We start from the raw sequence: 110775 nt of genomic DNA, 5'->3' as shown, positions 1-110775 counted from the left end.
GTGCGCTGGCCGCCTCGGCCATGGTTTCCTTTGCCGAGGTGCAACCGCGGGCCGGCATGATGGGGCCGGTGGGTCACCCGCCGGTGGTGGTCGAGCTTTTCACCTCGCAGGGCTGTTCGTCATGCCCGCCCGCCGACGAATTGCTGGCCGATCTGGCCGATCGCGAGGACGTCCTGGCGCTGTCCTGGCATGTCGACTACTGGGATTATCTGGGCTGGGCCGATGAATTCGCCCGCCCCGAGTTCACCCGCCGCCAGCAGGTCTATGCCCACCAGGCCGGCGAGCGCGCGATCTATACGCCGCAGATCGTCGTAGGGGGCACCGATACGCTGATCGCGCTGCGCCCGGCCGAACTGATGGGCCTGCTGCAGACGCAGATGGCGCGGCCGGCGCCGGTCATGGTCTCGTCCAGCCAGGGCAAGGACGGCTATCGCATCGAGCTGACGCCGCGCGGCGCCATCGCCGACCGGGTGGCGATCATCCTGGTGCGCTATGCGCCGCAGCGGCGGGTGGCGATCAAGGCCGGCGAGAACCGTGGCATCGCGCTGGAATACCGCAACGTGGTGCTGGCGGCCGAGCGCATCGCCGAATGGGACGGCCGCACACCCCTGCGCATGACCGTCCGCCGCGACAGCCAGAACAGCGCCGATTTCCCCGCCGATACCCGCCATGCCATCCTGGCGCAGGAACTGGGCCGGGGCGATGCGCGCTCGGCCAGCGGACCGATCCTGGCCGCGATCCGGCTGGATTGAACCGCGCCGCCGGACGCCGCCCGCTTGCGCCGGCGCAGGCGCCGGGGCAAAACCCGGCCCGTGCCGCAGATGATCATCCCAGACAGGAGCCCCCCTTGACCGAATCGCGCAAGATCGCCCCCTGGCTCAAGGCCGCATTGGAATTCGGCCCGCTGATCCTGTTCTTCCTGGTCTTCATGCGGTTTCGCGACCAGACCGTCAGCCTGGCGGGGCGGGACTATTCCGGTTTCATCCTGGCCACGCTGGTCTTCGTGCCGGTGCTGGCGCTCAGCACGCTGGCGCTGTGGCGGCTGACGGGCAGGCTGTCGCCCATGCAGATCGCGACGCTGGTGCTGGTCGTGGTCTTCGGCGGGCTGTCGGTCTGGCTGAACGATCCGAAATTCTTCAAGATGAAGCCGACGATCATCTACCTGATCTTCGCCGGCCTTCTGGGCACCAGCCTGGCCTTGCGCCGCAACTGGCTGGAACTGGTCCTGTCCGAGGCGCTGCCGATGAACGCCGAGGGCTGGCGCATCCTGACCCTGCGCATGGCGCTGCTGTTCCTGTGCCTTGCCGCGGCCAACGAGGCGGTCTGGCGGCTGATGTCGGAAACCGCCTGGGTGAATTTCAAGACCTTCGGCCTGCCGGCGATCATGGTGGTCTTCTTCATCGCCAACGCCCGCCTGTTCGAGCGTCACGCCCAGCCCCGCGACGGCGAATAGCGCCGGCTGCACCCTTGCATGGCTGGCCGGGCGGGGTTAACCCCAATCCCTGAGCATCAGGAGCGAGCCATGTCCCCGGAGTCGAAACCCCAGGAGCCGAACCAGCCTCTGCATCCGCGCACCCGCGCCGTCCATCACGGCATCCGCCGCAGCCAGTATGGCGAGATGGCCGAGGCCCTGTTCATGACCCAGGGCTTTTCCTATGACAGTGCCGAACAGGCCGAGGCGCGTTTCCTGGGGACCGGGCCGGACGAGTTCATCTATGCCCGCTACGGCAACCCGACCTCGCGCATGTTCGAGGACCGCATCGCCGACCTGGAAGGGACCGAGGACGCCTTCGCCACCGCCAGCGGCATGGCGGCGGTCAACGGGGCGCTGATGTGCTTTGCCAAGCCGGGCGACCATATCGTCTCGTCGCGGGCGCTGTTCGGCTCCTGCCTCTATGTGCTGGACCTGCTGGCCCGGTTCGGGGTCGAAGTGACCTATGTCGACGGCACCGACCTTGAGCAATGGCGCGCCGCGATCCGGCCGACGACCCGCGCGGTGTTCTTCGAATCGGTGTCGAATCCGACGCTCGAGGTGGTGGACATTGCCGCCGTCGCGGAACTGGCCCATGCGGTGGGCGCGCTGGTGGTGGTGGACAATGTCTTTGCCACCCCGGTCTATTCCCGCGCGGCCCGGCAGGGCGCCGATGTGGTGGTTTATTCCGCGACCAAGCATATCGACGGCTCGGGCCGCTGCCTGGGCGGGGTGATCTGCGGCACGCGCCAATTCGTGCGCGAGGTGGCCGAGCCCTATCTGAAACATACCGGCGGCGCGATCAGCCCCTTCAATGCCTGGATGATGCTGGGCGGGCTGGCCACCATGGAGCTGCGCGTGCGCGCCCAGGCCGACAGCGCCTTGCAGCTTGCTGCCGCGCTCAGGGACGAGCCGGGGATCGCCCGTGTCATCTATCCCGGCCTGCCCGACCATCCGCAGCACGACCTGGCCATACGGCAGATGGGTGCGGGCGGCACCATGGTCGCCCTGGACCTGGGCTCCAAGCAGGCGGCCTTCGCGGCGATGGACCGGATGCGGATCTTCCAGATCTCGAACAACCTGGGCGATGCGAAATCCATCGTCACCCACCCCTCGACCACCACGCATCAGCGCCTGTCCGAAGAAGTGCGCGCCACGCTGGGCATCACTCCCGGCCTCTTGCGCCTGTCGATCGGCCTGGAGGATGCGGGCGACCTGATCGCGGACATCCGCCGGTCGCTGGGCTGAGTGCCGGGCGGACGTGCCGGAGCCCCCTTTCTTTTCCGGTGCCGAGCCCCCAGATAGGAGCCGTCCTGCCAGGGAGACGACCATGACCGAGGCCCGCCCCGTCGCCACCGAACGCGCCTATCCGGCGTTGAGCCGCGAATACCCGGCCGATTTCCGCGTGGACGACAGCTACAAGGCCAGCCTGCCGGACCTGCAGAACGGCCCGGCCAGCCTGATCGTCGGCGCCCGCGCGCCGATCCAGCATGTCGGTATCTCGAATTTCCGCCTGCCGATCCGCTACCAGACGCAGGAGGGCGGCGAAATCGCGCTGGAAACCAGCGTCACCGGCACCGTCAGCCTGGAAGCCGACCGCAAGGGCATCAACATGAGCCGCATCATGCGCTCGTTCTACGCCCATGCGGAAAAGCAGTTCTCGATGGGCGTGCTCGAGGCGGCGCTGGAGGATTACAAATCCGACCTCGGCAGTTTCGATGCCCGCATCATGATGCGGCTCAGCTATCCGATGCGGGTCGAATCGCTGCGCTCGGGCCTGTCGGGCTGGCAGTATTACGACATCGCGCTGGAACTGGCCGAACGGGCCGGGCAGCGGCTGCGGATCATGCATTTCGACTATGTGTATTCCTCGACCTGCCCCTGCTCGCTGGAGCTCAGCGAGCATGCCCGCCAGATGCGCGGCCAGCTGGCGACGCCGCATTCGCAGCGGTCGGTGGCGCGCATTTCGGCGGTGATGCAGGGCGACACGCTGTGGTTCGAGGACATGGTGGCGCTGTGCCGCCGCGCCGTTGCCACCGAAACCCAGGTCATGGTCAAGCGCGAGGACGAGCAGGCCTTTGCCGAGCTGAACGCCGCTAACCCGATCTTCGTCGAGGATGCGGTGCGCGCCTTTGCCGCCGAACTGATGGCCGAGCCGCGCATCGCCGATTTCCGCGTCGTCGCCAGTCACCAGGAATCGCTGCATTCCCATGACGCGGTCTCGGTGCTGACCCAGGGCGAGACCTTCGCCCATGCCAGCCTGGACCCCGCGATCTTCGCCGGCCTCAGGGCGTAATGCTGTGGTTGTCCAGCGGAATGGCCTGTCTCCTGGCGGCCCGGCTGGCGGCAATCTGGCTTTGCCTGAGCCATCGCTATCCTGAATGGCGCCTGCGGCGGCTGGCCGAGGGGCGGTCGTCCGGTCCCCTCGCGTTCGGGATGCTCCACGCCAATCCGCTGTTCGACGGTCAGGGGTTTCTGGATTGGCACCACCCGCGCAACCGCCGCGAACGCATCCGGCTTTACGCGGTGGGTGCGGTTTTTCTCGCCCTGGCCCTTCTGGTTTTCTGGGGACTCGCCGCCGCGGTAGGCGGCATGTGAACGAAATGGGAACGACAGGCTTTCCCGAGCGCGGATGCGGGGCTATGGTGCGGGCATGAGCAATTTCGACGACTCGGACGCTTTCGAGGCCGCAGCCGCCCCGGTGCCGCTTTCCCAGCGTGCCATGGGCGCGCGGCCGGCGCCCTATCTGGACGGGCTGAACCCGGCGCAGCGCGCCGCGGTCGAGGCGCTGGACGGGCCGGTGCTGCTGCTGGCCGGCGCCGGCACCGGCAAGACCCGCGCCCTGACCACGCGCATCGCGCATCTGCTGAATCTCGGCCGCGCGCGACCGGGGCAGATCCTGGCCGTGACCTTCACCAACAAGGCCGCGCGCGAGATGAAGGACCGCGTCGGCCGGCTTCTGGGCGAGATGGTCGAGGGCATGCCCTGGCTCGGCACCTTCCACTCGATCAGCGTCAAGATCCTGCGCCGCCATGCCGAACTCATCGGCGACGGCGAGTTGCACCTGAAGCCCAGCTTCACCATCCTGGACACCGACGACCAGATCCGGCTGCTGAAGCAACTGATCCAGGCCGAGAATATCGACGAAAAGCGTTGGCCGGCGCGGCAGCTCGCGCATCTGATCGACGGCTGGAAGAACCGCTGCCTGTCCCCGGCAAAGCTGCCCAAGGGCGAGGAACGCGCCTTCGACGGCCGCGGCGGACGGCTTTACGCCGCCTATCAGCGCCGGCTGCTGGAACTGAACGCGGTCGATTTCGGCGACCTGCTGATGCATTGCGTCAACCTGTTCCAGGCGCATCCCGACGTGCTGCGGACCTGGCAGGACCGTTTCCGCTATATCCTCGTGGACGAATACCAGGACACCAACGTCGCGCAATACATGTGGCTGCGGCTGCTGGCGTCCGGGCATCGCAACATCTGCTGCGTGGGCGACGACGACCAGTCGATCTATGGCTGGCGCGGCGCCGAGGTCGGCAACATCCTGCGCTTCGAGAGCGATTTCCCCGGCGCGCAGGTGATCCGGCTGGAACAGAACTACCGCTCGACCCCGCATATCCTCGCCGCCGCCTCCGGGCTGATCGCGGCGAACAAGGGGCGGCTCGGCAAGACGCTGTGGACCGAGGCCGAGGAGGGCGAGCGCGTCCGCCTGATCGGCCATTGGGACAGCGAGGCCGAGGCGCGCTGGATCGGCGAGGAGATCGAGGCCTTCCACGGCGGGCATCGCCACAGCATCGGCCGGCGCAGCCTGAACGACATCGCCATCCTCGTGCGCGCCAGCCACCAGATGCGGGCCTTCGAGGACCGCTTCATGACCATCGGCCTGCCCTATCGGGTGATCGGCGGGCCAAGGTTCTATGAACGCCAGGAAATCCGCGACGCCATGGCCTATTTCCGGCTGGCGGTCAGCCCCACCGACGACCTGGCCTTCGAGCGTATCGTGAACGTGCCCAAGCGCGGCTTGGGCGACAAGGCGGTGCAGAAGATCCAGATCGAGGCGCGGGAACGCGGCCTGTCGCTCTTGGAAGGCGCCGCCTCGGCCGTCGCCACCGGCGCGCTTGGCGGCAAGGGGGCAGGGGCGCTGCGCCAGTTCACCGAGGCGATGGGCCGCTGGCATGCCGATGCGCTGGACGCCTCGGTGAACCATGTCGAGCTGGCCGAGCGGATCCTGGACGAATCCGGCTATACCGCCATGTGGCAGAACGACAAGTCGCCCGACGCGCCGGGGCGGCTGGACAACCTGAAGGAATTGATGAAGGCGCTGGAGGAATTCGAAAACCTCCAGGGTTTCCTCGAACATGTCGCGCTGGTCATGGACAATGACAAGGGCGAGCAGTCCGAGGAGGTCAGCATCATGACCCTTCACGCCGCCAAGGGGCTGGAATACCCCATCGTCTTCCTGCCCGGATGGGAGGACGGGCTGTTCCCCAGCCAGCGCAGCATGGACGAAAGCGGCATGAAGGGGCTCGAGGAGGAGCGGCGCCTGGCCTATGTCGGCATCACCCGCGGCGAGGAGCTGGTGACGATCAGCTTCGCCGGCAACCGCCGCATGTATGGGCAATGGCAGTCCTCGCTGCCCTCGCGCTTCATCGACGAACTGCCCGAGGATCATGTCGAGGTGCTGACGCCGCCCGGCCTTTACGGCGGCGGCTATGGCGCGGCGGCGCAGTCCTTCGGGCAGCCCTTCGCGCAATCGGTGATGCACGAACGCGCGGCGCGGGCGGATGTCTACAATTCGCCCGGCTGGAAACGCATGCAGGAACGCTCCGCCCAGCGGGCCCAGCCCGTCCACCGCACCCCGGTAGTGATCGACGCCGAGCCGGCGGCGCGGTTTTCGGTGGGCGACCGGGTGTTTCACCAGAAATTCGGCAATGGCACGATCATGGGCATTGCCGAGGACACGCTGACCATCCAGTTCCCCACCGGTTTCAAGACGGTGAAGGCGGGCTATGTGCAGCCCGCCTCGCAGCCCGCCCAGGGGGGCGGCGCACTGGACGACGTGCCGTTCTAAAGCGCGTCGCGCACCGCCTCGGCCACCACTTCGGCCACCACTTCGGCCAGCGTCGCGGTCGGGCGTCCGATCAGCCGCGACAGCGTGCGGCTGTCGTCGAACAGCGCGCCTTGCGCGGCGCCGGCATCCCAGCTTGCGATCGCTGCGGCCAGCCCCTCGGGCAGGCCCGCGCCCGTCAGCGCCGCGGCGTAATCGGCCTGCGACAGGTCGCGATAGGGGATCGCCCTGCCGCTTTGCGCCGAAAGCTCGGCGGCAAGCCCTGCCAGGGTCCAGCCCTCGTCGCCGGCCAGTTCATAGGCCTTGCCCAAATGGCCCTCGCCGGCCAGCACCAGGGCGGCGGCCTCGGCATAATCCGCGCGCGCGGCAGCCGAGATCCGGCCCTCGCCCGCCGCGCCGATCAGCGCGCCATGCGCCAGCGCCGCCGGGATCGCGCCGGTATAGTTCTCGGCATACCAGCCATTGCGCAGGACGGCGTGGGGAATGCCCGATTCGGCCAGCATGGCTTCGGTCGCCACATGTTCCTCGGCCAGAGACAGCGGCGAGCGGTCGGCATGCAGCAGGCTGGTATAGACGATCTGCCCGACTCCGGCAGCCTTCGCGGCCTCGATCACCGCGCGGTGCTGGCCGGCGCGCTTGCCGAGTTCGCTCGACGAGATCAGCAGCAGCCGCTCCACGCCCGGCAATGCGGCGGCCAGTGTCTCGGGCCGGTCGTAGTCGAAGGCGCGGGTCTCGACGCCAAGGTCGGCGGCCTTTCCGGGATTGCGGGCCAGCGCGACGATCCCGCCCGCTGGCAGCAGGCTCTTCAGCCGGGCGATGGTCAGGCGGCCAAGCTGGCCGGTGGCTCCGGTGACGGCGACGGTCATCTGTCTTTCCTTTCGTGAATGGCTTGTGCGGCGAAAGGTAGATACCTAACTTACTGATCGTAAGTACTGACGGAGATGTTAGTGTGAAAAATTCCGATCCCTTCGACCGAGGCAACCTGATGGCGGCGGAATGCCCCTCGCGCGATGTGCTGCGCCGGCTGACCGGGCGCTGGGGCATGCTGGTGCTGCGCGTGCTGGCCGAGGGGCCGCATCGCTTTTCCGCCCTGCGCCGGCGCATCGGCGGCATCAGCGAGCGGATGCTGGCCCAGACGCTTCAGGGGCTGGAGGCGGACGGCATGGTGCTGCGCCGCGATTTCCAGACCGTGCCGCCGCATGTGGAATATGCCTTGACCCCGCTCGGACACGAGGCGGCGCTGCGGGTCGGCGCGCTTTTGGGCTGGATCGAGGATTCGCTGCCCCGGATCGCGCGTGGCTGGACGCGGGCCTGACCCTTTCTGCGTTGTCCAAGTACCCATGCGGCGGCGCGATCGGCACGGCGCTTGACCCCGAAGGCGCGGGGCCCTATCTGACCCTTGCGCGGATGGCCGGATGACCGCGGCGGCAACGTCGAGGAAAGTCCGGACTCCATGAAGGCACGGTGCCGGGTAACGCCCGGCGGGGGCAACCCCAGGGAAAGCGCCACAGAGAAGAGACCGCCCATGCATGCATGGGCAAGGGTGAAACGGTGGGGTAAGAGCCCACCGCGGGGCTGGCAACAGCCCCGGCACGGCAAGCCCCACCGGGAGCAATGCCGAATAGGGACCGCGCGTCGCAAGACAGGGCCGCCTTTGCCCCAGCAGGTCCGGGTTGGCAGCTAGATCCCGTCAGCAATGGCGGGACCAGAGGAATGGTCATCGAAGGGGGCAACCCCGGAACAGGATCCGGCTTACAGGCCGTCCGCGCAAATCAGTTCAGAGAATTGTCAGTCGAGTTTGCAGTAAAAGGCTCGCCTTTACGGTTGTCTCTTCAACCGATGGCAAGTCGAGACGGTCGATTCCTGGTTGATTCCCGGTTGACTTCGCCGGCTTCGCCGCTAAAAGGCGGGCTTCAAGAGAATTTCACGGGGTTGGCGAGACGCATTTTGCCCCGCAGCAGGAGCGAAACAGATGGCGAAGCCGACGACGATCAAGATCCGTCTGAACTCGAGCGCCGGGACCGGGCATTTCTATGTCACCAAGAAGAATGCCCGCACGATGACCGAAAAGATGACGGTCAACAAATACGACCCGGTTGCCCGCAAGCATGTCGAGTACAAGGAAGGCAAGATCAAGTAAGATCTGCCCTTTCGACGGGATCATGCAAGGCCGCGCCCCGCAAGGGCGCGGTCTTTCCCTTTGGGTTGCCGCCCCTTTGGACCTGCCGGCCTGGCCCGTCAAAGGGCCGTGGCGACCAGGAAGCTGCGCGGGAAAGGCAGCAGCACCCGCCCCGCGATCTCGGGGTAATGTGGCGCGATCTCGCGGCGATAGGCGGCCAGGAATGCCGGCCGCTCGGCCTTGTCCAGCCGGTCCAGATAGGGCCGCAGCGCCGAGCCGAGGAACCAGCCCACGATGCCCTCCAGCCCGTCCAGTTCGACATGATAGGTCGTGCGCCAGACATCGACCCGCGCGCAGAGGGGGCGCAGCAGCGCATGCAGTGCCACCGGCGACAGCAGCGGCTGGCGCTGTCCGGCCGCCGCCGCCAGCCGGGCCGACCAGCGCGGATCGGCGGCGCTGCGGCGCATGGCCACATGGCTCGGCTCGTCCAGGTTGTCGGGCATCTGCACCGCCAGCGCGCCGCCGGGGCGCAGCAGCCCGACCAGATGCGGCAGCAGCACCCGGTGATCGGGCACCCATTGCAGCGAGGCATTGGCAAAGATCAGGTCGGGCGGCGTCTCGGGACGCCAGCTTTCGACATTCCCCTGCACGAAGCGGCAGCCGGCCTGGGCGGCCTGGGCGGTGCGGATCATGTCGGCATCGGGATCAAGGCCGACGACCTGCGCGCCGGGGAAACGCTCGGCCAGCAGGGCGGTTGAATTGCCCGGGCCGCAGCCGATGTCCACCACGAGGTCCGGCGCCTCCAGCGGCAGCGCCGCCAGCAGGTCGCGCGCCGGTCGGGTGCGGTCGTCCAGGAATTTCGCATATTGCGTGGCCGACCATCGCATGGCGTTCCTCCAGCCCGGATTCGCCCGCAGGCTAGAGGATGGCCCGCCGCCTGAACAGGCCGACCCTTAGTGAAAATCCCGCGATTTCGGCAATATCCTGACCTGGCGCGGATGGCCGGCGCGCGGGGCCGGCAGGGCCGGGCATGGCTCTCCGGCCAGGCGCAGCAGCGCGTCGGAGCGGTCGCCCAGCCAATGCGCGACGATATGGGTCACGCCCTCGGCACGTTGGAGCTGGCCGTGGACCTCCAGCAGGCGGGCGGTCATCACCACCTTGCGGAATCGCGCGAAGGTCTTTTCCCAGATCACCAGATTCGCCACGCCGGTTTCGTCCTCCAGCGTGACGAAGCAGGTGCCGTTGGCGCTGCCGGGGCGCTGGCGCACCAGCACGATGCCGGCCATGCGCAGGCGGCCGCGATTCGGCAGGGCGGCAAGGTCCGCCGCCGAGGCATAGCCCTGTGCTGCCAGGCTGCGGCGCAGGAAGGCCATGGGATGGGCCTTCAGCGACAGGCGCAGGGTCTGGTAATCGGCGGTGACATGCTCGCATAACGGCATGGCGGGCAGGGCGACGGCGGGCTCGGCGCCCTCGTCCCGGGCCCCGAACAGCGGCAGGTCCGGCGCGTCGCGCAGGGCGCGTGCCTGCCACAGCCCAGCCCGCCGGTCGAGCCCCATCGAGCGCAAGCCGTCGGCCGCCGCGATCAGCCGGATGGCGCGGGCATCGAGCCCGGCGCGGGCCTTGAGATTGGCCAGGTCGGCATAGGGCGCGTCCCGCGCAGCCTTGATGCGTTCGGCCAGCGGTTTGGACAGCCCCTCGACCTGGCGCAGGCCGAGGCGCAGCGCGAAGGCGCCGTCGCAGGGCTCCAGCATGTTGTCCCATTCGCTGATGTTCACATCCACCGGCAGCACGATGACGCCGTGGTCGCGCGCGTCGCGCACGATCTGGGCGGGCGCGTAGAAGCCCATCGGCTGGCTGTTGAGCAGCGCCGCCGCGAAGGCGGCCGGGTGATGGCATTTCAGCCAGGCCGAGACATAGGCCAGATGCGCGAAGGCCGCGGCATGGCTTTCGGGAAAGCCGTAATCGCCGAAGCCCTTGATCTGGTTGAAGCAACGCTCGGCGAAGTCGCGGTCGTAGCCGCGTTCGACCATGCGGCCGACCATCCGGTCCTGCAACCGCTCGATGGTCCCGCGCGAGCGAAAGGTGGCCATGGCCTTACGCAGATCGTCCACCTCGGCGGGTGAGAACTCGGCGGCGACCATGGCAATCTTCATCGCCTGTTCCTGAAAGATCGGCACGCCTTCGGTGCGGTTCAGGATCTTGAACAGTTCGTCCGGGGGGCCGCATTCGGGCGAGGGGGCGGGGTAATCCACCGTCTCCAATCCCGCCCGGCGGCGCAGATAAGGATGGACCATGTTGCCCTGGATCGGGCCGGGGCGGACGATGGCGACCTGGATCACCAGGTCGTAGAACTCCTTGGGCTTCAGCCGCGGCAGCATGGCCATCTGCGCCCGGCTTTCGACCTGGAAGGTGCCGATGCTGTCGCCTCTTTGCAGCATGGCATAGGTCTCCGGATCGTCCCGGTCGAAATCCGAAAGCGTCAGCGCCTTGCCGTAATGCACCCGGACCAGTTCGAAGCATTTGCGGATGCAGGTCAGCATCCCCAGCGCCAGCACATCGACCTTGAGGATGCGCAATTCGTCGATGTCGTCCTTGTCCCATTCGATGAAGCTGCGCTCCGGCATGGCGGCATTGCCGATGGGCACGGTTTCCGACAGCGGCCCCTCGGTCAGCACGAAGCCGCCGACATGCTGCGACAGGTGGCGCGGCATGCCGATCATCTCCTCGGCCAGCCTGACCGTGCGCCGCAGCAGCGGGTCGCCCAGGTCGAGCCCGGCCTGGTCGGTCGAGGCCGCCGACATGTCCTTGCCCCAGCTGCCCCAGACCGTGTCGGCCAGCGCCGAGGTCACGTCCTCGGACAGGCCCATGACCTTGCCGACCTCGCGGATGGCGCTGCGCGGGCGGTAATGGATCACCGTGGCGCAGAGCCCGGCGCGGTCGCGGCCATATTCGTCATAGATGTGCTGGATGACCTCCTCGCGCCGCTCATGCTCGAAATCCACGTCGATATCGGGCGGCTCCTTGCGGTTTTCGCTGATGAATCGCTCGAACAGCAGTTCATGCTTGGCGGGATCGACCGGGGTGATGCCGAGGACGTAGCAGACCGCCGAATTCGCCGCCGAGCCGCGGCCCTGGTTCAGGATGCCCTGGTCTTCGGCATAGCGGACGATGTCGTGGATGGTCAGGAAATATTGGGCGATCTCCTTCCGGCGGATCAGCGCCAGTTCCTTGACCAGCGTGGCGCGGACCTTCTCGGGCACGCCGGCAGGATAGCGCCAGGCCGCGCCCTGCCAGGTCAGGTTTTCCAGATGCTGCTGCGGGGTCAGGCCGGGCGGCACGCTTTCGCGGGGATATTCGTATTGCAGCTCGTCCAGCGAGAAGCGGCAGCTGTCGGCAATCTCGCGCGTGGCGCGGATGGCATGGGGCCAGTCGGCGAACAGGCGGACCATCTCGGCCGGGGGCTTCAGGTGACGCTCGGCATTCTGCGCCAGCAGCAGGCCGGCCCGGGCGATGGTGGTGCCCGCGCGGATGCAGGTCATCACGTCCTGCAGCGGCCGGCGGTCGGGGGCGTGGTAATGCACGTCGTTCACCGCGACGATGGCCAGCCCTGCCGCCCGCGCCGCCCGGTCGAGGTGGTTGATCCGCGCCCGGTCGTCGCCGCGATAAAGCCAGCTGGCCGCGACATGGGACAGCTGCGGCAGGCGGCGGGCCAGGCCGGGCAGGGGTGCAAGGTCGTCGCCCGGCAGCCAGATCAGCCGCATGCCTTCGGCATGGGTGGCCAGGTCGTCCAGGCTCAGGTCGCAGCGCCCCTTCTTCTGCCAGTTCCCGTCCAGGTCGTGCCGCCGGCCCTTGGTGATCAGCGAGGCGAGCCGGCCATAGGCGGCGCGGTCGGTGGGATAGGCCAGGAAGGCGCTGCCCTCCGCCAGCACGATCCGCGCCCCGATCACCGGGCGCAGTTGCAGCTTCTTCGCCGCGGCATGCAGCCGCACCACCCCGGCCAGGCTGTTGAGGTCGGCGATCCCCAGCGCGTCATAGCCCATCAGATGCGCCGCCAACGCCAGCTCGCGCGGCTGCGAGGCGCCGTGCAGGAAACTGAAGGCGCTGGTCACTGCCAGTTCGACGTAATCCGCGGGCGGGTTCGGGTGCTCGGCCGGGGGCAGCGGGATCTGGGGGCGGGCATGATGGTCGGGCATCAGGCGAAGATCCCGTGCAGGAACCAGCGCGGCGCGCCGCCGCGGCCGTCATGGACCAGCCCCTCGCGATAGATCCACAGGCGCAGGCCGCTGTCGTCCTCGATGCGGAAATAGTCGCGCAGCCGGGTGCCGGGGCGGTCGTGCCACCATTCCGGAGCGATGCGCTCGGGCCCGGCATGGCGGGCGACGCGCAGGGTCTGCCGGCGCCAGACGAATTGCGCCGGCGGGCCTTCGGGGATGGCGTAGAGCACGCGGATCTCCTCGGGCGGGTTGAGCAGGCGGATCGGCCGGTCGGCGCGCGCGACCGGGGCGGGAATGGTGGCCAGCGGCGGGCCAGGTGTCTCGGCGCGTTCGGGGACATGGCTTTCGCGCGGCAGCGGCCGGCTGATCGCCGCCGCGCCGAAGCGCGCCGCCAGCCGGTCCACCAGCCGCGCCAGTGCCAGCCCTGCGGGCGCGGCGCCGTCGAGGCCGGGCTGGGTCTGGGCCAGCGGCTCGACCGCCTCGGCCGCAAGCCGGATCAGGTCGAAGCCATAGCCGGGGTCCAGCCGCCCGAGCCGGCCGTCGAACAGGCGCAGCAAATGGCCGGGGTCGCGCGTGGGCGCGGCCAGGGCGACGCGGATGTCGCGCCGCTCGCCATCCACGCGAAACACCGACAGGCACAGCCGCCGGCAGCCGCGATCCGCCGCCGCCATCTGCGCGCAAAGATCGGCCAGCAATCCGGGCAGCCAGTCCGAGGGGTCCATCACCGGCTCGGCCAGCCGGGCCTCGGCGGCGTATTCGGGCGCGGGCTCGGGCGCATCCAGCGGCTCGGCCGCCCGCCCCAGCGCCTGATCGAGGCGGATCAGCGGATTGTCCTGCGGCTCGGCCCGGGCAAAGCGGCGCATCAGCGACAGGCGCGGAAGGGCGGCGAGGTCGCCGATGGTCCTGAGCCCCAGCCGGCGCAAGAGCAGCAGGGTTTCCCCCGACAGCCGCAACCCGGCCACCGGCAGCGGCGCCAGCGCGGGCAGGGGATCGGCGCAGATCGTGCGCTCGGGGCCAAAGCGGGCCAGCGCCCAGGCCGCGCCGCGCGTCGGCGCCAGCGCCAGCCGCGCGGTCAGCCCGGCCCGGGCGAAGCCGGCCTGGATCTCGGCCAGCATCGCCGCCTCGCCGCCGAACAGATGCGCGGCGCCGGTGGTGTCGAGAATGATGCCGTCCTTGCCGTCGGGCGTGCTGAAGGGGCCCCAGCGCCGGGCCCAGAAGGCCAGCCGCGCCAGTTTTGCGGCATCGCGTCGGGGCTCGGCCGGCTCGATGCGCAATTCGGGGCAGATGGCGCGGCTGTCCACGGCGCGGGCGCCGATGCGGGCCCCGGCCCGTTCGGCGGCGCGGTTCGCGGCATGGATGACGGGCCCGTGCGGACCGGGCGCGGCCAGCGCCAGCGGGATCTCCTCAGGCCAGGCGTCGCCCCGGCGCGCGGCGCGGTTCAGCCAGCTCTCGATCGCCAGGCGGGGCAGAGAAATCGAGACGATCCGCCGCCCGGTCATGGCGCACCACCCAGGTCGAGGGCGGCTGGCCGCGGACCCGGAACAGTTCCGCCAGCCAGCGCGGCTCGCCCGGTGCCTGCGGATCGTCCGGGTCGGGGGCAGAGGGCAGCGGCGTCACCCGCCAGCGCATCCGCGCCGCGCTGGGTTCGGGCGGCGCGGCGTGGCGGATCAGCCAGCAGGGCAGGCCCGCCGCCTCGGCCCGAAGCGCCAGGCGGCGGCTGGCGGTGAAGCTCAGCGCCGCGGCGGCGCCATGGATCTCGCCCACCACGGCGGCCAGGGCGCGGCCTTGCAGCCCGTCCTCCAGCGCCGCCAGCACATCGGCGGGGCGCGTCAGGTCCAGCCGCAGCAGGTCGCGGCCCATGCCGGGCAGGAAGGGGGCGCCGAATTCGGTCCGGCTTAGCCGGTCCTGCGCCCAAAGCACCAGCCCCGGCGGCAGGGCGGCCAGGACGAATCCGGGCGCCGCCCCCGCCAGGGGACGGGCGCCGAAGGCTTCGGACAGGGTCGGCGCGCTCGGTTGCGGCGCCGCGGGGACTGGCGCCCGTCCGAAAGGCGCCACCCCGGAAGGGAAAGGGCGAGCGGACATGGTTCAGTCAGTGTGTTCCTGATTTGTTCCTATCCCTTGTCCAAGGATTCGTCAATCCGGCCGCGCCAGGGAACATTGCATTGCCTGTGCGGTTGAGGCCATCTGACGCCAAAGGTGCAGGACGAAAGGCCATGGCCCATGCAAGCCGCAAGACATGCGGGGCAGGGCAGCTGGATCGGGACAGGGCATGCAGCGCCGGGCGGCGGGGAAAACCCCATGGCCTTCATCCCGGTCATCGGGCCGCTCATCCGGGGCCAACCTGCGAGCCGCGGTTTTGCTCCCTGCCGCCCGGCACGGAGCGGCCCGATGCGGCACCGCCCGCGCAACCCTTGCGAGCCGCGCGCCAAGCGCCTAGAAGGCGGGGCGCAGCCTTGCCAGGGAAAATGCCATGCTCGACCATCTGACCTATACCGCCCCCGAACCGAAGATCATTCAGGGTGCGAAGCAGGATTGGGAACTGGTCATCGGGCTGGAGGTCCACGCCCAGGTCGCCTCGAACGCCAAGCTGTTTTCCGGTGCCTCGACCGGCTTCGGGGCCGAGCCGAACAGCCATGTCGCCTTCGTCGACGCTGCCATGCCGGGCATGCTACCGGTCATCAACGAGTTCTGCGTGGCGCAGGCGGTCAAGACCGGGCTGGGCCTGAAGGCGGCGATCAACCTGGTCTCGGCCTTCGACCGCAAGAACTATTTCTATCCCGACCTGCCGCAGGGCTACCAGATCAGCCAGCTTTACCACCCGATCGTGGGCGAGGGCGAGGTGATCGTGGACATGGCCCCCGGCGTCGCCCGCCGCGTCAGGATCGAGCGCATTCATCTGGAACAGGATGCCGGCAAGTCGATCCACGACATGGACCCGAACATGTCCTTCGTCGACCTGAACCGCACCGGCGTCGCGCTGATGGAGATCGTCAGCCGCCCCGACATCCGCGGCCCCGAGGAGGCGGCGGCCTATGTCGCCAAGCTGCGCCAGATCATGCGCTACCTCGGCACCTGCGACGGCAACATGCAGAACGGCAACCTGCGCGCCGACGTGAACGTCTCGGTCTGCGCGCCCGGCGCCTACGAACGCTACCAGGAGACCGGCAATTTCAGCCATCTTGGCACCCGCTGCGAGATCAAGAACATGAACTCGCTGCGCTTCATCCAGGCCGCCATCGAATACGAGGCACGCCGCCAGATCGCCATCATCGAGGATGGCGGCAAGGTGGTGCAGGAAACCCGGCTCTATGACCCCGACCGGGGCGAGACCCGCTCGATGCGCTCGAAGGAGGAAGCCCACGACTATCGCTATTTCCCCGATCCCGACCTCTTGCCGCTCGAGATCGAGCAGGGCTGGGTGGACGAGATTGCCGGCGCGATGCCGGAGCTGCCGGACGAGAAGAAGGCGCGTTTCGTTACCGAACTGGGCCTGTCCGAATATGACGCCGGCGTGCTGACCGCCGAGGTCGAAAGCGCCGATTACTTCGAGCAGGTCGCCGCCGGGCGCGACGGCAAGATGGCGGCGAACTGGGTCATCAACGAGCTGTTCGGACGGCTGAACAAGGAAGGGCTGAGCGTCGAGACCTCGCCCGTCTCGGCCGCCCAGCTTGGCGGGGTGATCGACCTGATCGGCTCGGGCGCGATCTCGGGCAAGATCGCCAAGGAACTGTTCGAGATCCTGTGGACCGAGGGCGGCGATCCGGCCGAGATCGTCGAGGCGCGCGGCATGAAGCAGGTCACCGACCTTGGCGCCATCGAGGCGGCGGTGGACGAGATCATCGCCGCCAATCCGGCGCAGGTGGAAAAGGCCAAGGCCAACCCGAAGCTGGCCGGCTGGTTCGTGGGCCAGGTGTTGAAGGCCACCGGCGGCAAGGCCAACCCGGCGGCGGTGAACGAACTGGTGGCCAAGAAGCTCGCCCTGGCCTGATCCGCCACGGACAGCCGGCGTTCATCCCGCGATACCGCGGCGCGGCTTGCGCGCGGCAGGGCAAGGGGCCTTTCCGGCCCCGCCCAGCCGCGCCAGGGCAAGCCCTTCGGCCGTTTTCCGCTGCGCGGCCCGGCCTGTCGGCAAGCCTTCGCCATTCCGGCCCGGCATGAAAAAGCCCGCACCTTTCCGCCGCGTCTGCGGTCTGCAGCAGCCTTTACTATGGGCCAGCGGGAGATTGCCCATCCTGGGCAACATGCTCATGCTGCGGCGTCGAGTTTTTGCATCAAGATCAAACCCTTGAGGGCGCCCTAAGCCATCGTTCAGGATGGCTGGCACGGGTAGCCCGAGATAGACAAGCCGTCTGACGGGCATCCGGGCCGGCAGTTGCTGATACCGGAGCAGTGTCGCGACTGGTCGCCTCGTCCCGCGTCGCAGGCGGGTCATCCTCGGATGACCTTGACACCTGCCCGATAAAAAAGACCCCGCGCCGGAACGCGGGGCCTTGGTCAGGCGGGGCCGGGGATCACTCCTCGACCGTCACCTTGACCATGTAGTCGGGCTCGACCACGGCGCCATTGGCGGCCGGGTCGCCCTTCTTGATCGCGTTCAGCACGTCCCAGCCGTCGACCAGCTGGCCGACCACGGTATATTGCCCGTCCAGGAAAGTCGCCGGCGCCAGGTCGATGAAGAACTGGCTGTTGGCGCTGTTGGGATCCTGCGCCCGCGCCATGCCCACGGTGCCGGCCTGGAAGCTGACATCGTTGAACTCGGCCGCCAGGTCCGGCATGTTCGAACCGCCCATGCCCGCCCGCGCGGTATCGCTGCCGTGCTTGCCGAATTCGACATCGCCGGTCTGAGCCATGAAGCCGTCGATCACGCGGTGGAACACCACCCCGTCATAGGCGCCCGATTTCGCCAGCGTCACCAGGCGCTCGACATGGTTCGGCGCCTTGTCGTTGTAAAGGTCCAGCACGATCCGGCCCTTGGCCGTGCCCTTGGAATCGGCCACCTCGATCACCAGGTTCGGACCCGGCCCGTCGGTGACGCCCGGCAGGCCCTCGGCCAGGACCGGATGGGCGGCCGCGCCGGTGCCCAGCACCAGGGCGGGAAGCAGCAGCTTATTCCACATCGGCCGCCACCCTCACCGAGATCATCCGGTCGGGATTCGCCGGCGGCTCGCCGCGGGCGATCTTGTCGACATGCTCCATGCCCTCGATGACCCGGCCATAGACGGTATACTGGCCGTTCAGGAAGTGGTTGTCCTTGAAATTGATGAAGAACTGGCTGTTGGCCGAGTTCGGGTTCATCGAGCGCGCCGCGCCCAGCGTGCCGCGGTCATGCGGCAGGCGCGAGAACTCGGCCGGCAGGTCCGGCAGGTCCGAGCCGCCGGTGCCAGCGCGGCCCGGATTGTAGTTGTTTTCCATGTTGGCATGTTCCACATCGCCGGTCTGGGCCATGAAGCCCTCGATCACGCGGTGGAAGGCCACGTTGTCGTATTTCCCGGCGCGGGCCAGTTCCTTCATGCGCTCGGCATGTTTCGGCGCCACGTCGGGCAGCAGTTCGATCACCACCGGGCCGTCCTTCAGCTCGATGATGACCGTGTTCTCGGGATCCTTGATCTCGGCCATGGGGGTCTCCTTCTGATGGCTTGGGCAAAGGCATAAGCGTTTCGCCCCGCCCAGACAACGCCCGCCGGCGCCGTGCGTTTCGCCGCATGCCCGGCCTCCGGCGCCGGTTGACGAAAATGTCATGATGCGGGAAAACCCCGGCGGGGGACGGTCAGCCCAACATGAAAGGGACATGAGCATGGCGGATTTCAACACGATCGACGACCTGGAGCTTGACGGCAAGGTGGTGCTTGTCCGCGTGGACGTGAACGTCCCGGTCGAAAACGGCCAGGTCACCGATGCCACGCGAATCGAAAAGATCGTGCCCACCGTCAAGGACATCCAGGCCAAGGGCGGCATCCCGGTGCTGCTGGCGCATTTCGACCGCCCCAAGGGCAAGCGCGTGGACAGCATGAGCCTCAAGGTCGTTCTGCCGGCGCTGCAGCGCGCCCTGGGCCAGGAGGTCAGGTTTGCGGACGAGGCCATCGGCGGCCCCGCCAAGCGGGCTGTGGCCGACCTGAAGCCGGGCGATGTCCTGCTGCTGGAGAACACCCGCTTCTATCCGGGCGAGGAAACCAATGACGCGACCTGCGCCGCCTCGCTGGCCGCCTTGGGCCAGGTCTACGTCAACGACGCCTTCTCGGCCGCCCATCGCGCCCATGCCTCGACCGAGGGCATCGCGCGGCTGCTTCCTGCCGCCGCCGGCCGGCTGATGGAGGCGGAGCTCAAGGCGCTGGACGCCGCGCTTGGCAATCCGCAGCGCCCGGTGGTGGCGGTGGTCGGCGGCGCCAAGGTCTCGACCAAGCTCGACCTGCTTGGCAACCTGATCGAGAAGGTCGATCATCTGGTCATCGGCGGTGGCATGGCCAACACCTTCCTGGTCGCCCAGGGCATCGAGGTCGGCAAGTCGCTGGCCGAGCGCGACATGGCCGATACGGCGCGCGAGATCCTGGCCAAGGCGGAACAGACCGGCTGCACCATCCACCTGCCGGTGGACGTGGTGGTGGCGCGCGAGTTCAAGGCCGGCGCCGACAACGAGACGGTGGCGGCGGATGCCTGCCCGGCCGATGCGATGATCCTGGACGCCGGCCCCGCCACGGTGGCGAAGATCCGCGAGGTCTTCGAGGCCAGCCGCACGCTGATCTGGAACGGCCCGCTTGGCGCCTTCGAGATCGCGCCCTTCGACGCCGCGACCAATGCCGCCGCGCAAGAGGCCGCGCGGCTGACGCGCGAGGGCAAGCTGATCTCGGTCGCCGGCGGCGGCGACACGGTGGCGGCGCTGAACAAGGCCGGGGTGTCGGGTGATTTCACCTTCATCTCGACTGCCGGCGGCGCCTTCCTGGAATGGATGGAGGGCAAGGAACTGCCCGGCGTTGCGGCCCTGCAGAAACGCTGAGGCCTGCCGCCCGGCAGGCGGAGGAGCCCCTCGTGGGGGGGGGGGGCTGTTCCGTCTGATGCCGGATCGGCGCATCGGCGCAAGCGAAAGGGCGGCAGGGGACGCCCTGGTGTCCCCTGCCGGCTGCGGTCAGTTCCCCTCGGCCGGTGCGGCTTCCGGCGCGGCTTCGCCTGCCGGCATGGCCGGTGCCGTCGCGGCGGGCGGCGCGTTGCGCGTCACGTCGCGCGAGTCGGTGTCGAGGAACAGGATATAGAGAAAGGCCCCGATCGCGATCGCAAAGGCCAGTCCCAGCACCAGGAAGAAGGGCCGGTTCTGGCGGATCTGTTCGGGAATGCCGTCGGGATCTTCGTTCGCCATTGGAATTCCTCCCAATTCTGACAGCGGAATAACGCCGAAAGGCGGCCATGTGTTCCGTTAGCGCAATCGCGATTGCCCTTGCCGGCTGGTCTGTTAATCAGCCGGCATTCAGACATGGAGTTCCCGATGCAGATGACCGATACCGTCCGCAAGATCCTCGCCAATTACGAGGGCGAAGCGCCGGGTGTGAAGGCACAGCTGGCCCGCATGCTGATGACCGGCAAGCTGGCCGGCACCGGCAAGATGATCATCCTGCCCGTGGACCAGGGTTTCGAGCATGGCCCGGCGCGCAGCTTCGCGCCGAACCCGGCCGGCTATGACCCGCATTACCATTACCAGCTGGCGATCGACGCCGGGCTCAACGCCTATGCCGCGCCCTTGGGCATGATCGAGGCGGGCGCCGACACCTTTGCCGGCCAGATCCCGACCATCCTCAAGGTGAACTCGGCCAATTCGCTGATGTCGGACACCGCCGGCAAGAACCAGGCGATCACCGCCTCGGTCGACGACGCGCTGCGGCTGGGCTGCTCGGCCATCGGCTTCACCATCTATCCGGGCTCGGACATGGCGCTCGACATGATCGAGGAGATCGTCGAGATGCGCAAGGAAGCCGCCGCCAAGGGCGTGGCGACGGTGATCTGGTCCTATCCGCGCGGCGAGGCGATCAGCAAGGACGGCGAGACCGCCATCGACATCGCCGCCTATGCCGCGCAGATCGCGGCGCTGATCGGCGCGCATATCATCAAGATCAAGCTCTCGACCGACCACCTGGAACTGGGCGAGGCGAAAAAGGTCTACGAGGCCAAGGGCATCGACATCTCGACCCAGGCCAAGCGCGTGGCGCATTGCATGCAGTCGGCCTTCAACGGCCGCCGCATCGTGGTGTTCTCGGGTGGCGCGGCCAAGGGCGCGGATGCGGTCTTCGACGACGCGCGCGCCATCCGCGACGGCGGTGGCAACGGCTCGATCATCGGCCGCAACAGCTTCCAGCGTTCGCGCGAGGATGCGCTGGAGATGCTGGGCAAGCTGGTGGACATCTATCTGGGCAAGGCCTGAGCGCCGTGGGGGCGCTGCCCCCACACCCCCGGGATATTTCGGCAAGAAAGAAGGGCGCTGCGCAGGCGCCCTTTTCCTTTGGCCGCGGAACGCCTAGTCTCTTGCGCCACAGGCAGAAGGATGGGTGCATGGCGTTTTTCTCGAAACTGCGCGAGCGGCTGACGCGGTCCTCGTCGAAGATCGGCGCGGGGCTGGATGACATCGTGTCCGAAGGTGCCGAACCGGAAAGCGCCGCGCCGGTGCAGCCCGCTGCCCCAGCCCCGCAAGCCCCGATCCCTGACACGCCCGCCAAACCCGGGCTTTTCGGCCGCATCTTCGGCCAGGCCGCCACGGCCGAGCCGCGCCGCGAGCTGGATGACGAGATGCTGGAGCAGCTCGAGGAGATGCTGATCCAGGCCGACATGGGCGTCGAGACGGCCTTGCGCGTCACCGCCAATATCGCCGAGGGCCGCATGGGGCGGCGCATCTCGTCCACCGAGCTGAAAGAGCTGCTGGCCGAGGAGATCGCCCGCATCATGACGCCCGTCGCCAAGCCCCTGCCGCTCTATCCCAAGCGGCCGCAGGTGGTGCTGGTGGTGGGGGTGAACGGCTCGGGCAAGACCACGACCATCGGCAAGCTCGCGAGCCAGTTCAAGGCGGCAGGCAAGAAGGTGGTGATCGCGGCCGGCGACACCTTCCGCGCCGCCGCCGTCGAGCAATTGCAGGTCTGGGGAAGCCGCGCCGGGGTGCCGGTGATGACCGCGCCCGAGGGCGCCGACCCCGCGAGCCTCGCCTTCGACGCCATGGTGCGGGCCGAGGCTGAGGGCGCGGACCTTCTGATGATCGACACCGCCGGCCGCCTGCAGAACCGCCAGGATCTGATGGAGGAACTCGCGAAGATCGTCCGCGTCATCCGCAAGAAGGATCCGTCGGCGCCGCACAACACCTTGCTGGTGCTGGACGCGACCACCGGGCAGAACGCGTTGAGCCAGGTCGAGACCTTCCGGAAGCTCGCCGATGTCTCGGGCCTGGTCATGACCAAGCTGGACGGCACCGCGCGCGGCGGCGTGCTGGTTGCGCTGGCCGACCGCTTCGGCCTGCCGATCCATGCCATCGGCGTGGGCGAGCAGATCGACGATCTCGATGCCTTCGACGCCCGCGACTTCGCCCGCGCCCTGGTCGGTCTCGGGGACTGACCCCGCGGCTTTCCGTTTTCCAAATACCCCTGCGGCGGCGCAACCGGAGCGGAGGTCACGGCTTGACGAGATGCGCGTCGGTCCTTGTGTCCTCGGCCGGCGCGACATTGCCCGCCGCATCGGCCATCGGCTCGACCACATCCTGCGGTGGCGTGAAGGGCGCGGTCAGCTCGGCGGTTCCGGCCTGCTTGTCATAGATGCAGACGTAGCGATCCACCCCGCCATCGGCGAGCGTGGTGATCAAGAGCGCCGCGCCGTAGCTTTCCGAGCCGAAGGGGTTGATCTCGATCGCCGTCTCGCCCGCCTCGGGGGCCAGCGCGGTGCAGGCTGCCTCGACATCCTGGCGGAACTGCTCCCAGGCCGCTTCGGACGAGGCCAGCACGGGGCTGGCGGACAGGATCAGCATCAGGGCGGCCAGGCGCATGGTCATTCTCCCTTGGCGGTGCAGGAAAACAACGCCGCTGCCCGGCCGCGGGTTTCTAGAGCCCGAGTCGCGCTGCGAAATCCCGCACCTCGGCCTCGTCCCCCGCCGCCAGCGAGCGCAAGAGCGTCGCCTGCGAGCGCAGGATCGGCTCCTCGCCGATGATCTTCAGGTGGTTGGCGCGCAGCGTCTCGCCCGAGGAGGTGATGTCGGCGATGGCCTCGGCGGTCAAGTTGGCCACCGTGCCCTCGGTCGCGCCCTGGCTGTCGACCAGCTGGTAATCCGCGACCTCCTGCGCCGAGAGCCAGGCGCGCACCAGCCGATGATACTTGGTGGCGATGCGCAGGCGGAAGCCGTGCTCGGCCCGGAAATCGCGGGCGATGGTGGCGAAATCGTCCAGCGTCTCGCAATCGCTCCAGCAAGCGGGCACGGCCAGGATCAGGTCGGCATGGCCGAAGCCCATCGGCGCCAGTTCCTCGACATGGCTGCGCCAGCCGGGCAGCTTCTCGCGGATCAGGTCGGTGCCGGTCACGCCCAGGTGGATGCGCCCGGCCATCAACTCGCGCGGGATCTCGCCCGCCGACAGCAGCACCAGCGCGACATTGTCCGCCCCCTCGACCCGGCCGGCATATTCGCGATCCGAGCCGGCGCGCGACAGGGTCACGCCGCGGGTGGCGAACCAGTCGAATGTCTGCTCCATCAGCCGCCCCTTGGACGGCACGCCCAGCCGGATCATGCTGCTTTCCCCAAGACCTGGCCCCCCAATTCGTAGACCAGCCCCGGCCGGATGATGCCGCCCACCGCCGGGATCGAGCGGCCCTGCGCCTGGCCCAGCACCGCCGCCAGCGCGTCGTAGCGTCCGCCCGAGGCGACGGGCGGCCAGTCCGTGCGGCCCGGCGCGGCAAAGCTGAAAGTCATGCCGTCGTAATATTCCATTGTGTGCCGGCCGTGGCTGGCGTCGAAATGCACCCGGCCCACGTCGATGCCGCGCGCCGACAGCGCCGCGAGATTGCGCTCCAGCCGGTCCACCGCCTCGGCGATGTCGGGGATCTCGGCCGCCAGCGCGCGCAGCCGCCGCAGCGCCTCGGGGGCCGGGGCCTGGATGGAGAACAGCCGCTCCAGCCGCTCGACCCATTGCGGCGGCAGCGGCGCCTCGGCGGCGTCGCTGCGCAGCCGGTCGATGCGGGCCTGCATCTCGGCCGGCGAACGCAGCCCGGTCCAGGGCGCGGCGGTTTCGGGAAAGCCGCGGGCCTCGGCCGGGGCGGCGAAGCGCGCCAGCGCCTTGGCAAAGCGCCGCGGCCGCCAGATGTGGTGCAAAAGCGCGGCACGACGCGCACCCGACAGCGGCAAGGCGCGCACCGCGTCTATCAGCAGGTCCATGTCGCCCATGCTGGCCTGCAGCTTCAGGGGCGCCAGGATGTCGTGGAACAGGGCGAAAACCTCGGCATCGGCATCCGGGTCGCGGGCGAAAAGCTCGAAACCCGCCTGCAGGTATTCGTTGTCGCGCGGATGCTCGGGGCGCGTCTCGCCATGGTCCTGCTTGCGGAACACCTCGCCCAGGTAGCAATAGCGGGCGGGCTCGGCGCCGCTGGCCATGTGCATCTGCACCACCGGCACGGTGAAGTCGGGGCGCAGCATCATCTCGCCGCGGATCGGATCCTGGGTCACATAGGCGCGGGCGCGGATATCCTCGCCATAGAGGTCCAAGAGCGTCTCGGCCGGCAGCAGCAGGTCGGGCGCGACCTCCTGCGCGCCGGCAGCGCGGAAGGCGGCGAGGATCTGCTGGCCGATGGCCTGTTTCTCGCGCTTGCTCATCCTAGGATGCGCCGGACTTCGGCGACCAGATCGGCGCGGGCCACTTCGGTCTGGGCGGGCTGGGCCTTCCATTCCTCGTGGCTGGCCTCGTCCGCGATCTTCGCCCCAAGGACCAAGTCCTTGACCTGCACCACGCCGCGCGCCGCCTCGTCGCCGCCCTGGATGATCGCGACCGGGGCATTGCGCTTGTCGGCATATTTCAGCTGGTTGCCGAAGTTCTTGGGGTTGCCCAGATAGACCTCGGCGCGGATGCCGGCCGCGCGCAGTTCCGCCGCCATGGCCTGGTAATCGGCCATGCGCTCGCGGTCCATGACGGTGACGACGACCGGGCCCGGCTCGGCCCCGCCCATCAGCCCCTTGGCGCGCAGGGCGGCCAGCAGCCGGTCCACGCCGATGGAGACGCCGGTCGCCGGCACCTTCTGGCCGGTGAAGCGTTCCACCAGCCCGTCATAGCGCCCGCCGCCGGCGACCGAGCCGAACTGACGCTTGCGGCCCTTGTCGTCGAGGATCTCGAAGGTCAGCTCGGCCTCGAAGACCGGGCCGGTGTAATAGCCCAGGCCGCGCACGATCGACGGGTCGATGACGGCGCGATCCTCGCCCACGCCCATGGCGGCGAGCATCTGGGCAATCTGCGCCAGTTCCGCGACCCCCTCGGCCCCCGCGGCCGAGGCGCCGACGGCGGCGCGCAGGTTTTGCAGCGTCGCGGCGTTGTCCGCGCCCTTCGAGGTCAGGAAGGCCAGCACCGGACCGGCCTGTTCGGGGGCCAGCCCCACGCCCTCGATGAAGGCGCCGCTATCGTCCTTGCGGCCGGTGGTCAGCAACTGGCGCACGCCCTCCTCGCCGACCTTGTCGAACTTGTCGATGGTGCGCAGCACGTCGTCGGCAGGCTTGCCCTCGGCCACGCCCGTGGATTCCAGGATGCCGTTCAGCACCTTGCGGTTGTTGATGCGGATCAGGTAGTCGCCGCGCGCGATCCCGGCATGTTCCAGCGCCGCCGCCAGCATGGCGCAGATCTCGGCATCCGCGGCGACCGAGGCCGAGCCCACGGTATCGGCATCGCATTGGTAGAACTGGCGGAAGCGGCCGGGGCCGGGCTTTTCATTGCGCCAGACCGGGCCCATGGCATAGCGGCGATAGGGGCTGGGCAGGTCGTTGCGGAACTGCGCCGCGACGCGGGCCAAGGGCGCGGTCAGGTCATAGCGCAGCGCCAGCCAGTCGCCGGAGCCGCCGCCGGGGACGTCCGATTCCTGCCAGGCGAAGACGCCGGCATTGGGGCGGTCCACGTCGGGCAGGAACTTTCCCAGCGCCTCGACGGTTTCCACGGCACTGGTTTCGAGCGGCTCGAAGCCGTGGCGATGATAGATCTCGGCGATACGGTCCAGCATCTGCTTGCGCTCGGTCACGTCCGCGCCGAAATAGTCGCGGAACCCCTTGGGCGTCTCGGCCTTGGGACGGGGCTGTTTCTTCTGATCTTTCGCCATGGTTTGCCTCGGGCTTTTCCATGCGGCGGTCTAGCGGATGGAGGATGGATGGACAAGCAGACGCAGGAACGGATCGAGCGGCTGGAGGAAGCCGCGGCCTATCTGGCGCGGACCGTCGAGGATCTGTCGGGTATCGTGGCCCGGCAGGAGGGCGAGATCGCCCGGCTGGCGCGCCATGTCGGCATGCTGATGGAGCGCGAGGCGGAGCGCGAGGCCGAGGCGGGCACGGTGCCGCTGGCGGACCAGCGGCCGCCGCATTGGTGAAGGGGTGAGGGGCGCTGCCCCTCGCCCCCGTGCCGGGGGCTCACCCCGGGGTATTTGGAAAACGGAGAAATCAGCGGCTGGCCGGGCCGAGGCGCGGGCCCGCGGGGGCCGGGGCCGGCGGCGCGGTCAGCGGCGGTTCCGCGACGCGCGCGGCAGCGGTCGGCGCGGCAGGGGCTGCCGGTTTCGGCGCCGCCCGCATCGGTTGGCTGAACGGGCCGCGGGCGGCAGGCTCGGGTTCCGGCTGGGGGGCGGCTGCGGCGGGTTGCGGCTGCGCCACGGCGACCGGCTGGTCTGCGGACCCCGCAAGCGCGCGGCGGAAGATCAGCAGGTTGTGATAGACCGTGGTGCGGCTGGTCAGGCCCGAGCGTTCTTCGGCCGGCAGGGTTTCGGCGCGGACATAGTCCCAGCCGTCGCGGGCCATCTCGTTGAGGACATCGGCGAGGGTGGCGGCGAAACGCTCGATGCCGCTGCGCGCGCCCCTGGCCTTTTCGCCGCGGGCGGGAGCGGGGATGACGGTGTATTCATAGCTGCTCATGCATGGGCCTTTCCTTTGCGCCGCAGGTTAGGCGAGATGCGGGGGCAAGGGAAGCACCGGGCAAGGGCGGCGCGCGGGCCTGCGAAGCACGAGGCCGTGAGGGGGCAGGCGGTCCGGCGCGCGGGCGGCGCCGGAGCCGCGATTCGGGCAGGCGGGGCGGTTCGGGAGGGCGGCCCCGGCCACCGGGCCGGCCGGAGGAGCGGGCCGGCGGGGAGCCCCGGCGTTTGGCTTATCCCAATTGCACCATGCGGTGCTTTTTCTTGCCGACCGAAACCTTCAGCCCGTCGCCGATCAGCGCCGCGTCGACGGCCAGCTGCGGGTCGCTGACGGCTTCGTTGTTGAGCCGCAGTCCCCCTTCGGCGATCAGGCGCTTGGCCTCCTTGCCCGAGGCGGTGATGCCGGTCTGCGCCAGCAGCTGCACCACGGTCAGGCCCGAGGCCAAGGCATCGGCGCTGACCGTCACCACCTCGAGATCGCCGCCGGCGCCGCCCTGCTCGAAGACCTCGCGCGCGGTCGCCTCGGCCGAGGCCGCCGCCTCGGCCCCGTGCAGCAGCGTCGTGACCTCATTGGCCAGGATGATCTTGGCCGCGTTGATCTCGGAGCCCGAAAGCGCGCCCAGCCGGTCGCATTCCTCGACCGGCAGCTCGGTATAGAGTTTCAGGAAGCGGCCGACATCGGCGTCGGTGGTGTTGCGCCAGAACTGCCAGAACTCGTAGGGCGACAGCATCGCGCCATTGAGCCAGACCGCGCCGCCGGCCGACTTGCCCATCTTGCGCCCGTCCGAGGTGGTCAGCAAGGGCGAGGTCAGGCCCCAGATCTCGGCATCCAGCACCCGGCGGGTCAGGTCGATGCCGTTGACGATATTGCCCCACTGGTCCGAGCCGCCCATCTGCAGCCGGCAGCCGTAGCGGCGATACAGTTCCAGGAAGTCATAGGCCTGCAGGATCATGTAGTTGAATTCGAGGAAGCTCAGCGACTGCTCGCGGTCCAGCCGCGACTTGACCGATTCGAAGCTGAGCATCCGGTTGACCGAGAAATGCCGGCCGATGTCGCGCAGGAAATCGAGGTAGTTCAGGCCGTCCAGCCATTCGGCATTGTTGAGCATCATCGCGCGGCCGTCGGCATAGTCGAGGTAGCGGGCAAAGACCTGCTGCATGCCGTCGATATTCGCCTGGATCGCGTCCGGGGTCAGCAGCGGACGCTCCTCGCTGCGGAAGCTGGGGTCGCCGACCTTGGTGGTGCCGCCGCCCATCAGCGTGATCGGTCGGTTGCCGGTCTTCTGGAACCAGCGCAGCATCATGATGTTCAAGAGGTGCCCGACATGCAGGCTGGCCGCCGTCGCGTCATAGCCGATATATGCCGTCACCGGGCCGAGGGTCAGGGCTTCGTCCAGCGCCTGCATGTCGGTGCAGTCCGCCAGGTAGCCACGCTCGATCATCACGTTCAGGAAATCGGATTTGGCACGGTAGGTCATGGGCTGTTCCTTTCGACTGGCGCGGATATACCGGGGGAAGGGCCGAAGGGAAAGCAGGATGATCCATGCGCTGGGGATGATGTCGGGCACCTCGCTCGATGGGGTGGACGCGGCGATGATCGAGACCGACGGGCGGCGCATCGCCGGGTTCGGCCGCAGCGCCTGGCGCGCCTATTCCGGCAACGAATCGGGGCTGCTGCACGCGGCGCTGGGGCAATGGCCGGGCGGGCCGGACGTGGCGGATGCGGCGGCGCTGTCCGTCGCCGCCCATGCCGCGCTGGCCGAAGGTTTCCCCGAGGCGGAACTGGTCGGCTATCACGGCCAGACGCTGGCCCATGACCCGGCGGGGCGGGGCACGCATCAGGCGGGCGACGGCGCGGCGCTGGCGCGGCGGCTGGACCGGCCGGTGGTCTGGGATTTCCGCTCCGAGGACGTGCGGCAGGGCGGCGAGGGCGCGCCGCTTGCGCCCTTCTTCCATTGGGCCTGTGCGGAATGGGCGATGGGGCAGGGGCATTTGCCGCGCGCGCCCGTCGCTTTCCTGAACCTGGGCGGGGTGGGCAACCTGACCTTTGTCGATCCGGCCGCCGATGCGCCCGAGGCGCCGGGCGCCTGCATCGCCTTCGATACCGGCCCGGCCAATGCGCCGCTGAACGACCTGATGCGCGCCCGCCGCGGCCTGGCCCGCGATGAGGGCGGGCGGCTGGCCTTGCAGGGCAACCCGGACGAGCGCGTCATCGCCCGTTTCCTGGAACATCCGCATTTCGCCCGACCCTTGCCGAAATCGCTGGACCGCGACGCCTTTCCCGCGCTTGCGGCCGAGGTGGCAGGGCTATCGGATGCCGATGCGGCCGCGACGCTGACCCATGCGGCGGCGGCGGCGGTGGCGGCGGGCATGGCGGCCCTGGACCCGGTGCCCGGCCTGGTGCTGGTCTGCGGCGGCGGCCGGCACAATGCCGCGCTGATGGCGGCGCTGGCGGCGCGGCTGGCGGCCCGTGTCGCGCCGGTCGAGGAAGCCGGGCTCGACGGCGACATGCTGGAAGCGCAGGCCTTCGGCTGGCTGGCGGTGCGGGTGCTGCGCGGGTTGCCGACCTCGGGGCCCGGCACCACCGGCGCGCCGGGGCCGGTCTGCGGCGGGCGCATCAGCCATCCGCCGCGGCGCTGAGGCGGTTGCCAGCCGGGGCCGCGATCACAGGCGGATTTCCGCCTTGTGATTGTTTCGGCACCATTTCGCGGGAACGATGCGGAGGATGGTGACGTTGGACGGGCATATGGCGGCACCCGCCGTCCGTGACAACGACAATCGGAAAGGACATCGTCCATGAAACCTCTTGTCATCGCTGCCACCACGCTGGCGCTTGCCGGTCCTGCCTTTGCGCAGACCGAGACCATGCCGCCGGCCGAGATCCCGGCCGAGCAGGTCGAGGACGCCGCAACCGCGGTCGAGAATGCTGCCGAGCAGGCCGAGCAGGCCGCAGACCAAGCAGAACAGGCTGCCGACCAGGCGGCCGAGGAAGCCGGTGAGGCCGCGGCTGATGCTGCCGGTGACGCTGCCGACGCCGCCGATGCGGCGAGCGACGCGGCCAATGACGCCGCCGGCGCCGCGGCGGAGATGGGCGTCGCCCCCGATGCACCCGCCGGAGATGCGGTGCCCGAAGCGGCCGAGGGCGCTGCCGAGGAGGCTGCCGGCGCTGCCGAGGAAGCCGCCGATGCCGCAAGCGACGCTGCCGATGCCGCCGCGGATGCGGCGGCCGAGGCACCGGTCACGCCGCCCGACGTCAACCCGCCGGCGATCTCGGAGGCTGAGCCGGGCGTGTTGTCGAGCTGGCTGACCAGCCGCCGGATCTGGACCACCAACCAGCCCTCGACCACCGAATGGACCGATCCCGCGCTCGAGGAGCGCCCGGCCGAATGGCAGGACATCGCCAAGGTGAACGACATCGTGCTGGATGATTCGGGCCAGGTCGTCGGCTATGTCGCCGATATCGGCGGCTTTTTGGGCATCGGTGCCAAGAAGGTGCTGCTGGGCGTGGATGCGATCCACCTGGTGAGCATCGGCAACGACACCTTCTTCGCCACCAATTACACCAAGGCCGAGCTGCAGGCCCTGCCGGATTTCGACGAGAAGACCGTGCGGAAATAAGGTTTCCGGCCCTTGCCGGACCGGACGAGGGCGCCTTTCGGGGCGCCCTTGCGTTTTTTGCACAAGATCGGCCTTGACGGCATCCGCCGCCATGCGTAAACCCCCTCGCACCCCGGACGGCGATCCGGGGGAAGTGGTCTGCGCGGTTGTAGCTCAGTTGGTTAGAGTACCGGCCTGTCACGCCGGGGGTCGCGGGTTCGAGCCCCGTCAACCGCGCCACCACCACCATATATCGCCGAAAAGATGCGCGGTTGTAGCTCAGTTGGTTAGAGTACCGGCCTGTCACGCCGGGGGTCGCGGGTTCGAGCCCCGTCAACCGCGCCATCTTTCCCCTTGATCCTCCATGGCTTCGCGGCTGCGCCTGTGGCGCGGTTCCTTGGGTATTTGGGGAACGGAGAAGCCGGCCGCCGGTCGTGCTTCCAAGCGGCGCTAGGGGCTTTTCAAGCCGTCTCATTTCCCTATGCTGGCCCCCAACACGACGGAGGACGCCATGGCACGCGGAATAGATTACGGCGGAATGATGCACCGGGCCATGCAGCGGCTGATCGCGGATGTGCTGCAAACGGTGGCCACCGAGGGGCTGCCGGGCGAGCATCATTTCTTCATCACCTTCGACACCCGCGATTCGCAGGTGCAGATGGCCGACTGGCTGCGCGAGCGCTATCCCGACGAGATGACCATCGTCATCCAGCATTGGTTCGAGGATCTCTCGGTCACGCCCGAGGGCTTTCACATCACGCTGAATTTCGGCAATTCGCCCGAACCGCTCTATATCCCCTTCGACGCGCTGCGCACCTTCGTGGATCCCTCGGTCGAGTTCGGCCTGCGCTTCGAGAACCACGAGGAGGAGGACGAGCCCGAAGAGAACGAGCCGCCCATGGCCGAGGCGCCGGGCGAGGAGGGCGCGAAGGGCGGCGCCGAGGTGGTCAGCCTGGACAAATGGCGCAAGTGAGGCGCTGTTAGCGCATAGCATACCACGGCATGCCGATTGCCAATCCGCGCCATCGGGCCTAGAACCCCCGCAACACCGTGAGGGAGCATGCCATGACCAAGACCACCCGCACCGAGACCGACAGCTTCGGCCCGCTGGAGGTGCCTGCCGACAAGTATTGGGGCGCCCAGACCCAGCGCTCGATCCAGAACTTCCCCATCGGCTGGGAGCGCCAGCCGGTGGCGATCATCCGCGCCCTGGGCGTGATCAAGCAGGCCGCGGCCGAGGTGAACATGGCCAGCGGCAAGCTGGACCCGGCGATCGGCAAGGCGATGGTGCAGGCGGCCTCGGAAGTCGTCGCCGGCCGGTTCGACGACAATTTCCCGCTGGTGGTCTGGCAGACCGGCTCGGGCACGCAGTCGAACATGAACGCCAACGAGGTGATCTCGAACCGCGCCATCGAGATCCTGGGCGGCGAGATGGGCTCGAAGAAGCCGGTCCATCCGAACGACCATGTGAATATGGGTCAAAGCTCGAACGACACATTCCCGACCGCGATGCATGTCGCCATCGCCATGCAGGCGCGCGACGTGCTGCTGCCGGGGCTGGAAAAGCTGCACAAGGCCCTGGTCGCGAAGTCCGAGGAGTTCAAGGACATCATCAAGATCGGCCGCACCCATACCCAGGACGCGACGCCGCTGACGCTGGGCCAGGAATTCGGCGGCTATGCGCATCAGGTCGCCAAGGGCATCGAGCGGGTCAAGCTGGCGCTCGGCGACATCTACGAGCTGGCGCAGGGCGGTACCGCGGTCGGCACCGGGCTGAATACCAAGAAGGGCTGGGACACGGCGATTGCCGCCCAGATCGCCGAGATCACCGGCCTGCCCTTTGTCACCGCGCCGAACAAGTTCGAGGCGCTGGCCGCGCATGACGCGATGGTGTTCTTCTCGGGCGCGCTGAAGACCGTGGCCGCCGCGCTGTTCAAGATCGCCAATGACATGCGCCTGCTGGGTTCGGGCCCGCGCTCGGGCCTGGGCGAGCTGATCCTGCCCGAGAACGAGCCGGGCTCGTCGATCATGCCGGGCAAGGTGAACCCGACCCAGGCCGAGGCGCTGACCATGGTCTGCGCCCATGTCATGGGCAACGACGCCGCCATCGGCTTTGCCGGCTCGCAGGGCCATTTCGAACTGAACGTCTACAACCCGATGATGAGCTACAACGTGCTGCAATCCATGCAGCTTCTGGGCGACGCGGCGGGTTCGTTCACCGACAACATGGTCGTGGGCACCCAGGCGAACATCCCCCGCATCGAGAAGCTGATGAAGGAATCGCTGATGCTGGTGACGGCGCTGGCGCCGACCATCGGCTATGACAACGCGACCAAGGTGGCCAAGACCGCGCATAAGAACGGCACCACGCTGCGCGAGGAGGCGATCGCGCTGGGCTTCGTCGATGGCGAGACCTTCGACCGCATCGTCCGCCCCGAGCAGATGATCGGCCCGGAAGACTGATCTTGGCCGGGTCTGGTTCAGGCAAGGTCGTGAACCTGCGGGCGGTGCGCAAATCCGCCGCCCGCGATGCCGCCCGCCGGCAGGGCGACGAGAATGCGGCGAAATTCGGCCGCAGCAAGGCCCAGAAGCTTGCCGAGCAGGACGCCGCCGCCCGCGCTGCCCGGCACCTGGACCAGCATCGCAAGGGACCGGAGCCGGGCGATGACTGATCTGCCGCTGCCGCCGATGTCCGCGCCGGTGAAGCGCTCGATCACCATCGGCGGGCATCGCACCTCGGTCAGCCTCGAAGACGCCTTCTGGCGCGAGCTGCGCGACCTGGCCCGTGCCGGGGGACGCACCACCGCCGCGCTGATCGCCCAGATCGACGCCGCCCGCCCGCCCGAGGTGGGGCTGGCCACCGCCCTGCGGCTCTATGTGCTGGCCGAGATCGTCAAGAATCGGGCGTAATGCTTGCGGCCTGGGCCCTGGCTGACTAAAAGCCGCAGCACATATCCAAATTTTCGGGAAATACCATGGCAGGCCATTCCAAATGGGCCAATATCCAGCATCGCAAGGGCAAGCAGGACAAGCTGCGCTCGAAGCTGTTTTCGAAACTGGCCAAAGAAATCACCGTCGCCGCCAAGATGGGCGACCCTGACCCCGACAAGAACCCGCGCCTGCGCCTTGCGGTGAAGGAAGCCAAGTCGAACTCGATGCCGAAGGACGTGATCGACCGCGCCATCAAGAAATCGCAGGGCGGCGATGCCGAGAGCTATGACGAGATCCGCTACGAGGGCTATGGCCCGAACGGCATTGCCATCATCGTCGAGGCGATGACCGACAACCGCAACCGCACCGCGTCCAACGTGCGCAGCTATTTCACCAAATACGGCGGCGACCTGGGCCAGACCGGCTCGGTCAGCTTCATGTTCGACCGCAAGGGCGAGATCATGTATCCCGCCAGCGCCGGCGATGCCGACACGGTGATGATGGCCGCCATCGAGGCCGGGGCCGAGGATGTCGAGAGCGACGAAGACGGGCACTGGATCTATACCGCGGACACCGACCTGGCCGAGGTCTCGAACGCGCTGGAGGCGTCCCTGGGCGAATCCGAACATGCCAAGCTGATCTGGAAGCCGCAGGCGCCGACCGAGATCGACCTGGAGACGGCGCAGAAGCTGATGAAGCTGATCGACGCGCTGGAAGAGGACGACGACGTGCAGAACGTCACCGGGAATTTCGACATTCCCGAGGATGTGGCGGCGCAGCTTTGATTGCCTGCCTCCGGCGGGGGTATTTAAGGAACAGAGAAATCAGGGTCGCAGTTCGGCTGCGGCCCTTTTTCTGATCGCGGCGGTCAGGGGGGCGAGGGCGGGCGCCATGGCGCGCTGGACGTGCCAGTAGAGCGCCACGTCCAGCGGCATGTCGGGGAGCAGCGGTCGCAGCCGGCCCTGCGCCAGGGCCGGGGCGGCCATGGCCTCGGGGATCATGCCCCAGCCGAGGCCGAGTTCGACTGCGCGGGCGAAGGGTTCCGAGGCCGGGATCCGGTGGCCCGGCAGGTGCAGCCGTTTGCCGGTGGCCTGTTCGGCCCAGCGGGATTGCAGCGCGTCCTTGGCGTTGAAGATGATCGCCGGGGCGGCGCGCAGGCTGGCCTCGGTCACGCCGTCGGGGAAATGCCGGGCGCGGAAACCGGGCGCGGCCAGCGCCAGGTAGCGCATGGCGCCCAGGGGCAGCGCGTCGCAGCCCGGCACCGGGTCGGGGTCGGAGCTGATCGCGGCAGAGACCTGGCCCTGGCGCAGCCAGTCGCGGGCATGGTCCTGGTCGTCCAGCACCAGGTCGTAGAGCGCCGGCAGCGCCGCCATCACCGGCAGGAACCAGGTCGCCAGGCTGTCGGCATTGACCGCGAGCCGCAGCACCGCCGGTCCGGGCGGGCGCAGGCCGGCGGCGAGCGTGGTTTCCAGCAGCCGCACCTGGTCGAGATGCTGCATCAGCCGCAGCCCGGTTTCCGTGCCGCGGGCCGGCGGGCCGCGATGGACCAGCACCTGACCCAGCCGCTCCTCGAGCCCCTTGATGCGCTGCGACACCGCCGAGGGGGTGACGCCGAGCGCCGCCGCCGCCGCCTCGAAACTGCCGCGGCGGATGATCTCGGCCAGCACGGCCAGGGCGGCATAATCGAGCATTAAGGCAACCTTAAGTCACGTAATGATTTTAAATTTGCCTGAAGGAACGCGCCGGGGCAAGACGCGGGCAAAGGAGAACCGCATGCAGGCCTATTTCGCCGGTCTTGGCACCGCCCTGTCGTTGATCGTCGCCATCGGGGCGCAGAACGCCTTCGTGCTGAGGCAGGGGTTGATGCGCCGGCATGTGCTGGCGACCTGTGCCTTTTGCGCCATCTCGGATGCGGTGCTGATCACCGCGGGGGTGCTGGGCGCCGGCGCCATCGCCGCGCAGGCGCCGTGGTTCCTGGCGGCGATGCGCTGGGGCGGGGCGGCCTTCCTGCTGGCCTATGGCGCGCGCGCCTTTCGCGCCGCCTGGCGCGGCGGCGAGGCGCTGCGGGCCGGGCCGGGCCATGCGGCGGGGCTGGGCGCGACGCTTCTGGTGCTGGCGGGGCTGACCTGGCTCAACCCGCATGTCTGGCTGGATACGGTGGTGCTGATCGGTTCGGTCTCGGCGGCTTGGGAGAACAAGCCGGGCTTCGTCGCCGGCGCGGTCTCGGGCTCGGTGCTGTTCTTTTTCGCGCTGGGTTACGGGGCGCGCTGGCTGTCGCCGCTATTCGCGCGGCCGGCGGCCTGGCGGGTGCTGGACGGGCTGGTGGGCCTGGTGATGTGGTCGATCGCCCTGGGCCTGCTGCTGGGCGGCTGAGCCTTGCGCTGCCCGTGCCGGCAGGGCATGGCTGTGGGATGAGCAGGACAACCCATTCCCTTGCGCGCGGCGACCTGCCGGGCATCCTGTGGATGCTGACGGCGGGGCTGTGCTTCGTCGCGGTCAACGGCACGGTGCGCTGGCTGGGGCAGGCGCTGCCGGCGGCGGAGGGCGCCTTCATCCGCTTCGCCTTTGGCTTGCTGTTCCTGGTCCCGGCGCTGGGGCCGGCGCTGCGGCAGGGCTTCGCCCCGCGCATCTGGGCGCTTTTCGCGCTGCGCGGCGGGCTGCATGTGCTGGCGGTGATCCTGTGGTTCTATGCCATGGCCCGCATCACCGTGGCCGAGGTCACCGCCATCGGCTTTCTCAACCCGGTCGTGGTTACGCTGGGCGCGGCACTGCTGATGGGTGAGCGGATCTCGTGGCGGCGCGGGCTGGCCATCGCCGTGGCGCTGGCGGGGGCGATGATCGTGCTGCGGCCCGGCATCCGCGCGCTGGAGCCGGGCCACCTGGCGCAGCTGGGCGCCGCGGTGATCTTTGGCGGCTCCTACCTGGTGGCCAAGCGGCTGTCGGAGCTGGTGCCGGCCTCGGTCGTGGTGGCGATGATGTCGCTGACGGTCTGCATCGGCCTGGCGCCGGTCGCGGCGCTGGTCTGGGTGCCGCCGACGCTGGCGCAATGCGCGGTGCTGGCCTGCACCGCCTTTTTCGCCACCGCGGGGCATTACGCGATGACGCGTGCCTTTGCCGCCGCGCCCCTGACGGTGACGCAGCCCGTCACCCTGCTGCAGCTGATCTGGGCCAGCCTGCTGGGTGCGCTGGCCTTTGCCGAGCCGGTCGACCTGTGGGTGCTGGTCGGCGGCGCCATCATGATCGGCGCCATCAGCTATATCACCTGGCGCGAGGCGCGGCTGCGGCGCCCCACCATCACCCCGCCGGCCGAGGCGACGCGGGAAAGCTAGGCCGGCTGTTCCAGCGCGCCGCCGGCCTGGCCGCGCCGCACCACCAGGCGCGACATGATGCCCTGGCGTGTCACCCGGCCGCCGCCCTGCAGGGGCAGCATCTCGGCGCCGGTTTCGGTCATGGCCCGGATGACCTCGCGCACCGGGGTCTGGCGGTCGATGGGGAGGCCCGCGGCCTCGCCCGGTTCGGCCATGTCCTCGGCCCGCAGCACCGCCAGCGGGTTCATGTGGGCGACGAAATCCTCGACATAGGCATTCGCCGGATGGGCGATGATCTCGCGCGCGGTGCCGACCTGGACGATGCGGCCGCCCTCCATCAGCGCGATGCGGTTGCCGATGCGGAACGCCTCGTCGAGGTCGTGGCTGACGAAGATGATGGTGCGGCGGAACCGCTGCTGCAATTCCAGCAGTTCGTCCTGCAGCCGGTTGCGGATCAGCGGGTCCAGCGCCGAGAAGGGCTCGTCCATCAAGAGGATCGGCGCCTCGGTGGCGAAGGCGCGCGCCAGGCCCACGCGCTGCTGCATGCCGCCCGACAGGTCGCCCACCTTGCGCTCGGCCCAATCAGCCAGGCCGACGGTGGCCAGCTGCGCGTCGACGCGGCGGCGCCGTTCGGCCGCGGGAATGCCGGCCAGTTCCAGTCCCAGCCCGACGTTCTCGCGCACCGAGCGCCAGGGCAGCAGGCCGAATTGCTGGAAGACCATGGCGATGCATTCGCGGCGCAGCCGGCGCAGCTCGGTGCCCGAGGCCTTGGTCACCGAGGCCATGGCCTTGCCGTCCCAGATCCGCACCTCGCCCCGGCAGACCGGGTTGAGCCCGTTCACCGCCCGCAAGAGCGTGGACTTGCCCGAGCCGGAAAGGCCCATCAGCACCAGGATCTCGCCCTCGCGCACGGTCAGCGAGCAGTCGTGGACGCCCAGAACCTGGCCGGTCTCGGCCTTGATCGGGCCGCGCTCCAGGCCCTGGTCCATCAGCGGCAGCGCGGCCTGGGGCGCGTCGCCGAAGACGATATTCACCTTGTCGAACTCGACCGCGTTATGCGCGGCTTGCCTGGCCTCAGTCATGGCGCCCCCTGACCCGCAGCATCCGGTCCAGCATGATGGCGACCACCACGATGATGAAGCCGCTTTCGAATCCCAGCGCCGTGTTCACGCTGTTCAGCGCCCGCACCACCGGCACGCCCAGCCCCGAGGCGCCGACCAGCGCCGCGATGACGACCATGGACAGCGACAGCATGATGGTCTGGTTCAGCCCGGCCATGATCTGCGGCGTGGCGCTTGGCAGTTCGACCTTCCACAGCAGTTGGCGCGGGGTGGCGCCGAAGGCGGTGGCGGCCTCGACCAGCGCCCGGGGCGTCGAGGAGATGCCCAGATGCGTCAGCCGGATCGGCGCCGGCAGCACGAAGATCACCGTGGCGATCAGGCCGGGCACCATGCCGATGCCGAAAAAGACGATGGCCGGGATCAGGTAGACGAAGGTCGGCAGCGTCTGCATCAGGTCCAGCACCGGCCGCATCCAGGCGTAAAGCCGCGGCCGGTGCGCGGCGGCGATGCCCATGGGCACGCCGATCGCCATGCAGACGACGCAGGCGGCAAGCACCAGGGTCAGGGACTGCATGGTCTCTTTCCAATAGCCCTGGTTGAGGATGAACAGGAAACCCATCGCGACCAGCAGGCAGGTCTTCCAGCTGCGCTGCAAGGCCCAGGTCAGGGCCACGGCCAGCAGGGTGAAGACCAGCGGATGCGGGAATTCCAGCAGCTTCAGGATGCCGCCGATCAGCCCCTCCAACAGCCGCGAGATGGCGTTGAAGACCACGGCGGCATGGGCGTTGAGCCAGTCGAAGATCGCCTTGGCGGTCCGGCCCACCGGGATCTTGGTCCCCGTCAGGAATGCGGTCAGTTGGTCCATGCGTCCCTTTCTTTCTGCCGTGCGGGATCGTCGGGTCTGTAGGGCGGCCTTGCGCCGAAGGGTCGGAGCGCGGCACGGCCCGGACATGCCGTCCCGGCCAGGGTAGAGAAAACCGTCCCATGAGCTAGGCGGTGCGGGCAGGGGCGTCCCCGCCCGCCCGGCGCTTGTTCGGCCCCTATTCGGACAGCACCTTGTCCAGCGCAGCCTGCGCATCGCCGCCATCGGCGGCGGTGACGCCCGCGATCCAGGGTTGGGCCGCTTCCGGGTTGGCGCGGAGCCATTTCAGCGCCGCATCGGCCGGCTGCATGCCGTCGTTCAGGATCAGGCCCATGACCTCGTTCTCCATGGGCAGGCTGAATTCCAGGTTTTGCAGGAACTTGCCGACATTCGGGCAGGCCTCGGCATAGCCGGCGCGGGTATTGGTATCGACGCGCGCGCCGCCGAAATCGGGGCCAAAGACCTCGTCGCCGCCGGCCAGGTAGGTCATTTGGAACTGGCTGTTCATCGGATGCGGCTCCCAGCCCAGGAAGACCACCGGCTTGCCGGCGGCGTCGGCGCGCGCGACCTGCGCAAGCATGCCCTGTTCGCTGCTTTCCACGACCTCGAAGGTGCCGAGGTCGAACTTGTTCTCGGCCACCATCTCCAGGAGCAGGCGGTTGCCGTCATTGCCCGGCTCGATGCCGTAGATCTTGCCCTCCAGCGCATCCTTGTGCCCGGCGATCTTGCCGAAATCGTCGATGCCCAGCTCGGCGCCGGCCTTGTTCGTCGCCAGCGTGTATTTCGCCCCGGTCAGGTTGGTGCGCAGGATGTCCACGGTGCCCGCCTCGCGATAGGGGGCGATGTCGGCCTCCATCGTCGGCATCCAGTTGCCCAGGAACACGTCCACGTCGTCGGTGGAAAGCGCGGTATAGGTCACCGGCACCGACAGGATCTTGGTTTCGGTCTGGTATCCCAGCGCCCCCAGCACGGTCGAGGCCAGCGCGGTGGTGGCGCTGATGTCGGACCAGCCCACATCCGAAAAGACGACCTTGCGGCACTCCATCGGCTCTTGTGCCGCAGCGATGCCGGCCGTGGCGAGCGAGGCGACCAGCCCGGCGGCAAGAGCTGCAGCGGTGCGGCGAAATGTCATCTTTATCTCCCTGGTTCGTTGACGGGTGCGTTGATTAAGGCTTTCATTGATTGACGAGTCAATCAATGATCTGCCAGATACGGGTCTCTTGCACGAAATTTTCCAACGGAATTGCACCATGGTGTCCTGTCATGCCCAAGCTTGGCGCTGAACCTATCCGAAAAGCGGCGCTGATCAACGCCGCGATTGCCACAGTGGGCCGGGCGGGCTCGCTGGACGTGACCGTGGCGCAGATCGCGCGCGAGGCGGGCATGTCCTCGGCGCTCGCGCATCACTATTTCGGCTCGAAGGAGCGGATCTTCCTGGCGGCGATGCGGCATATCCTGGCACAATACGGTGCCTCGACCCGCGCCGCGCTGCGGGGCGCGGAAACGCCGCAGGAGCGGCTCAGCGCCATCATCGCCGCCAGTTTCGACGGTGCGAATTTCGAACATGATACCATCGCCGCCTGGCTGAACTTCTATGCGCTGGCGCTGGTCGAGCCCGAGGCGGCGCGGCTGCTGCGGGTCTATCACCGCCGGCTCGCCTCGAACCTGCTGACGGCCCTGCGGCCGCTGGCCGGGGCGGGGGCCGAGCGCATCGCCCGCACGCTGGGGGCGCTGATCGACGGGCTTTACCTGCGCGCGGCGCTGTCCAACGAGGCCGATGCCGCCGCCGCCGAACGAACCACGCTGGATTATCTGGAGAAGGTGCTGCCATGAGCCATGACGCGCAACCGCAGGCGAGCCTTTACATCGACGGCGCCTTCGTCGAGGGCGAGGGCGAGTCCTTGCCGGTGCATTACCCCTATACCGGCGAGGTCATCGCGCATCTGCGCGCGGCGGCCCGCGACCAGGTGACGCGCGCCACCGCCGCCGCCGCCGCCGCGCAACCCGCCTGGGCGGCGGCTCGACCGGTCGAGCGCGGCCGGGTGCTGGTCCGGGCGGCGCAGATCATCCGCGAGCGGGCCGAGGAACTGGCGCGGCTCGAAACTCTGGATACCGGCAAGCCGATCCAGGAGACGCGGGTGGCCGACTGGCCCTCGGGCGCTGATGCATTGGAATATTTCGGCGGGCTGGCGCCGACCGTCACCGGGCAGGCGATCCCGCTGGGCGGCGATTTCGTCTATACCATCCGCGAGGCACTGGGGGTCTGCGCCGGCATCGGTGCCTGGAACTATCCCAGCCAGATCGCCTGCTGGAAGGCGGCGCCGGCCTTGGCCATGGGCAATGCCATGGTCTTCAAGCCCAGCGAGGAAACCCCGCTGGGCGCGCTGAAGCTGGCCGAGATCCTGGCCGAGGCCGGGCTGCCGCCGGGCATCTTCAACGTGGTGCAGGGGCGGGCCGAGGTCGGCGCGGCGCTGGTGACGGATCCGCGGGTCGCCAAGGTCTCGCTGACCGGCTCGGTCGCGACCGGGCAAAGGGTCTATGCCGCGGCGGCCGAGGGCATGCGGCATGTCACCATGGAACTGGGCGGCAAATCGCCGCTGATCGTCTTCGACGATGCCTCGCTGGACGATGCGGTCGGCGCGGCGATGCTGGCGAATTTCTATTCCTCGGGGCAGATCTGCTCGAACGGCACCCGTGTCTTCGTGCAGCAGGGCATCCTGCCCGCCTTCCTCGACCGGCTGGCCGAGCGGGTGGCCCGGATCAGGATCGGCGATCCGCTGGACGAGGCGACCCTGCACGGTCCCATCGTCAGCCCGGGCCAGGCGGCGAAGATCCGCGAGGCCATCGCCCGCGGCTGCGCCGAGGGCGCGCGGCTGGTCTGCGGCGGGCCGGGCGAGGGCGCCTTTGTCCCGCCCACGGTCTTTGCCGATGCCTCGGATGACATGTGGATCGTGCGCGAGGAGATCTTCGGCCCGGTCATGTCGGTGCTGGGCTTCGCGACCGAAAAGGAGGCGGTCGAGCGCGCCAATGCCTCGCCCTACGGGCTGGCGGCGGGGGTGTTCACCCGCGACCTGGCGCGCGGCCACCGGGTCGCGGCCGCCCTGCAGGCCGGCACCACCTGGATCAATGCCTATAACCTGACCCCGGTCGAGGCGCCCTTCGGCGGCGTCAAGCTGTCGGGGATCGGGCGCGAGAACTCGGCCGCGGCCATCGAGCATTATTCGCAGCTGAAATCGGTCTATGTCGGCATGGGAGGGGTCGATGCACCCTATTGATCGGCGTGGCGCCCGCGGCGCGGTGGGCATGGGTATTGGGAAAACGGAAAGAGCCGCGGCGGCGGCGCAGGGGGGGCAGGCGTGATCCCGGATTATGTGATCGTGGGCGCCGGCTCGGCCGGTTGCGCGCTGGCTTACCGGCTGGTGATGGCCGGCAAGCGGGTGGACATCGTCGAATATGGCGGCAGCGATGTCGGACCCTTCATCCAGATGCCGGCGGCGCTGTCCTATCCGATGAACATGCGCCGCTATGACTGGGGGTTTTCGTCCGAGCCCGAGCCGCATCTGGGCGGTCGGCGGCTGGTGACGCCGCGCGGCAAGGTGGTCGGCGGCTCGTCCTCGATCAACGGCATGGTCTTCGTGCGCGGCCATGCCCGGGATTTCGACTTCTGGGCGGAAAGCGGCGCCGACGGCTGGGCCTATGCCGACGTGCTGCCCTATTTCAAGCGCATGGAGACCTCGCATGGCGCGGTCAGCGACTATCGCGGCACCGAGGGGCCGCTGCATGTGACCCGCGGCTCGCGCAAGAACCCGCTGTTCAACGCCTTTATCCGGGCCGGGCGCGAGGCCGGCTATCCGACCACCGAGGATTACAACGGCGCCCGGCAGGAGGGTTTCGGCGCCATGGAGGCGACGATCTGGGAAGGCCGGCGCTGGTCGGCCGCCAATGCCTATCTGCGCCCGGCCCAGGCGACCGGCCGGCTGCGGCTGCGCCGCGGACTGGCGCGGCGCGTGGTCTTCGAGGATGGCCGCGCGGTCGGCGTCGAGGTTCGAAATACCCGTGGCGTCAATGTGTTCCGAGCGAAACATGAGGTGATTCTTTCGGCAAGCTCGATCAACACGCCGAAGCTGCTGATGCTCTCGGGGATCGGCCCGGCGGACCATCTGCGCGAACATGGCATCGAGGTCCGGGCGGACCGGCCTGGCGTGGGCGCCAATCTCCAGGACCACCTGGAGATCTACATGCAATATACCGCGACCCAGCCGGTCACGCTTTACAAGCACTGGAACCTGTGGGGAAAGGGCTCGATCGGGGCGCAATGGCTGGCGACCGGGACGGGCCTGGGCGCCTCGAACCAGTTCGAGAGTTGCGGCTTCATCCGCTCGGCCGCGGGCGTGGAATATCCCGATATCCAGTATCACTTCCTGCCCTTGGCCGTGCGCTATGACGGCCGGGCGGCGGCCGAGGGGCATGGCTTCCAGGTCCATGTCGGGCCGATGCGCTCGAAATCGCGCGGCACGGTGCGGCTGCAATCCGCCGATCCCAAGCAGGCGCCCGAGATCCGCTTCAACTACATGTCGCACCCGGATGACTGGGCCGAGTTCCGCGCCTGCGTGCGGCTGACGCGCGAGATCTTCGCCCAGCCCGCCTTTGCCGCCTACAAGGGCCACGAGATCCAGCCCGGCGAGGGCGTCGTAAGCGACGATCAGATCGACGCCTTCGTCCGCGACCATGCCGAATCGGCCTTTCACCCCTGCGGTACGGCGCGGATGGGCGCGGTGGACGACCCCTTGGCGGTGGTGGACCCGGAACTGCGGGTGATCGGGGTCGAGGGGCTGCGCGTCGCCGACAGCTCGGTCTTTCCGCGCATCACCAACGGCAACCTGAACGCGCCCTCGATCATGACCGGCGAGAAGGCCGCCGATCATATCCTGGGCCAGGGCATGCTGGCGCCGCTGAACCTGGGCCCGGAAATGGCGCCGGATTGGCAGATCGCCCAGCGTTCCGCCTAGTTCAGGGCTTCCTCGGGGTTTTCAGCAGGTCGGCAAGCCCGGCGAAGGGCTTGCGGACCCCCTCCTCGGGCGCGGTTTCGGGGGCGTCGAGCGCCGCCCCCTCGGCGCGCGGGTAAAGCGGCAGCGCCAGGGCCAGCGCCTCGGTCATGATCGCCTCGATGTCGATGAACTGGCCCAGGGGCTCCAGATCCTCGTCGGGCATCTCGACCTCGTCGCCTTCGGGGGTGCCGGCATGGGGCGAGAAGACGCGGTGCAGGGTTTCGCGCAATTCGGTCTCGACCGGGGCCAGCGTCACCACGCAGGGCTGCACGACGCGGGCCGAAAGCGTCCCCGTCACCTCCCAGGCGTCGCTGGCCACGGCGCGGATGCGGCCGGAAAAACCCAGCCGGGGCAGGGCGATCAGCCCCAGTTCCGCCGCCAGCGCCCGGCGGGCGGGCGCGGCGGGGGCCAGCGCGAAATCGGTCGGCTGGCGCGGGTTCAGATGGGCCACCCGGAACCGGGTCTGCGGGGCTTTGGAATCGGTCATCGGTGGCCTTTCGCGGGCAAAACCGCCCTTGGTCTGGATATTCTTGAGCGTGGGGCATGAGTTTGCTAAGCCGGTCGCGCGGCGTCAACAGGCGCGTAAGAGGGCAGAGAGAAGATGAAGATTTCCCGGCGGCAGCTTATGGCTTTTGCACTGACCGCATCTCTGGGCCTTTCCGCCTGCCAGGCCACCTATCGCAACCACGGCTATATCCCGCCCCAGGAGCAATTGGCCCAAGTGGTCGTCGGCCAGACCTCGCAATCCGATCTCGAGGGGCTGATCGGCCGGCCCTCGGCGCAGGGGCTTCTGACCGGCTCGGCCTGGTATTACGTGGGGTCGCGCTGGCAGTTCTATGGCCCGCGCGAGCCGCGCGAGGTTGACCGCCAGGTGGTCGCCATCAGCTTTTCCGACAGCGGCGTGGTCAGCAATATCGAGCGCTTCGGGCTGGAGCGGGGACAGGTGGTGGTGCTGTCGCGCCGCGTGACCGATACCGGTGTGACCAGCCTGGGCCTGATCCGCCAGCTTCTGGGCAATGTCGGCCGCGTGCAGGCCGGGGATTTCCTGGGCGATTGACAGGAACCGGGCGCCCACCGGCGCCCTTTTCCGTTTCAGCCGGGTTCCGGCACGAAGCGCAGCGCCACGCCGTTGATGCAATAGCGCAACCCCGTCGGCGGCGGACCGTCGGGAAAGACATGGCCCAGATGCGCGTCGCAGCGGTGGCAGCGCACCTCGGTGCGGATCATGCCGTGGCTGGTGTCGCGATGCTCGTCGATCTGGCCCGCCGGGCTGGGGCGGGAAAAGCTGGGCCAGCCGCAATGGCTTTCGAACTTGGCGTCGCCCTCGAACAGCCGCGCGCCGCAGCAGGTGCATTCGTAATGCCCCGGTCCCTGCGGAAAGCCCGGATGCGAGAACGGCCGCTCGGTCCCTGCCTGCCGGGTCACGCGATAGGTTTCGGGGTCCAGCTCTGCCTGCCACTCCGCGTCGCTCTTGATGATCCGTTCCGACATCTTGGCCCTTCAATCCTGCCATGCTGCTGTTACAAGATAGGCGCAGAACGGTTGTTAACAAGTCGGAGCGGGGCCGGTTCACGGGCCGGGCGGGAACGCCATGATGTTACTCAACAAGGGCCGCTACCAGGTCGGCTTTGCCGAAGGCGCAGCCGAGATCCGCGAGGCGCAGCGCCTGCGCTGGCTTTGCTTTCTGGGCCGGCGCGGCGATGGCGGGGGCGCATCGCTGCTGGATGCCGACGATTACGACGACCGTTGCAGCCATGTGCTGATTCGCGACAAGGCCGGCGGCGGGCTGGTCGCCTGCTTCCGCATGCTCACCCTGTCCGGCGGGGCCGAGATCGGCGACAGCTATTCGGCGCGCTACTATAACCTGTCGCGGCTGCGCGATTTCCGCGGCCCGATGGTCGAGATCGGCCGCTTCTGCATCCACCCGCAATGGCGCGACCCCGACATCCTGCGCCTGGCCTGGGGCGCGCTGGCCCGGCATGTCGACGACGCGCGCATCGAGATGCTGTTCGGCTGCTCCAGCTTTGCCGGCACCGACATCCACGGCTACGAGGATGCCTTCGCCATGCTGCGCGAGCGGCACCTGGCGCCGAAATGCTGGCTGCCGCGGGTCAAGGCACCGCAGGTCTTTCGCTTTGCCCGCGCGCTGCGGCTGCGCCAGGCGGATCCGCGCCGGGCGATGGCGGCGATGCCGCCGCTTTTGCGCTCATACCTCGCCATGGGGGGCTGGGTCAGCGATCATGCGGTGGTGGACCGGCAGATGGATACCTTGCATGTCTTCACCGGGCTGGAGATCGGGGCCATTCCCCCGGAACGGGCGAAACTGTTGCGTGCGGCCGGGGCGTAAGGGCGGCTTTGCATCCGCCGGCGAAACCCCCTATCTGCGCAGGCATGAGCGACAGATTCCATTTCACCGTCCAAGCCACCGACGGCCGCGCCCGCAGCGGCGTGATCCAGACGCCGCGGGGCGAGATCCGCACCCCCGCCTTCATGCCGGTGGGCACCGCCGCCACGGTCAAGGCCATGCTGCCCGAATCGGTGCGCGCCACCGGTGCCGACATCCTCTTGGGCAATACCTATCACCTGATGCTGCGGCCGGGTGCCGAGCGCATCGCCCGGCTGGGCGGGCTGCACAGGTTCATGAACTGGCCGCGGCCGATCCTGACCGATTCGGGCGGTTTCCAGGTCATGTCGCTGTCCAGCCTGCGCAAGCTGACCGAGGAAGGCGTGACCTTCTCCAGCCATGTCGACGGCTCCAAGCACCACCTCTCGCCCGAGACCAGCATGGAGATCCAGCGCCTGCTGGGCTCGGACATCGTCATGGCCTTCGACGAATGCCCGGCGCTGCCCGCCTCCGAGGAGGTGGTGGCGAAATCCATGCGCATGTCGATGCGCTGGGCGCAGCGCAGCCGCGACGCCTTCGGCGACCGGCCCGGCCACGCGCTGTTCGGCATCATGCAGGGCGGCGTCACCCGCGAGCTGCGCGAGGAATCGGCCGAGGCGCTGAAGGCGATCGGCTTCGACGGCTATGCCATCGGCGGGCTGGCCGTGGGCGAGGGGCAGGAGGCGATGTTCGGCGTGCTGGACTATGCGCCCGGCTTCCTGCCCGAGGACAGGCCGCGCTACCTGATGGGCGTGGGCAAGCCCGACGACATCGTCGGCGCGGTCCTGCGCGGCGTGGACATGATGGATTGCGTGCTGCCCTCGCGCTCGGGTCGCACGGGGCAGGCCTGGACCCGGCGCGGGCAGGTCAACATCAAGAACGCGCGCCATGCCGACGATCCGCGTCCGCTGGACGAGCATTGCACCTGCCCGGCCTGCGCCGGCTACAGCCGCGCCTATCTGCACCACGTCTTCCGCGCCGGCGAAATGATCTCGGGCATGCTGCTGACCTGGCACAACCTGCATTACTTCCAGGAACTGATGGCCGGGCTGCGTGACGCCATCGCGAGCGGCACCCTGGCCGGTTTCGTTGCCCGATTCGAGGCAATGCGGGCACAGGGCGACATCGAACCGCTCTGAAACGCCGGGTCGTGCCTTGAATTTCGGCGAACCTTCGATAATCCCCAAGGGAATCGCCGGCGGAAGGACCGCCCCCCGAAGGAACCCTATGCCCGCAAAAGCCACGAACGATCAAAAGCCCGAGATCCGCACCCTGACCACCACGGCCGAACTGGCCGAGTTCTGCGCCCTGGCCAAGGCCCAGCCCTATGTCACGCTCGACACCGAGTTCCTGCGCGAGCGGACCTATTATTCCCGGCTATGCCTGATCCAGGCGGCGTTGCCGCCGGCCTCGGCCGCGAAGGCGCCGGGCGGCTCTGCCGTGCTGATCGACCCGCTGGTCGAGGGGCTGTCGCTCGAACCGCTCTACGACCTTTTCCGCCACAAGGCGACGGTCAAGGTCTTCCACGCCGCGCGGCAGGATCTGGAGATCTTCTTCCACGACGCGGGCGTGATGCCTGACCCGCTGTTCGACACCCAGATCGCCGCCATGGTCTGCGGCTTCGGCGAGCAGGTCGGCTACGAGACGCTGGTCAAGAAGATCGCCCGCCAGCCCTTGGACAAGTCCTCGCGTTTCACCGACTGGTCGCACCGGCCGCTTTCGGATGCCCAGGCCGCCTATGCGCTGGCCGACGTGACGCATCTGCGCGCGATCTACGAGTTCCTCTCGGCCCAGCTCGACAAGACCGGGCGCGCGCCCTGGCTGGCCGAGGAGGTCGCGGTGCTGCTGGACCCCGAAACCTATATCACCCGCCCCGAGGAGGCCTGGGAGCGGGTGCTTACCCGCTCGGGCTCGCCGCGCTTCCTGGCCGTGGTGCGCGAACTCGCGCGCTTCCGCGAAAGCTTTGCCCAGGAACGCGACATCCCCCGCGCCCGCGTGTTCAAGGACGATGCGCTGATCGAGCTGGCCTCGACCAAGCCGCTCTCCGAGGCCGATCTGGCCAAGTCGCGGCTGCTTCTGCGCGACGCCCGCCGGGGCGAGATCGCAAGCGGCATCCTGGCCGCGGTCAAGGCCGGGGTCGAGGCGCGCGACCTGCCCAAGCCCGCCCCCGAGGAGCCGGGCCGTCCGGGCAATGCCGCGTTGGCGGATCTGCTGCGGGTGCTGCTGAAGGCCAAGGCCGATGCGGCCGGGGTGGCGCCACGGCTGATCGCCTCGGCCTCGGACCTGGACGCCATTGCCTCGGGCGCACGCGACCTGCCGGCGCTGCATGGCTGGCGGGCCGAGGTCTTCGGCCGCGACGCGCTGCGGCTGGCGGCGGGCGAGATCGCGCTTTCCGCCCAGGGCGGTGCGGTCAAGGTGGTGCCGGTGGCCCCTTAATTCTCGTCCGCCTCCGCCGCTTTGCGGGCGGCGGGGCTGATCACGATCCGGACCAGATACAGCACCACCAGCGCCATGGCGGTGGCCATCAGCGCCAGGCGCAAGTCGCCGGTGCCGCAGCACAGCCCGACGGCGCCGCAAAGCCACATCGAGGCGCCGGTGGTGATGCCGCGCACATTGCCCTTGTTGATGACGATCGAGCCCGCGGCCAGGAAGGCCACGCCCGCCGTCACCGCCTCGATCAGCCGCAAGGGGTCGGTGCGCTGCTGGCCCTCGCTTGCCGGGCTGAAATCGACCAGCTCCAGCGCGACCAGCGTGAAGCAGGCCGCAGCCAAGGCGATCAGCATATGGGTGCGCAGCCCGGCGGCGCGGGATTTCACCTCGCGCTCCCAGCCGATCACCCCGCCCAGCAGAACCGCCATGGTCAGCCGCAGGGCGACCACGCCGGCGGGCAGGCTCATGGGGCGCGAGAACTCGCCCACCAGCATGTCCAGCATATTGTCACTTTCGAGACGCTTTTTCCTCGATCCCCGAACGCCCCTCGCGCCGGTCGAGTTCATTTTCCACGTCCGCAAGCGTCACGTCGCGCGCTGCCAGCATGACCAGCAGGTGGTAAAGCGTATCGGCAGCCTCGGAGATCAGCCGCTCGCGGTCGCCCTTGACCGCCTCGATGATCGCCTCGACGGCCTCCTCGCCGAATTTCTCGGCGCATTTTTCGGGGCCCTTGGCCAGCAGCCTGGCGGTCCAGCTGGTCTCGGGATCGGTGCCCCTGCGCGCCGCGATGGTCTCGGCCAGGCGGTGCAGGCCGGTCTGCGCGGGGCCGCTCATGTCAGCCGCACCGGGATGCCGGCGGCGGCCAGGTGTTCCTTGGCCTCGCGCACGGTGAAGGTGCCGAAATGAAAGATCGAGGCCGCCAGCACCGCCGAGGCATGGCCTTCCAGCACGCCCTCGGCCAGGTGCTCCAGCATCCCGACCCCGCCCGAGGCGATGACCGGCACGTTTACCGCATCGGCGACGGCGCGGGTCAGCGGGATGTTGAAGCCCGACTTGGTGCCGTCGCGGTCCATGCTGGTCAGCAGGATCTCGCCCGCGCCTTTGGCGGCGACGGTGCGGGCGAATTCCACCGCGTCGATGCCGGTCGGCTTGCGGCCGCCATGGGTGAAGATCTCCCACTTGCCGGGCGCCACGGTCTTGGCGTCGATGGCGCAGACGATGCACTGGCTGCCGAAACGGTCGGCAGCCTCGGCGATCACGTCGGGGTCGGCGACGGCGGCCGAGTTGAAGCTGACCTTGTCGGCACCCGCCAGCAGCAGCGCCCGCACGTCCTGGTGGCTGCGCACGCCGCCGCCGACGGTCAGCGGCACGAAGCAGGCCTCGGCGGTGCGCGTCACCAGGTCGTACATGGTGCCGCGATTCTCATGCGTGGCATGGATGTCGAGGAAACAGATCTCGTCCGCGCCGGCGGCGTCATAGGCGCGCGCCGCCTCGACCGGGTCGCCGGCATCGATCAGATCGACGAAATTCACGCCCTTGACCACGCGGCCATCGGCGACATCCAGGCAGGGGATCACACGGGTCTTCAGCATATGCCTTGTTACCTCGCCCGCCGCGCTCAGGCCAGCGCCTTCAGCGCCGCGTGAAGGTCGATGGCGCCGTCGTAAAGCGCCCGGCCCGAGATCGCCCCGGCGATGACCCCGGTGGCGCGCAGCGCCATCAGATCCTGCATCGAGGACACCCCGCCCGAGGCGATGACCGGAATGTTGACCGCCCGCGCCAAGGCCTCGGTCGCGGCGATGTTGGGGCCGGCCATGGCGCCGTCGCGGTCGATATCGGTATAGATGATCGCGGCGACGCCGGCGTCCTCGAAGCGATGCGCCAGGTCGACGGCCATCACGTCGGTCTCCTCGGCCCAGCCGCGCGTTGCCACCCGGCCGCCGCGCGCGTCGATGCCGACCGCGATCTGGCCGGGAAAGGCCATTGCCGCCTCGCGCACCAGGCCGGGCTGCTCGACCGCCACGGTGCCCAGGATCACCCGCGCCAGGCCGCGCTTCAGCCAGGCCTCGATGGTCGCCATGTCGCGGATGCCGCCGCCCAGCTGGGCCGGCACCGCGACGGCGGCCAGGATCGCCTCGACCGCGGCGGCATTCACCGGCTTGCCGGCAAATGCGCCGTTCAGGTCGACCAGATGCAGCCATTCCGCCCCGGCATCCTGGAATGCGCGGGCCTGCGCGGCGGGGTCGGTACCGAAGACGGTCGCCGCCTCCATGTCGCCGCGCAGCAGGCGCACGCAATTGCCGTCCTTGAGGTCGATCGCGGGATAAAGGATCATCGCATCTCTCCTGATAGCGTGGCGCCCCTTTGCCACAGGCCGCGCCGATCCGAAAGGCCCCGCGCCGGCCGCTGCGACCTCACGTCAGGCTTGATCGACGGCCCGGGGCGCGCCCATCCTGCGGCCCGGACCATAACCCTGGGGAGGGGGGGGGGAATCACCATGAGGACATTGGCTCTTGCCACGCTGCTCGCGCTTGCGGGCACCACCGCGCAGGCCCAGGGCATCGGCGGCATCTTCCAGACCCAGGCCAATGACGACGGCAATGTCGGCATGGTCGAGTTCTACGACTGCGGCGGCAAGTATTGTGGCCGGCTGGTCAGAAGCTTCGACAAGGCGGGCAAGCAGATCAAGTCGCCCCATGAGGGCAAGAACATCGTCGCCGGCATGACCGACGAGGGCGGCGGCAAGTTCTCGGGCGGCACGATCTGGGATCCCGGCGCCGACAAGACCTACAAGTCGAAGATGCAGCTCGACGGCAAGACGCTGAACGTCTCGGGCTGCGTGGCGGTGTTCTGCAAGACGCAACGCTGGATCAAGGTCAAATAGCGGTCCCGGCTTCTTTCTTGTCCAAATATCCTCGGGGGTCCGGGGGCAGACAGCCCCCGGCGCCAAGGCGGCTCAGGGGCGCCAGCGCAGGAAATTGCCGATGATGCGCAGCCCCACGGCTTGCGATTTTTCGGGATGGAACTGGGTGCCGACGATATTGTCCCGCCCGACCACCGCCGTCACCGGCCCGCCGTAATCGGCGGTGGCCAGCAGATGCGCGGGATCGGCGACGCGGAACTGCCAGCCATGCACGAAATAGGCGTGATCGCCGGTGGCGATGCCGTCCAGCAGCGGGTGCGGGCGCAGCACCCTGAGGTCGTTCCAGCCCATATGCGGCACCTTCAGTCCGGGGGCGTCGATGGCGTCGATCTCGCCGCCGATCCAGCCTAGGCCGGCCGTGTCGCGATACTCATGCCCGACCTCGGCCAGCATCTGCATGCCGACACAGATGCCCATGAAGGGCACGGCGCGGGCGATCACCGCCTCGTGCAGCGCCTCGACCATGCCGGGCACGGCGTCCAGCGCCGCCCGGCAGGCCGGAAAGGCGCCGTCGCCCGGCAGCACGATGCGCTCGGCGCGGGCCACCGTCTCGGGGTCGGAGGTCACCATCACCTCGGCCCCCGCCTCGTGTCCCATCAGCGCAAAGGCCTTCTCGGCCGAATGCAGGTTGCCGCTGTCGTAATCGACCAGCGCCACCCGCATCACAGCGCCCCCTTGGTCGAGGGCAGCACGCCGGCCATGCGCGGGTCGGGCTCGACCGCCTCGCGCAGGGCGCGGGCCACGGCCTTGAAGCTGGCCTCGGCGATGTGATGGGCGTTGAGCCCGTGCAGCCGGTCCACATGCAGGGTGATGCCGCCATGGGTCGAAAGCGCCTGGAAGAACTCGCGCACCAGCTCGGTGTCGAAGCTGCCGATCTTCTGCGCCGGGAAATCCACGTTCCACACCAGATAGGGCCGCGCAGACAGGTCCAGCGCCGCGCGCACCAGCGCATCGTCCATGGCCAGGTGGAAGGCGCCGTAGCGCCGGATGCCCCGCTTGTCGCCAAGAGCCTGGGTCAGCGCCTGGCCGATGGCGATGCCGGTATCCTCGACCGTGTGGTGGTCGTCGACATGCAGGTCGCCCTGGGCGCGCACGGCCAGGTCGATCAGCGAATGCCGGGCCAGCTGGTCCAGCATGTGGTCGAAGAACCCGACGCCGGTCCGGTTGTCGTAGCGGCCGCTGCCGTCGAGGTCCAGTTCGACCTCGATCTGCGTCTCGGCCGTCTCGCGGGTGATCTTTGCGCGGCGCATCGCGTCCTCTCCTCATGCAGGCTTGCCGCCTTATAGGGTCCGTTCCGGCGGCTGAAAAGCCGATGCGGCGCCGCAGGCCCCGGCGGGAAACCCCGCCGCCTCCCGCCCGTTCTTGTCATATGGCCGGGGCAATGCGAAAAGTGGAAGGCGAGCCCCCGAGGACAAGCGACCCGAAAGGATCCTGGCCGATGAGAGATGACCTGAACCTCAGCGAAAAGCGGCTGATCGCGGCGCTGGACCGGATCGACCAGTTCCTGGACCGCGCCGCGGCCCGGCAAGCCCCGCAGCCCGTTCCGGCGGATGCGGATGCCGCCTTGCAGCTGCACGAGCTCCAGGCCGAAAACCGCCGCCTTTCGCAAGAGCTTGCCGCCCTGCACGCGCGCCAGTCCGACACGCTTTCCACCTGTGAGCAGAGGCTGGCCGAGGCGCATCGGCGCCTGGTCGAGGCGGGCGAGGAGGCCGCGCGGCTCTCGGCCGCCAACGAGGCGCTGGCCGAGGCAAACCGCGCGCTGATCGCGGCGCGGCAGGGGGACGGGGCACCGGACGAGGCCCGCCGCGCGCTGGAGGCCGAGATCGAATCGCTGCGCGCCGCCCGCGCCGCCGAGGTCGCGCAGATGGGCGAGATCGTCGATGCGCTGGACCGCATGATCGAAGCCCCCGCCTCCGACGCGGGCGTTTCGGGGGATGCGCCGGCGCCGGGCCCGGCCGGAATGGCCGAGCATGCCGATGCGGGGCTGGACGGAGAAAGGGGCTGAACCATGGCGGAAGTGGATTTCTCGATCGGGCACAAGTCCTATACCCTGGCCTGCCAGGAGGGCGAGGAGCGGCTGCTCAAGCGCGCCGCCGGCCTGCTGGATGCCGAGGCGCGGGTGATTCTGGAGCAGGCAGGCCGGATGCCCGAGCCGCGGCTTCTGCTGCTGTCGGGGCTGATGCTGGCCGATCGGACCTCGGCGCTTGAGGATCGCCTGGCCTCGCTGGAGCGCGAACTGGCGCGGCTGAAGGCCAATCCGCAGCGCGTCGAGGTGCCGGTGGTGCCCGAGAGCCTGGGCGAGGCCATGGCCGAACTTGCCGCGCGGGCCGAGGCCTTGGCGCAGAAGGCCGAAGACCAGCTGGCGGATTGAGCGCCGGCCCCGCCGAGTGCGGAGGATATTCAGAAACGGTGAAACGGCGGGCTCGGGGCCGGGGTGCGCGCCCGTGCCCCCTTTTGGCCGGTGCGGTCCTGGCTGTATAGCGCAGGCCGACCATCCATTCAGGAGCATTCATGGAACGCCTTCTCGAACGCAGCCTTTTCGCCAGCCGCTGGATGATGGCGCCGATCTATGTCGGTCTGGCGCTGTCGCTGCTCATCCTGCTTTGGGTCTTTGCGCTGGAGCTTTGGCATCTGATCGGCATCCTGCCGGTGATGACGGTCAACGATGCGGTGCTGGGGGTGCTGGCGCTGATCGACCTGAGCCTGGCGGCGAACCTTCTGCTGATCGTGATCTTTTCCGGCTACGAGAATTTCGTCAGCCGCATGGACCTGAGCGAACACGAGGACCGGCCGGAGTGGCAGGGCGAGGTGGATTTCTCGGCGCTGAAGCTGAAGCTGGTGGCCTCGATCGTGGCGATTTCGGGCATCCACCTGCTGAAGGTGTTCATGGATGTCGGCAAATATGCCCCTGAACAGATCCGCTGGATGGTGGTGATTCACCTGGTCTTCGTGGTCTCGGGCGTGCTGCTGGCGGCGATGGACTGGATCGCGAGCCATGGCAAGACGCTGAAGAAGGCCAAGGCGTCCCAGGCCTGAACCCTTGGGCCGGCTGCGCGGCCGCATGGGTATTTGGGGAACGAAGAAGGGCAGGGCGGCGCAGGATCGGCGCTGCCCCTTGCCATGGCCGCGGTTTTTTGGCCGGGCGGGCGGCGCGGACCCTTGCGACTTCGCCCGCCATGGCTATAACCCCGGACGATTTATCAGCCGCAAGCCCTGGGGACCGCCATGCCGAAAAGAACCGATATCAAATCCATCCTGATCATCGGTGCCGGTCCCATCGTCATCGGCCAAGCCTGCGAATTCGACTATTCCGGCGCCCAGGCCTGCAAGGCGCTGCGTGAAGAGGGCTACCGGGTCATCCTGGTGAACTCGAACCCCGCCACGATCATGACCGATCCCGAGATGGCGGATGCGACCTATATCGAGCCGATCACCCCCGAGGTGGTCGAGAAGATCATCGCCAAGGAGCGGCCGGACGCGCTCTTGCCGACCATGGGCGGGCAGACCGGGCTGAACACCGCACTGGCGCTGGCCGACATGGGCGTGCTGAACCGCTACGGCGTCGAGCTGATCGGCGCGCAGCGCGCCGCCATCGAGATGGCCGAGGACCGCAAGCTGTTCCGCGAGGCCATGGACCGCATCGGCCTGGAGAACCCGCGCGCCACCATCGTCGCCGCGCCCAAGCATCCGAACGGCCGCTATGACATCGCGGCCGGGGTTTCGATGGCCATGGAGGCGCTGGAGGAGATCGGCCTGCCCGCCATCATCCGCCCCGCCTTCACCCTGGGCGGCACCGGCGGCGGCGTCGCCTATAACCGCGACGATTACGAGCGCATCGTGCGCTCGGGGCTGGAGGCCTCGCCGGTGGCGCAGGTGCTGGTGGACGAGAGCCTGCTGGGCTGGAAGGAATACGAGATGGAGGTCGTGCGCGACCGCGCCGACAATGCCATCATCGTCTGTTCCATCGAGAACGTCGATCCGATGGGCGTGCATACCGGCGATTCGATCACCGTCGCCCCGGCGCTGACCCTGACCGACCGCGAATACCAGCGCATGCGCAACGGTTCCATCGCCGTGTTGCGCGAGATCGGGGTCGAGACCGGCGGCTCGAACGTGCAATGGGCGATCAATCCCAAGGACGGCCGCATGGTGGTGATCGAGATGAACCCGCGCGTGTCGCGGTCCTCGGCGCTGGCCTCGAAGGCGACGGGCTTCCCCATCGCCAAGGTCGCTGCCAAGCTGGCGGTGGGCTATACGCTGGACGAGCTGGACAACGACATCACCAAGGTCACGCCGGCGAGCTTCGAGCCCTCGATCGACTATGTCGTGACCAAGATCCCGCGCTTCGCCTTCGAGAAGTTTCCCGGCTCCAAGCCCGAGCTGACCACGGCGATGAAATCGGTGGGCGAGGTCATGGCCGTCGGCCGCAGCTTCCACGAATCGCTGCAAAAGGCGCTGACCTCGATGGAGAACGGGCTGACCGGGCTCGACGAGATCGAGATCCCCGGCGCGCCCGACAAGGCGGCCATCGTCAAGGCGATCAGCCAGCAGACTCCCGACCGGCTGCGCCTGATCGCCCAGGCCATGCGCCACGGGCTGAGCGACGACGAGATCCAGCACGCGACCAGTTTCGACCCCTGGTTCCTGGCCCGGCTGCGCGAGATCGTCGATGCCGAGGCCGGGGTCCGTGCCGAGGGCCTGCCCGAGGATGCCGAGGGCCTGCGGCGGCTGAAGATGATGGGCTTTACGGATGCCCGGCTGGCGAAGCTTTCCGGCAAGGCCGAGGCCGAGGTGCGCCAGGCCCGCCGCGCCCATGACCTGCACCCGGTCTTCAAGCGCATCGACACCTGCGCGGCCGAGTTCGAGGCCCAGACCCCCTATATGTATTCGACCTACGAGGCCCCGGCGATGGGCGAGGTCGAGAACGAGGCCCGGCCCAGCGACCGCAAGAAGGTGGTGATCCTGGGCGGTGGCCCGAACCGCATCGGCCAGGGCATCGAGTTCGACTATTGCTGCTGCCACGCCTGTTTCGCGCTGACCAAGGCCGGCTACGAGACGATCATGGTCAACTGCAACCCCGAGACGGTCTCGACCGATTACGACACCTCGGACCGGCTGTATTTCGAGCCGCTGACGCTGGAGCATGTGCTGGAAATCCTGGCGGTCGAGCAGGAGAACGGCACGCTGCACGGCGTCATCGTCCAGTTCGGCGGCCAGACGCCGCTGAAGCTGGCCAATGCGCTGGAGGAAGAGGGCATCCCGATCCTCGGCACCACGCCCGACGCCATCGACCTGGCCGAGGACCGCGAGCGCTTCCAGAAGCTGCTCAACGACCTGGGGCTGAAGCAGCCGATCAACGGCATCGCCCATTCCGACGCCGAGGCCATCGAGATCGCGCAGCGCATCGGCTTCCCGCTGGTCATCCGCCCGTCCTATGTGCTTGGCGGCCGCGCGATGGAGATCGTGCGCGACATGGACCAGCTCAACCGCTATATCCGCGAGGCAGTGCAGGTTTCCGGCGACAGCCCGGTGCTTCTGGACAGCTATCTCTCGGGCGCCATCGAGGTCGATGTCGATGCGCTGTCCGACGGCAAGACCGTGCATGTCGCCGGCATCATGGAGCATATCGAGGAAGCGGGCGTGCATTCCGGCGACTCGGCCTGCTCGCTGCCGCCGCATACGCTGGATGCCGAGACCATCGCCGAGCTGAAGGTCCAGACCGAGGCGATGGCCCGCGCGCTGAACGTCGTCGGGCTGATGAACGTGCAATTCGCGCTGAAGGACGGCGCGATCTATGTGCTGGAAGTGAATCCGCGCGCCTCGCGCACCGTGCCCTTCGTCGCCAAGGCCACCGACAGCGCGATTGCGTCCATCGCCGCGCGGTTGATGGCGGGCGAGCCGATGTCGAACTTCCCCGCCCGCGCGGCCTATCCCGAGGGCGTCGGCCCTGACGATCCGCTGCCCTTTGCCGATCCGCTGACGCTGGCCGATCCGAACACGCCCTGGTTCTCGGTCAAGGAGGCGGTGCTGCCCTTTGCCCGTTTCCCCGGCGTCGATACGCTGCTTGGCCCGGAAATGCGTTCGACCGGCGAGGTCATGGGCTGGGACCGCAGCTTCCCGCGCGCCTTCCTCAAGGCGCAGATGGGGGCGGGGACGCAGCTGCCCGAGGCCGGGCTGGTCTTCGTCTCGGTCCGCGATGCCGACAAGACCGCCGAACTGGCCGAAGCGGCGCGCGAGCTGACCGCCATGGGCTTCAAGCTGGTCGCGACCCGCGGCACGGCCGAGTTCCTGCGCGGTGCGGGGGTCGAGACCGAATTGGTGAACAAGGTCTATGAGGGCCGCCCGAACATCGTGGACCGGCTGAAGAACGGCGAGATCGCCATGGTGCTGAACACCACCGAGGGCGCTCAGGCCATCGCCGATTCGCGCGAGATCCGCGCGGTCGCGCTGAACGACAAGATCCCCTATTACACGACCGCCGCCGGCAGCATCGCCGCGGTCGCGGCGATCAAGTCGCGCGGCGAAGGCGAAGTCGGGGTGAGGTCGCTTCAGGCCTAGCGCCGGGATGGGGTTGTTCGGGGGCCTCATGCTGCCCCCGGTTCCCTAACGCGACCGCTGCCCGGCCTTTCCGGGCAGGAGTGCCGGTGGCCGCTCGGCCAGCTTGCCGAGCGGGATCATGCGCGGCTCCGCAGCACAGATGCGGGATCGCGCGTTCGTCCAGGCCGGATCGGCAGCGGTGGCAAACCTTCGGCCTGGGCATCCATTGCCTGATACGGTCGCCGCGGCCGCCCGCGCGGACGATCCGCAACCTGGCGGTTTGACAGGCCGCTGAAAAACCGCCCGAGTATCGCGACCTGGCTTTGGAAGCCGGGAAACGCGCCTCCAAATGGCCCGGAATACCCGAATTTCCGGCCGAGTTGGGCCAGATTGGGGACCAATTCCCTCACCGAACGGGCGCAAGATCCTTTGTCGGCAACCTGCTGGAGGGGCCGCATGGACCTGCCGTCGCGGGAACGCGCAGCAGGGCCCTGGGATTTGGGATCGCAGTTTTGGCAGGGCCTGTGCACGACCGAACGCTCATCGCGGTCGCGGCGCCTTGTCCGCCCCAGGGTTGGAAAGCCATGCTGATGAAAGGGGAAGTGGCAGCCCGTAGGGGAGTCGAACCCCTCTTTTCAGGTTGAAAACCTGACGTCCTAACCGATAGACGAACGGGCCACTTTTTCTGTATCCGCCGGGTCTTGCCCTGCGGCGTGGGGCGGTATTTAGGTTCTCTGCCGCGGGGCTGCAAGCGGAAAAATCACATCATGCCAAAGTTTTTTTCCGGCCGGCGGCGGGGGCTCAGCCCACCGGCGCGGCGTCATCCAGGCGCAGCCGCACCCGCTCGCGCCCGCCCCATTGCGTGAGCTCCAGCTTGCCCGCCAGGTGGAAGCGACGCCCCCTCGCGCCCAGCAGAGCGGGGCCCAGCGGGCCGTTCATCGCGCCCCAGGCTACCGCCTCCAGGACCGGGCTGCCGGGGCTGCGGAAGCGCAGGCGCAGGTGGCTGTCGCCCATCGCCCCGGCGCTGTCGATCAGCTGCTCGGCGAAGGCAAAGCGCGGTGCCGGCGCGGCCTGGCCGAAGGGGCCGGCGCGCTCCAGCATCTGCATCAGCTCGACCGTGGCGCCCGCGGGATCCAGAAGCCCCGAGATACGCAGCTCGCCCGCGCCGGGACGCTCGGCCATCTCGCGCGAGAGCAGTTGCGACAGGCGCTCCATGGCCGCGGGGATCCTGGCCTCCTCGACGGTCAGCCCGGCCGCCATGGCATGCCCGCCGCCCTTCAGCAGCAGCCCCTCGGCCGAAAGGCGCTGGATGGCGCGGCCCAGGTCCACGCCGGGCACCGAGCGGGCCGAGCCCTTGCCGATGCCGCCATCCACCCCGATCACCACCGCGGGCAAGCCGGTGGCCTCTTTCAGCCGCGCGGCGACGATGCCGACGACGCCGGGATGCCAGCCCTCGCCCGCCGCCCAGGCGACCAGGCCGTCGCTGGCGCGGGCCTCGACCTGGGCCAGCGCCTCGTCGCGCACGGCGGCTTCGATGGCGCGGCGGTCGCGGTTCAGCGCGTCCAGCTCGGCCGCCAGCCGCTCGGCCTGCCGGCTGTCGGTGCAGGACAGGCACAGCGCCCCCAGGTCGGCGCGGCCGACACGGCCGCCCGCATTGATGCGCGGCCCCAAAAGGAAGCCCAGGTGAAAGGCATTCGGCGCCGAATCGAGCCGCGCCACGTCCGACAGCGCCACCAGGCCGGGGCGCTCGCGCCGGGCCATGATCAGCAGCCCCTGCCGCACGAAGGCGCGGTTCACCCCCACCAGCGGCGCCACGTCGGCCACCGTCGCCAGCGCCACCAGGTCGAGCAGCGGGATCAGGTCGGGCTGCGCATGGCCGCCCCGCCGCAGCAGGCCGTTGCAGCGCACCAGCGTCAGGAACACCACGCCGGCGGCACAGAGATGGCCCAGGCTGCCATCCTCGTCGGCGCGATTCGGGTTCACCACCGCCAGTACCGGCGGCAGGGTTTCGCCGCCCTGGTGGTGGTCCAGCACGATCACGTCGCAGGTCGAGGCCGCCAAGGCATCAAAGCTGAGCGTGCCGCAATCGACGCAAACGATCAGGTCGTGATCTCGCGACAGCGCCGCGATGGCCGGGGCGTTCGGGCCGTAACCTTCGTCGATGCGGTCGGGAATATAGAGCGTGGCGTCGCGCCCCTGCCGGCGCAGCCAGTCCAGCAGCAGCGCGGCCGAGGCGCCGCCATCCACGTCGTAATCGGCAAAGATGGCGATGCGCTGGCCGGCCAGCATCGCGGCGACCAGCCGCTCGGCGGCCTTGTCCATGTCGCGCAGGTCCGAGGGGTCGGGCAGCAGGTCGCGCAGCTTGGGATCGAGGTAAAGCGGCGCCTCATGCGCGGGCACGCCGCGCGCGGCCAGAACCCGGCTGACGGGCAGCGGCAGGCGGCTGTCTTGGGCCAGCGCCTCGGCGGCGCGTTCCAGCATGGCATCGGGACCGCGCCAGAGGCGGCCGGTCAGCGAAGATTCTACGGAAAGAAAGGCGGTCATGCGGGCTTCATCCCCCATGACCGCCCGCGGTTCAACCCCGTCCGCCAAGGCTTACCTGATCGGGTTGCGATAGATCATCCGCCGCACCGAGCCGGTCTTCGAACGCATCAGGATGGTTTCGGTCTGCAGGTAATGCGGCTCGCGCTTGACGCCGGCCACGATCGAGCCGTTCGTCACCCCGGTCGCGGCAAAGATCACGTCGGCGGTGACCATTTCGTCGCGCGAATAGACGCGGTCCAGGTCGGTGATGCCGGCCTTGGCGGCGCGCGCCCTTTCATCGTCGTTGCGGAACAGCAGCTTGCCCCACATCTGCCCGCCCATGCATTTCAGCGCCGAGGCGGCCAGCACCCCCTCGGGCGCGCCGCCCGAGCCCATGTACATGTCGATGCCGGTCAGTTCGGCTTCGGCGCAGTGGATCACGCCCGCCACGTCGCCATCGGTGATCAGCCGGATCGCCGCGCCGGTCGAGCGCACCTCGGCCACCAGATCCTCGTGCCGGGGCCGTTCCAGGATGCAGACGGTGATGTCGCTGTCCTTGACGCCGCCGGCCTTGGCCAGCGCCCGCACCCGCTCGGACGGGGTCATGTCCAGGCTGACCACGTCCTTGGGATAGCCGGGGCCGATGGCCAGCTTTTCCATGTAGACGTCGGGCGCATGCAGCAGCGTGCCGCGCGGCGCCATGGCGATGACGGTCAGGGCGTTGGGCATGTCCTTGGCGGTCAGCGTGGTGCCTTCCAGCGGGTCCAGCGCGATGTCGACCGCCGGGCCCTGGCCGGTGCCGACCTCCTCGCCGATGAACAGCATGGGCGCCTCGTCCCGCTCGCCCTCGCCGATGACGACGACGCCCTTGATGTCGAGCATGTTCAGTTGGTCGCGCATCGCGTTGACGGCCGCCTGGTCGGCGGCCTTCTCGTCGCCGCGGCCGATCAGCCGCGCCGAGGCATGGGCGGCGGCCTCGCTGACACGGGCAAGGCCGAGCGACAGCATGCGATCGTTGAAATCCTTGGGCGAGGTCATCGGGAAATTCCTTGTGCTTACCGGCTTTCCGGGCTTCTACGCCCGGGGCCTCGGCCCGGCAAGCCTGCGCGCGCTAACGGGTCAGTTTTCCGCCAGTTCCAGCGCAAGCGCATGGATGCGCGGCACGATGTCGCCCAATGCGGCATGCACCAGCCGGTGCCGCGCGACATGGCCCAGCCCGGCAAAGCGGGCGCTGGCCATGCGGATGCGGAAATGCGTCTCGCCCCCCTCGCGCCAGCCGCCATGGCCGCGATGGCTTTCGCTTTCGTCGATGATGTCCAGCCGCGACGGCTGAAGCTCGGCCAGTCTTTTCCGCATCTCGTCGGCAATCATGCGCTTGCCCCCTTTCATGTCTCGCGAAATAGCCTAAACTGCCTGTCCCGTTCAGGACAAGGCAGGCAGATGAGCAACAGCGACCCGTTCGGATTCGACATTTCCGCGGCCTCGGACAAGAAACGCCGGGCCAAGGGCCGGCGCGGCATGTCCGGCGCCTTCGAAACCTCGACGCGGCAATGCGACAAGGAGGGCTGCGACCAGCCCGGCCAGTACCGCGCGCCGAAATCGCCGCGCGCGCTGGACGAATACTATTGGTTCTGCAAGGAGCACGTGCGCGAATACAACCTGAACTGGAACTATTTCCAGGGCCAGTCCGAGGCCGAATTCCAGGAATTCCTGGACAATGCCACGGTCTGGGAGCGCCCGACCAAGCCCTTCGGCCGCGCCGCGCAGGAACAGAAATGGGCGCGCCACGGCATCGACGATCCGCTGGAGATCCTGGGGGCGAACGGCACCAATCCCGAACTGCGCACCCGCAGCGCGCGCAAGCTGCCGCCGACCGAGCGCCGGGCGCTGGAGATCCTCGAGGCCAAGGACAGCTGGACCCGCGCCGAGATCCGCAAGCAATACAAGTCCCTGGTCAAGGATCTTCATCCCGACATGAATGGCGGCGACCGCTCGGACGAAGATCGGCTGCAAGAGGTGGTCTGGGCCTGGGACCAGATCAAGGACAGCCGCAGCTTCAAGGATTGAAGGACGGGGGCTTTGCGCCCCCGCGCCCGCCGGGCAGGCCCGGCGGGCTTCCCCCGCAGGATATTTGCCCAAGGAAGAAGCAGCCGGGGCCTGGGCTTCTTTCTTGTCCAAATATCCTGGGGGAGCCGCGCGCCGGCGCGGCGGGGGCAAAGCCCCCCCTGCGGCCTTACAGCTCGCGCTTCAGGGCCTCGACAAGATCGGTCCGCTCCCAGGAGAAGCCGCCATCCGCATCGGGCCTGCGGCCGAAATGGCCATAGGCGGCGGTGCGGCGATAGATCGGGCGGCAAAGCGCCAGATGTTCGCGGATGCCGCGCGGCGTCAGGTCCATGACCCGCGAGACGGCGCGCTCGATCTCGGCCTCGGGGATCTCGCTGGTGCCGAAGGTGTCGGCATAGATCGACAGGGGTTTGGCCACGCCGATGGCATAGGACAGCTGGATCACGCAACGTTTCGCCAGGCCGGCCGCGACGACATTCTTGGCCAGGTAGCGCGCGGCATAGGCGGCCGAGCGGTCCACCTTGGTCGGATCCTTGCCCGAGAAGGCGCCGCCGCCATGCGGTGCCGCGCCGCCATAGGTATCGACGATGATCTTGCGCCCGGTCAGCCCGGCGTCGCCATCCGGCCCGCCGATCACGAAGGTGCCGGTCGGGTTCACCCACCATTCCGTGCTCTCGGTCAGCCATTCCGCGGGCAGCACCTCGCGGATATAGGGCTCGACGATGGCGCGGATGTCATCCGAGCTCTGGCTTTCGTCCTTGTGCTGGTGCGACAGCACCAGGCTGGTGATCTCGACCGGCTTGCCGTTCTCGTAGCGCAGGCTCAGCTGCGACTTCGCATCCGGGCCCAGCGTCGGCTCGGCGCCGGATTTGCGCGCCTCGGCCAGGCGGCGCAGGATCGCGTGGGCATATTGGATCGGCGCGGGCATCAGTTCCGGCGTCTCGTCCACGGCATAGCCGAACATGATGCCCTGGTCGCCGGCGCCGTCGCGGTCGACGCCCTGGCTGATATGGGCGGATTGCTCGTGCAGGTAGTTGTGGACATGGCAGGTGTTCCAGTGGAACTTTTCCTGCTCGTAGCCGATGTCGCGGATCGTCTCGCGGGCGATCTCGCTGATGCGGCCCATGTATTCGCCCAGCTTCTTCTGGTCGGTCAGGCCGATCTCGCCCCCGATGACCACGGTGCCGGTCGTCGCGAAGGTTTCGCAGGCGACGCGGGCGGCCGGATCCTCGGCCAGCAGCGCGTCGAGCACCGCGTCCGAGATCTGGTCGCACAACTTGTCGGGGTGGCCCTCGGAGACGGATTCCGAGGTGAACACATAGTCCTGTCTGGCCATGAAGATGCTCCGTTGAAATGACGCCGCCACGCCAGGAAGCCGTTGTGACGGTCAGGCGAAGCGTTAGTGGACCTGCCCGCCGCCGTCAACTGCGCAACTTGCGCCGCCGCCCCAGGGCGGCCAGCAGGAAGGCCGCCAGCGCCAGCGCCACGGCCGGCCAGTCGCCCAGCCGCGACCAGGGCGTCGGCGGCAGCGCACCGGGCAGGGCGGCGTCGATGCGCCCGGCGCGGTTCAGGCCCAGCGTGGCGCGCAAGCCCCCGCGCGCGTCGATCACCGCCGAGACGCCGGTATTGGCCGCCCGCATCAGCGGCAGGCCCGATTCGATGGCGCGCAGCCTGGCCTGCGCCAGATGCTGCCACGGCCCCGAGAGCTGGCCGAACCAGGCGTCGTTGGTGACCTGCAAAAGCCAGCCCGGCCGGTCTTCCCCGGCGATCAGGTGATGGGAGAACACCGCCTCGTAGCAGATCAGCGGCTGCATCGGCGGCAGGCCGGGCAGGCGCATGACCTGCGGTCCCGGCCCGGCCGAATAGCCGAAGCCGTGCTGCGCGGCAAAGGCGCGGATGCCGAACCGCGCCATCACATCGCCCCAGGGCGTGTATTCGCCAAAGGGCACCAGGTGGAACTTGTCATAGACCGGGCCGATGCCCTGGGCCGAGAACTCGGCCAGGCTGTTGAAATAGCGGCTGCCCTCGACCCGCTGGATGCCCAACACGACCGGGGCGCCGACATAGGCGGCGATGTCCTGCGGGGCGGTGCCGGATTGTTCCAGCAGGAAGTTCACCGCCGTTTCGGGCCAGATCACCACATCCGGCGGCGGCATGTCGGGGTCGCGGATGGCCGAAAGGTCGAGCAGGCGGCGGAAGAACACCTCGGACCACCAGGGATCCCATTTCAGCGCCTGGGTGGCGTCGGGCTGGACCAGCCGCAGCCGCAGGCCGGTATCGGGCGGCAGGGGGTGGGCCAGCCGCGCCAGCCCCGCGCTCCAGGCGGTGGCGACGACCAGCAGGGCCAGCACCGTGCCGGGCAGGGCCGGCAACCGGCCGGGCCGGCGAAAGCACAGGGGCAGGGCGGCGGCCAGCATGGTCAGGCCGGACAGCCCGATCGCGCCCAGCGTGGCCGCGACCTGCCCGGCGGGGGTGTCGATCCAGACATGGCCGGTCAGCGCCCAGGGCAGGCCGGTAAAGATCCAGCCGCGCATCCAGTCCGACAGCACCATCAGGGCGGCGAAGCCCAGCCCCTGCCGGGGAAAGCCCGGCGCGAGCCGGGCGGCGAGCCAGGCCGGCGCAGTCCAGAACAGCGCCCCGCCCGCCGCGGTCAGCACCAGCGCGAAGGGGGCCATCCAGCCATAGGTCTCGGGCTCGACCAGGAAGGGCTCGACGATCCAGGACATCGCCAGCGCGAAATGGCCCAGCCCGGCGGCAAAGGCGTGCCAGGCCGCGGCGCGGGGCGTTTCGGCCCGCGCCACCTGCCGGCACAGCAGCGCCAGCGCCAGCAGGGTCAGCGGCCAGAGATCCCAGGGCGCCTGACCCAGCGCGGCCATGGCCCCCAGCCCCGCGCCAAGGGCGAGCATCGCCCAGGACGGGCGCCCGCGTCGCGATGGCGATGTGCAGGCCGGAGGGGCCATGGAACCGGCTCAGGCCCCGGCGGTGGTATCGTCCGGGCTCGGCGCCGCATCGGTGCCGGCTGCGTCGCCGGGGGTGATCGCTTCGGCCTCGGCCGCCTTGGCCCTGGGCTTGCGCGGCGCGCGGGGCTTGGCCGGCTTCTTTGCCGCCTTGCGGGCCGGCTTGGCTTCGGCTTCGGCTTCGGCTTCCGGCTGTTCGGGCGCGGGCTGTTCCGCCTCTGCCGGGATCGCCGCAGCGTCGGCGTCGGCGGCAGCGTCGGCCTTGGCCTTGGGGGTGCGCGGCTTGCGCTTGCGCACAGGCTTTTCCTTGGCTTCGGGCTCGGCCGCCGGTTCGGCGGAGGCGGCGGCGGCCTCCCCGGGCGCGGCTTCCGGGGCCGTTTCCGGTTCAGGTGCCGGTTCCGCTACCGGTTCCGCGGGCTGGATCGCCGGTTCGGCCAAGGCTTCGGCCGGGGCCGGGATCGGAGCTTCGGCGGGCACGGGGCCGGGCTCGGCGGTCGGCTCCGCGGCCGCGGCCTCGGCAGGCTGCACGGCCGGCTTGGTGCGGGCGGATTCCCCCCGGCGGCGCTTGCCGGGCTTGCGTTCGGCGGACGGGCGCTCGGCGGCCTGCTCGGGTGCGACATCCTCGCGCGGTGGCTCGGCGGTGGTTTCCTCGATGGCGGATTCCTCGACGGGGTCGCGGAAGCCTGGACGGAAGCTGCGGGTCAGGAACTCGGGCATATGCTCGCCCATGCCCATGACCGGATGGCGGTCGGTGCGGCGGTCCTCGCGCCGGTCGTGACGCTCGCCATGGCGTTCGCGGCGCTCGTCCCGGCGTTCATCCCTGCGCTCCTCGCGGGGCGCCCGGTCGTGCCGGCGCTCGGCCTGTTCGGCGGGCCTGGCCTCGGCGCGCGGTTCGTGGGCCTGGATGGGCGCCTGGGCGCGCTGTTCGCTGTCGTCGCGCCGGCCGCGGCGGTCGCGGTCGCGCCCGCGTTCCTTGCGGCCGGTCTCGCGCGCCGGACGCGGCGCGCCCTGGGCGGCGCTGGAAAGGGCAAAGCCCTCGGGCACCGGCGCGCGGGGCAGGGTCTGCTTGACCAGCGATTCGATGGCGCCCAGGTATTTCTCGTCCGCGGGCGTCGCGATCGAGATCGCGGTGCCCAGCCGCCCGGCGCGGCCGGTGCGGCCGATGCGGTGGACGTAATCCTCGGCATGGCTGGGCAAGTCGAAGTTGAACACATGGCTGACCGCCGGGATGTCGAGCCCGCGCGCCGCCACGTCCGAGGCGACCAGGAAGCGCAAGGTGCCCTCGCGGAACCCATCCAGCGTCGCCATGCGGTGGCGCTGGTCCAGGTCGCCGTGGATCGGCGCGGCGTCGAAGCCATGCGCCTTGAGCGACTTGGCGACGATGTCCACCTCGGTCTTGCGGTTGCAGAAGATGATGGCGTTCTTGAGCCCCTCGCCCTCGGCCCGGATTAGGGCGCGCAGCAACTCGCGCTTCTGCTTCGCGGTCTGGTCGCGGCGGGTCGGGGTGATCTCGATCAGCTTCTGGGTGATCGTTTCGCTGGTGGTGGCCTGGCGTGCGACCTCGATACGCTCGGGCGCATGCAGGAAGGTGTCGGTGATGCGCTCGATCTCGGGCGCCATGGTGGCGCTGAAGAACAGCGTCTGCCGGGTAAAGGGCGTCAGCTGGAAGATGCGCTCGATATCGGGGATGAAGCCCATGTCGAGCATCCGGTCGGCCTCGTCCACCACCATGATCTGCACGCCGGTCAGCAAAAGCTTGCCGCGCTCGAAATGATCCAGCAGCCGGCCGGGCGTCGCGATCAGCACGTCCACGCCGCGGTCGATCAGCTTGTCCTGTTCGCCGAAGGAAACGCCGCCGATCAGCAGCGCCTTGGTCAGTCGGGTGTGCTTGGCATAGATGTCGAAATTCTCGGCCACCTGGGCGGCCAGTTCGCGCGTCGGGCAAAGCACCAGCGAACGCGGCATCCGGGCGCGGGCGCGGCCGCGGCCGAGCAGGGTGATCATCGGCAGGGTGAAGCTGGCGGTCTTGCCGGTGCCGGTCTGGGCGATGCCCAGCACGTCGCGCCCTTCCAGCGCCGGGGGAATCGCCCCGGCCTGGATCGGCGTGGGCGTCTCATAGCCGGCCTCGGCGATGGCTTTCAGAACCTTGGGGTCCAGCTTCAGATCGGAAAACTTGGTCATTCAGGGCTTTCGTATCAAATGCGCGGGACAGCCCGCGCCGTGCTTGCGTCCATCGCCGCTTCCGGAGAAACCGGATTGTCGCGGCGGGTCGGGACGCAATTTCCGCACGCCCCTCGCCTTGCCTGCCGGATGCAGACAGGGCGGGCCTAGCCGAAAACCCGCTCTTCGTCAATCTGATGCGCGTCTGCTGTTCCGTGGGCCGGTTGACGGCCCCCTCGGGCAGGCGCTATCCCCGGGCGATCTTACGGATGGAAGCCATGAACCTTTTCTCGGATATCCGCGCGCTGGTCCTTGATGCGCTGGCGCAGATGGAACAGGCGGGCGCGCTGCCCACGGGTCTCGACACCGCCAATGTGACGGTCGAGCCGCCGCGGGACGCCGCGCATGGCGACATGGCCACCAATGCCGCCATGGTGCTGGCCAAGCCCGCCGGGAAAAAGCCGCGCGACATCGCCGAGGCGCTGGCCGCCCGCCTGGCCGCCGATCCGCGCATCGCCTCGGCCGAGGTGGCGGGGCCGGGCTTTCTGAACCTGCGCCTGGCGCCCGCCGAATGGCAGGGCGTGGTGCGCGCCGCGCTGGCCGAGGGCGGGGATTACGGCCGCTCGGAGATGGGCAAGGGCCAGCGGGTCAACGTCGAATTCGTCAGCGCCAATCCGACTGGACCGATGCATGTCGGCCACACCCGCGGCGCGGTCTTCGGGGATGCGCTGGCGGCGCTTCTGGATTTCTCGGGCCATGAGGTCACCCGCGAATATTACATCAACGACGGCGGCGCGCAGGTCGATGTGCTGGCGCGGTCCGCCTATGAACGCTATCGAGAGGCCAACGGGCTGGAGCCCGAGATCCGCGAGGGGCTTTACCCCGGCGACTACCTGATCCCGGTGGGCGAGGCGCTGAAGGCGAAATACGGCACCAGCCTGCTCGACAAGCCGGAATCGGAATGGCTGGCCGAGATCCGCAGCTTCGCCACCGAGGCGATGATGGACATGATCCGCGAGGATCTGGCGCTGCTCAACGTCCATATGGACGTGTTCTCCAGCGAGAAGGCGCTTTACGGCACCGGCCGGATCGAGGCCGCGATCGAGCGGCTGCGCCAGCAGGGCCTGATCTATGAAGGCGTGCTGGAGCCGCCCAAGGGCAAGACCCCCGAGGACTGGGAGCCGCGCGAGCAGACGCTGTTCCGGTCCACCGCCCATGGCGACGACGTGGACCGGCCGGTGAAGAAATCCGACGGCTCCTGGACCTATTTCGCGCCCGACATCGCCTATCACTGGGACAAGATCGAACGCGGCTTCGACGCGCTGATCGACGTGTTCGGCGCCGACCATGGCGGCTATGTCAAGCGCATGACCGCCGCCGTGAAGGCGCTGTCGAACGGCCGTGTGCCGCTGGACGTCAAGCTGATCCAGCTGGTCAAGCTGTTCAAGAACGGCGAGCCCTTCAAGATGTCCAAGCGCGCCGGCACCTTCGTCACCCTGCGCGACGTGGTCGAGCAGGCGGGGGCGGACGTCACCCGCTTTCACATGCTGACGCGCAAGAACGACGCGGCGCTGGATTTCGACTTCGACAAGGTGCTGGAGCAATCCAAGGACAACCCGGTCTGGTACGTGCAATATGCCAGCGCGCGGGTGAACTCGGTCCTGGGCAAGGCGGCGGCGATGGGGGTCGATACCTCGGACGCGGCGCTGGCGCAGGCGGATCTGGCGCAGCTTTCGCATCCGGCCGAGCTGGAACTGGCCCGCAAAGTTGCAGAATGGCCACGCACGGTCGAAATCGCCGCCCGCGCGCACGAGCCGCACCGGATCGCGTTTTTCCTTTACGATATTGCCTCGGAACTGCATTCGCTGTGGAACCGCGGCAATGACGAGCCCGCCCTGCGCTTCCTGCAAGAGGGCGATGCGGCGGCCACGGCAGCGAAAATCGCGCTGGCACGGTCCGTCGGCGTTGTCATTTCGGCCGGTCTTGGTATCTTGGGGGTGACTCCGGCCAAAGAAATGCGCTGAAAAACGGCGCCCTGCCGGGGGACGAGCAGATAAACGAGCAGCGTCGGAACAACCGGCAGGCAGGCAGGAATGACGGTAGTAGATTTCCGCTCTTCGGGCGGGTTTGACGGGTCGCAGCCCCACAGGCTGTCGCAGGGCTATGCCCATGCCGAGGGGCAGCAGGGCTATCAGGACGACTGGCAGGATGGCGGCTGGGACGAACAGCATTACCCCCATGCCGAATCGCTGGCCGAATCGCCTTCGCTCCTGGGGCGGATCACGCGGCTGACGCATTACCTCGGGGCGCTGGTCTCGGTCGGGCTGATCGTGATCCTGGCGGTCTGGGGCTACAAGCTGGTGGTGCGCGACGTCTCGGGCGTGCCGGTGATCCGCGCCATCGAGGGCGAGGCCCGCACCGCGCCCGACAATCCGGGCGGCGAGCTGACCCAGCGCACCGGCCTTGCGGTGAACTCGGTCGCTGCTGGGGCCGAAGCCGGGGCGGTGGACCGCGTGGCTCTTGCGCCCGCTGCCACGCCGCTTGACGGCCAGGACGTGCCCATGGGCGAACTGGGCGCCACGGCGCAAGAGCCCTCGCATCCGGTTGATGCGCCGCTGTTCGAGGAAGCCGCCCGCGTCATCGCCCGTCCCGACGGCGAGACCCTGGCCCAGCCGGATACGGCGGCGGAAAGCGTCGCCAGCGCGGTGATCTCGGACGCGCCCGCCGCCGATGCGCCGGTGAACGAGGCCGTGACCGACCTTGCCGGCAATGAGACGCGCGACATGGCCATCACCACCGCGCTGGCCGAGGCCGGCGCCCTGCCGGCCCCCGGCGCCATCGCGCAATCGGCGCGTCCCGCGCCGCGTCCGCGCCGCGTCGCCGCCGCCGCGCCGGCGGTCGCCAGCGATGCCGCGCCGGCCCCCGCACCTGCCGCTGCCGAAAGCCGCCCGGCCGCTGCCCCGGCACCGGTGCAGGTCGCCTCGGGCGCGCCCCTGGTGCAGATCGGCGCCTTCGACAGCGATGCATTGGCACGGGGCGAATGGAACCGCGTCTCGGGCAAGTTCGGCGCGCTTTTCGCCGGCAAGGGCATGGTGGTCCAGGAACACAAGGCCAATGGCCGCAGCTTCTGGCGCCTGCGCGCCGCCGGTTTCGAATCGCGCGACGAGGCGCGGCGCTTTTGCGCGGCGTTGATCGCCGAGGGCGTGGACTGCATCCCCGCCATGGCGAAATGAGCCGCTGAGATGGCAGGCGCCACCATCCTCGGCGGCATCGCCGGCCCGGAGCTGAGCCGGGCCGAGCGCGATTTCTTCCGCGCCGCCGACCCCTGGGGCTTCATCCTGTTTGCGCGCAATGTCGATACGCCGGACCGCCTGCGCCGGCTGACGGCCGAGCTGCGCGAGGCGGTGGGCCGCAACGCCCCGGTGCTGGTGGACCAGGAGGGCGGGCGCGTCCAGCGCATGCGCGCGCCGCATTGGACCGACTGGCCGGCGCCGCTGGACCAGGCCGGACGGGGCGAGCGCGCCGTCTGGCTGCACCATCACCTGCTGGCGCAGGAATTGCGCGCCGTCGGCATCGACGCCGATTGCGCCCCGGTCCTGGACATCGCCCGCGACGAGACGCACCCCTTCCTGAAGAACCGCTGCCTCGGCTCGGATGCCGAAACGGTGATCCGCCTGGGCCGGGCCGCGGCGCAGGCGATGCTGGCCGCCGGGGTGCTGCCGGTCGTCAAGCATATGCCGGGCCATGGCCGGGCGCGGGTGGACAGCCACAAGGATCTGCCGGTGGTCGAGGCTTCGCTCGACGAGCTTCGCGCCAGCGATTTCGCCCCGTTCCGTGCGCTGGCCGACCTGCCCATGGCGATGACGGCGCATATCCGCTTTACCGCCATCGACGATGCGCCCGCCACCGCCTCGGCCCCGGTGATCGAGATGATCCGGTGCGAGATCGGCTTTGACGGGCTGCTGATGTCCGACGACATCGGCATGCAGGCGCTGTCCGGCAGCCCGGCCGAGCGCGCCGCCGCCGCCATCGCCGCCGGCTGCGACCTGGTGCTGTCCTGCAACGAGACCCTGGCGCAGATGGACGAGATCGTGGCGGCCGCCGGAGCCATGTCCCCCCGCGCCGCCCTGCGGGCCGAGGCGGCGCTGGCCCTGCGCCGCGCGCCGGTGCAGCAGGACACCGCCGCGCTGCGGGCCGAATTGGCGGCGCTTGGCGGGCTGGCGGCCTGATCGGTTGACTAGGCCCTGTCTATCGCGGATTCTGCGCAGGTTCCCTTGCCTGGACGCGACATGACCAAGGTGCCCTACCTGACCCCCGTGCCGGACCCCGAACCGGACCCGGCGCCGCATCTGCCGGGGCTGGGCCCGCAAGCCGTGGCCGAGCGCCGCGCCGAGGAGATGCTGGTCGTCGATGTCTCGGGCTTCGAGGGGCCGCTGGACCTGCTGCTCACGCTGTCGCGCACGCAGAAGGTCGATCTGATGCAGGTCTCGGTGCTGGAGCTGGCCGATCAGTATCTGACCTTCGTCGAGGAGGCCCGCGCGCTGCGCATCGAGCTGGCCGCCGATTACCTGGTCATGGCCGCCTGGCTTGCCTATCTGAAATCCCGCCTGCTGCTGCCGCCCGACCCCGAGGCCGAGGGGCCGAGCGCCGAAGAGATGGCGGCGCATCTGGCCTTCCAGCTGGAACGGCTGAACGCCATGCGCGAGGCCGCGGCGCGGCTGATGGCCCGCGACCGGCTGGGACAGGACCGCTTCCCCCGCGGCGCGCCCGAAACCGTCGCCCGCCAGCGCCAGGTCGCCTGGCAGGCCGGGCTGATCGACCTGATGCGCGCCTATGCCCGGCTGCGCACCCGCGACGAGTTTCGCCCCTATGCCTTCGACCGCCGGGACGTGCTGAGCATGGAGCAGGCGCTGGACCGGGTGCGCGGGCTGATCGGCTATGCCGGGGACTGGACCGCGCTTTCGGCCTTTCTGCCCGAGGGTTGGGAGGCCGATCCGCAGCGCCGCCGCTCGGCCACCGCGGCGACCTTTGCCGCGACGCTGGAACTGGCGCGGCAGGGTGCGGTGGAAATCAGCCAGGCCGGCACCTTCGCCCCGATCTCCATCCGCAGGCGTCCAGAATGAGCCAGGACCATATCGCCCCTGATTCCCAGCATTTCCCGCCGCCGCCCCTGCCCGAGCAGGAGCGCATGGTCGAGGCGATCCTCTTCGCTTCGGCCGAGCCGATGAGCCTGCGCGAGATTGCCGCCCGCCTGCCGGCCGGCTGCGATGCGGCCGAGGCGCTGCGCGCGCTGCGCGCCCGCTATGAGGGGCGGGGGGTGCAGCTGGCGCGGGTGGGCGATGCCTGGGCCTTTCGCACCGCCGCCGACCTGGGCTTCCTGATGCAGGAAAGCGTGGTCGAAAGCCGCCGCCTGTCGCGGGCCGCGACCGAGACCCTGGCGATCATCGCCTATCACCAGCCCGTGACCCGCGCCGAGATCGAGGAGATCCGCGGCGTCGCCGTCAGCCGCGGCACGCTGGACCAGCTGATCGAGCTGGACTGGGTCCGCATCGGCCGCCGCCGCCAGACCCCCGGCCGGCCGGTGACCTTCGTGGTGACCGAAGCCTTCCTGGATCATTTCGGGCTGGAAAGCGCCCGCGACCTGCCGGGGCTGGCCGAGCTGCGCGCGGCAGGCCTGCTGGAATCGCGCCCGCCGGGCGAGGGGCTGGCGCCCGGCCTGTTCGGCGAGGCCGGCGAGGAGGATGCCGAAGCCATGGCCGAGGATTTGTTCGAAGACGAGTGAAGAACGGGTTGCAACCCGATGAATATAAATCGCTTAATTGCTATTCTGACGCGCGTGGCCGTCAACCGGCTGCTGCGCTGGGGCCTCCGGCGGATGCATGCGCCGAAGTCGGGCGCGCGCCGGACGCCTCGGCAGCAGGGCCGCGAAAAGACCATGCGCGAAGCGGTCAAGCACGCCCGCCAGGCGGCGCGCATCACCCGGCGGATGCGATAGGGGGCTCTGCCCCCGTCGCGCTGCCGCGCGACTCCCCCGGGATATTTGGGCAGGAAGAACGCTGGCCGGGCGGCCAGGCTCAGGCGAATTGCTTGGCCAGCTTGAGGCCCTGGCCCTGGTAGTTCGAGGCGATGCCGCTGCCGTAGAGCCGTTCGGGGCGGGCTGCCATCCGTTCGTAGACGAGCCGGCCGACGACCTGGCCATGCTCCAGCGCGAAGGGGGCCTCGTGGCAGCGCACCTCGAGGACGCCGCGCGCGCCTTGCCCGGCGGCGCCATGGCCGAAGCCGGGGTCGAAGAAGCCGGCGTAATGCACGCGGAACTCGCCCACCATGGCCAGGTAGGGTGCCATTTCCGCGGCGTAATCGGGCGGGATCGCCACGGATTCGCGGCTGACCAGGATATAGAAGGCGCCGGGGTCGAGGATCAGCTGGCCATCCGTGGTGCGCAATTCGTCCCAGAAGTCGCGGGCCTGGTAGGCGCCGATGCGGTCGAGGTCGATGACCCCGCTATGCGGCCGGGCCCGGTAGCCGACCAGGTCGCCGCGCGCGGGCCGCAGATCGACCGAGAAGCCCAGGCCGTCGTCGATCAGCGCCTCGCCCGTCACCAGCGGCTCGCATGCGTGCAGGTCACGCAAGGCGGTATCCGTCAGCACCGCCTGGCCCCGGCGCAGCCGCAGCTGGTTCAGCCGCATGCCGGGCCGCACCAGCACCGAGAAGCTGCGTGGGCAGATCTCGGCATAGATGGGGCCGTCATAGCCCTGGGGCAGGCGGTCGAATTCGGTGCCCTCGTCGGTGACCAGCCGGGTCAGAAGGTCGAGCCGGCCGGTCGAGCTTTTGGCATTGGCGACCGCGTCGAGGCCCTGGGGCAGCGACAGCCGTTCCATCAGCGGCACCAGGTAGACGCAGCCCTTTTCCAGCACCGCGCCCTCGGTGAGATCCATGCGGTGCATCTCGAAATCCTTGAGCCGGTCGTTGACCCGGCGCCCGCGCCCGGCCAGGAACGAGGCGCGCAGCCGCCATGCCGTCGCGCCCAGGCGCAGGTCAAGGCTGGCAGGCTGGACCTGTTCGGGCCGGATCGGCTGGTCGGCCGAGATCGCGCCGCTGGCGATCAGCTGACGCAGGGACGTATCGGGAAGCACACCGTTCACGCGAAACCCTTTCGGCAAAAGGAAACGCCCACCCCCGGACGGGGATGGGCGTTTTCGGAATGGTCGGGCCGGCGAGATTCGAACTCGCGGCCTTCCGCCCCCCAGACGGACGCGCTAACCAGGCTGCGCCACGGCCCGACGAGGGGCATATAGAGCGAAGCGGGCGGCCAGCACAAGGGGCCAGGGGCGGAAATTTCGGCAAGAATCTCGATTGCTGTGGATAGTCGGCCGGCGGGGGCCGGAAAGCGGGCGGTCATGCGCGTCAGCGTGCGCCGGTCAGCGCGTCGCGCAGGGTTTTCGCTTGCGCGGGCAGGGGCTTGCCCTGCAGTTCGAACTGGCGCAGGGCCAGCGCGGTCGCCACCAGCCGGCCCAGCCAGTCCGGCGCGGGATCGCGCCCCGGATCGAGCGCGGCGAAGAGCGGCAGCGATTCGGCCTGCTGTTCGGGGCGGTTCGGCCGGGCTGGCCTGAGGACCGCTTTCGCGTCCCTCGGCACGGCGTCGCGCTCGGGCAGGGCCAGGCGCACGGCCGGGCCGGGATGTTCCACCGCGCCGGCCTCGCCCAGGGTTTCGCCCAGGCGGGCGGCGCCGATCTCGCGCAGCGCGGCGCCGCGATCCGCGGCGATCAGCCGCTTGGCGCCGCGGATGCTGAGCCCCTCCTCGCGCATGACCTGGCAGAGCCCGGCTGCCAGCCGCACGTCTTCGGGCCGGTAATAGCGGCGCCCGTCGGCGCGCTTGACCGGCGCAAGCTGCGTGAATTGCGATTCCCAGTAGCGCAGCACATGCGGCGCGACGCCGACGAGGCGCGAGACCTCTCCGATGGACCTGAAGGCGTCGGGCGACTTGCTCATCAGCCCTTGCGCCTGTTCCCCGCCGCCACCCGATCCTTCATCAGATGCGATGGCCGGAAGGATAGAACCCGGCGCGGCGTGATCGGCACTTCCTCGCCGGTCTTGGGGTTGCGGCCGATGCGTTCGTTCTTGTCGCGGACCGAGAACGTGCCGAAGGACGAGATCTTGACCTGCTCGCCGCGCACCAGCGCATCGGAGATATGGCCAAGCACGCTTTCGACAAGCTGGGCCGATTCGTGGCGGGACAGACCCACCTCACGGAACACGGCCTCGGCCAGGTCCATGCGGGTCAGGGTAGAGTCGCTCATCTCGGAAACCTCTTGAATGGTGCGAAGGATGATTTCTTTACGGCGCCGAGTCAACAACCCCGGCCCGATTCCGTTCCCTCATCGGACGATTTTGTTCCGCGTTATTCGCGCCTTACCTGCAAGACCCCGCGCATGGCCGCCTGCGACCCGCTTGGAGCCGCGGCAATCCGCGCCTATGTTGAAGGGGAAAGGGCAGGCGGGACGGAGCGGATATGGCCGGTGGCTGGGCGCGCGACGATGCGGTGAACGAGCAGATCGAGGTCTCCACGCAGGAGGCGATCGAGCGGATGCGGCTACGCAATGCGCAGCGCGTCGCGCAGGAAAGCGCCCGCATCTGCGAGGAATGCGACGAGCCGATCCCCGAGGCGCGGCGGCAGGCGATTCCCGGTGTCCGGCTGTGCGTGGACTGCCAGTCGGGCCGCGACCGGGCCTGGCGACCCAGCGCCGGGATCAACCGGCGCGGATCGAAGGATTCGCAGCTGAAATAAGGGGCTTGCCTACCAGCGCAGCACGACCGAGCCCCAGGCGAGGCCGCCGCCGATGGCCTCGGCCACCAGCACGTCGCCGGGCTTGAAGCGCCCCTCGGCATTGGCCACCGAAAGCGCCAGCGGGATCGATGCGGCCGAGGTATTGCCGTGGTCGGCCACCGTCAGCACCACCTTTTCCATCGGCAGGTGCATGCGCTTGGCCGTGGCCTCGATGATGCGCAGGTTGGCCTGGTGCGGCACCAGCCAGTCCACCTGTTCGGGCGTCAGGCTGGCCCGGTCCAGCGCGCGATGCGCGGTGTCGGCCAACTTCTCGACCGCGTGGCGGAAGACCAGGTTGCCCTGCATGCGCAGATGGCCGGCGGTGCCGGTGCTGGCCACGCCGCCGTCGACATAGAGCAGGTCGCGATATTGCCCGTCGCTGTTCAGGTCGGTCGCGAGGATGCCGCGGTCGGCGGAGGTGCCCTGGCCCTCGGCCGCCTCCAGCACCATGGCGCCGGCGCCGTCGCCGAAGAGCACGCAGGTCGAGCGGTCGCTCCAGTCCATGATCCGGCTGAAGGTCTCGGCCCCGATCAGCAGGACGCGATCTGCAAGCCCGGCGCGGATCATCGCATCGGCATTGGCCAGCGCATAGACGAAGCCGGCGCAGACCGCCTGCAGGTCATAGGCGAAGCCCCGGCGCATGCCCAGCCCGGCCTGCACCATGGTCGCGACCGAGGGGAAGGTCAGGTCGGGGGTCGAGGTCGCCACGATCACCGCGTCGATCTGTCCGGCCTCGATGCCGGCATCGGCCAGGGCCGCCTGCGCGGCCCGGATGGCCAGGTCGCTGGTGCCCTGGTCCTCGGCGGCGAAATGGCGCCGTTCGATCCCGGTGCGGGCGCGGATCCATTCGTCGCTGGTGTCCAGCTTATCCTCGAACCAGCTGTTCTCGACCACGCGCTCGGGCAGGTAATGGCCGGTTCCCCGGACGATCGCACGCCGCATCAGGACGCCTCGCTTTCCTTGCTGCCGTTGATTTGGCCGGCCGCCGCGACGGATTGCGCCACGCGCGCCGCCAGCCGGTCCTGAAAGCCGGATTGCGCCAGCCGGAAGGCCAGCTTGATCGCCGCCGAGACGCCGGTGGCATCGGCCGAGCCGTGCGATTTCACCACCGTCCCGTTCAGCCCCAGAAAGACGCCGCCATTGACGCGCCGCGGGTCGATGCGCTTTTGCAACCGCTTGAGCGAGCCCATGGCCAGCAGCGCCGCGAATTTCGACATCACCGACTTGCCGAAGGCTTCCTTCAGCAGTTCGCCCACCAGCTTCGCGGTGCCCTCGCCGGTCTTCAGCGCGACATTGCCGGTGAAGCCGTCGGTCACGATCACATCGACGCGGGCCGAGGGCAGGTCGCCGCCCTCGACGAAGCCGACATAGTCGAAATTCGCCGCCTGTGCCGTGGTGGGGATCAGTTCATGCGCCTGCTTGAGCTCGGGCCGGCCCTTGTGGTCCTCGGTCCCGACGTTCAGCAGACCGACGCGCGGCCGTTCCAGCCCGAAACCGTTGCGGGCATAGGAGGCGCCCATCAGCGCATAGGTCAGCAAGTCCTGCGCATCGGCGCGGATGTCGGCGCCCACATCCAGCATGACGTTGAAGCCCTGCGGATTGCGCGAGGGCCAGAGGCAGGCGATCGCGGGGCGGTTCACGCCGGGCAGCTTGCGCAGCCGCAGCATCGAAAGCGCCATCAGCGCCCCGGTATTGCCACAGGAGACGGCGGCGGTCGCCTCACCCTGCCGCACCGATTCGAGGGCGGACCACATCGAGGTGCCCTCGCCCTTGCGCAGCACCTGGCTGGGCTTGTCGTCCATGGTCACGACGCCGGCCGCGTCGCGGATGTCGCAACGCCGCGCCAGATCGCCGCGGCGGGCGATCAGCCGTTCCAGCTCGGCCCGCGGGCCGTGGACGATGAAGCGGATGTCGGGATTCTTCCCGGCGCTTTCGGCCATGCCGGCGACCACCGTCGCCGGGCCGCGGTCGCCGCCCATCGCGTCAACGGAGATCACCACGCCGCCCCCGTCGCCAGGGGCGCGAGGCAGAATGCTGGAATCTGCCGAAGCCATATCCGCGGTCGGTCCGCTCAGGCCGCGTCTTCGTCCAGGTCGACCTCATTGGCCTGCGCCACGACTTCGCGGTCGGCGTAGTGGCCGCAGGACGGGCAGACGTGATGCGGGCGCTTCAGCTCGCCGCAGTTGGGGCATTCGTTCGGGTTGCCGGCGACGAGCGCATCATGCGAACGGCGCATGTTGCGGCGGGAGCGGGTAACTCGGTTCTGAGGGACGGCCATGTCTCAACCTCAAGTGGTTCGGGGGGCAACCCGGCTGGGCGGCCCCGGATTCGGTGTTTCGTATCTGGGGCGGGCATAGGCCACTGGAGCGTTGGCCGCAAGTCACGAAAACTGCTCGCAAAGCGGGGGCCGCGGTCCGGGATTCCCCCGCCGGTCGAATGAAGGCGGCAAAATAGCGGGATTTCCGCATTGCGCAAGGGAAATCTGCAAGAGAAGCGGCGCATGCGCGCCGCTGCCTCCGGCGGGGATATTTGGGCAAGAAAGAAGCCGGGCGCCGGGAGGGCCCGGCAGGTTCAGCGGCCGAGCTTGGCGTGGATCTCGTCCAGGTCGATCTCGTTCTTCGGCAGCTTGTTGTCGGGGTCGTCGAAGTCGTATTTGAAGAGCTGGAAGTCCTTCTTGTAGATTTCCCAGACCAGGTGGCGCGACAGGTCGTCGAAATAGGCGCTGACCTTGTGGGCGCGCTTGGGGCCGTGCCCCTCGGATTCGTTGAACTTGGGCACGTCGTTCACGTCGAGCCTGACCGGGGTCGGCGCGGCGTCCAGCACCTTCTGCATGCCCTGGTTGAATTTCTCGGTGAAGAAGATCTGGTCGTAGCGGCCGCCGTTCACGATGAAGGTCGAGATATGGCCTGACATGGCCGACCAGTGGATGTCCGGCTCCATCGGCCGGCGCCAGCGGATGGTGTCGCGCGCAAACAGCAGGAAACGGCGGAAGCTGGCGATCTGGTCGAACTCGAAGCCGTTCTCGGGGCTGCCGACATCGACGCCGTAGCGTTGCATCAGCTCGGGCACCAGGTTGCCGCGGTAGCGCTTGCCGTTCCGCTGGATCCCCGCGATCTTGTCGAAGAACGAGGACAGGATGCGTGCGTAGGGGTTGCGCACGCAGGTGAAGGTCAGCGCCTTGTGGGCCGTGACGTTCGCCTCGATCAGCGGCTGGCTGTCGGGCTGGTTCCACTTGTGCAGCCCGCTGGTGGCGTCGTGGATGTCGCCGTCGAAATAGCGGCCGTGGTCGGAGTAGAACATGATCTGCCCGATCGAGGAGCAGGCGCATTTCGGGACGACGCGATAGACCATGCTTTCGCTTTCCGTCATCCACGTTCCTGGAAAACCCATAACTCTCTTTCCCTTCACAAGAACCGTGCCGGCCGCGGCGGCTTGCCCCTTCGGCCAAAATCGGTAAGGACACAATGCAAATCGCCGGCAGAGATTCAACCAGTGTGAGCATTGCCCGCGCAAGGCGGGCCGGATGGGTAACGAGATGGCGCGTATCGCCTTTATTCTGCTGTGCCACAAGGATCCCGAGAGCGTGGTGGCGCAGGCCCGCCGGCTGACCGCCTCGGGCGATTACGTGGCGATCCATTTCGACGGCCGGGCCGATTCACGCGATTACGCGCTGATCCGGGCGGCGCTGGCCGACAACCCTTCGGTCGCCTTCGCGCAGCGGCGCTGGAAATGCGGCTGGGGCGAATGGTCGCTGGTCGGCGCCACGCTGGAGGTAGTGCGCGCCGCCGTCGCCGCCTTTCCGCGGGCCACGCATTTTTACATGCTCTCGGGCGATTGCATGCCGATCAAGTCGGCCGAATACGCCCATGGCCTGCTGGACGCAGAGGATTGCGACTATATCGAGAGCTTCGATTTCTTCGAATCGGACTGGATCAAGACCGGTTTCAAGGAAGAGCGGCTGATCTATCGCCACTGATTCAACGAGCGCAGGCAGAAATGGCTGTTCTATGCCAGCTACGACCTGCAGAAGCGATTCGGCCTGAGGCGCAGGGTGCCGGCCGACATCCAGGTCATGATCGGGTCGCAATGGTGGTGCCTGCGCCGCCTGACCGTCGAGAAGGTGCTGGATTTCTGCGCCAGCCGGCCGGAGGTCATGCGCTTTTTCTCGACCACCTGGATCCCGGACGAGACCTTCTTCCAGACCGTCGTGCCCCATGTCGTGCCCAGGAAGGAGATCCGCACCCGCACGCTGACCTACCTGATCTTCACCGATTACGGCATGCCGGTGACCTTCTACAACGACCATTACGACCTGCTCATGGGCCAGAACTACCTGTTCGCCCGCAAGATCAGCCCCGAGGCGATCCGCCTGCGCGAGCGGCTGGGCGCGCTTTGGGCGGCGAAGGGCGTGCATTTCCCGATCTCGAACGAGGCGACCGGCCTCTTTCACTTCCTGACCGGGCGGGGCCGGGCCGGGCGGCGCTTCGGCCAGCGGTTCTGGGAGGCCGAGGGCAGCCTGGGCCGTGACAATACGCTGCTGCTGGTGGTGGCCAAGAAATGGCATGTCGCCAAGCGGCTGACCGCGGCGATCCGGGCGCATACGCCGATTCCGGCGGTGGATTACGTCTTCAACGAGCCCGAGGCGCATCTGCCCGATCTGGGCGGGGTCGAGACCACGGTGGAAAAGCGCGACCGCCACCGGCGCGCGCTGATCCGGCTGCTGTTCCAGCATTTCGAATCGAACCGGCTGGTCTTGTGCCTGGACCCCTCGGCGCTGTATCTGATCCAGGATCTGACCTCGGACAAGGCCGATACCCGCATCCTGCTGGTGGATTCCGAATTCGACGACGATTACCTGCGCGGCCATATCGCCCGCGTGGGACTGGCCGGGAGCGAAACCGCCCCCGAGGTGATCGAACGGCTGCTGCCCATGGTGCGCGCCGACCTGGAACACGAGGCCGAGCGGTTGCGCGACATGGATTTTCCCGGCTTCCATTCCATCGCGCCCTGGCGGCCGGCCGCGGAGAATGCCGTGCAACTGGCGCGTTTCCTGGACTTGCCCGCCGAGGCCGCGCTGGCGCTTGCCGGGACCGACCACCTGTTCAGCGACTGAGGAGAGAGCCATGCCCGCCTATGACGACAGCAACATCTTCGCCCGCATCCTGCGCGGCGAGATACCCAACGACACGGTGCTGGAGACCGAGCATACGCTGGTCTTTCGCGACATCCGGCCGCAGGCGCCGGTGCATGTGCTGGCGATCCCCAAGGGCGCCTATATCAGCTACGACGATTTCGCCGCCAATGCCTCGGATGCCGAGATCGTGGATTTCCACCGCGCCGTGGCGAAAGTCACCCGCGATCTGGGTGTGGCGCTGGACGGCGGCCAGGGTTTCCGCGCCATCACCAATGCCGGGCCGGACGGCGTGCAGGAGGTGCCGCATTTCCACATGCACATCCTGGGCGGCCGGCCGATGGGGCGCATGGTTCAGCCGGGCTGAGACGCCGGGCGCGAGGTCAGCTGGACGAAGACATCCTCGAGGTCCGGCGCTTCGACCGCCACGTCGCGGATCGGCAGGCCCGCGGCGCGCAGCGCGTCGATCAGCCCGTCGGTGGGGATGCGCGAGGGCGCATAGCTGAGCGCGAGCCGGCCGTCGCCGCGCCGCTCGGCCCGCACGCCTTCGGGCAGGGCGGGCAGGGTGCGGGCCGGGCCGGTATCGACGACCAGCGTCTTGGAATCGGCCCGGCCGAGCAGGGCGGCGGTATCCTCGCACAGGATCAGTTGGCCGTGGTCGATGATGGCGATGCGGTCGCACATCTCCTCGGCCTCTTGCAGGTAATGCGTGGTCAGGATGATGGTCATGCCCTGGTCGTTCAGCCGCCGCACGTTGCGCCACAGCATCTCGCGCAGCTGGATGTCGACGCCCGCCGTCGGTTCGTCCAGCACCAGGATCTGCGGCCGGTGCACCAGCGCCTTGGCCAGCAGCAGCCGCCGCTTCATGCCGCCCGAGAGGTGGCGCGAATAGCTTTCCGCCTGATCCGTCAGCCCGACCAGTTCCAGAAGCTCGTCGGTCCAGCGTTCGCGGCGGGGCACACCGTAGAGCCCCGCCTGCACCTCGAGGCTGGCGCGGGGCGTCAGGAAGGGGTCGATGTTGAGTTCCTGAGGCATGACGCCGATGGCGGCGCGGGACTGGCGCGGGTTCACATCCTGGTCGAAGCCCCAGATCGTCACCTGACCGGCGGTCTTGCGCACCAGCCCGGCCAGGATGTTGATCGTGGTGGACTTGCCCGCGCCGTTGGGTCCGAGCAGGCCGAAGATCGAGCCGGCGGGGATGGCGAGGTCCAGCCCCTTCAGCGCCTGTTTCGGGGGCGCCTTGCCCGCGGCGGCATAGGTCTTGGTCAGGCCGCTGATTTCGATGGCGTTCGGGCTTTGCTCGGGGGCTGGCATCGGCTCTTCGCGTTCATTATGATCGCCGCCGGTTTAACCCCGTTTGTCGTCAGAGCTCAAGGAACCGCCATGACCATTCCGGCCCCCGAGATCCAGACCGTCACCTCCTGGAAGGTCGCCTGCGACGGCGACGAGAAGCGGGGGCTGGGCCATCCGCGCGTCTGGCTGGCCATTCCGCGCGATACCGGCTGGGTCGAATGCGGCTATTGCGACAAGCGCTTCGTCATCGACCGCGAGCACGCGCACGAGGATCACTGATCGCGCGCCATGGCGGCCTGGTTCGGGGGGCGGCGCGGTTGCCGCGCCTCCGGCGGGGGTATTTGTGAAACAGTGAAGGCGGGGGCGGTCTTGGCCCGGTCGGCGCTTCGTGGCAGTAAGGGGCCTTGGACGCTGGCAGAAGGATGAGGCGCAGATGACGGACGGATTCGGCAAGGGCCATCACCTGCATCTGATCGACGGCTCGGCCTTCATCTTTCGCGCCTATCACGCGCTGCCGCCGCTGACCCGTCGCTCGGACGGGCTGCCCATCGGCGCGGTGGCCGGCTTTTGCAACATGGTGTGGAAGTATCTGCAGGACGGCAAGGGCTCGGACCAGCCGACCCATGCGGCGGTGATCTTCGATCATTCGGCGCGGACATTCCGCAACGACATCTATCCGCTCTACAAGGCCAACCGGCCCGAGCCGCCCGAAGATCTGCGACCGCAATTCCCGCTGACCCGCGAGGCGACGCGCGCCTTCAACATCGCCTGCATCGAGACCGAGGGCTTCGAGGCCGACGACATCATCGCCACGCTGGCCTGCCAGGCGCGGGATGCCGGCGGGCGGGTGACGATCATCAGCAGCGACAAGGACCTGATGCAGCTGGTCGGCGGCGGGGTCGAGATGATGGACCCGATCAAGGGCAAGCCCATCGGCCCCGAGGAGGTGCGCGAGAAATTCGGCGTCGGTCCCGAGCGGGTGGTGGACGTGCAGGCCCTGGCCGGCGATTCCGTCGACAACGTGCCGGGCGCGCCGGGGATCGGCATCAAGACCGCCGCGCAGCTGATCGAGGAATATGGCGATCTGGAAAGCCTGCTGGCGCGGGCGGAGGAGATCCGGCAGCCCAAGCGCCGCCAGACCCTGATCGACCATGCCGAGCAGATCCGCATCTCGAAGCGGCTGGTCGAGCTGGATTGCGGGATGGCGCTGGATTTCAGCCTGGAGAGCCTGGAGATCCGCGAGCCCGATCCCGAGGCGCTGCTGGACTTCCTGGCCCGGATGGAGCTGCGCACCCTGACCAAGCGCGTGGCCGAGCGTTTCGGCGCCGAGGCGCCGACCATGGCCGAGGCGGCGCCGGTGCCGGCCGCCGTCGCCGGTGCCGCGGCCGCGCCGGCCGTCGAACTGCCGGCCATCGACCGCAGCCTTTACGTCACCATCCGCGACGAGGTCATGCTGGCCGAATGGCTGGCCGAGATCGCCGAAAAGGGCGTGGTCGCCATCGACACCGAGACCACCGGGCTGGACGAGATGCAGGCCGAGCTGGTCGGGGTCTCGCTTTGCACCGGGCCGGGGCGGGCGGCCTATCTGCCGCTGGGCCATGTCGATGGCGCCGCCGACCTCTTCGGCTCGGGTGCGCGGGCCGAGGGGCAGATGGACCTGGACCGGGCGGTGGCGATGCTGAAGCCGGTGCTGGAGGATCCTTCGGTGCTGAAGATCGGCCAGAACATCAAGTATGACTGGAAGGTGCTGGCCCGCCACGGCATCCGCATGGCGCCTTTGGACGACACCATGCTGCTGTCCTATGCGCTGAACGCGGGGGCGCATAACCATGGCATGGACGAGTTGGCGGACCTGTATCTGGGCCATCGCTGCCTGCCGATCAAGGATCTGATCGGCTCGGGCAAGGCGCAGATCAATTTCTCGCAGGTGGCGATCGACAAGGCCAGCGAATATGCCGCCGAGGATGCCGAGGTGACCTGGCGGCTCTGGCATCATTTGCGCCCCAAGCTGGCGCCGAACCATGTGACCACCGCCTATGAGCGGCTGGAGCGGCCGATGATCGCGGTTCTGGCCGATATGGAGATGGCCGGCATCCGTATCGATTCCGAGCATCTGAAGCGCATGTCCAACGCCTTTGCCCAGAAGATGGCGGGGCTGGAGGCCGAGATCCACGAACTCGCCGGCGGTCCCTTCAACGTCGGCAGCCCCAAGCAGCTGGGCGAGATCCTGTTCCAGCGCATGGGCCTGGCCGGTGGCAAGCAGGGCAAGACCGGCGCCTTCTCCACCGGCGCCGAGGTGCTGGAGGATCTGGCCGCCGAGGGGCATGAGCTGCCGGCGCGGGTGCTGGACTGGCGGGCGATCTCGAAGCTGAAATCGACCTATACCGATGCGCTGCCCCTGCATGTGAACCCCGAGACCGGGCGCGTGCACACCAGCTATTCCATCGCCGGGGCGCAGACCGGGCGGCTGGCCTCGACCGATCCGAACCTGCAGAACATCCCCGTGCGGACCGAGGAGGGGCGGCGCATCCGCGAGGCTTTCGTCGCCGGGCCGGGGATGCGGCTGGTGAGCCTCGACTACAGCCAGATCGAGCTGCGGATCCTGGCGCATGTGGCGCAGATCCCGGCGCTGAAACAGGCTTTCCGCGACGGCATCGACATCCATGCCATGACCGCCAGCCAGATGTTCGGCGTGCCGGTCGAGGGCATGGACCCGATGATCCGCCGCCGCGCCAAGGCGATCAATTTCGGGGTGATCTACGGCATCTCGGGCTTTGGCCTGGCGCGCAATCTGCGCATTCCACGCGCCGAGGCGCAGAGCTTCATCGACACCTATTTCGAGCGTTTCCCCGAGATCCGCGCCTATATGGACCGCACCGTCGCCGAGGCGAAGCAGGACGGTTTCGTGCGCACGCTGTTCGGCCGGCGGATCATGACGCCGGGCATCAACCAGTCGGGACCGGCGGCGGGCGGGGCGCGGCGCGCGGCGATCAACGCGCCGATCCAGGGTGCGGCCGCCGACATCATCCGCCGCGCCATGATCCGTATGCCGCAGGCCATCGCGCATCTGCCGGCCAGGATGCTGCTGCAGGTGCATGACGAGCTGGTCTTCGAGGTCGAGGAGGGCGCGGTGGCCGAGCTGATCGAGGCGGCGCGCGGCGTCATGCAGGGCGCGGCCGATCCCGCGGTCCGGCTGGACGTGCCGCTGATCGTCGATGCCGGGCAGGGGCTGAACTGGGCCGAGGCGCATTGAGGGCCGCCGGTCGCGTGGATTGCGCGGCCGCATGGGTATTTGGGGAACGAAGAAGCCGGCGAGGGAACGGGATGGGCCATTCGCATGCGCATGACGGCAGGCAGGGGCATGCGCACCTGCCGGGCGGGGTGGGCGATGGCACCATCCTGATCGCGGTGGTGATCAACCTGGCGCTGACCGGTGCGCAGATCCTGGGCGGCTATATCGCCGATTCCACGGCGCTGATCGCGGACGGGGTGCATAACCTTTCCGATGCGCTGTCCCTGGTGCTGGCCTTTGGCGCCCGGCGCCTGGCGCGGCGTCCCGCCAGCCCCGAGATGAGCTATGGCTGGGGCCGCGCCGAGATCGTCGCGGCCTTCGTCAACTACATCGCGCTGATCGCCATCTCGGTCTGGCTGGGGATCGAGGCGCTGGGGCGGCTGGTCGATCCGCCGCAGGTCGCGGGCGGGCTGGTCATGGCGCTGGCGGCTTTCGCGCTGGTCGTGGATGCGCTGACCGCGGCGCTGGTCTGGCGGGCCGCGAAGGAGAGCGTGAATATCCGCGCGGCCTTCCTGCACAACCTGGCCGATGCCGCGGTCTCGGTCGCGGTGATCCTGGGGGGCGCGCTGATCTGGGCCTTCGGCTGGCAGATCGCCGACCCGATCCTGACATTGCTGATTTCTGCGGTGATCCTGTGGCATATCGGGCAGGAGATCGGGCCGGTGATGCGCATGCTGATGCTGGCCGCGCCGGCCGGCGTGGATCACGCGGCGCTGGTCCGTGCCATGGCCGGGGTCGAGGGCGTGGCGGGTGCCCATCACCTGCACCTGTGGCAGATCGACGAGCGGCGCAACGCGCTATCGGCGCATCTGGTGCTGCGCAAGGGGGCCGATCCGGCCAAGGCGGTGCGCCGGGTCAAGGCGCTGCTGCGGCGCGACTTCGGCATCGGCCATGCCACCATCGAGACCGAGCGCGAGGGCGAGCCCTGCGGCGACCGGGATGACGGCCAGGGCCATCATCCGCATTAGATCGCGGCGGAATGGCCCGAGGCCGCCATGTCGTAGCCGTCGAACATGCGCGCGATCATCCGGGTCAGCGGCCGGCCCTTGGGCGTGATGCGCAGGCCCGCGGCATCGGCCTCGACCATCTCGCCGAAATGCGCGGCGACGGGGGCGAAGACCTGGGCCAGGCCTTCGGCGTCGAAGCCGTGGTCGCGGATGAATTCCTCGGCCCGGATCTCGAAATCGCACATCAGCGCCTCGATCATGCGCGAGCGCCAGCGGTCCTCGGGCGTGAAGGCATGGCCGCGCGTGGTCGAGAAGCGCCCGTCGCGGATCCTGGCCAGATGCGCGCCGGTGGCCGGGGCGTTCTGCGCATAGCCCTGCGGGAAGCGCGAGATGGACGAGGCGCCCAGCCCCACCAGCACCTCGGCCCGGTCGTCGGTATAGCCCTGGAAGTTGCGGCGCAGCAGCCCGGCCTTTTGCGCGCGGGCGAGCCCGTCGCCAGGGCGGGCGAAATGGTCGATGCCGATCTCGTCATAGCCGTCGGCCAGGAACAGCGCGCGCGCCGTCTCGAACAGCCGCAGCCGGCCATGGGGATCGGGCAGGGCCTCGGACGGGATCATCACCTGCCGCTTGGCCATCCAGGGCACATGCGCATAGCCGTAAAGCGCCACCCGGTCGGGCGACAGCGCCAGCAGCTTCTGCACCGATTCGGCGATGCGGTGCGGATCCTGATGCGGCAGCCCGTAAAGGATGTCGGCGTTCAGGCTGGCGATGCCGCGGTCGCGGATCATGTCCACGGCGCGTTTCGTCACCTCGAAGCTCTGCTCGCGGCCGATGACCTTCTGGATCTCGGGGTCGAAATCCTGCACCCCGATCGAGGCGCGGGTCAGCCCGGCCTCGGCCAGGGCGTCCATGCGGGCCTCGTCGATCTCGTTCGGGTCGATCTCGACCGAGAACTCGACGCCCTCGGCCAGCGGGAAGGTGTTCAGCACCGCGCCGGCGACCAGCCGCATCATCTCGGCCGGCATCAGCGTGGGCGTGCCGCCGCCCCAATGCAGGCGCGACAACCGGACGCCGGGGGCCAGCGCGGATTTCAGCATGTCGAGCTCCGCCAGCAATGCCTTGGCATAGGCGCGCACCGGCTCGTCGGATTGCGTGCCCTGGGTGCGGCAGGCGCAGAACCAGCACAGCCGCCGGCAGAACGGCACATGCATGTAGAGCGAGATTGCGGCGCCGGCGGGGATCGCCGCGATCCAGTCGCGGAAGAGCGGCTCGCCCACGGCGGGGGTGAAATGCGGCGCGGTCGGATAGCTGGTATAACGCGGCACGCGCGCGTCAAACAGTCCCAGCCGCTCAAGTTGCGATTGTTGTTCCATGTTGCTATACCTAGCCGTGAACACGCGCCGGAACCTTGACCCAAATCAAATGCCACATGACGCCGCCCTCTGTGCGACGCAGCAGCCCTGCGAAATCTGCCCCATCCGGTATCGGGCCGTCTGCGCGCATTGCGAAGGCGACGAGCTGGCCGAGCTGGAGGGCATGAAATTCTATCGCCGCTACGAGGCGGGGCAGGTCGTGGTCTGGGCCGGCGACCGCTTGGATTTCGTGGCCTCGGTGATCGCCGGCATGGCCGGGCTGACCCAGCAGCTCGAGGACGGGCGCACGCAGATGGTCGGCCTGCTGTTGCCCAGCGACTTCCTGGGCCGTCCAGGGCGCGAGATGGCGGCCTATACCGTCACCGCGACCAGCGACCTGATGCTGTGCTGTTTCCGGCGCAAGCCCTTTGAAAAGCTGCTGATCGACAATCCCCGCATCGCCAGCCGGCTGCTGGAGATGACGCTGGACGAACTGGACGCCGCCCGCGACTGGCTGCTGCTGCTGGGCCGCAAGTCGGCGCGCGAGAAGATCGCCTCGCTTCTGGTGATCCTGGCCCGGCGCGAGGCCGCGCTGATCAAGCGCCGGCCCGAAGGCCGCATCGCCATCGAACTGCCGCTGACGCGCGAGGCGATGGCGGATTACCTGGGCCTGACGCTGGAGACCGTGAGCCGGCAGATGAGCGCGTTGAAGCGCGAAGGCGTGATCGAACTGGACGGCAAGCGCCGGGTGATCGTGCCCTCCTTCGTGCGGCTGGTCACGGAAAGCGGCGACGATTCGGACGGTGGGCCGCTGAGCTAGGGGGCGCCCGCGGCCGTGTCCCCGAGGGTTGTGCCCCGGAGAGGATCCGGGGCATCGGCCGGGCCGGTCAACGGGCCATCAGCACCGGCAGCTGCGCCTTTTCCAGCATGTTGCGGGTCGCGCCGCCCAGGATCGCCTCGCGGAAGCGGGAATGGCCGTAGGCGCCCATCACCAGCATGTCGGCGCCGATCTCGGTGGCGCGGCGGTTCAGGATGTCGCTGACCAGGGGCTGGGTGCGGGCCAGGACCGCGATTTCCGCCCTGACGCCGTGGCGCGTCAGCATCTGGCACAGCGCCCCGCCGGGATCCGATCGCTCGGGGCCGCTGGGCGAAGGGTCGATCACCGTGATCTCGACGCTGTCGGCGGCGATCAGCAGCGGCAGGGCGCGGCGCACGGCGGCCAGGGCCTCGTTGGACTGGTTCCAGGCGATCATGACCTTCCGGCCGAAGGGTTCCTTCAGCGCCTCGGGCACGATCAGCACCGGGGCCGCGCCCTCGAACAGCGCCGCTTCGGTCACGGCCTCGGCATCGGCGGGCGCGCCCTCGCCATAGGGGCGGTTCAGCACCACGAGGTCGGAATAGCGCGCGCGCATGCCGACCAGCGTCGAAAGCCCGCCGACCTGCGCCACCGCGGAATCGACGGACCAGCGGATGTCCTCGGGGTCGAGCCGGTCGCGGACCCTTTCTTCAAGCTCGCCGGCCGCGGCCACGGCCTTGTCGATGGATTCCTGGAACACATAGGCCGACGCGCCTGCATAGTAATAGCCGCTCTGGGTGTGATCCACACCCATGCAGAACACGTCGAGATGCGCATCCTCGCGCCGGGTCATGGCAATGGCCGAATCCAGCTGCTTGTGCTGATTGGCATCGGTCAGAACGGTCAGGATGGTCTTGTAGCCCATGGGCCCTCTCCTTTCGGGGTTCGGCGGCGAGTTTCACCTGCATCCGGCGGGATCGCAATCGCTGACGGCGGCCGGCTGCGACATCCTGTCCGGATATTTGGGAATTTTACACCTATCCAGAACGGACAGATTGACGCAGATCAAAGTCTCACGAAACCGTGTGACGTTAAGAGGAAAGCTGTCGAAGCCGCGGCCCGTCGCATGCGATGCGAATCGGCCGCCTTCGGCGCAGGATGAAGGACACGAACTTAATGTTGGACACCATCAAGCTGATCGCGCTTGGCACGATCGCGGTATTGGCCGCGATCGGCGCCAATTACGCGCGACCCGATGATCCCGCCTATCTCGTGAATGCCCTGATCGTCATGCTGGCGGCGGGCATCATGTTTCTGCGGGTGCTGCGCCAGATGGGCAACGAGCAACCCTCGCTCGAGCCGCATCCCGAAACGCAATACATGGACGACGTGGTCCGGGCCGGCGTGATCGCCACCGCGCTGTGGGGCGTGGTCGGCTTCCTGGTCGGGGTGATCATCGCCTTTCAGCTGGCCTTCCCGGCGCTGAATCTCAGCGACCTTACCGTGGGCTATACCAATTTCGGCAAGCTCAGGCCGCTGCATACCTCGGCGGTGATCTTCGCCTTCGGCGGCAACGCGCTGATCGCCACCTCGTTCTACGTGGTGCAGCGTACCTCGGCGGCGCGGCTCTGGGGTGGCAATGCCGCCTGGTTCGTGTTCTGGGGCTACCAGCTGTTCATCGTATTGGCCGCGACCGGCTATATCCTGGGTGCCACCCAGTCCAAGGAATACGCGGAACCCGAATGGTATGTGGACTGGTGGCTGACCGTGGTCTGGGTCGTCTACCTGGCCGTGTTCCTGGGCACGATCCTGAAGCGGAAAGAACCGCATATCTATGTGGCGAACTGGTTCTACCTGTCCTTCATCGTCACCATCGCCATGCTTCACATCGTCAACAACCTGGCGATCCCGGTCAGTCCCTTCGGCTCGAAGTCGGTGCAGCTCTTCTCGGGCGTGCAGGACGCGATGACGCAATGGTGGTACGGCCACAACGCGGTGGGCTTCTTCCTGACGGCGGGCTTCCTGGGCATGATGTATTACTTCATTCCCAAGCAGGCCGAACGCCCGGTCTACAGCTACAAGCTGTCCATCATCCACTTCTGGGCGCTGATCTTCCTCTATATCTGGGCCGGTCCGCACCACCTGCACTATACCGCGCTGCCCGACTGGGCCTCGACGCTGGGCATGGTGTTCTCGATCATCCTGTGGATGCCCAGCTGGGGCGGCATGATCAACGGGCTGATGACGCTGTCGGGCGCCTGGGACAAGCTGCGCACCGACCCGGTGATCCGCATGATGGTGGTGGCCGTCGGCTTCTACGGCATGGCGACCTTCGAAGGGCCGATGATGTCGATCAAGGCGGTGAACTCGCTGAGCCATTACACCGACTGGACCATCGGCCACGTGCATTCCGGCGCGCTCGGCTGGAACGGCATGATCACCTTTGGCGCGCTCTACTATCTGGTGCCGCGTCTTTGGGGGCGTGAGCGGCTTTACTCGACGGGCCTGGTCAGCTGGCATTTCTGGCTCGCCACCATCGGGCTGGTGCTCTACGCGGCCTCGATGTGGGTCTCGGGCATCATGGAGGGGCTGATGTGGCGCGAGGTCGACGCCCAGGGCTTCCTGGTCAACGCCTTCGCCGACACGGTGGCCGCGAAATTCCCGATGAACGTGGTGCGGGCATCCGGCGGCGTGCTTTACCTGATCGGGGCGCTGATCATGTGCTACAACCTGTGGGCTACCGTCGCCAAGCAACCCAAGACCCATGCGACCACGGTCGCGGTCCCGGCAGAGTGAGGACGGATCATGGCCATTCTTGAAAAGCACAAGGTTCTGGAAAAGAACGCCACGCTGCTGCTGGTCTTTTCCTTCCTTGTCGTGACCATCGGCGGCATCGTCGAGATCGCGCCGCTGTTCTACCTGCAGAACACCATCGAGAAGGTGCAGGGCATGCGGCCCTATACGCCGCTGGAGCTGAAGGGCCGCGACATCTATGTCCGCGAGGGCTGCTATGTCTGCCACAGCCAGATGATCCGCCCGATGCGCGACGAGGTCGAGCGTTACGGCCATTACAGCCTGGCGGCCGAATCGATGTACGACCATCCGTTCCAATGGGGCTCCAAGCGGACCGGGCCGGACCTGGCCCGCGTCGGCGGCCGCTATTCGGACGAATGGCATATCGACCACCTGGTGAACCCGCAGAAGGTGGTGCCGGAATCGATCATGCCGAAATACGGCTTCCTGCTGGATCGCCAGATCGACCCCTCGAACATGGCGCAGCGGCTGAAGACCGACGCGCTGGTCGGCGTGCCCTATGACGACGAGATGATCGCCGCGGCGGTCAGCGATTTCGCCGCCCAGGCCGACCCCGATGCCGATGCCTCGGGGCTGGAGGAACGCTATCCGGGGGCGCAGCAGCGCAATTTCGACCGCCGTCCCGGCGTGTCCGAGATGGACGCCCTGATCGCCTATCTCCAGGTCTTGGGCACGATGGTCGATTTCTCGACCTTCGAACCCGATCCGAACCGCTGAGGCCGGCCATGGACAGGTATTCCTTCCTGCGCGAACTGGCCGACAGCTGGGTTCTGCTGCTGCTGGTGCTGTTCTTCCTGGGGACGATCGTCTTCGCCCTCAGGCCGGGCTCGCGCCCGCTGCATCGCGATGCGGCCGAAAGCATCTTCCGCAACGAGACGACACCCGCAGCGGCGGGCGAGAAGGAGGTCGAGTGATGGCCGATAGCGACGACGAGCACACCAGCCCGCAAAATCCCGACAATCGGATCGAGCTGGAACGCCAGGCCGCCGACAAGGCCCACAAGGCCGAGATCCTGGCCCATCCGCCCGAGGGCCCCGAGGGGCCGCTGCATCCTCCGGTCACGCCTCGGCCGGGCGCCACCCGCGTCGTGCGCGACCGCAAGGGCGGGCGCAGGGTGGTCGAAGTGCCCTCGACCGGGCACAGCTGGGATGGGATCGAGGAATATGACAACCCGCTGCCGCGCTGGTGGCTGTGGACCTTCTATGCCACCATCATCTGGGGGGTGTTCTATTTCATCGCCTATCCCGCCATTCCGCTGGTGAACGGTGCGACCCGCGGCCTTCTGGGCCAAAGCTACCGCTCCGACGTGGCGGCCGAGATCCAGCGTTTCAACGATGCCAATGCCCCGATCCAGGCCAAGCTGGTCGAGACGCCGCTGGAGGAGATCGCCGCCGACCCGGAACTGGCAAACTATACTGCCAATGCCGGCGCCGCGATCTTCCGCACCTGGTGCGCGCAATGCCACGGCTCGGGCGCGGGGGGCGCCGCAGGCTATCCCTCGCTGCTGGACAACGACTGGCTCTGGGGCGGAACCTTGGAAGAGATCCACACCACCGTCATGCATGGCATCCGCGATCCCAAGGACGGCGATACCCGCTATTCCGAGATGCCGCGCTTCGGCACCGACGACTTGCTGGACAACACCCAGATCAGCCAGGTGGTGCATCACGTGCTGGAACTGGGCGGACTGCCTCATGACGCGGCGCTGGCGGCCGAGGGGGTGGAGCTGTTCGCCGACAACTGCTCGTCCTGCCATGCCGAGGACGGCACCGGCGACCGCGCGCAGGGCGCGCCGGACTTGACCGATGCGGTCTGGCTCTATGGTTCGGACCCGGCGACGATCACCCGGATCGTGCGCGACGGACCTTTCGGCGTGATGCCGGCCTGGAGCGGGCGCCTGTCCGATGCCGACATTGTCGCCGTCGCCGCCTATGTCCACAGCCTCGGCGGTGGCGAGTAACGGATATTCAGATCCGTGGCCGGGAAACCGGCCCCGGTGGCACCGGCCCCCCGTCCTGTTCGCGCGTTTCCAAGGGGGGCCGGTGTTCTTATCAAACGCAGGGCCTGGTTCCGGCGCAAGCCCGGCCGGGCCGGTTTTCTTATGCGGATGCGACAATTCGGCCCATGTTCCCCGCATCCCGTCTCGCTATGCTCGGTCAGCCCGCGCTTGACGCAGATCAATGCGTCGCCGCCGCCAGGCTCTATACCCGAGCCACGCGCAACAGGAGCCAATCATGTCGCATCCCGACATCGACCCGCCACGCCTTTATGCTGCCCGAGAGCCGATCTTTCCCCGCCGGGTCCATGGCTGGTTTCGCAACCTGAAATGGATCATCATGGCGGTGACGCTGGCGATCTATTACGTCACGCCCTGGATCCGCTGGGACCGCGGTCCGGCCATGCCCGACCAGGCGGTGCTGATCGACCTGGCCAACCGCCGCTTCTATTTCTTCTGGATCGAGATCTGGCCGCATGAATTCTACTTCGTCGCCGGCCTTCTGGTCATGGCGGGGCTGGGGCTTTTCCTGTTCACCTCGGCCCTGGGGCGGGTCTGGTGCGGCTATGCCTGCCCGCAGACGGTCTGGACCGACCTTTTCCTTCTGACCGAACGCTGGGTCGAGGGCGACCGCAACGCCCGCCTGCGGCTGTGGAACGCTTCCTGGGACTTGCGCAAGCTGCGGCTGCGGCTGACGAAATGGACGATCTGGCTGCTTATCGCGCTGGCGACCGGCGGCGCCTGGATCTTCTATTTCACCGATGCGCCGACGCTCCTGGGCAATCTTCTGCGCGGCCAGGCCCATCCGGTCGCCTATATCACCATGGGCATCCTGACCGCGACCACCTTCGTCTTCGGCGGCTTCGCGCGCGAGCAGATCTGCGTCTATGCCTGCCCCTGGCCGCGCATCCAGGCCGCGATGATGGACGAGGACACGCTGACCGTCGCCTATCGCGAATGGCGCGGCGAGCCGCGCGGCAAGTTGCACAAGGGCGAGGCGACGAAATCCGACGGCGGCGCCAAGGGCGATTGCATTGACTGCATGGCCTGCGTGAACGTCTGCCCCATGGGTATCGACATCCGCGACGGCCAGCAGCTGGAATGCATCACCTGCGCGCTGTGCATCGACGCCTGCGACGAGGTGATGGACAAGATCGGCAAGCCGCGCGGGCTGATCGACTACATGGCGCTGAAGGACGAGGCCGCCGAGCGGGCGGGCGAGACACCGAAGCCGGTGCTCAAGCATATCCTGCGCCCGCGCACGATGCTGTATTTCACCCTCTGGGCCGGGATCGGCGTCGCGCTGGTGGTGGCGCTGTTCCTGCGCTCGCCCTTCGACCTGAACGTGACGCCGGTCAGGAACCCGCTTTACGTCACCATGGCCGATGGCGCGATCCGCAACACCTATGCGCTGCGGCTGCGCAACAAGCAGGGGGCCGAGCGCGACTTCACCGTCTCGGTCGTCGGTCCCGACGGCACCGTGCCGGCGGGCGTGGACCTGACGCTGGAGGGGCTGCCGGCCGCCGATCTCCATGTTGCGGCGGACAGCACCCATACCCAGCGCGTCTATATCACCGCCGAAAAGGGCTCGGCCCTGGCCGAGGCGGCGCAGAGCGAGTTGACGCTTTGGGTCGAGGATGCCACCGATGGGAGGAAGTCCCGTATCGACACCGTCTTCCACGGAAGGAGCGAATAGATGCCCCGCGAACTGACCGGCCGCCATGTGCTGATCGTCACCCTGGGCGCCTTCGGCACCATCATCGCCGTCAACCTGTTCATGGCTTTCAAGGCCGTGGGAACCTTTCCCGGGCTCGAGGTCAAGAACAGCTATGTCGCCTCGCAAAGCTTCGACCGCGACCGCGACGCGCAGGCGGCGCTGAACTGGACGGTGACGCCGGAATATGACGGCCGCGAGCTGGTGCTGGCGATCCGGGACGGGCAGGGTCTTCCGGCGCCGGTGCAGGGGCTCGAGGTGACGGTGGGCCGCCCGACCCATGTGCGCGACGACCAGCGGCCCGAGTTCACCTATTCCGGCGGGCTGTTCCGCGCGCCGCTGGTGCTGGAGCCGGGAACCTGGAACATCCATCTGGCCGCGACCGCGCCGGACGGCACGGTCTTCCGCCAGCGCATCGACCATTACCACGGCAACCGGGTGAACTGAGATGTCCGACGCCGCGCTGCACGACCACGACGCCCGACTCTCGGCCTGTCCGGCCTGCGACGCGGCGCCGCTGGCGCAGCGTATCGCCGCGGGTGGGGGCGGGCAGGAGGACATCGTCCTGTCCCTGCCGACGATCCATTGCGCGACCTGCATCACCGATGTCGAGCGGGTGCTGAACCGCCATCCCGGCGTCAGGGATGCGCGGGTCAACCTGACGCTGCGCCGCGTCACCGTGGACGCGCCCGGCATGAGTGCCGAGGAGCTGATCCCGGTGGTCGAGGGCATCGGTTACGAGGCGCATGAGCTTGACCCCGCCGCGCTGTCGGCCAGCGCCGCCGACCGCCAGGGCCGCGACATCCTGATGCGCATCGGCGTGTCGGGCTTTGCGATGATGAACATCATGATCCTGTCGGTTGCGGTCTGGTCGGGGGCCGAGGCCGCGACGCGCGACATGTTCCACTGGATTTCCGGCGCCATCGCCCTGCCGACCGTGGCCTTCGCCGGCCAGCCCTTCTTTGCCAGCGCCTGGCGGGCGCTCAGGCATGGGCGGCTGGGCATGGACGTGCCGATCTCGCTGGCGCTGGTCCTGGCCAGTGCGATTTCGGTCTATGAGACGGCGCAATCGGGCCATCACGCCTATTTCGACGCGGCGGTGATGCTGTGCTTCTTCCTGCTGATCGGGCGCTACCTGGACTATCGCACCCGCGCCGTCGCCCGCTCCGCCGCCGAGGAGCTGACCGCGCTGGAGGTGCCGCGCGCCTTCCGCGTCACTGCTGCGGGTGACGAGCCGGTGCCGGTGGCCGAGCTGCGCCCCGGCGACCTGATCCGCATCCGCCCCGGCGCCCGCATCCCCGCCGATGGCGAGATCGCCGAGGGCAGCAGCGAGATCGACCGCTCGCTGCTGACCGGAGAAAGCATCCCGGTTCCCGCCCGTCCGGGCGTCGCGCTTTCGGCGGGCGAGGTGAACCTGACCGGCCCGCTGGTCATGCGGGTGACGGCCGCCGGGCGCGACAGCTCGCTGGCGCGGCTGACGGCGCTGGTCGCGGCGGCGGAATCGGCGCGCGGCCATTACACCGGGCTTGCCGACCGCGCCTCGCGGCTTTATTCGCCGCTGGTGCATCTGCTGGCCTTTTGCAGCTTTCTCGGCTGGTATTTCGCGACGCATGACCTGCGGCTGGCGGTGAACGTCGCGGCGGCGGTGCTGATCATCACCTGTCCCTGCGCATTGGGCCTGGCGGTGCCGGCGGTGGTCACGGCTGCCTCGGGGCGGCTGTTCCGGCGCGGCATGCTGATCAAGGACGGCACCGCGCTGGAGCGCCTGGCCGAGGTCGATGCCGTGGTCTTCGACAAGACCGGCACCCTGACCATGGGCGTGCCGCAACTGGTCTCGCTGGACCCGATCCCGGTTGCGGCGCGGCCCCTGGCGCTGGCGCTGGCGCAGGGATCGGGGCATCCCTTGTCGCAGGCGCTGGCCCAGGCGCTGCGCGAGGCCGGCACCGAACCTGCCGCATTGCAGGATCTGCGCGAGGTGCCGGGCTATGGCATCGCCGGGATCTGGCAGGGGCGCGAGTTGCGGCTGGGCCGGGCCGACTGGCTGGGGGCCCGGCATGGCGAGGCGACCCTGTCGGCAAGCTGGCTGTCGCTGGGTGATGAGGGGGGGCAGGGTGCGCCGATCCGGCTGGAGTTTTCGGACCGGCTGCGGCCGGGGGCCGAGGCCTGCGTGGCCCGGATTCTCGCCTCGGGCCGGCGGGTGATGCTGCTTTCGGGCGATGCGGCGCCGGTGGTCCGGGATCTGGCGCAGCGGCTGGGCATCGTGGAATGGCGGGCCGGCGTCACGCCCGTCGAAAAGGCCGAGGCCCTGCGCCAGCTGCGGCAAGAGGGCCTGCATGCGCTGATGGTCGGCGACGGGTTGAACGACACCGCCGCCCTGACCGAGGCGCATGTCTCGATCTCGCCCGCTTCGGCGCTGGATGCGGCACGCACAGCCTCGGACATGGTGCTGATGGGCAGCGATCTGGCCCCGGTGGCCGAGGCGCTGGAACTGGCCCGCGGCGCCCGCGCCCGGATCAAGGAGAATTTCGCGATCTCGCTGATCTACAATATCGTCGCGGTGCCCGTCGCCATCGCCGGCTTTGCCACGCCGCTGATGGCGGCACTGGCCATGTCGCTGAGTTCGATCAGCGTGACGTTGAACGCGCTGCGGCTGCGATAGGGAGGAAGCATGGAAATCCTGGGCCTTCTCATTCCGGTTTCCCTGGGCCTTGGCGGGCTTGGCCTTCTGGCCTTCATCTGGTCGCTGCGCGGCCGGCAATACGACGATCCGAAAGGCGATGCCGAGCGGATCCTCAGCTCCGAATGGGACGACCGCCCCAAGCCCTGACGGCCGCGGCGCGGTCACGGCCTTGTTGGCTTGCATTGCCGGCGGCGAAAGGCCAATCAGGCGCCACCCAACAGACAGGTGAGCGATGGCCAGCCCCGCCCCGTTTTCGCGTTACGAGTTCATGATCGCCTGGCGCTACCTGCGCGCGCGCCGGGCCGAAGGCGGGGTCAGCGTGATGACCTGGATCAGCCTGATCGGCATCACCCTGGGGGTGATGGCGCTGATCGCCACCCTGGCGGTGCGCGCGGGCTTCCGGGCCGAGTTCGTCGACACCATCCTGGGCGCCAATGCCCATAGCACGGTCTATTACGCCCCCACCCAGATCTATAACGAGCTGACCGAGGAGACCTATGTCACCCCCGGCCGGGTCGAGGATTACGATGCGCTCGCCGCCAGGATCATGCAGATCCCCGGCGTGACCCGCGCTGTTCCGGCGGTCCGCGCGCAGGTCATGGCGCGGCAGGGCGATGCGGCCTCGCTGGGCGATGTCTACGGCATCACGCTGGATGCGCTCCGGGGCATGTCGGGCATCGCCGATCCCCAGAGCGCGCTGGGGAATCTTGACGATTTCGACCGCGGCATCGCCATCGGCATCGGCATGGCGCGCGACCTGGGCCTGGGCGTCGGCGACCGGCTGCAACTGGTCGCCCCCGAGGGCGCCAAGACCCCCTTCGGCACCACCCCCAGGGTCGAATCCTTCGAGGTGGTCTATATCTTCTCGGCCGGGCGCTACGACGTGGACAAGGCCCGCATCTACATGCCCATGGCCGAGGCGCAGGCCTTCTTCAACCGCGAGGGGCAGGCCGACGAGATCGGGGTCTATGTCGCCGATGCCGAGCGCATCGACGACTGGACCATGCCGCTCTTGCAGGCTGCGGGCGAGCGGGCGCAGGTCTGGACATGGCGCGACGCTTCGGGGTCGTTCCTGGCCGCGCTCGACATGGAGGATGACGTGATGTTCATCATCCTGTCGATCCTGGTGCTGATCGCCTCGATGAACATCACCTCGGGGCTGATCATGCTGGTCAAGAACAAGGGCCGCGACATCGGCATCCTGCGCACCATGGGCCTGACCGAGGGCTCGGTCCTGCGGGTCTTTTTCCTCTGCGGGGCCTTTACCGGGGTGATCGGCACCATTGCCGGCGTGGCTCTGGGGGTGGCCCTTTCGCTCAATGTCGATCACATCATGGCGGCGCTGAACGCGCTGACCGGCGGCAATGCCTGGCAGCCCGAGGTGCGCGGCATCTATCACCTAACGGCGGACCTGCGGGCCTGGGATATCTTCCGCGCCGCGGCGCTGTCGCTGGCGCTGTCCTTCGTCGTGACCATCTTTCCTGCGCGCCGCGCCGCGCGCATGAACCCGGTGGAGGCGCTGCGCTATGAGTGATATCCTGGTTCTGGAAGGGATTTCCAAGACTTACGGAATCGGCGGCCCCGCGCCGGTGCCGGTGCTGGACGGGCTGTCGCTGCGGATCGCGCGGGGCGAGGTCGTGGCGCTGGTCGCGCCCTCGGGCGCCGGGAAATCGACGCTGCTGCATATCGCCGGCCTTCTGGACACGGCCGATTCGGGCCGGGTGCTGCTGAACGGCCGCGACATGGCCGGGCAAAGCGACCGGGCCCGGACCGAGGCGCGGCGCGAGGAGCTGGGCTTCGTCTATCAGTTCCACCACCTGCTGCCCGAGTTCTCGGCGGCGGAGAACATCGTGCTGCCGCAGCTCGCCAATGGTATTTCGCCGACGGCAGCGCATGCGCGGGCGCTGGACCTGCTGGGCCGCGTGGGGCTGTCGCACCGCGCCGACCACCGCCCGGCGCAGCTGTCGGGAGGCGAGCAGCAGCGCGTCGCCTTCTGCCGGGCGCTGGCCAACCAGCCCTCGCTGTTGCTGGCGGACGAGCCGACGGGGAACCTGGACCCGGCGACTTCGGACAAGGTCTTCGACGTGCTGATGGCGCTGGTGCGCGAGACCGGGCTCGCGGCGTTGATCGCCACCCATAACATGGATCTGGCGGCACGGATGGACCGGGTGATCCGGCTGGACGAGGGCGGTGCGGCATGAGCGCAGATGCCGGCCGGCGGTGCATGGCCGGGGGATGCGCGGTGCTTGGCCGCAGCATGGTGACCACGGCTCCAGGCCCGGCGGAGGCTGGGCTTGCGACTAAGTCCGCGCGCCGCGTGCGCAGGCGTAGCGCAGCCCTGCTCGGGCTGCTCTGCCTGCTGCCCGCCCAGGCTGATGCCGACCCGTTCGAGCAATTCGGCACGGCGATGAAATACGGCCTGCCGCTGGCGGCGGCGGTCTGCGCTGCCGACCAGGACCGGCTGGAGGATTTCGCGGTGCGCGGCGTTTTGCAGGCGGCGCTGGTCTGGGGAATGAAGGAATTCTTCGACGGCGCCCCGATCTCGCGCCGCCCTTCGGGCGAGAGCAAGGGCTTCCCTTCGGGCCATACGGCGGCGGCCTTCTTCGGCGCCTCGGACCTGGCCGGAAAATGCTTCGAGGACAGGCCATTGGCCGGCGGTGCCGCCTATGGCGCCGCCGGGCTGACGGGCTGGAGCCGGGTCCATGCCGGCGAACACACTCCGGCGCAGGTGTTCAGCGGCGCGCTGCTGGGGGTTTCGTTCGGCGCTGCGAGCTTCGGCATTGGCAGCGAGGGGGTAAGCTTTTCGTTGGGGATGCGGTTTTGAGCCCTAACCAGGCGTTCGCCTAGACGATGCGGGAAGCTCTTATTACGGCGAAAAAACGGTTACGGTGTTCGGTAGAGCTGCAGCTAGCGACAGGTGTTCTATATTGACCGAGCAAATCTCTAACCTTCTACCTGTCTTCGCTGTCTACCTGATCGCGATTGCCAGCCCCGGACCGAGCACCATGTCAATCATGGGGGTCGCTATGCAGCAAGGCCGTTTGCGCGCGGTTGCACTGGCTCTCGGGGTGGTGACGGGCAGCATGTTCTGGGCAATTCTTGCGGCGAGTGGCATCTCAACGGCGCTTACCGCCTATGCTGGTGCCATGTTTACGATTAAGGTCGCTGGTGGCCTATATCTGCTTTATTTGGCGTGGAAATCCGCACGATCAGCGTTGGCAAGTCATGCCAGTCAAGTGGTTTCCGTCCCATGTGCAGGCAATTGGGCGCTCTATCGTAAGGGTGTGTTGCTTCACCTCTCCAACCCAAAGGCTGTCCTGGGATGGATAGCGATCATGTCTTTGGGGGTGCGTCCTGATGCTCCCTCTCACACCATCCTGATCATGATGGGGGGCTGCGCAATCATGGCTATTGCAGTCAATGTCGGCTATGCTATCGCGTTCTCAACCCGCATCATGGGGTGCGCCTATCAACACTCGCGCCGGTGGATCGAGGGAGTGCTTGCCGCGATCTTCGGGGTTGCGGGCATCCGTATGCTTCTCTCAAGGCCGTAACGGCATCTTCCCGTGCAACGGCAGGAATGTCCGCATGGCTGACAAAGCGATCCCAGCCTTGCCGCTCGTAACGATCCTCTACGCGCGCGACCCGGTCAGGATCACCATCGCCCCAGCACGCAAAGCCCGTCGCCGAGCAGATCCCAGCGCGTCGGCACCTGGCCTTCGGTCAGCCAAAGCCAGCCCAGCGAGGCCGTGACATAGATCCCGCCATAGGCCGCATAGGCGCGGCCGGCGAAATCCGCATCCACCCGCGTCAGGAGCCAGGCGAAAACTGCCAGCGAGACCATCCCCGGAATCAGCCAGAGGGGCGATTTGCCAAGCCGCAGCCAGGCCCAGAAGGCGAAGCAGCCGGCGATCTCGGCCAGCGCCGCCAGGACATAGATCGCCAGCGGTGCGGCCAGGATCACACGTCCAGTTCCTCGGTATCGGCGAACTGGGCATTCTCCTGGATGAACTGGAAGCGCAGCTCGGGCTTCTTGCCCATCAGCCGCTCGACCAGGTCGCCGGTTTCGCCGCCCTCTTCCTCGTCGATCGAGACGCGGATCAGCTTGCGCGTCCTGGGGTTCATCGTGGTGTCCTTCAAGTCCTTGGCGTCCATCTCGCCCAGGCCCTTGAAGCGTTGCACGTCGATCTTGCCCTTGCCGCCCAGGCCCTTGGCCAGCATCGCCTCCTTCTCGGCATCGTCGGCGACATAGACGCGATGGGCGCCCTGCGTCAGCCGGTAAAGCGGCGGGCAGGCCAGGTAGAGATGCCCCTTGTCGATCAGCGGCCGCATCTGCGTGAAGAAGAAGGTCATCAGCAGCGACGCGATATGGGCGCCGTCCACATCGGCATCGGTCATGATGATGATCTTGTCATAGCGCAGGTCGTCGATGTTGAAGCGCGAGCCCATGCCGACGCCCAGCGCCTGGCAGAGATCGGCGATCTCCTGGTTCGAGCCCAGCTTGGACGAGGCCGCACCCAGCACGTTCAGGATCTTGCCGCGCAGGGGCAAAAGCGCCTGGGTGGTGCGCTCGCGCGCCATCTTGGCACTGCCGCCCGCCGAATCGCCCTCGACGATGAAAAGCTCGGTGCCCTCGCGATTGGTGGCCGAGCAATCGACCAGCTTGCCGGGCAGGCGCAGCTTCTTGGTGGCCGACTTCCGGGCGGTTTCCTTTTCCTGCCGGCGCCGCAGCCGCTCCTCGGCGCGCAGCACCAGGAAGTCCAGGATGGCGCCGGCCGATTTCGTATCCGCCGCCAGCCAGTTGTCGAAATGGTCGCGCACCGCGCCCTCGACCAGCCGCTGTGCCTCGGTGGTGGCCAGGCGGTCCTTGGTCTGGCCGACGAATTCCGGCTCGCGGATGAAGCAGGAGACCAGCGCGCAGCCGCCGGCCAGCAGGTCGTCGCGGGTGATCTGCGCCGCCTTCTTGTTGCTGACCCGCTCGCCATAGGCGCGGATGCCGCGCAGGATCGCCGACCAGAAGCCGGCCTCATGCGTGCCGCCCTCGGGCGTGGGCACGGTATTGCAATAGGACTGGATGAAGCCGTCGCGCGACGGCGTCCAGTTGATCGCCCAATCGACCTTGCCGGGCGTGTTGAACTTTTCCTTGAAATCGACGCTGCCGGCAAAGGGGCGGTCAGCATAGGTCGAGGCCTTGCCCAGCACCTCGCCCAGGTAATCGGCCAGCCCGCCGGGAAAGTGGAAGGTGGCTTCCAGCGGCGTCTCGCCGTCGTCGATCTCGGATTTCCAGCGGATCTCGACGCCCGAGAACAGATAGGCCTTGGACTTGACCATGCGTAGCAGCCGCGCCGGCTTGAAGCGGTGATGGCCGAAGATCTGCTCGTCGGCGTGGAAGGTGACGGTGGTGCCGCGCCGGTTCGGGGCGGCGCCGACCTTCTCGACCGGGCCCAGCGGCAGGCCGCGCGAGAAACGCTGCTCGTAAAGCTCGCGGTTGCGGGCGACCTGCACCACCATGCTGTCGGAAAGTGCGTTGACCACCGAGGCACCGACGCCGTGCAAGCCGCCCGAGGTCTGATAGGCGTCGCCCGAGAACTTGCCGCCGGCATGCAGCGTGCACAGGATCACTTCCAGCGCCGATTTGCCGGGGAATTTCGGATGCGGGTCGATGGGAATGCCGCGGCCGTTGTCGCGGATCACCACGCTGAAATCGGCCAAGAGCTCGACCTCGATGCGGCTGGCATGGCCGGCGACTGCCTCGTCCATCGAGTTGTCGAGGATCTCGGCCACCAGGTGATGCAGCGCGCGCTCGTCGGTGCCGCCGATATACATGCCGGGTCGCTTGCGCACCGGCTCCAGCCCCTCGAGCACCTCGATCGAGGATGCCGAATAGCTGTCGGAAGCCTTATCCGCGGCGGGGAAGAGATCGTCGGCCATCGCACCTGCTCGTCTTGTTCTTCTGGGGCGGGGTTATCTCATGCCCGACGGGCCGGGGGCAAGGGAAAGTGGATCAGCCGCCGCCGACCGCAAGGGATGGAGCAATGCGACGATGCATTTGCGACGGTTTCATGAAAAAGCGCGGTTTTCTTGATCGAGGTCAAATCGCCTGCTCGCCGAGGGTGGCATATCCGACGCTGTTATCGAATTGCAGCGTGGTCGGGGCGAATGGAAGGTCATCCGGTTTCTAGTGAGTCCCCGGCCACGCCGCCTGTTAACGGTTTCGCGGGGTCCGGCGCGGCAATGGCAGAGCCACCGCCCCCCCGCCTTTCACCCCTTCGCCTCCGTCCGAGGCCACGGGGCCGAAAAGCTTTCCCAGCCTCGACCCGGATGCGATCCGGTTGGCCTTCGAAAGCGGGCGCTATCCCTATCCGCGCCGGATGGGGCGCGTCGCCTATGAGCGGGAAAAGGCCCGGTTGCAGGCCGAACTGCTGAAGGTGCAGATCTGGGCGCAGGAGACGGGGCAGAAATTCGTCATCCTGTTCGAGGGCCGCGATGCCGCCGGCAAGGGCGGCACGATCAAGCGGTTCATGGAGCATCTGAACCCGCGTTTCGCGCGGGTGGTGGCGCTGAACAAGCCCTCGGAGATCGAGCGCGGGCAATGGTTCTTTCAGCGCTACATCCAACACCTGCCGACCGCGGGCGAGATGGTGTTCTATGACCGCAGCTGGTACAACCGCGCCGGGGTCGAACGGGTCATGGGCTTCTGCTCGCCGGTGGAATACCTGGAGTTCATGCGCCAGGCCCCCGAATTCGAGCGCATGCTGGTTCGTTCGGGCATCCGGCTTTACAAATACTGGTTCTCGGTCACCCGCGACGAGCAGCGGGCGCGCTTCCAGGCGCGCGAGACCGATCCGCTGAAACGCTGGAAGCTCTCGCCCATCGACCTGGCCAGCCTCGACAAATGGGAGGACTACACCGAGGCGAAGGAGGCGATGTTCTTCTATACCGACACCGCCGATGCGCCCTGGACCATCGTCAAGTCGAACGACAAGAAACGCGCGCGGCTGAACTGCATGCGGCATTTCCTGTCGACGCTGGACTATCCCGACAAGGATCCGGCCATCGCGACGGCGCCCGACCCGCTGATCGTCGGCCATGCCAGCCATGTGATCCATTCGGCCGAACACATCCTGGGCTCCTCGCTGCATCCCGACAACCGACGGGCAATGCAGGTGATGGATCCGGTTCCGGGATGAACGCCTGCGGGCGGGCCGGCGATTTGCGCCGGCCGTCGGCAATCCGTCAATCGGCAAGGCTTGGAATGAATTTCCGCGATCCTGGCCAGGGCCTTGTGCAAGCGGCGCAAGGAAGCCGGCAGCGTGGCCGGTTGCAGTGTTCCCAGCGCGGTCCGGCCGCCGGGTTCGGTCCGGCTCCGGCGATCCTGCCGCGGGCCGGAAAAGCCATGTGTCCGATGTCGTATCGAATCGCGCGATCCGCGCCGGGCGGCGCGGGCCTGCCGATGCCTTTCGCACCCGGCCACCGGGCGCGAGAGGCTGCCCCCGCTGTCGGGAGCTGCCGAAAGGGCGGCCGGGACACATCCTGCGCTCGGACAGGCGGGACCGCCCCCCAGCCTGCCGGCCTGGATGATTTTGCCCTATCCAGGGCGCGGCGCGGATGCCGGCCTGCGATCGCTTATTCGGGTTCTGCCAGCCGCTCTTGCCACATCTTGCGAAAGGCGGGACGGGCCTGGCAATCGTCAAGCCAGGCCGCGACGGCCGGGAATTGCTCCATCAGCGGCCCATAGCCCTGGGCATAGCGCAGGATCTCGGCCAGGTTCAGGTCGGCCACGGTGAAGCGGCCGCCGACCAGGTGGCCATGCCGGGCGATGTGATCCTCCAGCACGCGCAAGGGCCGGACCAACCGCTCGGCGGCATGGGCGACCGTGGCCTGGGCCGCGCCGGGCTGGGCCTGGCCCTTGCCGTGGTTGAACAGGATGGCCAGCGCGTCCTGCTCGATGGCGGTGGCGGCGTAGAAGCTCCATTGCAGCATCAGCGCATCCTCGAGGGCATCGGCGGGGCCGAAGGGCTGGCCGTATTTGCGCGCCAGGTGCAGCGTGCAGGCCAGCGATTCCGACAGCACCAGGTCGCCGTCCTGGATCACCGGGATGGCGCCGGCGGGCGAAAGCTTCAGGAAATCCGGCGAATGCGTGTTCAGCGGCGCGTCCGGTGCGTCGGGGTCGGGCAGGCGATAGGCCTGGATCACCGGCACCTGCTTGAAGGGCAGGCCCAGTTCGTGACACAGCCAGATGATGCGCGATGCGCGCGAGCGGGTGACGCCGTAGACGGTCAGCATGGGCCTCTCCTTGATGCGCGGGCAGCTTAGGCGGGTTCAGAGCATCTGGGCAAGATAGCGCATCATGTTGCCGCCCATCACCTTGGCAATCTGCTGGTCGCTCAGGCCCGCATCCAGCAGCGCCTGGGTCAGCGCAGCCAGATGGGCGGCGTCGAAGGGCGCATCGACCGAGCCGTCGTAATCCGAGCCGAGCGAGACATGGTCCTCCCCCACAAGCGCGATGGCGGCCTGGATGCTGCCGGCGATGTCGGCCGGGGTCTTGCCGCAGACCACGTCGGCCCAATAACCGATGCCGATCAGCCCGCCCTTGTCGGCGATGGCCCTCAGCAGCGCGTCATCGAGGTTGCGCGGGCTGGGGCAATGGCCGTGGATGCCGGTATGGGACAGGATCGGCCGGGTGCCGGGGATGGCCAGCACGTCGCGCACCATCTGCGGGCTGGCATGGGCCAGGTCGATGATCATGCGCTTGGCCATCATCTCCTCGACCACTTGCCGGCCGAAGGGGCTGAGCCCGGCGCCGCTGCCGCCTTCGCCATGCAGGCTGCCGCCCAACTCGTTGTCGAAGAAATGCGTCAGGCCCAGCAGGCGGAAGCCGGCACCGTAAAGCACCTGGAGATTGCCGATCTGTCCCTCCAGCGGATGTGCCCCTTCTGCGCCCAGGATGGCGCCCACCGTCTGCGCGCCGTTCTGCCGTGCTTCCAGCAGGGTCTGCAAATCCTCGGCCGAGCGGATCAGCATGAGCTGGTCCGGCGCGCGTTGGGCGGCGTGGCGCAGGGCGGCGGCCTGGACCAGCGCGCGCTCCTTGAGGCTGAACCAGCTGGGCAGGGGGCGCAGCTGGCCGATGAAGAGCGGGGTGATATTGTCCGGCGCCTCGGCCGAGTTGCGGCCATAGTTCTGGCCGCGCGGGCTCTTGGTGACGGTGGTAAAGACCTGCACCGCGACATTGCCCTGCACCAGCCGGGGGATGTCGGTATGGCCGCGCTCGGCATGCCTGAGCAGGTCGCGGTCCCAAAGCAGCGCGTCCGAATGCCAGTCCCCGATCACCAGTCTCTGATGCAATGCCTCGGCCTGGGGCGAGACCGGCCAGCCTTCGGCCGGCATGGTCACGGGGTTCAGCCGCCGCTCGACGAATCCCGGTCCCCAGATCGCCACCACGGCGGCGGCCAGAACCGCGAGCACCGAAAGCCAAAGGATGATGCGTCGGATCATGCGGATCATGCCGCCCCCTTTCCGGTTTCCCGGCAGCATAGGACAGGCCCATGCCGCAGGCGACGGAAAACTGCCCTGGCCAAGGCCGGGAGGAAGCGGGGGCTCTGCCCCCATCCCTCCGGGATTCCCCCGGGATATTTTGACAAGGAAGAACGGCGGAAGAAGCCCTGCTGTTCTTTCTTGTCCAAATATCCTCTGGGGGTCCGGGGGGCGAAGCGCCCCCGGCGCCGCGAGGGTTCAGTCCTCCATGGCCTCGAGCTCCTCGATGAAGCCCTCGATCATCGACAGGCCCTTGTCCCAGAAGGCGGGATCGGACGCATCAAGGCCGAAGGGCGCCAGAAGCTCCTTGTGGTGGCGCGAACCGCCGGCCGCCAGCATGTCGAAATATTTTGCCTGGAAATCGGGCAGCCCGTCCTCATAGGCGGCATAAAGCGCATTCACCAGCCCGTCGCCGAAGGCATAGGCATAGACGTAGAAGGGCGAATGCACGAAATGCGGCACATAGGTCCAGAAGGTCTCGTAGCCCGGCATGAATTCGAAGGCGTCGCCCAGCGATTCCGCCTGCACCGACATCCAGAGCGCGTTGATGTCCTCGGGGGTCAACTCGCCCTTGGCGCGGGCGGCGTGCAGCTTGCATTCGAAATCGTAGAAGGCGATCTGGCGCACCACCGTGTTGATCATGTCCTCGACCTTGCCGGCCAGCAACGCCTTGCGCTGCGCCTTGTCGGCAGTTTTTGCCAAGAGCGCGCGGAAGGTCAGCATCTCGCCGAAGACGCTGGCCGTTTCGGCCAGGGTCAGCGGCGTCGCGGCCAGCAATTCGCCCTGCGCCGCTGCCAGCCGCTGGTGCACGCCATGGCCCAGTTCATGCGCCAGCGTCATCACGTCGCGCGGCTTGCCCAGGTAGTTCAGCAGCACATAGGGATGCACCGTCGTCACGGTCGGATGGGCGAAGGCGCCCGGCGCCTTGCCGGGCTTCACCGCCGCGTCGATCCAGCCCTTGTCGAAGAAGGGCTGCGCCAGTTCCGCCAGCCTCGGCGAGAAGCCGGCATAGGCGTCCAGCACCGTCGCCTGCGCCTCGGCCCAGGGGATCAGGCGCGGGCTTTCGCTGGGCAGCGGCGCGTTGCGGTCCCAGACCTGCAGCTTGTCGAGGCCGAGCCAGCGGGCCTTGAGCCGGTAGTAGCGATGCGACAGGCGCGGATAGGCGGCGGTGACGGCGTCGCGCAGCGCCTCGACCACTTCGGGCTCGACATGGTTTGACAGGTGGCGCGCGGTCTGCGGCGTCGGCATCTTGCGCCACTTGTCCTCGATGGCCTTTTCCTTGGCCAGTGTGTTGTGGATGCGGGAGAAGAGCTTGACGTTCCGGCCGAAGACCTCGGCCAGGGCGCGGGCACCGGCCTCGCGCCGGGCGCGGTCGTGGTCGGTCAGCAGGTTCAGCGTGGCCTCCAGCCCCAGTTCCTCGCCCGCGACGTCGAAGGTCAGGCCGGCCGTGGTCTCGTCGAAGAGCCGGTTCCAGGCGGCGGCGCCGACCACGGAATTGTCGTGCAGGAAGCGTTCCAGCTCGTTCGAGAGCTGGTAGGGGCGCATGGCGCGCATGCGGTCGAAGACCGGCTTGTAGCGGGCGGGACCGTTCGGGGCTGCGAAGATTTCCTCGTAGCGCGCGTCGGGGATGCGGTTGAACTCCAGGCTGAAGAATACGAGCTTGGTCGTTGCCGCGGTGATGCGGTCCTGAAGGTCGCCCATCTGCTTGGCGCGGGCCGAATCGGTGGTGTTCTGGTAATAGCGCAGCCCGGCATAGGACATGACCCGCCCGGCCAGGATGTCGATCTCCTGGTAGCGTTCGATGCATTCCAGCATCTTGCCGGCGTCGAGCGAGGCCAGCTTGCCGTCGTAGTCGCGGGCGAAGATGCAGCAGGCCCGCTCGACCGCCTCGATGTCGCGGGCCAGTTCCGGCGAATCGGGTGCGGGATAGAGATCGCCCAGTTCCCATTCCGGCAACGCGCCCAGATCGGGGGTTTGGGCCGGGACAGGCAAGGCATTCTCGTCTCGCGGCAGGACGCGGTCCAGGGGGCTGCGGGCAGAAATCGTCATGATCGCTCCTTTCGTGTGCTCAACATGTGACCTCTGAACCGTCTGGCTGCAAGCCATGCGATGTGCCGGGGCAGGGGCGTCGGCCCGATTCAAGGCGCGATTCAGGGCGTGGTGGCGGCGCCGAAATAGGCGATGGCGGCGTCCAGGAAGCGGCTGCGGACCGGGTCGCGCTCCATCATCGGCTCGTGCCGGCAATCGGCCAGTTCCAGCAGCCGGGCGCCGGGCCAGGCGGCGGCGCGGTTGCGGATGGCCTGGGCCGAGACGACCCGCTCGCAATCCCCCAGCGCGATCAGCGCCGGCAGCGCGGGCGGGGGCAGCGCGGCCAGGCGCCGGCATTCCAGCAGCGCCGCGCGCAGCCAGTCGTTGCTGGCGCCGCCGACCGAGATGTCGGGCCAGGCCGCGGCCTCGGCCACCAGCCGGCCCCAGCGCCGGCCGTCATGGGTCAGCAGGTTGTCGTGGAACGGATCCAGCAGCACGAAGCTGTCCTCGCCCCCGGTGCGCGGCGCGGGATGGCCGCCGCGGCCAAGCCGGCTCAGCGTGCCGGCCAGCGCCAGCGCCAGCGCCTCGGGCACGCGGCGCAGGTTGATGCCCCACATCGGCGCCGAGAAC

104 protein-coding genes, 4 tRNA genes, 1 other RNA gene, 4 pseudogenes and 1 riboswitch (2 of these 114 running past the window's edge) are annotated in these 110775 nt (G+C 68.4%); of the genes and pseudogenes, 63 read left to right on the top strand and 50 right to left on the bottom strand.

The genetic code is table 11. The annotated features are described in order from the left end of the window. The 6 genes and pseudogenes from ACDP63_RS03190 to ACDP63_RS03165 all read left to right on the top strand — a co-directional run. Positions 1-752: the 3' portion of a DUF1223 domain-containing protein gene (locus ACDP63_RS03190; RefSeq protein ID WP_024843332.1), read on the top strand. 346 nt of this gene lie to the left of the window's left edge; only the last 752 of its 1098 coding nucleotides appear in the window; its start codon lies off the left edge, out of view; the stop codon is at positions 750-752. A 95-nt stretch (positions 753-847) separates the two neighbouring features. Then, positions 848-1453 (top strand): inner membrane-spanning protein YciB, encoded by a 606-nt coding sequence (locus ACDP63_RS03185; RefSeq protein ID WP_024843331.1) that lies wholly within the window; start codon positions 848-850, stop codon positions 1451-1453. Positions 1454-1522: 69 nt separating this feature from the next. Further along, positions 1523-2719: an O-succinylhomoserine sulfhydrylase gene (gene metZ / locus ACDP63_RS03180; protein ID WP_024843330.1), complete on the top strand. Its 1197-nt coding sequence runs from the start codon at positions 1523-1525 to the stop codon at positions 2717-2719. 118 nt (positions 2720-2837) lie between these two features. Beyond that, positions 2838-3767, top strand: a pseudogene (gene folE2 / locus ACDP63_RS03175) (GTP cyclohydrolase FolE2); the annotation flags it as partial. Next, the gene (locus ACDP63_RS03170; RefSeq protein ID WP_085501092.1) at positions 3767-4069 is read left to right on the top strand and encodes a hypothetical protein; all 303 of its coding nucleotides are present in this window, start codon (positions 3767-3769) and stop codon (positions 4067-4069) included. The pseudogene folE2 and the gene ACDP63_RS03170, both read left to right, overlap by 1 nt. Before the next feature lie 55 nt (positions 4070-4124). Continuing rightward, positions 4125-6539, top strand: a complete 2415-nt coding sequence (locus ACDP63_RS03165; RefSeq protein WP_024843328.1) for an ATP-dependent helicase — start codon at positions 4125-4127, stop codon at positions 6537-6539. Here the strand turns inward: ACDP63_RS03165 and ACDP63_RS03160 are convergent. Next, a complete protein-coding gene (locus ACDP63_RS03160; protein WP_024843327.1) occupies positions 6536-7402 on the bottom strand; it encodes an SDR family oxidoreductase in 867 nt (288 codons plus the stop codon). The genes ACDP63_RS03165 and ACDP63_RS03160 overlap by 4 nt on opposite strands. 83 nt (positions 7403-7485) lie before the next feature. Here ACDP63_RS03160 and ACDP63_RS03155 point away from each other — a divergent pair, with 83 nt between their 5' ends. The 3 genes from ACDP63_RS03155 (at position 7486) to rpmG (ending at position 8676) form a co-directional block, all read left to right on the top strand. Next, complete coding sequence (locus ACDP63_RS03155) at positions 7486-7851, top strand: winged helix-turn-helix transcriptional regulator (RefSeq protein ID WP_024843326.1); 366 nt, start codon at positions 7486-7488, stop codon at positions 7849-7851. 88 nt (positions 7852-7939) lie between these two features. Beyond that, an RNA gene (rnpB, locus tag ACDP63_RS03150) (RNase P RNA component class A) lies at positions 7940-8307 on the top strand. 201 nt (positions 8308-8508) lie between these two features. Then, entirely contained in the window at positions 8509-8676 is a 168-nt protein-coding gene (rpmG, locus tag ACDP63_RS03145) for a 50S ribosomal protein L33 (protein WP_017999830.1), read from the top strand. 98 nt (positions 8677-8774) lie between these two features. On the opposite strand, the gene tam is transcribed toward rpmG, so the two are convergent. From tam to ACDP63_RS03125, 4 genes are all read right to left on the bottom strand, one after another. Next, complete coding sequence (gene tam / locus ACDP63_RS03140; RefSeq protein WP_024843325.1) at positions 8775-9542, bottom strand: trans-aconitate 2-methyltransferase; 768 nt, start codon at positions 9540-9542, stop codon at positions 8775-8777. Positions 9543-9608: 66 nt separating this feature from the next. Beyond that, positions 9609-12848 (bottom strand): error-prone DNA polymerase, encoded by a 3240-nt coding sequence (locus ACDP63_RS03135; protein ID WP_024843324.1) that lies wholly within the window; start codon positions 12846-12848, stop codon positions 9609-9611. After that, positions 12848-14368, bottom strand: a complete 1521-nt coding sequence (locus ACDP63_RS03130; protein ID WP_024843323.1) for a Y-family DNA polymerase — start codon at positions 14366-14368, stop codon at positions 12848-12850. Before ACDP63_RS03130 ends, ACDP63_RS03135 begins: the two co-directional genes overlap by 1 nt. Then, positions 14274-14951: a hypothetical protein gene (locus ACDP63_RS03125; RefSeq protein ID WP_028709864.1), complete on the bottom strand. Its 678-nt coding sequence runs from the start codon at positions 14949-14951 to the stop codon at positions 14274-14276. The genes ACDP63_RS03130 and ACDP63_RS03125 overlap by 95 nt, the downstream gene beginning before the upstream one ends. Positions 14952-15339: 388 nt before the next feature. On the opposite strand from ACDP63_RS03125, the gene gatB reads away from it, so the two are divergent. Beyond that, a complete protein-coding gene (gene gatB, locus ACDP63_RS03120) occupies positions 15340-16857 on the top strand; it encodes an Asp-tRNA(Asn)/Glu-tRNA(Gln) amidotransferase subunit GatB (RefSeq protein WP_409927683.1) in 1518 nt (505 codons plus the stop codon). A gap of 523 nt (positions 16858-17380) precedes the next feature. Here gatB and ACDP63_RS03115 read toward each other — a convergent pair. Beyond that, positions 17381-17986: a peptidylprolyl isomerase gene (locus tag ACDP63_RS03115; protein WP_024843320.1), complete on the bottom strand. Its 606-nt coding sequence runs from the start codon at positions 17984-17986 to the stop codon at positions 17381-17383. Next, positions 17976-18485, bottom strand: a complete 510-nt coding sequence (locus ACDP63_RS03110; protein WP_024843319.1) for a peptidylprolyl isomerase — start codon at positions 18483-18485, stop codon at positions 17976-17978. The genes ACDP63_RS03115 and ACDP63_RS03110 overlap by 11 nt, the downstream gene beginning before the upstream one ends. Before the next feature lie 178 nt (positions 18486-18663). Between ACDP63_RS03110 and ACDP63_RS03105 the strand changes: the two genes are divergently transcribed. Next, positions 18664-19860: a phosphoglycerate kinase gene (locus tag ACDP63_RS03105; protein ID WP_024843318.1), complete on the top strand. Its 1197-nt coding sequence runs from the start codon at positions 18664-18666 to the stop codon at positions 19858-19860. 129 nt (positions 19861-19989) lie between these two features. Here ACDP63_RS03105 and ACDP63_RS03100 read toward each other — a convergent pair whose 3' ends face one another. After that, positions 19990-20217 carry a hypothetical protein gene (locus tag ACDP63_RS03100; RefSeq protein ID WP_024843317.1) on the bottom strand — a complete coding sequence of 76 codons (228 nt, stop codon included), beginning with the start codon at positions 20215-20217 and terminating at the stop codon, positions 19990-19992. A gap of 126 nt (positions 20218-20343) precedes the next feature. Here ACDP63_RS03100 and ACDP63_RS03095 point away from each other — a divergent pair, with 126 nt between their 5' ends. Both ACDP63_RS03095 and ftsY read left to right on the top strand, forming a co-directional pair. Next, positions 20344-21273, top strand: coding sequence for a class I fructose-bisphosphate aldolase (locus tag ACDP63_RS03095; protein WP_024843316.1), 930 nt, complete (start codon positions 20344-20346; stop codon positions 21271-21273). Positions 21274-21401: 128 nt separating this feature from the next. After that, a complete protein-coding gene (ftsY, locus tag ACDP63_RS03090; RefSeq protein ID WP_024843315.1) occupies positions 21402-22448 on the top strand; it encodes a signal recognition particle-docking protein FtsY in 1047 nt (348 codons plus the stop codon). Between the two features lie 55 nt (positions 22449-22503). On the opposite strand, the gene ACDP63_RS03085 is transcribed toward ftsY, so the two are convergent. From ACDP63_RS03085 to hisS, 4 genes are read right to left on the bottom strand one after another with little or no spacing between them, the layout of a single operon-like run. Beyond that, a complete protein-coding gene (locus tag ACDP63_RS03085; RefSeq protein WP_024843314.1) occupies positions 22504-22872 on the bottom strand; it encodes a hypothetical protein in 369 nt (122 codons plus the stop codon). Between the two features lie 55 nt (positions 22873-22927). Continuing rightward, on the bottom strand, positions 22928-23605 hold the full coding sequence (gene hisG / locus ACDP63_RS03080) for an ATP phosphoribosyltransferase (RefSeq protein ID WP_024843313.1): 678 nt from the start codon (positions 23603-23605) through the stop codon (positions 22928-22930). Next, positions 23602-24684, bottom strand: a complete 1083-nt coding sequence (locus ACDP63_RS03075) for an ATP phosphoribosyltransferase regulatory subunit (protein ID WP_024843312.1) — start codon at positions 24682-24684, stop codon at positions 23602-23604. The genes hisG and ACDP63_RS03075 overlap by 4 nt, the downstream gene beginning before the upstream one ends. Further along, positions 24681-26165 (bottom strand): histidine--tRNA ligase, encoded by a 1485-nt coding sequence (hisS, locus tag ACDP63_RS03070; protein ID WP_409927682.1) that lies wholly within the window; start codon positions 26163-26165, stop codon positions 24681-24683. The genes ACDP63_RS03075 and hisS overlap by 4 nt, the downstream gene beginning before the upstream one ends. A 48-nt stretch (positions 26166-26213) precedes the next feature. Here hisS and ACDP63_RS03065 point away from each other — a divergent pair, with 48 nt between their 5' ends. Beyond that, positions 26214-26429, top strand: a complete 216-nt coding sequence (locus ACDP63_RS03065) for a SlyX family protein (RefSeq protein WP_024843310.1) — start codon at positions 26214-26216, stop codon at positions 26427-26429. A gap of 70 nt (positions 26430-26499) precedes the next feature. Here ACDP63_RS03065 and ACDP63_RS03060 read toward each other — a convergent pair whose 3' ends face one another. Both ACDP63_RS03060 and tyrS read right to left on the bottom strand, forming a co-directional pair. Then, positions 26500-26964, bottom strand: coding sequence for a DUF4177 domain-containing protein (locus ACDP63_RS03060; protein ID WP_024843309.1), 465 nt, complete (start codon positions 26962-26964; stop codon positions 26500-26502). Positions 26965-27193: 229 nt separating this feature from the next. Beyond that, positions 27194-28438: a tyrosine--tRNA ligase gene (tyrS, locus tag ACDP63_RS03055; protein ID WP_024843308.1), complete on the bottom strand. Its 1245-nt coding sequence runs from the start codon at positions 28436-28438 to the stop codon at positions 27194-27196. Between the two features lie 58 nt (positions 28439-28496). Between tyrS and ACDP63_RS03050 the strand changes: the two genes are divergently transcribed. From ACDP63_RS03050 to ACDP63_RS03010, 9 genes are all read left to right on the top strand, one after another. Next, the gene (locus ACDP63_RS03050; protein WP_024843307.1) at positions 28497-29600 is read left to right on the top strand and encodes an anhydro-N-acetylmuramic acid kinase; all 1104 of its coding nucleotides are present in this window, start codon (positions 28497-28499) and stop codon (positions 29598-29600) included. 156 nt (positions 29601-29756) lie between these two features. Then, positions 29757-30578 carry a PRC-barrel domain-containing protein gene (locus tag ACDP63_RS03045; RefSeq protein ID WP_024843306.1) on the top strand — a complete coding sequence of 274 codons (822 nt, stop codon included), beginning with the start codon at positions 29757-29759 and terminating at the stop codon, positions 30576-30578. A gap of 142 nt (positions 30579-30720) precedes the next feature. Further along, a tRNA-Asp gene (locus tag ACDP63_RS03040) sits at positions 30721-30797 on the top strand. 28 nt (positions 30798-30825) lie between these two features. Next, positions 30826-30902 (top strand) — tRNA-Asp (locus ACDP63_RS03035). Positions 30903-31068: 166 nt separating this feature from the next. Continuing rightward, on the top strand, positions 31069-31530 hold the full coding sequence (locus ACDP63_RS03030; RefSeq protein WP_024843305.1) for an SspB family protein: 462 nt from the start codon (positions 31069-31071) through the stop codon (positions 31528-31530). A gap of 92 nt (positions 31531-31622) precedes the next feature. Continuing rightward, on the top strand, positions 31623-33020 hold the full coding sequence (fumC, locus tag ACDP63_RS03025) for a class II fumarate hydratase (protein ID WP_024843304.1): 1398 nt from the start codon (positions 31623-31625) through the stop codon (positions 33018-33020). A 2-nt stretch (positions 33021-33022) separates the two neighbouring features. Continuing rightward, a complete protein-coding gene (locus tag ACDP63_RS03020) occupies positions 33023-33229 on the top strand; it encodes a DUF4169 family protein (RefSeq protein ID WP_024843303.1) in 207 nt (68 codons plus the stop codon). Next, positions 33222-33467 (top strand): ribbon-helix-helix domain-containing protein, encoded by a 246-nt coding sequence (locus ACDP63_RS03015; RefSeq protein WP_231486621.1) that lies wholly within the window; start codon positions 33222-33224, stop codon positions 33465-33467. Before ACDP63_RS03020 ends, ACDP63_RS03015 begins: the two co-directional genes overlap by 8 nt. A 65-nt stretch (positions 33468-33532) precedes the next feature. Further along, complete coding sequence (locus ACDP63_RS03010; RefSeq protein ID WP_024843301.1) at positions 33533-34273, top strand: YebC/PmpR family DNA-binding transcriptional regulator; 741 nt, start codon at positions 33533-33535, stop codon at positions 34271-34273. 39 nt (positions 34274-34312) lie between these two features. Here ACDP63_RS03010 and ACDP63_RS03005 read toward each other — a convergent pair whose 3' ends face one another. Continuing rightward, positions 34313-35179 (bottom strand): LysR family transcriptional regulator ArgP, encoded by an 867-nt coding sequence (locus ACDP63_RS03005; protein ID WP_024843300.1) that lies wholly within the window; start codon positions 35177-35179, stop codon positions 34313-34315. A gap of 82 nt (positions 35180-35261) precedes the next feature. Here ACDP63_RS03005 and ACDP63_RS03000 point away from each other — a divergent pair, with 82 nt between their 5' ends. After that, entirely contained in the window at positions 35262-35861 is a 600-nt protein-coding gene (locus tag ACDP63_RS03000; protein WP_024843299.1) for a LysE/ArgO family amino acid transporter, read from the top strand. Between the two features lie 38 nt (positions 35862-35899). After that, a complete protein-coding gene (locus tag ACDP63_RS02995; RefSeq protein ID WP_024843298.1) occupies positions 35900-36817 on the top strand; it encodes a DMT family transporter in 918 nt (305 codons plus the stop codon). Here ACDP63_RS02995 and choV read toward each other — a convergent pair. The 3 genes from choV to choX form a co-directional block, all read right to left on the bottom strand. After that, positions 36814-37878 (bottom strand): choline ABC transporter ATP-binding protein, encoded by a 1065-nt coding sequence (gene choV / locus ACDP63_RS02990; RefSeq protein WP_024843297.1) that lies wholly within the window; start codon positions 37876-37878, stop codon positions 36814-36816. The two genes, ACDP63_RS02995 and choV, sit on opposite strands and share 4 nt — an antisense overlap. After that, positions 37871-38722, bottom strand: coding sequence for a choline ABC transporter permease subunit (choW, locus tag ACDP63_RS02985; protein WP_024843296.1), 852 nt, complete (start codon positions 38720-38722; stop codon positions 37871-37873). The genes choV and choW overlap by 8 nt, the downstream gene beginning before the upstream one ends. Before the next feature lie 175 nt (positions 38723-38897). Then, the gene (gene choX, locus ACDP63_RS02980) at positions 38898-39851 is read right to left on the bottom strand and encodes a choline ABC transporter substrate-binding protein (protein WP_024843295.1); all 954 of its coding nucleotides are present in this window, start codon (positions 39849-39851) and stop codon (positions 38898-38900) included. A gap of 131 nt (positions 39852-39982) precedes the next feature. Here choX and betI point away from each other — a divergent pair, with 131 nt between their 5' ends. From betI to betA, 3 genes are all read left to right on the top strand, one after another. Beyond that, on the top strand, positions 39983-40552 hold the full coding sequence (betI, locus tag ACDP63_RS02975; protein WP_024843294.1) for a transcriptional regulator BetI: 570 nt from the start codon (positions 39983-39985) through the stop codon (positions 40550-40552). Beyond that, on the top strand, positions 40549-41994 hold the full coding sequence (betB, locus tag ACDP63_RS02970) for a betaine-aldehyde dehydrogenase (RefSeq protein WP_024843293.1): 1446 nt from the start codon (positions 40549-40551) through the stop codon (positions 41992-41994). Before betI ends, betB begins: the two co-directional genes overlap by 4 nt. Positions 41995-42075: 81 nt before the next feature. Further along, positions 42076-43728: a choline dehydrogenase gene (betA, locus tag ACDP63_RS02965; protein ID WP_036764619.1), complete on the top strand. Its 1653-nt coding sequence runs from the start codon at positions 42076-42078 to the stop codon at positions 43726-43728. Between the two features lies 1 nt (position 43729). Here the strand turns inward: betA and ACDP63_RS02960 are convergent, their stop codons facing one another. Continuing rightward, the gene (locus ACDP63_RS02960) at positions 43730-44254 is read right to left on the bottom strand and encodes a YceD family protein (protein ID WP_024843291.1); all 525 of its coding nucleotides are present in this window, start codon (positions 44252-44254) and stop codon (positions 43730-43732) included. 138 nt (positions 44255-44392) lie between these two features. On the opposite strand from ACDP63_RS02960, the gene ACDP63_RS02955 reads away from it, so the two are divergent. Then, on the top strand, positions 44393-44824 hold the full coding sequence (locus ACDP63_RS02955) for an outer membrane protein assembly factor BamE (protein ID WP_024843290.1): 432 nt from the start codon (positions 44393-44395) through the stop codon (positions 44822-44824). 35 nt (positions 44825-44859) lie between these two features. Here the strand turns inward: ACDP63_RS02955 and msrB are convergent, their stop codons facing one another. Then, on the bottom strand, positions 44860-45258 hold the full coding sequence (msrB, locus tag ACDP63_RS02950) for a peptide-methionine (R)-S-oxide reductase MsrB (RefSeq protein WP_024843289.1): 399 nt from the start codon (positions 45256-45258) through the stop codon (positions 44860-44862). A gap of 100 nt (positions 45259-45358) precedes the next feature. Here msrB and ACDP63_RS02945 point away from each other — a divergent pair, with 100 nt between their 5' ends. From ACDP63_RS02945 to rnd, 3 genes are all read left to right on the top strand, one after another. Then, a complete protein-coding gene (locus ACDP63_RS02945) occupies positions 45359-46114 on the top strand; it encodes a GNAT family N-acetyltransferase (protein WP_024843288.1) in 756 nt (251 codons plus the stop codon). 44 nt (positions 46115-46158) lie between these two features. Then, on the top strand, positions 46159-47289 hold the full coding sequence (tgt, locus tag ACDP63_RS02940; RefSeq protein WP_024843287.1) for a tRNA guanosine(34) transglycosylase Tgt: 1131 nt from the start codon (positions 46159-46161) through the stop codon (positions 47287-47289). Positions 47290-47413: 124 nt separating this feature from the next. Then, a complete protein-coding gene (rnd, locus tag ACDP63_RS02935) occupies positions 47414-48586 on the top strand; it encodes a ribonuclease D (protein WP_409927690.1) in 1173 nt (390 codons plus the stop codon). On the opposite strand, the gene ACDP63_RS02930 is transcribed toward rnd, so the two are convergent. From ACDP63_RS02930 to hisA, 4 genes are read right to left on the bottom strand one after another with little or no spacing between them, the layout of a single operon-like run. Beyond that, the gene (locus ACDP63_RS02930; RefSeq protein WP_024843285.1) at positions 48583-49083 is read right to left on the bottom strand and encodes an MgtC/SapB family protein; all 501 of its coding nucleotides are present in this window, start codon (positions 49081-49083) and stop codon (positions 48583-48585) included. The two genes, rnd and ACDP63_RS02930, sit on opposite strands and share 4 nt — an antisense overlap. Positions 49084-49087: 4 nt before the next feature. Beyond that, positions 49088-49414, bottom strand: coding sequence for a phosphoribosyl-ATP diphosphatase (locus tag ACDP63_RS02925; protein ID WP_024843284.1), 327 nt, complete (start codon positions 49412-49414; stop codon positions 49088-49090). After that, positions 49411-50172 (bottom strand): imidazole glycerol phosphate synthase subunit HisF, encoded by a 762-nt coding sequence (gene hisF / locus ACDP63_RS02920; RefSeq protein ID WP_024843283.1) that lies wholly within the window; start codon positions 50170-50172, stop codon positions 49411-49413. Before hisF ends, ACDP63_RS02925 begins: the two co-directional genes overlap by 4 nt. Before the next feature lie 26 nt (positions 50173-50198). Then, positions 50199-50915 carry a 1-(5-phosphoribosyl)-5-[(5-phosphoribosylamino)methylideneamino]imidazole-4-carboxamide isomerase gene (gene hisA / locus ACDP63_RS02915; protein ID WP_024843282.1) on the bottom strand — a complete coding sequence of 239 codons (717 nt, stop codon included), beginning with the start codon at positions 50913-50915 and terminating at the stop codon, positions 50199-50201. Positions 50916-51077: 162 nt separating this feature from the next. Between hisA and ACDP63_RS02910 the strand changes: the two genes are divergently transcribed. After that, entirely contained in the window at positions 51078-51464 is a 387-nt protein-coding gene (locus ACDP63_RS02910) for a DUF2147 domain-containing protein (protein ID WP_024843281.1), read from the top strand. 72 nt (positions 51465-51536) lie between these two features. Here ACDP63_RS02910 and hisH read toward each other — a convergent pair whose 3' ends face one another. Further along, a complete protein-coding gene (gene hisH / locus ACDP63_RS02905; protein ID WP_024843280.1) occupies positions 51537-52166 on the bottom strand; it encodes an imidazole glycerol phosphate synthase subunit HisH in 630 nt (209 codons plus the stop codon). Beyond that, complete coding sequence (hisB, locus tag ACDP63_RS02900) at positions 52166-52753, bottom strand: imidazoleglycerol-phosphate dehydratase HisB (protein ID WP_024843279.1); 588 nt, start codon at positions 52751-52753, stop codon at positions 52166-52168. Before hisB ends, hisH begins: the two co-directional genes overlap by 1 nt. 188 nt (positions 52754-52941) lie before the next feature. Here hisB and ACDP63_RS02895 point away from each other — a divergent pair, with 188 nt between their 5' ends. From ACDP63_RS02895 to carB, 4 genes are all read left to right on the top strand, one after another. Next, complete coding sequence (locus ACDP63_RS02895) at positions 52942-53508, top strand: hypothetical protein (protein ID WP_024843278.1); 567 nt, start codon at positions 52942-52944, stop codon at positions 53506-53508. A gap of 3 nt (positions 53509-53511) precedes the next feature. Further along, positions 53512-53874 carry a cell division protein ZapA gene (locus tag ACDP63_RS02890; RefSeq protein ID WP_024843277.1) on the top strand — a complete coding sequence of 121 codons (363 nt, stop codon included), beginning with the start codon at positions 53512-53514 and terminating at the stop codon, positions 53872-53874. Between the two features lie 140 nt (positions 53875-54014). Then, a complete protein-coding gene (locus tag ACDP63_RS02885; protein WP_024843276.1) occupies positions 54015-54539 on the top strand; it encodes a TIGR00645 family protein in 525 nt (174 codons plus the stop codon). A gap of 189 nt (positions 54540-54728) precedes the next feature. Next, positions 54729-58061 (top strand): carbamoyl-phosphate synthase large subunit, encoded by a 3333-nt coding sequence (gene carB, locus ACDP63_RS02880; RefSeq protein WP_024843275.1) that lies wholly within the window; start codon positions 54729-54731, stop codon positions 58059-58061. A gap of 582 nt (positions 58062-58643) precedes the next feature. Here the strand turns inward: carB and ACDP63_RS02875 are convergent. From ACDP63_RS02875 to ACDP63_RS02860, 4 genes are all read right to left on the bottom strand, one after another. After that, positions 58644-58718: transfer RNA gene (locus ACDP63_RS02875), tRNA-Glu, on the bottom strand. Positions 58719-58841: 123 nt separating this feature from the next. Next, the gene (recJ, locus tag ACDP63_RS02870; RefSeq protein WP_024843274.1) at positions 58842-60584 is read right to left on the bottom strand and encodes a single-stranded-DNA-specific exonuclease RecJ; all 1743 of its coding nucleotides are present in this window, start codon (positions 60582-60584) and stop codon (positions 58842-58844) included. Positions 60585-60635: 51 nt separating this feature from the next. Beyond that, entirely contained in the window at positions 60636-61601 is a 966-nt protein-coding gene (gene glpX / locus ACDP63_RS02865) for a class II fructose-bisphosphatase (protein ID WP_024843273.1), read from the bottom strand. 81 nt (positions 61602-61682) lie between these two features. Further along, entirely contained in the window at positions 61683-61934 is a 252-nt protein-coding gene (locus tag ACDP63_RS02860; protein WP_024843272.1) for a BolA family protein, read from the bottom strand. Positions 61935-62003: 69 nt separating this feature from the next. Here ACDP63_RS02860 and ACDP63_RS02855 point away from each other — a divergent pair, with 69 nt between their 5' ends. Continuing rightward, the gene (locus ACDP63_RS02855) at positions 62004-62630 is read left to right on the top strand and encodes a J domain-containing protein (RefSeq protein ID WP_024843271.1); all 627 of its coding nucleotides are present in this window, start codon (positions 62004-62006) and stop codon (positions 62628-62630) included. A gap of 166 nt (positions 62631-62796) precedes the next feature. Here ACDP63_RS02855 and metK read toward each other — a convergent pair whose 3' ends face one another. From metK to ACDP63_RS02840, 3 genes and pseudogenes are all read right to left on the bottom strand, one after another. Continuing rightward, complete coding sequence (metK, locus tag ACDP63_RS02850) at positions 62797-63963, bottom strand: methionine adenosyltransferase (protein WP_024843270.1); 1167 nt, start codon at positions 63961-63963, stop codon at positions 62797-62799. A 5-nt stretch (positions 63964-63968) separates the two neighbouring features. Then, a riboswitch (SAM-SAH riboswitch) is annotated at positions 63969-64017 on the bottom strand. Between the two features lie 31 nt (positions 64018-64048). Further along, on the bottom strand, positions 64049-65533 hold the full coding sequence (gene lnt / locus ACDP63_RS02845) for an apolipoprotein N-acyltransferase (protein WP_051419450.1): 1485 nt from the start codon (positions 65531-65533) through the stop codon (positions 64049-64051). Between the two features lie 684 nt (positions 65534-66217). Beyond that, positions 66218-67765 (bottom strand): annotated as a pseudogene (locus ACDP63_RS02840) (DEAD/DEAH box helicase); the annotation flags it as partial. A 257-nt stretch (positions 67766-68022) separates the two neighbouring features. On the opposite strand from ACDP63_RS02840, the gene argS reads away from it, so the two are divergent. The 5 genes from argS (at position 68023) to scpB (ending at position 73526) form a co-directional block, all read left to right on the top strand. Continuing rightward, entirely contained in the window at positions 68023-69768 is a 1746-nt protein-coding gene (argS, locus tag ACDP63_RS02835) for an arginine--tRNA ligase (protein WP_024843267.1), read from the top strand. A 69-nt stretch (positions 69769-69837) separates the two neighbouring features. Beyond that, positions 69838-70977: an SPOR domain-containing protein gene (locus tag ACDP63_RS02830; RefSeq protein ID WP_024843266.1), complete on the top strand. Its 1140-nt coding sequence runs from the start codon at positions 69838-69840 to the stop codon at positions 70975-70977. Positions 70978-70986: 9 nt separating this feature from the next. Continuing rightward, positions 70987-71973 (top strand): beta-N-acetylhexosaminidase, encoded by a 987-nt coding sequence (gene nagZ, locus ACDP63_RS02825; protein WP_024843265.1) that lies wholly within the window; start codon positions 70987-70989, stop codon positions 71971-71973. 60 nt (positions 71974-72033) lie between these two features. Then, entirely contained in the window at positions 72034-72867 is an 834-nt protein-coding gene (locus tag ACDP63_RS02820; protein WP_024843264.1) for a segregation and condensation protein A, read from the top strand. Next, on the top strand, positions 72864-73526 hold the full coding sequence (gene scpB, locus ACDP63_RS02815) for an SMC-Scp complex subunit ScpB (RefSeq protein ID WP_024843263.1): 663 nt from the start codon (positions 72864-72866) through the stop codon (positions 73524-73526). Before ACDP63_RS02820 ends, scpB begins: the two co-directional genes overlap by 4 nt. A gap of 292 nt (positions 73527-73818) precedes the next feature. Here the strand turns inward: scpB and ACDP63_RS02810 are convergent, their stop codons facing one another. From ACDP63_RS02810 to ihfA, 4 genes are all read right to left on the bottom strand, one after another. Beyond that, a complete protein-coding gene (locus ACDP63_RS02810) occupies positions 73819-74886 on the bottom strand; it encodes a 2'-deoxycytidine 5'-triphosphate deaminase (RefSeq protein ID WP_024843261.1) in 1068 nt (355 codons plus the stop codon). A gap of 60 nt (positions 74887-74946) precedes the next feature. Beyond that, positions 74947-75024: transfer RNA gene (locus tag ACDP63_RS02805), tRNA-Pro, on the bottom strand. A gap of 124 nt (positions 75025-75148) precedes the next feature. Further along, positions 75149-75733 carry a MerR family transcriptional regulator gene (locus tag ACDP63_RS02800; protein WP_024843260.1) on the bottom strand — a complete coding sequence of 195 codons (585 nt, stop codon included), beginning with the start codon at positions 75731-75733 and terminating at the stop codon, positions 75149-75151. Continuing rightward, positions 75733-76041 (bottom strand): integration host factor subunit alpha, encoded by a 309-nt coding sequence (ihfA, locus tag ACDP63_RS02795; protein WP_011748157.1) that lies wholly within the window; start codon positions 76039-76041, stop codon positions 75733-75735. The genes ACDP63_RS02800 and ihfA overlap by 1 nt, the downstream gene beginning before the upstream one ends. 212 nt (positions 76042-76253) lie before the next feature. Between ihfA and ACDP63_RS02790 the strand changes: the two genes are divergently transcribed. Beyond that, positions 76254-76529, top strand: a complete 276-nt coding sequence (locus ACDP63_RS02790; RefSeq protein ID WP_024843259.1) for a DksA/TraR family C4-type zinc finger protein — start codon at positions 76254-76256, stop codon at positions 76527-76529. 9 nt (positions 76530-76538) lie between these two features. Here ACDP63_RS02790 and ACDP63_RS02785 read toward each other — a convergent pair whose 3' ends face one another. The 4 genes from ACDP63_RS02785 to ACDP63_RS02770 form a co-directional block, all read right to left on the bottom strand. After that, a complete protein-coding gene (locus ACDP63_RS02785) occupies positions 76539-77510 on the bottom strand; it encodes a beta-ketoacyl-ACP synthase III (protein ID WP_036747224.1) in 972 nt (323 codons plus the stop codon). Continuing rightward, positions 77510-78622 carry a phosphate acyltransferase PlsX gene (gene plsX, locus ACDP63_RS02780; RefSeq protein ID WP_024843257.1) on the bottom strand — a complete coding sequence of 371 codons (1113 nt, stop codon included), beginning with the start codon at positions 78620-78622 and terminating at the stop codon, positions 77510-77512. Before plsX ends, ACDP63_RS02785 begins: the two co-directional genes overlap by 1 nt. Before the next feature lie 17 nt (positions 78623-78639). Beyond that, positions 78640-78846 (bottom strand): 50S ribosomal protein L32, encoded by a 207-nt coding sequence (rpmF, locus tag ACDP63_RS02775; protein WP_010392407.1) that lies wholly within the window; start codon positions 78844-78846, stop codon positions 78640-78642. 293 nt (positions 78847-79139) lie between these two features. Then, on the bottom strand, positions 79140-79958 hold the full coding sequence (locus ACDP63_RS02770; protein ID WP_028709875.1) for a sulfotransferase family protein: 819 nt from the start codon (positions 79956-79958) through the stop codon (positions 79140-79142). Between the two features lie 145 nt (positions 79959-80103). Between ACDP63_RS02770 and ACDP63_RS02765 the strand changes: the two are divergent. Together ACDP63_RS02765 and ACDP63_RS02760 are read left to right on the top strand one after the other, a co-directional pair. Beyond that, positions 80104-81681 (top strand): annotated as a pseudogene (locus ACDP63_RS02765) (DUF5928 domain-containing protein). Between the two features lie 10 nt (positions 81682-81691). Beyond that, complete coding sequence (locus ACDP63_RS02760; protein WP_024843254.1) at positions 81692-82066, top strand: HIT domain-containing protein; 375 nt, start codon at positions 81692-81694, stop codon at positions 82064-82066. Here ACDP63_RS02760 and ACDP63_RS02755 read toward each other — a convergent pair. Next, positions 82054-83013: an ABC transporter ATP-binding protein gene (locus tag ACDP63_RS02755; protein ID WP_024843253.1), complete on the bottom strand. Its 960-nt coding sequence runs from the start codon at positions 83011-83013 to the stop codon at positions 82054-82056. The two genes, ACDP63_RS02760 and ACDP63_RS02755, sit on opposite strands and share 13 nt — an antisense overlap. 69 nt (positions 83014-83082) lie before the next feature. On the opposite strand from ACDP63_RS02755, the gene ACDP63_RS02750 reads away from it, so the two are divergent. The 3 genes from ACDP63_RS02750 (at position 83083) to ACDP63_RS02740 (ending at position 87252) form a co-directional block, all read left to right on the top strand. Then, entirely contained in the window at positions 83083-83271 is a 189-nt protein-coding gene (locus tag ACDP63_RS02750; protein WP_024843252.1) for a zinc-finger domain-containing protein, read from the top strand. A gap of 154 nt (positions 83272-83425) precedes the next feature. Continuing rightward, entirely contained in the window at positions 83426-86245 is a 2820-nt protein-coding gene (polA, locus tag ACDP63_RS02745; RefSeq protein WP_024843251.1) for a DNA polymerase I, read from the top strand. Between the two features lie 71 nt (positions 86246-86316). Then, the gene (locus tag ACDP63_RS02740; RefSeq protein ID WP_024843250.1) at positions 86317-87252 is read left to right on the top strand and encodes a cation diffusion facilitator family transporter; all 936 of its coding nucleotides are present in this window, start codon (positions 86317-86319) and stop codon (positions 87250-87252) included. Here the strand turns inward: ACDP63_RS02740 and hemN are convergent. Further along, positions 87249-88604, bottom strand: coding sequence for an oxygen-independent coproporphyrinogen III oxidase (gene hemN / locus ACDP63_RS02735; RefSeq protein WP_024843249.1), 1356 nt, complete (start codon positions 88602-88604; stop codon positions 87249-87251). The two genes, ACDP63_RS02740 and hemN, sit on opposite strands and share 4 nt — an antisense overlap. A gap of 49 nt (positions 88605-88653) precedes the next feature. On the opposite strand from hemN, the gene fnrL reads away from it, so the two are divergent. Further along, on the top strand, positions 88654-89403 hold the full coding sequence (fnrL, locus tag ACDP63_RS02730) for a transcriptional regulator FnrL (RefSeq protein WP_024843248.1): 750 nt from the start codon (positions 88654-88656) through the stop codon (positions 89401-89403). Positions 89404-89470: 67 nt separating this feature from the next. Here the strand turns inward: fnrL and ACDP63_RS02725 are convergent, their stop codons facing one another. Next, entirely contained in the window at positions 89471-90304 is an 834-nt protein-coding gene (locus ACDP63_RS02725) for a universal stress protein (protein WP_024843247.1), read from the bottom strand. Between the two features lie 251 nt (positions 90305-90555). Here ACDP63_RS02725 and ccoN point away from each other — a divergent pair, with 251 nt between their 5' ends. The 12 genes from ccoN (at position 90556) to ACDP63_RS02665 (ending at position 102137) form a co-directional block, all read left to right on the top strand. Beyond that, the gene (gene ccoN, locus ACDP63_RS02720; RefSeq protein WP_024843246.1) at positions 90556-92175 is read left to right on the top strand and encodes a cytochrome-c oxidase, cbb3-type subunit I; all 1620 of its coding nucleotides are present in this window, start codon (positions 90556-90558) and stop codon (positions 92173-92175) included. 9 nt (positions 92176-92184) lie between these two features. Beyond that, positions 92185-92910 carry a cytochrome-c oxidase, cbb3-type subunit II gene (ccoO, locus tag ACDP63_RS02715; RefSeq protein WP_024843245.1) on the top strand — a complete coding sequence of 242 codons (726 nt, stop codon included), beginning with the start codon at positions 92185-92187 and terminating at the stop codon, positions 92908-92910. An 8-nt stretch (positions 92911-92918) separates the two neighbouring features. Further along, a complete protein-coding gene (locus ACDP63_RS02710; protein ID WP_024843244.1) occupies positions 92919-93107 on the top strand; it encodes a CcoQ/FixQ family Cbb3-type cytochrome c oxidase assembly chaperone in 189 nt (62 codons plus the stop codon). Beyond that, complete coding sequence (gene ccoP / locus ACDP63_RS02705) at positions 93107-94153, top strand: cytochrome-c oxidase, cbb3-type subunit III (protein ID WP_024843243.1); 1047 nt, start codon at positions 93107-93109, stop codon at positions 94151-94153. Before ACDP63_RS02710 ends, ccoP begins: the two co-directional genes overlap by 1 nt. Positions 94154-94427: 274 nt before the next feature. Next, complete coding sequence (gene ccoG, locus ACDP63_RS02700; protein ID WP_024843242.1) at positions 94428-95885, top strand: cytochrome c oxidase accessory protein CcoG; 1458 nt, start codon at positions 94428-94430, stop codon at positions 95883-95885. Next, positions 95886-96350 carry a FixH family protein gene (locus ACDP63_RS02695; RefSeq protein WP_024843241.1) on the top strand — a complete coding sequence of 155 codons (465 nt, stop codon included), beginning with the start codon at positions 95886-95888 and terminating at the stop codon, positions 96348-96350. It begins immediately after the preceding gene. Position 96351: 1 nt separating this feature from the next. Then, positions 96352-98562: a heavy metal translocating P-type ATPase gene (locus ACDP63_RS02690; RefSeq protein ID WP_024843240.1), complete on the top strand. Its 2211-nt coding sequence runs from the start codon at positions 96352-96354 to the stop codon at positions 98560-98562. Between the two features lie 9 nt (positions 98563-98571). Continuing rightward, positions 98572-98730: a cbb3-type cytochrome oxidase assembly protein CcoS gene (gene ccoS, locus ACDP63_RS02685; RefSeq protein WP_024843239.1), complete on the top strand. Its 159-nt coding sequence runs from the start codon at positions 98572-98574 to the stop codon at positions 98728-98730. Between the two features lie 85 nt (positions 98731-98815). After that, positions 98816-100117 (top strand): ABC transporter permease, encoded by a 1302-nt coding sequence (locus ACDP63_RS02680; protein ID WP_024843238.1) that lies wholly within the window; start codon positions 98816-98818, stop codon positions 100115-100117. Continuing rightward, a complete protein-coding gene (locus tag ACDP63_RS02675) occupies positions 100110-100784 on the top strand; it encodes an ABC transporter ATP-binding protein (protein ID WP_024843237.1) in 675 nt (224 codons plus the stop codon). Before ACDP63_RS02680 ends, ACDP63_RS02675 begins: the two co-directional genes overlap by 8 nt. A gap of 116 nt (positions 100785-100900) precedes the next feature. Next, entirely contained in the window at positions 100901-101407 is a 507-nt protein-coding gene (locus ACDP63_RS02670) for a phosphatase PAP2 family protein (protein WP_024843236.1), read from the top strand. Between the two features lie 103 nt (positions 101408-101510). After that, positions 101511-102137 (top strand): LysE family translocator, encoded by a 627-nt coding sequence (locus tag ACDP63_RS02665; protein WP_036747217.1) that lies wholly within the window; start codon positions 101511-101513, stop codon positions 102135-102137. A gap of 101 nt (positions 102138-102238) precedes the next feature. Here the strand turns inward: ACDP63_RS02665 and ACDP63_RS02660 are convergent, their stop codons facing one another. Both ACDP63_RS02660 and parE read right to left on the bottom strand, forming a co-directional pair. Then, positions 102239-102547: a YnfA family protein gene (locus tag ACDP63_RS02660; protein WP_409927681.1), complete on the bottom strand. Its 309-nt coding sequence runs from the start codon at positions 102545-102547 to the stop codon at positions 102239-102241. Then, on the bottom strand, positions 102544-104514 hold the full coding sequence (parE, locus tag ACDP63_RS02655; RefSeq protein ID WP_024843233.1) for a DNA topoisomerase IV subunit B: 1971 nt from the start codon (positions 104512-104514) through the stop codon (positions 102544-102546). The genes ACDP63_RS02660 and parE overlap by 4 nt, the downstream gene beginning before the upstream one ends. 359 nt (positions 104515-104873) lie before the next feature. Here parE and ppk2 point away from each other — a divergent pair. Further along, positions 104874-105773, top strand: a pseudogene (gene ppk2 / locus ACDP63_RS02650) (polyphosphate kinase 2); the annotation flags it as partial. A gap of 436 nt (positions 105774-106209) precedes the next feature. Here ppk2 and ACDP63_RS02645 read toward each other — a convergent pair. The 4 genes from ACDP63_RS02645 to ACDP63_RS02630 all read right to left on the bottom strand — a co-directional run. Next, positions 106210-106869, bottom strand: coding sequence for a glutathione S-transferase family protein (locus ACDP63_RS02645; RefSeq protein WP_024845179.1), 660 nt, complete (start codon positions 106867-106869; stop codon positions 106210-106212). 36 nt (positions 106870-106905) lie between these two features. Further along, positions 106906-108087 carry a dipeptidase gene (locus tag ACDP63_RS02640; protein WP_024845180.1) on the bottom strand — a complete coding sequence of 394 codons (1182 nt, stop codon included), beginning with the start codon at positions 108085-108087 and terminating at the stop codon, positions 106906-106908. Between the two features lie 228 nt (positions 108088-108315). Beyond that, positions 108316-110166, bottom strand: a complete 1851-nt coding sequence (locus ACDP63_RS02635; RefSeq protein ID WP_024845181.1) for a M3 family oligoendopeptidase — start codon at positions 110164-110166, stop codon at positions 108316-108318. A 101-nt stretch (positions 110167-110267) separates the two neighbouring features. Beyond that, on the bottom strand, positions 110268-110775 hold the 3' portion of the coding sequence (locus tag ACDP63_RS02630) for an alpha/beta hydrolase (RefSeq protein WP_024845182.1). 437 nt of this gene lie beyond the right edge of the window; 508 of the gene's 945 nt are visible here — the last part of the coding sequence; its start codon lies beyond the right edge, outside the window; it ends in the stop codon at positions 110268-110270.

Source organism: Paracoccus sp. P2 (assembly GCF_046335115.1).
Classification (GTDB): Bacteria; Pseudomonadota; Alphaproteobacteria; order Rhodobacterales; family Rhodobacteraceae; genus Paracoccus; species Paracoccus pantotrophus.
Note: the sequence above shows the minus strand (reverse complement) of the source record. Positions and strands in the feature narration are given on the sequence as shown.

Bases quoted from the DNA above. Each gene is read 5' to 3' on its own strand.
- metZ (WP_024843330.1), top strand. From the start codon at position 1,523: ATGTCCCCGGAGTCGAAACCCCAGGAGCCGAACCAGCCTCTGCATCCG.
- ACDP63_RS03170 (WP_085501092.1), top strand. From the start codon at position 3,767: ATGCTGTGGTTGTCCAGCGGAATGGCCTGTCTCCTGGCGGCCCGGCTG.
- ACDP63_RS03165 (WP_024843328.1), top strand. From the start codon at position 4,125: ATGAGCAATTTCGACGACTCGGACGCTTTCGAGGCCGCAGCCGCCCCG.
- ACDP63_RS03160 (WP_024843327.1), bottom strand. From the start codon at position 7,402: ATGACCGTCGCCGTCACCGGAGCCACCGGCCAGCTTGGCCGCCTGACC.
- rpmG (WP_017999830.1), top strand. From the start codon at position 8,509: ATGGCGAAGCCGACGACGATCAAGATCCGTCTGAACTCGAGCGCCGGG.
- tam (WP_024843325.1), bottom strand. From the start codon at position 9,542: ATGCGATGGTCGGCCACGCAATATGCGAAATTCCTGGACGACCGCACC.
- ACDP63_RS03135 (WP_024843324.1), bottom strand. From the start codon at position 12,848: ATGCCCGACCATCATGCCCGCCCCCAGATCCCGCTGCCCCCGGCCGAG.
- ACDP63_RS03130 (WP_024843323.1), bottom strand. From the start codon at position 14,368: ATGACCGGGCGGCGGATCGTCTCGATTTCTCTGCCCCGCCTGGCGATC.
- ACDP63_RS03125 (WP_028709864.1), bottom strand. From the start codon at position 14,951: ATGTCCGCTCGCCCTTTCCCTTCCGGGGTGGCGCCTTTCGGACGGGCG.
- gatB (WP_409927683.1), top strand. From the start codon at position 15,340: ATGCTCGACCATCTGACCTATACCGCCCCCGAACCGAAGATCATTCAG.
- ACDP63_RS03115 (WP_024843320.1), bottom strand. From the start codon at position 17,986: ATGTGGAATAAGCTGCTGCTTCCCGCCCTGGTGCTGGGCACCGGCGCG.
- ACDP63_RS03110 (WP_024843319.1), bottom strand. From the start codon at position 18,485: ATGGCCGAGATCAAGGATCCCGAGAACACGGTCATCATCGAGCTGAAG.
- ACDP63_RS03105 (WP_024843318.1), top strand. From the start codon at position 18,664: ATGGCGGATTTCAACACGATCGACGACCTGGAGCTTGACGGCAAGGTG.
- ACDP63_RS03100 (WP_024843317.1), bottom strand. From the start codon at position 20,217: ATGGCGAACGAAGATCCCGACGGCATTCCCGAACAGATCCGCCAGAAC.
- ACDP63_RS03095 (WP_024843316.1), top strand. From the start codon at position 20,344: ATGCAGATGACCGATACCGTCCGCAAGATCCTCGCCAATTACGAGGGC.
- ftsY (WP_024843315.1), top strand. From the start codon at position 21,402: ATGGCGTTTTTCTCGAAACTGCGCGAGCGGCTGACGCGGTCCTCGTCG.
- ACDP63_RS03085 (WP_024843314.1), bottom strand. From the start codon at position 22,872: ATGCGCCTGGCCGCCCTGATGCTGATCCTGTCCGCCAGCCCCGTGCTG.
- hisG (WP_024843313.1), bottom strand. From the start codon at position 23,605: ATGATCCGGCTGGGCGTGCCGTCCAAGGGGCGGCTGATGGAGCAGACA.
- ACDP63_RS03075 (WP_024843312.1), bottom strand. From the start codon at position 24,684: ATGAGCAAGCGCGAGAAACAGGCCATCGGCCAGCAGATCCTCGCCGCC.
- hisS (WP_409927682.1), bottom strand. From the start codon at position 26,165: ATGGCGAAAGATCAGAAGAAACAGCCCCGTCCCAAGGCCGAGACGCCC.
- ACDP63_RS03065 (WP_024843310.1), top strand. From the start codon at position 26,214: ATGGACAAGCAGACGCAGGAACGGATCGAGCGGCTGGAGGAAGCCGCG.
- ACDP63_RS03060 (WP_024843309.1), bottom strand. From the start codon at position 26,964: ATGAGCAGCTATGAATACACCGTCATCCCCGCTCCCGCCCGCGGCGAA.
- tyrS (WP_024843308.1), bottom strand. From the start codon at position 28,438: ATGACCTACCGTGCCAAATCCGATTTCCTGAACGTGATGATCGAGCGT.
- ACDP63_RS03050 (WP_024843307.1), top strand. From the start codon at position 28,497: ATGATCCATGCGCTGGGGATGATGTCGGGCACCTCGCTCGATGGGGTG.
- ACDP63_RS03045 (WP_024843306.1), top strand. From the start codon at position 29,757: ATGAAACCTCTTGTCATCGCTGCCACCACGCTGGCGCTTGCCGGTCCT.
- ACDP63_RS03030 (WP_024843305.1), top strand. From the start codon at position 31,069: ATGGCACGCGGAATAGATTACGGCGGAATGATGCACCGGGCCATGCAG.
- fumC (WP_024843304.1), top strand. From the start codon at position 31,623: ATGACCAAGACCACCCGCACCGAGACCGACAGCTTCGGCCCGCTGGAG.
- ACDP63_RS03015 (WP_231486621.1), top strand. From the start codon at position 33,222: ATGACTGATCTGCCGCTGCCGCCGATGTCCGCGCCGGTGAAGCGCTCG.
- ACDP63_RS03010 (WP_024843301.1), top strand. From the start codon at position 33,533: ATGGCAGGCCATTCCAAATGGGCCAATATCCAGCATCGCAAGGGCAAG.
- ACDP63_RS03005 (WP_024843300.1), bottom strand. From the start codon at position 35,179: ATGCTCGATTATGCCGCCCTGGCCGTGCTGGCCGAGATCATCCGCCGC.
- ACDP63_RS03000 (WP_024843299.1), top strand. From the start codon at position 35,262: ATGCAGGCCTATTTCGCCGGTCTTGGCACCGCCCTGTCGTTGATCGTC.
- ACDP63_RS02995 (WP_024843298.1), top strand. From the start codon at position 35,900: ATGAGCAGGACAACCCATTCCCTTGCGCGCGGCGACCTGCCGGGCATC.
- choV (WP_024843297.1), bottom strand. From the start codon at position 37,878: ATGACTGAGGCCAGGCAAGCCGCGCATAACGCGGTCGAGTTCGACAAG.
- choW (WP_024843296.1), bottom strand. From the start codon at position 38,722: ATGGACCAACTGACCGCATTCCTGACGGGGACCAAGATCCCGGTGGGC.
- choX (WP_024843295.1), bottom strand. From the start codon at position 39,851: ATGACATTTCGCCGCACCGCTGCAGCTCTTGCCGCCGGGCTGGTCGCC.
- betI (WP_024843294.1), top strand. From the start codon at position 39,983: ATGCCCAAGCTTGGCGCTGAACCTATCCGAAAAGCGGCGCTGATCAAC.
- betB (WP_024843293.1), top strand. From the start codon at position 40,549: ATGAGCCATGACGCGCAACCGCAGGCGAGCCTTTACATCGACGGCGCC.
- ACDP63_RS02960 (WP_024843291.1), bottom strand. From the start codon at position 44,254: ATGACCGATTCCAAAGCCCCGCAGACCCGGTTCCGGGTGGCCCATCTG.
- ACDP63_RS02955 (WP_024843290.1), top strand. From the start codon at position 44,393: ATGGCTTTTGCACTGACCGCATCTCTGGGCCTTTCCGCCTGCCAGGCC.
- msrB (WP_024843289.1), bottom strand. From the start codon at position 45,258: ATGTCGGAACGGATCATCAAGAGCGACGCGGAGTGGCAGGCAGAGCTG.
- ACDP63_RS02945 (WP_024843288.1), top strand. From the start codon at position 45,359: ATGATGTTACTCAACAAGGGCCGCTACCAGGTCGGCTTTGCCGAAGGC.
- tgt (WP_024843287.1), top strand. From the start codon at position 46,159: ATGAGCGACAGATTCCATTTCACCGTCCAAGCCACCGACGGCCGCGCC.
- ACDP63_RS02930 (WP_024843285.1), bottom strand. From the start codon at position 49,083: ATGCTGGACATGCTGGTGGGCGAGTTCTCGCGCCCCATGAGCCTGCCC.
- ACDP63_RS02925 (WP_024843284.1), bottom strand. From the start codon at position 49,414: ATGAGCGGCCCCGCGCAGACCGGCCTGCACCGCCTGGCCGAGACCATC.
- hisF (WP_024843283.1), bottom strand. From the start codon at position 50,172: ATGCTGAAGACCCGTGTGATCCCCTGCCTGGATGTCGCCGATGGCCGC.
- hisA (WP_024843282.1), bottom strand. From the start codon at position 50,915: ATGATCCTTTATCCCGCGATCGACCTCAAGGACGGCAATTGCGTGCGC.
- ACDP63_RS02910 (WP_024843281.1), top strand. From the start codon at position 51,078: ATGAGGACATTGGCTCTTGCCACGCTGCTCGCGCTTGCGGGCACCACC.
- hisH (WP_024843280.1), bottom strand. From the start codon at position 52,166: ATGCGGGTGGCGCTGGTCGATTACGACAGCGGCAACCTGCATTCGGCC.
- hisB (WP_024843279.1), bottom strand. From the start codon at position 52,753: ATGCGCCGCGCAAAGATCACCCGCGAGACGGCCGAGACGCAGATCGAG.
- ACDP63_RS02895 (WP_024843278.1), top strand. From the start codon at position 52,942: ATGAGAGATGACCTGAACCTCAGCGAAAAGCGGCTGATCGCGGCGCTG.
- ACDP63_RS02890 (WP_024843277.1), top strand. From the start codon at position 53,512: ATGGCGGAAGTGGATTTCTCGATCGGGCACAAGTCCTATACCCTGGCC.
- ACDP63_RS02885 (WP_024843276.1), top strand. From the start codon at position 54,015: ATGGAACGCCTTCTCGAACGCAGCCTTTTCGCCAGCCGCTGGATGATG.
- carB (WP_024843275.1), top strand. From the start codon at position 54,729: ATGCCGAAAAGAACCGATATCAAATCCATCCTGATCATCGGTGCCGGT.
- recJ (WP_024843274.1), bottom strand. From the start codon at position 60,584: ATGACCGCCTTTCTTTCCGTAGAATCTTCGCTGACCGGCCGCCTCTGG.
- glpX (WP_024843273.1), bottom strand. From the start codon at position 61,601: ATGACCTCGCCCAAGGATTTCAACGATCGCATGCTGTCGCTCGGCCTT.
- ACDP63_RS02860 (WP_024843272.1), bottom strand. From the start codon at position 61,934: ATGATTGCCGACGAGATGCGGAAAAGACTGGCCGAGCTTCAGCCGTCG.
- ACDP63_RS02855 (WP_024843271.1), top strand. From the start codon at position 62,004: ATGAGCAACAGCGACCCGTTCGGATTCGACATTTCCGCGGCCTCGGAC.
- metK (WP_024843270.1), bottom strand. From the start codon at position 63,963: ATGGCCAGACAGGACTATGTGTTCACCTCGGAATCCGTCTCCGAGGGC.
- lnt (WP_051419450.1), bottom strand. From the start codon at position 65,533: ATGCTCGCCCTTGGCGCGGGGCTGGGGGCCATGGCCGCGCTGGGTCAG.
- argS (WP_024843267.1), top strand. From the start codon at position 68,023: ATGAACCTTTTCTCGGATATCCGCGCGCTGGTCCTTGATGCGCTGGCG.
- ACDP63_RS02830 (WP_024843266.1), top strand. From the start codon at position 69,838: ATGACGGTAGTAGATTTCCGCTCTTCGGGCGGGTTTGACGGGTCGCAG.
- nagZ (WP_024843265.1), top strand. From the start codon at position 70,987: ATGGCAGGCGCCACCATCCTCGGCGGCATCGCCGGCCCGGAGCTGAGC.
- ACDP63_RS02820 (WP_024843264.1), top strand. From the start codon at position 72,034: ATGACCAAGGTGCCCTACCTGACCCCCGTGCCGGACCCCGAACCGGAC.
- scpB (WP_024843263.1), top strand. From the start codon at position 72,864: ATGAGCCAGGACCATATCGCCCCTGATTCCCAGCATTTCCCGCCGCCG.
- ACDP63_RS02800 (WP_024843260.1), bottom strand. From the start codon at position 75,733: ATGAGCAAGTCGCCCGACGCCTTCAGGTCCATCGGAGAGGTCTCGCGC.
- ihfA (WP_011748157.1), bottom strand. From the start codon at position 76,041: ATGAGCGACTCTACCCTGACCCGCATGGACCTGGCCGAGGCCGTGTTC.
- ACDP63_RS02790 (WP_024843259.1), top strand. From the start codon at position 76,254: ATGGCCGGTGGCTGGGCGCGCGACGATGCGGTGAACGAGCAGATCGAG.
- ACDP63_RS02785 (WP_036747224.1), bottom strand. From the start codon at position 77,510: ATGCGGCGTGCGATCGTCCGGGGAACCGGCCATTACCTGCCCGAGCGC.
- plsX (WP_024843257.1), bottom strand. From the start codon at position 78,622: ATGGCTTCGGCAGATTCCAGCATTCTGCCTCGCGCCCCTGGCGACGGG.
- rpmF (WP_010392407.1), bottom strand. From the start codon at position 78,846: ATGGCCGTCCCTCAGAACCGAGTTACCCGCTCCCGCCGCAACATGCGC.
- ACDP63_RS02770 (WP_028709875.1), bottom strand. From the start codon at position 79,958: ATGGGTTTTCCAGGAACGTGGATGACGGAAAGCGAAAGCATGGTCTAT.
- ACDP63_RS02760 (WP_024843254.1), top strand. From the start codon at position 81,692: ATGCCCGCCTATGACGACAGCAACATCTTCGCCCGCATCCTGCGCGGC.
- ACDP63_RS02755 (WP_024843253.1), bottom strand. From the start codon at position 83,013: ATGCCAGCCCCCGAGCAAAGCCCGAACGCCATCGAAATCAGCGGCCTG.
- ACDP63_RS02750 (WP_024843252.1), top strand. From the start codon at position 83,083: ATGACCATTCCGGCCCCCGAGATCCAGACCGTCACCTCCTGGAAGGTC.
- polA (WP_024843251.1), top strand. From the start codon at position 83,426: ATGACGGACGGATTCGGCAAGGGCCATCACCTGCATCTGATCGACGGC.
- ACDP63_RS02740 (WP_024843250.1), top strand. From the start codon at position 86,317: ATGGGCCATTCGCATGCGCATGACGGCAGGCAGGGGCATGCGCACCTG.
- hemN (WP_024843249.1), bottom strand. From the start codon at position 88,604: ATGGAACAACAATCGCAACTTGAGCGGCTGGGACTGTTTGACGCGCGC.
- fnrL (WP_024843248.1), top strand. From the start codon at position 88,654: ATGCCACATGACGCCGCCCTCTGTGCGACGCAGCAGCCCTGCGAAATC.
- ACDP63_RS02725 (WP_024843247.1), bottom strand. From the start codon at position 90,304: ATGGGCTACAAGACCATCCTGACCGTTCTGACCGATGCCAATCAGCAC.
- ccoN (WP_024843246.1), top strand. From the start codon at position 90,556: ATGTTGGACACCATCAAGCTGATCGCGCTTGGCACGATCGCGGTATTG.
- ccoO (WP_024843245.1), top strand. From the start codon at position 92,185: ATGGCCATTCTTGAAAAGCACAAGGTTCTGGAAAAGAACGCCACGCTG.
- ACDP63_RS02710 (WP_024843244.1), top strand. From the start codon at position 92,919: ATGGACAGGTATTCCTTCCTGCGCGAACTGGCCGACAGCTGGGTTCTG.
- ccoP (WP_024843243.1), top strand. From the start codon at position 93,107: ATGGCCGATAGCGACGACGAGCACACCAGCCCGCAAAATCCCGACAAT.
- ccoG (WP_024843242.1), top strand. From the start codon at position 94,428: ATGTCGCATCCCGACATCGACCCGCCACGCCTTTATGCTGCCCGAGAG.
- ACDP63_RS02695 (WP_024843241.1), top strand. From the start codon at position 95,886: ATGCCCCGCGAACTGACCGGCCGCCATGTGCTGATCGTCACCCTGGGC.
- ACDP63_RS02690 (WP_024843240.1), top strand. From the start codon at position 96,352: ATGTCCGACGCCGCGCTGCACGACCACGACGCCCGACTCTCGGCCTGT.
- ccoS (WP_024843239.1), top strand. From the start codon at position 98,572: ATGGAAATCCTGGGCCTTCTCATTCCGGTTTCCCTGGGCCTTGGCGGG.
- ACDP63_RS02680 (WP_024843238.1), top strand. From the start codon at position 98,816: ATGGCCAGCCCCGCCCCGTTTTCGCGTTACGAGTTCATGATCGCCTGG.
- ACDP63_RS02675 (WP_024843237.1), top strand. From the start codon at position 100,110: ATGAGTGATATCCTGGTTCTGGAAGGGATTTCCAAGACTTACGGAATC.
- parE (WP_024843233.1), bottom strand. From the start codon at position 104,514: ATGGCCGACGATCTCTTCCCCGCCGCGGATAAGGCTTCCGACAGCTAT.
- ACDP63_RS02645 (WP_024845179.1), bottom strand. From the start codon at position 106,869: ATGCTGACCGTCTACGGCGTCACCCGCTCGCGCGCATCGCGCATCATC.
- ACDP63_RS02640 (WP_024845180.1), bottom strand. From the start codon at position 108,087: ATGATCCGCATGATCCGACGCATCATCCTTTGGCTTTCGGTGCTCGCG.
- ACDP63_RS02635 (WP_024845181.1), bottom strand. From the start codon at position 110,166: ATGACGATTTCTGCCCGCAGCCCCCTGGACCGCGTCCTGCCGCGAGAC.